We start from the raw sequence: 115,343 nt of genomic DNA, 5'->3' as shown, positions 1-115,343 counted from the left end.
ATGGTTCAATTTACCCCGGACCAATCGGCGCTGTGCTTTCACCCTTACTCGGAGGATATGATGATTTCAAGGAACTGCCGTATGCCTCCACTCTTTGTGCAGCCTGTACAGATGCCTGTCCGGTAAAGATTCCACTCCATGATTTACTGAGGAAGCATCGGGAAGTCATCGTTGAAAAGGAAAAAATGTCGCCGTTTTCAGAAAAGATGGCCATGAAGGCCTTTGGGATTGGTGCGGCATCGCCCATGCTTTATAAATTAGGCTCCAAAATGGCCCCATCAGCGATGTCACCTTTTAAAACGGGGGATATCATCTCGAAAGGACCGGGACCGCTCAAAACTTGGACAGAAAGCCGGGAGTTCCCTGCTCCAGGGAAAGAGAGCTTTCGGGACTGGTTCAAAAATCGGGAAAAAGGAGGGAAACCATCATGAATGGAATCATCCATAATGAAGGGGCATTTTTAAACAATATAGCCAAAAACCTGGGAAGGGCTCCTATTACGGAAGGCATCTCCGTTCCGGAATGGAAGCACGCCCCCCAAAAAGAAGTTTTGAAACATGCGACACAGAATGATCTTGTCGCGGAATTGAAGGAGCAATGTAAACGGGTGCATACTCGATTTCACGTTACCGACTCCAAGCAAGTGATGCATTGTTTAAGTCAGGTGATCGAGGAACTTGGAAACGGACCCGTGATCATCCCTAAGGACGGTCGATTTTCCGAGTATGGGTTAGAGGGCATCTTAAAGGAAAAAGATGTCCATATATGGGATCACCAAGCCGGGAATGAAAATATCGAAAAAGCAGAAAGAGCTAACATCGGAATCACTTTCAGTGAGATGACACTAGCAGAATCAGCGACCGTCGTCTTGTTCAGTGACAAGGACCACGGCCGTTCCATCAGCTTCCTTCCTTCCTGCCATGTTTCCATCATTCCAAAAAGCACCATCGTTCCGCGAATGACCCAGGCTGCTGCGGCCATCCGCTCAAAAGTTACCCGGGGCGAAGTCGTTCCTTCCTGCATCAATTTCATAACAGGGCCGAGCAATTCGGCTGATATCGAAATGGACCTTGTCGTCGGCGTCCATGGACCCATCAAAGCCGTCTATATAATCGTCGAAGACAAGTAGAAATAAGAAAAAGAAAATGGAGAGGACCTATATTAGGCCTCTCCATTTATAACTTACTATATTAATCGTAAATGATCCGGTCAACCGCTTCGCGATCGAGGCGTTTAATCACTTCGACAATGAGCTTAACTGCATTCTCATAATCATCCCTGTGAAGCATTGCTGCGTGTGAATGAATGTAGCGTGTGGCAATCGTGATCGCCAGGGCGGGAACACCATTTGCCGTTAAATGGATGGAGCCGGCATCCGTCCCGCCGCCAGGAATCGATTCATATTGATAAGGAATATTCATTTCATCGGCCGTGTCGGTGACGAAATCGCGTAATCCCTTATGTGCCACCATCGATGAATCATAGATGACGATTTGCGGGCCTTCCCCCATCTTGCTCATCGCTTCTTTTTCGGAAACCCCCGGTGTATCACCAGCAATGCCGACATCGACGGCAAAACCGATATCCGGCTGAATTTTGAATGTGGATGTTTTGGAGCCACGCAGGCCGACCTCTTCTTGCACTGCGCCAATTCCATAAACTACGTTAGGATGGTCGCTGTCTTTCAGCTGTTTAAGCACATCAATGGCGATTGCACAGCCAATTCGATTGTCCCAGGCTTTGGCGAGCAGCATCTTTTCATTATTCATAACCGTGAATTCAAAATATGGCACAACCATATCCCCTGGCTTGACGCCCCATTCCTTAACCTCTTCTTTGCTTGATGCACCAATATCAATGAACATATCCTTAATATCAATCGGCTTCTTCCGCGCTTCCGCTGACAGGATATGTGGCGGCTTGGAACCGATAATGCCCGTTATATCTCCTTTACCCGTAACGATCGTCACGCGCTGGGCCAGCATTACCTGTGACCACCAGCCCCCTACCGGCTGAAAACGCAAAAATCCCTTATCATCAATTTGGGTGATCATGAAACCGACTTCGTCCATATGCCCGGTAACGACGATTTTTGGTCCGTTTTCATCTCCCGTTTTCTTGGCGATCAAACTTCCCAGGCCATCTGTCGATATTTCATCCGCAAATGGTGTTATGTATTCGGTCATCACTTTTCTTACTTCACTTTCATTTCCTGCAATGCCTTTAGCATCCGTCAAGGCAGCAAGCATCTTTAACGTTTCATCCAATTGAGCCATTCCCTTACCTCCTTATAACTTACATTACAAGAATAATTATACAGACAATCGATTTCATAAACAATCAGTAGCCTTGCTTTTGCCTTTCGTAATTCACTTCATTTTTGCTTACATATGCTTTTTCCACATCCGCTGCCGAAAATCCGAGAAACTCCCCTAAATGTAAATACGCAGTAAAAACCTTTTGGTAAGATGACTCTGTCAACTGTGTGCGAAATTCACTGATATAGCCGTAAATGGCAGTAAATTGAACCGTCAAATCCTCCTGATGCATCTTTATGGCAGATGGAACTTCCGGTACAAAACCCCGTTCGATCCCGAGTGACAAAATGAAATGAATGCCATCCACATATTCAGCCAAAATAGTTTCTTTATCAGAAGGTCCTTTAAGACTCCAGAATTTAAAACATCTTGTTTCATTGGCAAGCTCTCCAAGCTCCACTAAAAGAGCAAGTATCTTCCGTTCCACCAAGTCTTCCGCACCCAAATCATGCTTGGATTGTATATGCTCATCCAAAGCCGCCTGCATTTCCATTAATTTACTTATGTTCATTTTCATCACTTCTTTCCTTCGTCTTCCTCTAAATTATATCAAATAAATGAAACTTATTAAAAACCCATACGTAAATGAAAGGGAATCACTCTGTTTAAGGAGGTAGCTCCATGGTATTGATCATGCGGTTCATTCTTTTGGCTCTCATCATTTTCTTAATCTATACAGTCATTAAATACCTATTTAATCCGAAAAGAAAATTAGAGCTGGCCCATGAACAGAAAAAATTCTTTTTGCTCGACGATACAGCCAATATACGAAAGAATTTTTTATTGACGTACAACGGGGTGATGTTTGAAGGGGAAAAGTATTTAGGGACGACGGAACGCTCCTTCGAGGTCATCTCCATCTTCATTTGGCCTAAAAAAGTGGCAGGCCTGAAAGGCTTGAAGCGAAATGATTTCTTGAAAATCGAGGCAGCCATAAAAAAACAATACCCGGATGCCGTTATTGATTGGAAGAGCCCGGTCAAGGAGTTCTTACAAAATTGAAAAAAATCACGCATAATGAAGAGCCTTGAGGAAAACGGACTCAAGGCTCCATATTAATCATCTGAACGAAAAAATTCCTTCCAGGGGACGACCGTCTGCTTCTCTCTCAATAAATAGATCAATAAGGTTAAGGATAATAAAATGATGACGATCAGAGTGGGACTGAAATCTGCAATATAGTGGCCAAAAACCGTGTATACGAATGCTACAGGGAGATTGGTCATGAATGATAGGTAAAAATAATTTTTCAGCCCTTTATTGGATTCCAATAAACAAAGCGACAGTAAATAAAAGTGTATGAATGGTATTAGCCTGAGTACTGCAATTTGCCGGCTGTTCAGCTTTCGGTTTCCAAACAGCTTATTCTTAAGCCGCAGCAGCCTATCCTTTGTTTTCGGAAATTTGCCTATCACGAAATAAAAGGCCATGCTGGACAGCGTCAAACCGATTACCGAATAGATCGTTCCAAAAGCTGCCCCGAATAATACTCCTCCAGACATGCAAACGACAATGACGGGAATGAATAAAAATTGCCTTAATAAATGAAAAGTGATAAAAATCAACGGTGCAAACACGCTTCCAGATTGAACGTAGCTCATCACAAGTGTCAGTTTATCATTCATGCTCTCCCTCCAGCTACTCTTTGCTGCTTCTACAAGCATATACACTATACTGGCTACATATTACAATTGAATGAATAACTTAATCAATAAGCCTATCTGAAGAATCATCAATATAGGCAGGCCCCACTTAAAAGCGGCATGCTTCGTCTTATGGCGGAATTGCTTCATCCCCAAAAAGGACCCCGTCCCTCCTCCTATGACTGCCCAAAACCAAAGTGTCTTTTCGCTGATCCGGTACTCCCCATTACGCGCTTTCCTTTTGTCGATTCCCATTAAGGCAAACCCGATGATGTTCGTGATGATCATATAAGCAGCAATGAACCATACTCCTTGCATTCCCATGCCTCCTTTAAATATGTAAAAAGCCACCCTCTTGAAAAGAGAGTGGCTGTATCAGTCAGACTTATTTGTCTAATTGTTGTTTAGCAGCAGTTGCTAATTGAGCAAAAGCTTGTTCGTCAGCAACAGCAAGATCAGCAAGCATTTTGCGGTTCACTTCGATACCAGCAAGCTTTAGGCCATGCATTAAACGGCTGTAAGAAAGACCGTTGATGCGTGCTGCAGCGTTGATACGAGTGATCCAAAGTTTGCGGAAATCACGTTTCTTTTGACGACGGTCACGGAAAGCATAGTTTCCTGACTTCATTACTTGTTGGTTAGCTACTTTGAAAAGAATATGTTTCGCGCCATAGTAACCTTTAGCTAATTTTATTACCTTTTTACGACGTTTGCGAGTAACAGTACCGCCTTTTACACGTGGCATGTTATTTCCCTCCTATTTAACTCGATAAATCGAACTTATTTAATGTTATCTAACATATGACGAATACGTTTGAAGTCACCTTTGCTTACAAGGCTAGCTTTGCGAAGCTTACGCTTTTGCTTAGTAGATTTGTTAGCAAATAAATGGCTTGTGTAAGCGTTAGAACGCTTAAGTTTGCCGGATCCAGTCTTTTTGAAACGTTTAGCAGATCCGCGGTGAGTTTTCATTTTAGGCATAAGGTATTCCTCCTCATTACAAATTACTTTACAATTACTTTTCGTTTTTCGGTGCTAAGATAATGAACATGCTGCGCCCGTCCATTTTTGGGTGTTGCTCGATTGTAGCCACTTCTTTACATGCTTCAGAAAAACGAACGAGTACACGTTGACCAATTTCCTTATGCGTAATGGCACGTCCTTTGAATCGGATAGAAGCTTTTACTTTATCGCCTTTTTCAAGGAATTTAATACCGTTGCGAAGCTTCGTATTGAAATCATGCTCTTCAATCGTCGGGCTCAAACGAACCTCTTTCAGACTGATGACTTTTTGATTTTTACGTGCTTCCTTGTCTTTCTTTTGCTGCTCGAAGCGGTGTTTTCCGTAGTCCATGATCCGGGCTACCGGAGGCTTTGCATTTGCAGCAACTAAAACTAGATCAAGATTTACACGAGCGGCAATTTCCAATGCTTCGAATTTCGTTTTAATTCCAAGTTGTTCTCCGTTTTGGTCAATAAGACGAACTTCACGGGCTCGGATGCCCTCGTTTACCATCGCGTCTTTACTAATAGTTAGCCACCTCCAAAGATATTGGCGAATACGAATATTTGAATAAATTCGGTCACGCTCACAACTCGCTTACAGGATATAATCATAATAAAAAAGTGTGGATGCATGCTGCACCCACACTGATAGACTCATTCAGAAAGATCCAAATAATCAAATCATGACCTGTTAACTGCATTGTTTGCGTCAACCAGGTGAGAAGCGGGTGCTTCTTCTTTTCATCAAACACGTATTCAATTCACTTTAGAAATATATCATAAACACTGATGACTTGTCAAATGCTAAATTTTATTCGTTTTTCACAACAAAATTAATATTATCAGACATTCAGTTATTTGACAATACGTTTTTTAAAGTAATTTGGACAAAAAATATTCATCATGATACTTTCCATCAAAAAACAGTGATTCCCGCTTTATTCCTTCCTTTTCGAACCCCATCTTTCGATATAAAGAAAGCGCAGGGGCGTTATTTGCAATCACGGACAATTCCAGGCGCCGTATTTCGTTTGTCCGCGCATGCTCCTCCATTTTCTGAAATAACTTCGTACCGATGCCTTTTCCTCGGTCCTGTTCATGGATGCCGATGACGATTTTGGCTGAATGCCTCGTTCGGCCCATTTGATTGCCCAATAAGATTAGGTAACCATTCAGCTCATTGCCGCTAGCAGCAACGAGGACAATGGAAGGGGGATTTTTTTCGATTTGCTCCAATTGCTTTTCCATTTGTTTCGCCGTAGCTTTTCTTTCCCCAGGGTTAAACAGCATATACCCGGAATCTTCTACATGATTGAACAGAGCAGCCAAGTTACCCGCGTCTTTCCTTGAAGCCTTCCTAATCTCCATTTATCCCACTCCCCCTTTGGATACAGTCCATACTGGCCGAAGCCATCACATGTTAAGAGTCTTCTTTCGCCTTTTTCTTTTTCTCAATGGCATCCCAAGAAAATAGCGCTATCCAAAAAAACAGGACCGGGACGATGGCATATTGCCGATAATCATCCAATAACAATAAGATGATAATGACAAGGAATGTCGGTCCGAATAGATAAGTAAATTTCTTTTTCATGCTGCCCCTCCTTTTCATTGCTGTACATATTTTCACATGATGGTTTCATTTTATCATGCCATGATTAAAAAGAGGGACACAACTATATGTGCCCCTCTTTTTGCTATTAACGGCTCACTTCCGCCTTAATCGCTGAAACGAAATCTTCAAATGCTATCGTTTCGGATTTTTGTTCACCGTATTTACGTACATTCACGCTGCCTTCTTTGGCTTCATTGTCTCCAACGACCAGCATATACGGGATTTTTTGCATTTGCGCTTCACGGATTTTGTAACCGATTTTCTCGTCACGTGTATCCAGGTCGACACGAATGCCTTGCGCTTTAAGTTTTTCCTGTACTTCTTTCGCATAATCCAAGTGCACTTCAGGTGAGACCGGGATCACTTGTGCTTGGATAGGTGCAAGCCAAGTCGGGAATGCCCCCTTGTATTCTTCGATCAAGTAGGCTACAAAACGTTCCATTGTGGAAACGACGCCGCGATGGATAACAACCGGACGGTGCTGCTTGCCGTCCTCACCGACGTAATTAAGGTCAAAGCGTTCAGGAAGCAAGAAATCAAGCTGAACAGTGGAAAGCGTTTCATCCTTCCCTAAGGCCGTACGCACCTGGACATCAAGCTTAGGACCGTAGAATGCCGCTTCACCTTCCGCTTCAAAGTAATCCAGGCCAAGCTCATCCATGGCGCCTTTTAACATGCTTTGCGCTTTTTCCCACATGTCATCATCATCGAAGTATTTTTCTGTATCCTGAGGATCGCGATAAGACAGACGGAATGAATAATCCTTGATATCGAAATCTTTATATACTTCCAGAACTAGGTTCACAACACGCTTGAACTCTTCTTTGATTTGGTCGGGACGGACGAAAATGTGTGCATCATTCAATGTCATCCCACGTACACGCTGAAGGCCTGAAAGGGCACCTGACATTTCATAGCGGTGCATCAAGCCTAGCTCGGCAATCCGGATTGGCAGTTCGCGGTAGCTGTGGATGCTGTTTTTATAGACCATCATGTGATGCGGACAGTTCATCGGACGCAGGACAAGCTGTTCGTTTTCCATCTCCATGACCGGGAACATGCCGTCCTGGTAATGATCCCAGTGTCCGGATGTTTTATAAAGGTCCACGCTTCCCATTACAGGTGTGTAGACATGGTCATAACCTAAACGTTCTTCCTTGTCCACGATATATCTTTCGATTGTCCGACGGATGGTCGCGCCTTTTGGCAACCACATCGGCAACCCTTGCCCCACTTTTTGTGAGCTCATGAACAAGTTCAATTCTTTCCCGATTTTACGATGGTCACGTTCCTTGGCTTCTTCAAGGAAACGCAGGTGTTCGGCCAAATCTTCTTTTTTATAGAAAGCCGTACCGTAAATGCGTTGAAGCATTTTGTTTTTGCTATCGCCTCTCCAGTATGCTCCAGCGATGCTCAATAGCTTGAACTCTTTGATTTTCCCAGTTGATGGAACATGAATTCCACGACAAAGGTCAAAAAATTCACCCTGCTCATAAAGTGTTACCTGCTGATCGGCAGGAATCGCATCGATCAATTCCAATTTATACTCGTCGCCGATTTCTTTAAAACGGGAAATCGCTTCATCACGACTCACTTCGATGCGGGAAATTTCCAAGTTTTCGTTGACGATTTTCTTCATTTCTTTTTCAATCAATGGAAGGTCTTCGGGAGTCAATGATTCCTCCAGATCCATATCATAGTAAAAGCCGCCCTCAATGACTGGACCTACGCCGAATTTAGCATTTTTGTACAAACGTTTGATCGCTTGTGCCATCAAATGCGCTGTACTGTGACGCAATACTTCAAGAGCATCCGCTGCGTCCTGTGTGACGATTTCGATTGTACCATCTTGTTCAATCGGACGTTTTAAATCATATAATTCACCATTGAATTTTCCGGCAATGGATTTTTTCCTTAAACCAGGACTGATGGATGCAGCGATGTCTTCAGTTGTTGTGCCTTTAGCAAACTCCTTGACCGCTCCGTCAGGAAAAGATATTTTCAGTAGTTCTGACATTCAGTTTCACTCCTTCTTATTTGTTCGAACAAATTACAGGTTTTTGATTCCATTACAACACAAAAAAGCCCGCCCCTGTATAAAACAGGGACGAGCTTAGTAATAGATATCATTAACCCGCGGTTCCACCCTCGTTCCAGCTTGCTTTTCACGGCAAAATGGCACTTGTAACTTGGTAACGGCAGCTTCCCGTCAGCTCATATTCGCAGTATGCCTGCTTTCCGAGCCGAAGTTTAAAGGTGGTAAGTGTTCCATGCGAATAGGAAGCTTACAGCCTGTTGGCTTCCCTCTCTGATAATCGGCGACTAGAATACCCTTGTCCTCATCATAACTTTTAGTTTTTTAATAGTATGTAGGAAATTATAATTTGTTATACGGTGAAAATCAAGGTTAATTTTCTTTTTTCCACGAAAGTTCATTCAACTGCATAGAAAATGACGAAAGTGGCAAGATGGTCGCCCGTTCTTCGAAAATCCTTGAAATGGTCTGGATGAGCCCCTCTTCCTTGTCATCGGTATATATGCACAAGTTTTCAGGAGCGATCGATAAAAGCGGGGCAAGTATCACCGTATCGAGAAAAAGTGAGCTTCTGGCAAGAAGCCTCCTGTCGATCATACTATTGATTTTTGGACGGTCGAGTTTGCTGAATTTCTGATCATAGAAGTGAAAACCGTCCCGGTTGACCAGGTGAAGCTTTCTTAATTTCGACTCCTGCCCTTGAAGGCAATCACGGAGCGTAGCAATGAAATTTTGATAGTCCTGTTCCAGCTTATATTCATCAATTGCCTTGACGACATACTTTTCCAAAGTGTGCTGAAACGATTTTAAACGGAAGGTCGTAAAAGAATCGAATGAAAAAGATACCTTTCCAGCCAAGATGCTTTGAAGTCCTTCCTCAATCAATCGTTTCTCCGTACTGAATGCTCCATCTTTATTCCTGGCTCTTTCCGCTTCGATGATGGATGATGCAATTTCAATGATGGCTTCAATTTCTTCCCGTTCCCTATAAAAAAATTTACCGACTATAATTTGCTCCAGAACAGGAAGCGTCTTTTCTTCCAATAAAAAAGAATGGAATGCATCACGAAGCAGGATTAGCCATTCATCACCTGAAGATTCCGTCATATCCACATGCATGCCTTGTTGCGGAATAAATCGAATATATGCTTGAAATTCTGCCCCCAGTGGATGGACAGAAACGAAATTCAGTAATTTCAATGCCTCTGAATCGTTTTGAAACAAAATTTGCACTACGACATCCCCCCTTCCCCCTTGCTTCTTTTTTCATGTATATGGGGATGGGGACGTGTTTAGAAGTAGGATGGGCCTTGTAAGAAGAAAAAAGTGACCTCCATTAAGAGACCACTTTTCTTCATCTTCTCCGATTCACGCCATCAAGCTTGACCGGCTCAGCTAAATATTGAATTCTTTCCAGTACCCTGGCCGCCTTCACTTCTTCTTTCTCACCGCGCTGTGAAAAGGTCAGGTGGTTCTCCAGGCCATTCAAGTCAAAATTCGAAGTGAAAAATGTCGGCAGGTTTTCCAGCATCCTAAATTGCAAAATCGGACCAAAAACCTCATCGCGTCCCCAGCTCGTCATGGATTCCGCCCCAATATCATCAAGCATGAGGATAGGTGCCGTTTTCACCATTTCAATTTTTTCATTGACCGTATTATCACCTATCGAACCCTTAAGTTCCCTCAAATAGTCAGGTACATAAACTATAAGGGAGGAAATTTGCCTTTTTGCAAGTTCATTGGCGATCGCACCTAATAAGTACGTTTTCCCAACACCGAATTTCCCGTATATATACAAGCCTTTTTGTCTTTTACCCGGCTCATATTCCATAATGAACGACATCGCTTTACTTAGGACAGACAAGCGTTTATTTTCATTATCCGTTTGGGTAAAATCTTCGATGCTCGCCTTTAAAATATCCTTCGGTACATACAGGCTGCGGATCAGTTTTTCCCGTTTCCGCTTTTCATCCTCTGCCAATTTCCTCGGGCAGACTTCATAATGCAGGTTCAGGGCTTTTCCTTGCACCACCAATTTGGGATAATACCCTTGCATCATATTGATGCAGCCATCCAAGCTCGGGCATTTATCACACTTATTGCTCTGTGAAGTGAACTCATAAAGCTTCCCCAAGTTTTTATCAATCATTTCCTTCGTGACCGTCGAGCTGTTGGCATTCATGAATAACCGCACTTGTTCGTTTTCAAAAATCTCCTGTTTCAGCTTTTCATAACGCTGTTGAAATTGATTTGTATTGGCCAATTTATTAAGGGACCTATTAATCTTTTCCATCGTTCATTTCACCTCCCGCTTTCCACAGCTTCCATTTCTCCAGAAGTTCGCGTTTTTGGGCATCCAATTCAGGCTGATCTGCATTCTGCTCCTGCTGTGCTTCTTCTTTTTTCTCAAGCCATTCAGGAACCACTTCTTCCCGTATCGCCTTTTTCCGGCTGCCCTTCGCAACATTCCTGCTTCCTTGAGCCCAGTCCTGATATTTCCTATGTTCATTTTTGGCCAGTTCCATCGCCTCGACGACTGTTGAGACCTTTAGCCGTGCCCAATGGCCTGCCAGCTTTTCCACATAACCCTTCGTGAACTTCATATCCGTTTTGAGCATGACATATTCAATCAAGACATTGACGACACCCGGATTCAGCTTTTGATTGATCATCACGCCCTCAACCACTTTCAAATCACCGCTTGACGGCTCTGCACCGCCAGACAATTGCATCAGCCGCTCCCTCGGGGAGATCGTCTCCAAATGACGAATTAACTCTTGTTCCTTGGTTTTCGGTTCTTCTTTTTGTGTCCGTTCACGAATTGGCTGCACCCGATTGACAAGGGAAGGCATATCGGCCTGCCGTTCGATCTGGTACCAGTCCCTTGCAGCCTTTCTAAGCAATTCCTCATCAATCTCATCATCCAATGAAACGGCATCCATTACTAGTTTTTGCATTTCCAGCGGATCGATGCCATATAAAAAAGCGAGTTTGGCAATCGTACTTTTTATTTTCGGAGTGAAAGCCTTTTTCGGCACGATCGAGGATTTCATTCCGGCAAATAAAAGGTCAAAATCGAATAAGTCATCGAACCCAGATGGCTCGACGCCTTCCGCCCGATCGATGTATTGCTGTTCAGGCACCGGTTTCCATTCGTTTTTCGCTTCATCCGTTACATATAAAGAGTCCAAATGATCTGATGAGAATACTTCCGCAAAAGATTTGGTCACACCTTCATATTGATCGGTTAAGATATGGTCATCACAAAAGAATCTCTTTAACCGGTTGAATTGAGCTTTACCGATTTTTTTGTATAAGTAAATATTCAGCATTCCATCCGTGAAAAACTGCTGGGGGGAAAGCGGCGGGTTTAACTCATAAATGAATTCCTTCGTTTCATTTTTCGATTTCTTATATACATTCAACAGGCCGATTCCTTCAAGTAAAAGGCGTGCTTCGTAAATATCGCCTAACTTAAGGCCGATGGTATTCATTAATTGATAATGCGAGGAGGTTTCCGACCATAGCCTGTTTTCCTCCAACTCACTCCATAACGTCATATATAGGCTAATGCAGATAGGTCCAATAAGAGGTTGATATAGTCGGGTAAGTATTTTCCGATCATAGTCATGAAGCAGCCCCGCAGATGAGACCAGATATGAATCAGCTGGGAGCAATTCTTGCCAATGCATTGACATCTCCATTCAAACCTTTCAAAAGATGTAGTGAAAAAAGAGCCAAAGTGAATCTTCAGCTCTACTTTCTTTCTTTATTTATTAAATCTTTCAGTTCATCAATAAAGACATTAATATCTTTAAATTGTCGATAGACGGATGCGAACCTTACATAGGCAACTTCATCGACTTCTGCCAGCTTGTCCATTACCATTTCGCCGACACTGTCGCTTTTCACTTCCGATATGCCCTGGTTGCGTAGTTCTTTTTCTACATAACTGGTAATTTGCTCAAGTTCTTTCAAGGGAACCGGACGTTTTTCGCAAGCCCTGATTAAGCCACGCAGGATTTTATCACGACTGAACTCTTCACGTGTCCCGCCCTTTTTCACTACAATAAGCGGTGTTTCCTCCACCTTTTCAAATGTCGTGAATCGAAAACCACATGCCTCACATTCACGGCGTCGTCGAATCGATTTACTTTCATCGACTGGCCTGGAATCGAGCACTCTTGTTCCGTTATATTGACATGATGGGCATTTCATCATTATCAGCTCCGTATTTTATGTAGGACTCCCCTATCTAAATGTTCCCCAAGGAATTACTTCTCTATCTTAATCTTATATTAAAAGGAACGGACAGTACAAGTAAAAAGTGTAACTTCCGGCAGCAGGCACTTTTTGTTCTGCCGTTGAAGCACCGTTGCCAAGTGCATTGTGCTACAAGGCAATCCTCTCCAATAAAGTGAAGCAGACTGCCGATTCATTGCATTAAAAAAGAGATGCACCCATGGCATCTCTGTGTATACATTTTTTTATAGGGCACTTATATTGGCTTTTTTCATTTGTACAGGACCTAATCCACGTGGTAATTCTATGTTTTCACGTGTTTGCGCATTCAAAGCTTCTGCAATATAATCTGCCGCAATATTCGGATCCAAGTTACCGCATGTATAGACATCAATGCTCGCATAGCCGTGTTCTGGAAAACTGTGAATCGTTAAGTGTGATTCAGAAATGATGACAACCCCGCTGACTCCTTGTGGAGCAAATTTGTGAAAGGCAACTTCTCGTACCTCTGCACCTGATTTCAAAGCAGCGTCAACAAAAATCTTTTCAATTAAATCGATATTGTTCAGTTTTTCAAAGTCACAACCCCAAAGTTCAGAAATTACATGTCTACCCATTGTTTCCATAGTGTAAGCTGTTTCCATATTAAGCTTCCCCCTTACCATGATTTAAAAATAAGTTCTGATAACTACCACGGGGGAAAGTTAGTCCAAAGAGGTCCTAACCCTTTAAGTAGCCATCATGCAAACCGTTTTGAAGAAGTTCACGATTCATAGTATATATGGTTTGAATTTTTTTTGCAACTCCAAATTGTATTTTTGGAAAGATAAACTTTATATGTAATGGGGATATAGCAAAGGTTCCAATGTGGAGCAAATTCCGTCATCGGTTTATTCAGTGCCATAAAGCAGAGGGGAATTCATGGATCACTGCATGAAAAATAGCCCGCTAAAAAATTTTAGCAGGCTCTGACTTTAGACAAACTCAATAATGTCTAAAGTTTTTAGTAGTTATTTTATACTAGGCCGTTGATTGGAACGTAGGGCACTCGCTTTCCGCGGGCGGTCCGGGAGCCTCCTCGGCACCATTGCGCCTGTCGGGTCTCCCTTGGACGCACTTTCCCCGCAGGAGTCTCGAACACCCGCTCCAATCAACTTTGTTTTAACAGTAAGATAGAACTCCTTTTACCTCCAGTCTATTTAAGGAAGAAACAAAGGGGATTAAGGGCAGTTCAACTGATACTGAGTTTAGCTACTATTATGTGAATGATGAACGAACAAAATAAGTTTGCCTATTCGTTTCATGCGGCATCATCCGCAATGAATTTGTGTTAGGGACGATAGTAACACCCGAAATAAGCATGATAATCATATCTTAGAGCTTCTGGTTAATAACTGCTTCAAATCCAATAAAAAATCAAAAATAGCCCGCTAAAAAATTTTAGCAGGCTCGGGTTTTCATTTTAATTTACTGATAATTCGACTTCGGACATTTTTTTCAACTCGGAGCCAACCAATTTTACAAGGTCCACTACACGGTTGGAGTAACCCCACTCATTATCATACCAAGCAAGGACCTTCACTTTCCTGTCCCCGATCATCATCGTCGTCAATCCATCGATGATTGCAGAGTGTGGATTCGTTTTGAAATCACTGGAAACTAAAGGTTCCATCGTGAATTCCATGATTCCTTTGAGTTCATTTTCTGAAGCATCGATGAAGGCTTGGTTCACTTCTTCAATCGTGACATCACGGTTTAAATCCACAACAAGATCGACTAAAGATACGTTTGGTGTCGGTACGCGTATCGCCATTCCATGAAGCTTGCCTTTTAATTGCGGCAACACTAGTGAGATGGCTTTTGCAGCTCCTGTAGTCGTAGGAATCATGCTTTCCGCAGCGGCACGGGCACGTCTCAAGTCTTTGTGCGGGTTATCGATATTATTTTGATCATTTGTATAAGAATGTATCGTTGTCATTAAACCATTGTTTATGCCGAATTTTTCATCAAGCACTTTTGCAACAGGTCCAAGGCAGTTCGTTGTACAAGATGCATTGGATATGACGAAATGCTTGTCAATTTCCAGCACCTCCTGATTCACTCCCATTACAATGGTAACGTCTTCATTTTTACCCGGGGCTGATAATATTACTCTTTTTGCTCCTGCGTCTAAATGAAGAGCCGCTTTAGAACGATCATTGAATTTGCCAGTGGCTTCAATTACAATATCTATGTTCATCTCTTTCCAAGGCAATAGCTTTGGATCGCGGTTATTTATTAGTTTTACTCGGCGGCCATTCACTACTAATGAATCATCTTCAGCTATAATGATACCGTCGAATTTACCATGTATCGTATCATATTTTAGTAAGTGTGCTAAAGTTTCAGCTGGATAGCTTGCATTTATGGCAACAATGTCCAAACTCTCGTCTAATATGGCTTTTCGGAAAACCATTCTTCCAATTCTCCCAAATCCGTTAATCGCTATTCTTGAATTCATTGTTCGGACCCTCCAGAAATATTAGTGTTATACTTATTACCTTTCGCATGTAATTAGTATAACATAATTCAGAGGAATTGTGCTAATAAAAATGCGGATTGTTCTTATTTTTTCAACATAAAAAGAAGAAACCAGGCGGTTTCTTCTTTTTATCATCATTATATGACATACCATTCGCTAAGTATGCTCTTCACTTGCCGCTTCGTTTCATTAATGTCACCATTATTATCGATGACGGCATCCGCTAAGGCCTTTTTATCGGCCAAGGGCATTTGTGAATTGATCCTGGCAACTGCCTCCGTCTCCGAAAGACCATTCCTGTTCATTAATCGCTTCAATTGAACTTGCTCATCCACATAGATCAAAAGCGTCTTATCCACCATGAATGTCAGCTTGCTTTCGAATAGGAGCGGAATATCCATGAACACCGTTTCTTCTCCTGATGATAGTGCTGCTTCCGTTTTCACCCGCATCCAATTCCTGACGGCAGGATGCACGATGCCATTCAACAGCAATCTCTTTTCTTGATCATTAAATATGATCGACCCAAGCTTTACGCGATCTATATTCCCATCCGTCAATAAGATATCTTCTCCAAATGCTTTCACAACTTGGTGATAGGCTTCTTCACCTGGCTCAACGACAGCACGGGAAGCCAGATCTGCATCGACAATCGTGAATCCGAGTTCCTGTAAATAGAGGCTGACGGTGCTTTTCCCACTGGCAATGCCTCCGGTGATTCCGATGATTTGTCCCATAAGCTCCCCCCCTTTTATCCTTATCATAACTTGAATAAACCGATGATAATCAATAATACACCTGGGAGAAAGGTCAAATGCTGGACAACTTTATTATTTGAAAGCAATTTTCCGCTTTGAATTCCGCTCCAAATGAAAATCGAACTCATAACAGCGATGCACCCTGCGAGGATGATCGGTGAAATCCCGATCATAGCCGCTCCAACCCCGGCCCCGAACGCATCCAGCGAAAGTGCAAACCCCAGAACAAGCGCTTCAACACCTGTAATCGTACCTGATTTATCAAAATCGGCATTCAATGGTTTTTGTAAAATATTAATGACTACCCCAAGTGATTTAATTTCAAAGTTAAAGATGATCTTTTCATGATATCTATCATCATTCAAATCTTTTTCAGGCTTAAAATACTGGTACACCATCCAGGCACCAAGCAAAATGAGGATGATGCCGCCTGTTTTTTCAGCCGCCCCGATAGATATGAGCTGACTGATGAATTGTCCGATGACCATCGCTATACCTAAACTCAATGCAGAACAAAATGAGATGACCGCTATTGACCTTAAGGGGATTTTCATCTTCCGCATACCGAATGTCAAACCGACGCCAAATCCGTCAATACTAACTGCAAAAGCGAGAAAAATAATTTGTAGCCACATCGGAATATTACTCCTTCCCTACTCGTTGCTACCCTAGTATATGGAAGGAGCCCATCCGATGTGTTTGAAAAAACATGACCTATTTTAGCGGCTGGCATGACGGGCAAATATGTGTGCCGCGTCCTGCAACAACCATTTTTTCAAGTGGCGTGCCGCATGTTTTGCAGTTCTCGCCTTTTCGTCCATAAACATTCAGTTCCAACTGAAACATGCCGATTTGCCCTTGGGAATTAATGTATGAACGAATCGTGCTTCCTCCTTTTTCCACAGCTTCACCTAACGTCGCTATGATTTCAGCATGCAACGTTTCGATTTCCTGCAACGAGAGTGAAGATGCCATTCTCTCCGGATGGATACCGGAACGGAATAACGACTCGTCCACATATATATTCCCAATCCCGACGACAACGGTTTGATCAAGGAGGACGGGCTTGATTTTCCTGTTGGTTCTTGCCAACTTCGCACGAAGACCCTCGACAGTAAAATCTTCAGACAACGGTTCAGGCCCTAAGTGCAACAGGGGCAACTGTTCAAATTCTTCCCCTTTGGCAAATAGATGCATCGTTCCGAATTTCCGGACATCCCTGTACCGAAGTTCACTGCCATCCGTGAAAGTGAAGATCACATGGGTATGCTTATCATACGGCTCTTCTTTTGGATGTACGCCGTATTTCCCTTCCATCCTTAAATGCGAAACCAACGAATAATCATCCAAGGTGAAAATGAGGAACTTGCCCCGACGGCCTATTGCAGAAATCGTCTGCCCCCTTAAGGCATCCTGAAACTGTTCGACGGGCTCAGGCGCTTTAATGATCTTTGGCCAGAAAACGGACACTTCCTTGATCTCTTTTCCGAGTACGAGTTGCTCTAACGTTCTTCTGACTGTTTCCACTTCTGGAAGTTCTGGCATTGCAATCACCTATCTTTTATTATTTGGCATCAAACCATGTTGGCCCGAAAGCATAATCCACTTTAAGGGGCACGTTCAATTCAATGGCATTTTCCATTTCCTCCGGAACGATCACTTTAAGGATTTCGAGTTCCTCAGGAGGGGTTTCAAAAATCAATTCATCATGAACCTGTAGAAGCATTCTCGTTTTGAGCCCTTCCCTTTTCAGGCGTTTATTCATGTTGATCATGGCAAGCTTGATGATATCAGCGGCACTGCCTTGAATCGGCGTGTTCATCGCTGTACGTTCGGCAAAACTCCTGATGTTGAAATTCCTGCTTGTTATCTCAGGTATATACCGCCTTCTTTGCATCAGAGTCGTGCTAAATCCTTTTTGACGGGCCTCATGTATGCTTTCTTCCATATATTCCTGAACGCCCGGAAAGCTTCGTAAATACTTCTCGATGAACTCTCCAGCTTCTTTTCTCGTGATTCCAAGGCTTTGCGATAGTCCGTAATCACTTATACCATAAACGATTCCGAAGTTGACCGCTTTGGCATGGCGCCTCATGTTCGAGGTGACTTGATCTGCCGATACATGGAATACGTCCATGGCTGTCCTTGTATGGATGTCCATCCCGGCCTGGAATGCTTCCACCAATCCGCTGTCATTGGCGATATGAGCCAGGACACGTAATTCGATCTGAGAATAGTCGGCAGCAAAAATGATCCAATCCTTTTCGGAAGGAATGAAGGCCTGCCTGATTTTCCTTCCTTCTTCCAGTCTGATCGGGATATTCTGGAGATTGGGATCTGTAGAACTTAACCGGCCGGTCTGGGTCAACGCTTGGTTGAACCGGGTGTGCACCTTGTCCGTTTTGCCATTGACCACTTTAAGCAATCCTTCAATGTAAGTGGATTGCAGCTTACCAAGCTGGCGATACAGCAGTATCTCCTTAACGATATCATGCTTGCTCTCCAGTTTTTCCAGCACATCGGCCGAAGTCGAATAACCTGTTTTGGTTTTCTTCATGACCGGAAGCTCCAACTTTTCAAACAGGATGGCCCCAAGCTGTTTAGGTGAATTGATATTGAACGCCTCTCCAGCCAATTCGAAAATTCGCGCTTCGATATTTCTTAAGCGAATGGCTAATTCCTGTCCCATGTTTTTCAGTCGGCCTATGTCCACCTTGATTCCCTGCCATTCCATATTTGCCAGGATGATTGACAATGGCAGCTCCAGTTCCGTAAATAGGTGATACTGCTCGAACTCTTGCAGCTTATCTATCATCGGTTCTTTCAGAGAAAAGATCGCCTTCGATTTTCTGGCGATATGCTCCCTCAATTCCGCTTCCTCAGGTATTTTGCGTTTTGCACCTTTTCCATAAAAAACATCATCTGTTTCAAGCCGGATAGTACCTTGGGTTTTCGTGATTTCTGCGACTTCGTCCACTGACTCTGCCGGATCAAGGATATAGGATGCCAAAAACACATCAAAATCGATGCCTTTTATTTCGACTCCCCGATGACGCAGTGCCACGACCGTACGCTTCGCATCGAAAACCGTTTTCTTTTTTGTTTCATCCTCTGCCCAGGATTTAAATGCAATGGAACTCAGAGCATCCTCTCCATTGAAGTAAAAATGACCTTGTTCATTACTGATGGCGATCCCTATTATGTCGGCTCGATGATAATTATCTTCTAAAATTTCAACATACAAGGCACTTTCATCTGCAAACATCCCTTCTGTCATTTCAGCAGTGTGCACCTCTATCTTCTCCTGTTCAAGCGGTGCGCTTTCCGTTACATCCAATTTATCGAGCAAAGTCGAAAAGCCAAGCTCCTTATAGAATGAGATGACTCGATCCTGATCCATGCCAGAGTACTCGGTCTCGTTAACGGAAACTTCAAGCGGCGCTTCCCTCGTTATCGTAGCCAGCTCCTTGCTTAATAAGGCCAGGTCTTTATGCTCTTCAATTTTCTCTTTCAATTTTTGTCCGCTTACCTCATCGATCGACTGCAGAAGGTTTTCAACCGTTTCAAATTGATGCAATAATTTAAGGGCAGTCTTTTCACCAACACCCGGAATACCGGGGATATTGTCGGAGGCATCACCCATCAGCCCTTTTAAATCAATGATTTGCAAAGGGGATAGACCGTATTTTTCATGTATATGCTTTGGAGTGTATTCCTCAATTTCAGTAATCCCCTTTTTCGTGATGGAAACTGTCGTACTAGGGGAGGATAATTGTGTTAAATCCTTATCTCCGGAAATGACCTTCACTTCAAAACCATCTTTTTCCGCTTGTAAAGACAGCGTACCGATAATATCATCGGCTTCGTAGTTCTCCAGTTCATACCTTTTTATTTGAAAACAATCAAGCAGCTCCCGAATGAAAGGGAATTGCTCGGATAATTCTGGCGGCGTTTTTTGGCGCCCGCCCTTATATTCTTTAAAGGATGCATGCCTGAATGTCGTTTTACCCGCATCGAATGCAACAAGTATGTGCGTTGGCTTTTCTTCTTCAAGAATGCGGTTGAGCATCATGGTGAATCCGTACACGGAATTCGTATGGACCCCCTTATCATTATTCAAGAGCGGAAGCGCAAAAAACGCACGGTATGCAATGCTGTTTCCATCTATGAGAACTAGCTTTTTATCCAAATCCTTCTTCCTCCAGTCATACAGGTTTATGTAGTTATAGCTTCTATATAAAAACGCAAAAAGCCGTTCATTTTCCTTCTCTATTCTACCATGAGTAGAAGCGGAAAGAAAAATGACGGCATCAAGGTTATTTAGTATTTCCCATTAACAAGCTGGCATAAGGGGAATCAGAAGGCAGCACAATGACCGTTTGATCTCCAATCGTTTTCTTGTAGGATTCAAGGGTCCGGTATAGTTTATAGAATTCGGGGTCTTTGGAAAACGATTTATTATAGATTTTCGCTGCTTCCCCTTCTCCTTCAGCCCTGATCACTTCTGCATCAGCCTCTGCAGTGGAAAGCAGTTCTTTCACTTTCCGATCGGTATCCGCAATGATACGGTTTTTCTTCGCATCACCTTTGGACAGGTATTCTTGCGCTTTCGATTCCCGCTCGGAAATCATCCTCTTGAAGACGGATGCTTCGTTTTCGGCGGGCAGGTCAGTCCGCTTGATCCGGACATCGGTCAAGCTGATTCCATAACTGTCCTTTTGCAGTAAATCGTTGACTTTTTCGGTAATGCGGTCGTTTAAACTTCCCCTGGATGACTTCTCATCATTGATGATCTCATCATAATTCAGCTGACCGAGCTCTGAACGAACTGCCGAATAGATGAACTCTTCCATTTTCGTTTCGGCATTCTCCAGTGTCCTTGCATTTGTAATCAATTTCTTCGGATCTTCTATTCTCCAAACTGCATAGTTATCGATCAGCATCCGCTTTTTATCTTTCGTATTGATTTCCGCTTCGGAAACATCGGAAGTCATCTGATACTTCGGTAAGGTCATGATACTCTGAATGAATGGCACCTTCGCCTTCAATCCCGGGGTCTTATCGATCCTTACCACCTCACCGAATTGGCGGACGACCTTGTATTCGCCCTCTTTTACGATATAGACATTGGTGAAGATGATTAGCAGCAGCGCGATGAAAATAATCAGGAAAATGCCGATTCTCACATAGCCCCTCCAATGAAAATCCCCTTTTTTCAACTCAGAGAAATCTATTATTTTTCCACTCATTGTTTAGTGCCCCCTTCCCCTGTCGCTTTTTCTTCCGATGCATTCCCTTTTTTCGTTTCTTCCATGGCGGCATCATCTGGGGCAGGAGTTTTTTTCGTTTCCTCCTTTTCAAGCGAGCGCAGCGGCAAGTACTTCATTGTGTTTCCATCATCATTCATAATATAAATCTCTGCATTCGGCAATACTTCCTCAAGGGTCTCAATAATTAGACGGTCCTTCGTAATCCCCTTATTGCCTTTATACTCACTGAGTAATTTTTCAAAGACCGCAACATCTCCGCGGGCAGCTTCCGTACGGGCAGCTTTATCCCCATTGGCCTGTGAAATGATGGCATCTTTTTCCCCTTCCGCTTCATTCATACGCTTATTTTCATATTTATCCGCTTCGTTGATTTTCGTATTCGCCGTTTCCCGGGCATCCGTTACATTAGTAAATGCTTTCCGCACTTCTTCATTCGGTAACTCCACGTCCTGGAGTTTAACCGCAGATATGGAAATCCCGACATCGTATTTCCCCATTAGCTGTGACAATAAATCGCGTACATCCGCTTCGATTTGCGCTTTACCAGATGTAAGGGCATCATCGATTTTCGTGCTGCCGATTATGCTCCGTAATGCAGCTGAAGTCGTATCGTATAATATTTTTTCTGGATCTTCTGCATTATATAGATATTTTGGAGGGTCGGTGATTTTCCACTGAACGACTAGGTCGGCCAGCACAATATTTTCATCACCCGTAATCATTTTGGTCTCACTCGGGTAATCCTTCACCTCTCCATCCTCTTCCTTATATCCAAATTTAAGACTGAATGTTTCTTTGGATAATTTCTCGACCGATTGAACTGGCCAAGGCAGTTTAAAGTGAAGTCCTGGTTCCGTTATCGTCTCCTCCACTTTACCAAACGTCATTATGACAGCTTGATCGGATTCATCAACCGTGTACCAGGTCGATATCGCAACTACACCCAAAATTAAAATAAGAAAGACAAGTCCTGTAATTGTATATATCCTTTTTAAGCTGACGATATGTATCACCCCTTCTTTGAAGTTATATCTTATTTACGCAAGAAAGGGCCTAAAGTTTCATAAAAATCAAATATTTTCCTAGAAAAATAGGATAGAGGAATGGTTCCCGGGGAACATAGCCAAAATTAAAAGGCAGAGACCATGTCTCTGCCTAAGTTTTTTAAGGTTTGTACGATTTGAATGTTGATTGCAACATAGACGCCCTATGCACCTGCAGGGGCTCCTTGGACGGGTTATTCCTACAGGAGTTTTGTTTACCTGTTCCAATCATCTTTTGCTTAAAAATATTGGTTGAACTTCTGAAAAAATCAAACAGAGACTATGTCTCTGTCAATGTTTAACTCCTTGGATGAGGGGTTGTACAACCATTGTACCCCTGCATTATGAAGTCCGTTTTAAGGAATTGTAAAGGACATGTAAATAAGATGCCCGCTACATTTTCCCTTTTAAGCTTTTATTTAAAGTCACTGTAAAAGTCGTCCCGGTTCCAGGTGTGCTTTCCACGTTGATTTTACCTTTATGGACTTCTATTATATGTTTGACGATTGCCAGTCCTATGCCCGTTCCTCCTGAATCGCGGCTCCTCGCCTTATCGATCCGGTAGAACCGTTCAAAAATCCTTGGCAGTTCTTTTTCTTCGATGCCGATCCCGTTGTCTTGAACTGTAATATCGACGGTCTGTTCATTTTCAATGATGTCAACGGTGACCCTGCCGCCATTGGGTGTATAGGTCAGTGCGTTCGTAATCAAATTGATGAAGACCTGTTTGATCCTGTCAGATTCCCCTTCAATGAAAACTGGTTCCGGTGATGTTTTAATTTCAAGGGACACTTCTTTTTCCTTCAGCTTGCCTATAAGCATCTCTTGTATTTCGCCAAGCACTTTCGTAATATCCACGACCCCTGCGTTTAAAACGAATTCCTGTTGCTCCATTTTGGATAAATTCAGAAGCTCCTGAATGAGTTCTTGCAGCCGGTCACTTTCTTTCAAGATAATCGATAAAAAGTGCTTTAAGGTCTTTTCGTCTTTTAAGGCGCCATCTAACAATGTTTCAGAGAAGCCTTTAATGGAAGTGATCGGAGTCCTCAATTCATGGGACACATTGGCCACGAAATCCTTCCGCATCTGCTCGAGCCTTTTCAATTCGGTGATATCATGGAAAATGAGGAGGATCCCCTTCCATTCATCATGATTCCCGATTATTGGAGCGCCATAAATCTCAAAATGCTTACGTTCTATGGCAAGCGGTATCTTCACCTGCCGTTTTATCGTTTTTTCCGTTCGAAAGATCTCTTCGATGATGGCTATCACTTCCTGGTCTTTAATGACCGAATAATATTCCTGAAACAAAAACGTAGCGGCGTTCACACGGAAGCTTTTCTTGAATTCCCGGTTGATCAAGGTCGTATACCCTTTACTGTCTATCAGCAAGACCCCGCTACCGATATTCTCAACAAGAGTTTCCAAACGATCCTGATTCATTTCCCTCGCTATCTCTGTTTCCTGAAGATTCCTCGCCAATATGTTCAAGGAAGTTGTCAGCATTCCCGTTTCATCGGAATGCCTCCCGAATGTCCGGGTTCCGTAATTCCCTTTTGCCAGTTCAATGGCTGCCATCGTCGCCTCTTCGATCGGACGGGTATAATATGAAGTGATTTTACTCGCAAGCATCAGGATGATGATCAAGGCAACCCCTAAACAAATGATCAATATTTGCCACATTTGTTTATTCACTTGATGGATGGCCTCTATTTCATTGCTATGGACGACAAAGCCTTCGATCTCGCCGTCCTTTTCAACCGTCTTCCAATAATAATGGAGGTCCGATTCGCCTTCGACCACTTCATACCCTTCCCCATTCTTAAGCCCTTTTTCCAAAGTTATTTTGCGAAGGACATTGGCATGGCTTTTAAGTATTTCATTGGATGATGTCGAATCGTATAATATTTCCCCGCTCGTGGAAAGAATGGTTAAATTAGAATCTAAAAGGGGTGTCAGTTTTGCCGTCTTCCCTTTTTCCAAAAAGGACTCGATCCCGCCATGCTCCTTAATATATGTAGAAATGAAAAATGTTTCGTTCTGTATGCGCTCATTGAACGTTTTAATATAATAACTTTTGAACAAGTGCCCCAATAAAAAGCCCACGGCCATCAGGACGACCATCACCAATGTGATGAGGGTATATAAGAGCTTTTTACGGTAGGTCGTCATTCCTTTTTAGGCTCCTCAAGCTTATACCCCAAGCCCCTTATCGTTTTAATATAGAGTGGTTTTTTTGTATCTTTCTCTATTTTTTCACGAAGATGGCTAATATGGACATCGACGATCCGTGAATCCCCCGCGAAATCATAATTCCATACCGCACTGAGAAGTTGATCCCTAGTCAGCACTCTTCCTTTATTCTTCGCCAAATATAAAAGTAATTCAAATTCCTTTGGAGTCAATTCTAATTGCTGTTCATCAAAGAATGCTTCGTATCGTTCCGGGAACACTTTCAATTCCCCTAATTTCAGGAGACCCTCTTCCTGATCCTGATTTGACTCACTTCCGTTCGATTGCAACTGGGATCTTCTTAAAATGGCTTTAATCCGGGCCACTACCTCCCTGGGACTAAATGGCTTGGTCAAGTAATCATCCGCCCCCAGTTCCAGTCCCAGCACCTTGTCAAATTCATCGTCCTTAGCTGTCAGCATCAAGATCGGTATATTGATTTTTTGCTGGCGAAGCTGCTTACATACTTCAAGCCCGTCCATTTTAGGCAGCATCAAATCCAATACCACTAAATCGGGGCGTATATCCACGGCAGCCGCCAGCCCTTGTTCTCCATCCAAAGCTGTGATCACCGTATAGCCTGATTGTTCTAAATTGTACTGAAGTAAGGTAACTATTGATTGCTCATCATCCACTACGAGAATTTTCTTTGACATTAGATCCTCCTGAATTATGTATTACCCAAAAGACCAATTTCTTGGTCTACTCATCCAATTCCATTATAAAGAATATTATATGAAATTTACACATAAAAAAACGGAAATAAAGTTATCCCTATCTTCAGCAGGGAGATTACAAGTTCCAAGGTTTGTTTGAAGGGATTAAAAAACTGCCCGGAGTCGGAATAAGACCTTGGCCTTATCTTCCAATATCCGGGCAGTCCGATAATGATAATCTTATTGAAGGACTTGCATGACTGCTTTGACTGAATCAACTGATTTTGAAAGTGCCGCTTTTTCGCCTTCAGTCAAATCAAGTTCGATGATTTGTTCAATGCCGTTTGCACCAAGTACTGTCGGCACTCCAAGGTAGATGCCTTCAAATCCGTATTCACCTTCGAGATAAGCGATTGATGGAAGAACGCGACGTTGATCTTTAAGGATCGCTTCAGCCATTTCCACCAGGGATGCAGCCGGTGCATAATAGGCGCTTCCGTTTCCTAGAAGATTTACGATTTCCCCGCCGCCAGTGCGGGTACGAGCCACTATTGCTTCTAAACGATCTTGAGGGATCAATTTTTCCAAAGGAATTCCGCCTGCATAAGAGTAACGCACTAGAGGAACCATATCGTCTCCGTGTCCGCCAAGTACGAATCCAGTTACATCTTTAACGGATAAGTTTAATTCTCGAGCCACGAAAGTGCGGAAACGAGCTGTATCAAGAACACCTGATTGTCCGATAACGCGTTCTTTAGGGAAACCGGATTCTTTGTATACAGTATAAGTCATTGCATCTACAGGGTTAGTCAAAACGATGATTGTTGTATTAGGGGAATATTTAACGACCTCTTTTGTTACTGATTTCATAACTTTTTGGTTAGTTTGAACTAAGTCGTCACGGCTCATGCCGGGCTTACGGGCAATTCCGGCAGTGATGATCACCACGTCGGAATCAGCTGTTTCTGCATAGTCGGATGTACCGATGATGTTAGCATCGAAACCTAGAACAGGTCCTGCCTCCGCCATATCAAGGGCTTTACCTTTTGTAGGGTTTTCAGCTTGCGGAATATCAACTAAAACGATATCACCAAGCTCTTTTTGAGCTGCCAGGAATGCTGCTGTAGCACCAGTGAATCCAGCACCAACTACTGTGATTTTTTTACGTTTAGACATGTTATTTCCTCCTTAAAATATATAAATACTTTTGGAATACTTTTAACATCCTCTGAAAATATATATAAGCCTCCTGGAAAAGAAGCCCGTTCAGGCACTTTTCCAGAAAGCATATAATGAATTATTTAAGGTTTTTGATAAGCTCGTCAGCGAACTCAGAACATTTAACTTCCGTTGCACCATCCATTAGGCGGGCAAAGTCGTATGTAACAACTTTAGAAGCGATTGTTTGTTCCACTGATTTAGTGATGCTGTTTGCAGCTTCGTTCCAACCAAGGTGCTCAAGTAAAAGAACGCCTGAAAGAAGAACTGAAGATGGGTTAACTTTATCAAGACCAGCATATTTAGGAGCCGTTCCGTGAGTTGCTTCGAAGATGGCATGTCCAGTTTCGTAGTTGATGTTTGCTCCTGGAGCGATGCCGATTCCGCCAACTTGTGCAGCTAATGCATCAGAAATGTAATCTCCGTTCAAGTTCATTGTTGCAACAACATCAAACTCTTTAGGACGAGTCAGGATTTGTTGTAAGAAGATATCGGCAATGGAATCTTTAACGATGATTTTGCCTTCAGCTTCAGCAGCAGATTGTGCTTTGTTAGCAGCTTCAGTGCCTTCAGCATCTTTAATTTTGTCATATTGGTTCCATGTAAACACTTTATCGGCGAATTCTTGTTCAGCAACTTCATAACCCCAAGTTTTGAATGCACCTTCAGTGAATTTCATGATGTTACCTTTATGAACAAGCGTTAGTGACTTACGGCCTTCTTTGATCGCATAGTTAAGTGCAGCGCGAACAAGACGTTTTGTTCCTTCTTCGGAAATCGGTTTAATTCCGATACCTGAAGTTTCAGGGAAACGAATTTTTTGAACACCGAATTCATTTTGAAGGAATTCGATTAATTTCTTAGCTTCGTCAGAACCTTTTGCATATTCGATACCAGCATAGATGTCTTCAGTGTTTTCACGGAAGATGACCATGTCAGTGTCTTCTGGACGTTTAACTGGTGAAGGTACACCATCAAAGTAACGTACTGGACGAAGACATACGAATAAGTCCAATACTTGACGCAATGCAACGTTCAATGAGCGGATACCGCCACCGATTGGAGTTGTAAGAGGTCCTTTAATAGCGATTAGATATTCGTTAATGACATCAAGAGTTTCTTGTGGAAGCCATTCGCCCGTTTGGTCAAATGCTTTTTGTCCAGCTAAAACTTCTTTCCATTCGATTTTCTTTTCGCCATTGTAAGCTTTTTCAACTGCTGCGTCTAAAACGCGGGATGCTGCAGCCCAGATATCAGGACCGATTCCGTCTCCCTCAATATAAGGAACGATTGGGTTGTTTGGTACGTTAAGAACACCGTTAGTAACTGTGATTTTTTGGCTTTGTGTCATGTCTCTTACCTCCGATTCAAATTCAAAGGTTAGATGGCCTGCCATTAAATAAGGCAGAACCACTAACCTTTTTTACTCACATCTATTAATTTACTACAAATTCGATGAAATAAAAAATGATTTTTCGAAAAAACTTTTAATTAGCGGTTTTCAATCGGTACATATTTTTGCATACCTGGTCCAACATACTCTGCACGCGGACGGATAAGGCGGTTGTTTGAATATTGCTCAAGGATATGAGCGATCCAGCCTGAAGCACGGCTTACAGCAAAGATTGGTGTAAATAGGTCATGCTCGATGCCTAAACTGTGGTATACGGAAGCTGAATAGAAATCCACGTTTGGCGGAAGATTTTTTTGACCGGTTACGATTTCATGAATTTTGATGGACATATCATAATATTGCGGTTGTCCAGTAAGTTCAGTCAGTTTCTGTGACATTTCTTTAAGGTGTTTAGCACGAGGATCACCTTTACGGTATACACGGTGGCCAAAGCCCATGATTTTTTCTTTATTGGCTAATTTTTCGTTGATATATGGCTCAACGTTATCAACTGAACCAATTTCCGTAAGCATTTTCATGACTTGTTCGTTAGCTCCGCCGTGAAGTGGGCCTTTTAAAGCGCCGATGGCAGCAGTTACACCAGAATAGATATCAGCTAATGTAGCCACACAAACGCGTGCAGTGAATGTAGAAGCGTTTAATTCATGGTCAGCATGAAGAACCAATGCTTTGTTGAATGCTTCTTCTTCGATTGCCGTTGGCTCATTACCGCTTAACATATATAAGAAGTTAGCAGCAAAGCTTAAATCTGTACGTGGAGCAACAGCTTCTTTCCCTTGACGGACGCGAGCGAAAGTTGTTACCAATGTAGGGATTTTTGCTTGGATGCGGATTGCTTTACGATAGTTAGCATCTTCACTCATTACATCTGCTTCTTCATCATAAAGACCAAGAAGAGATACTGCAGTGCGAAGAGCTCCCATTGGATGTACTTTATCAATTGGGTATGTTTTGAAGTGATTAACCACTTCAGCTGGAATTTCAGCATTTTCAGCAAGTTGTTTAGTTAATTCTTCTAGTTGGCTTTTGTTCGGAAGAGCTCCGTGCCATAAAAGATAGATTACTTCCTCGAATGTTGCGTTCGAAGCCAAATCATCGATGTCATAACCTACATACGTTAATGTGTCATCGATAATGGAGCTTACTGATGAAGTTGTTGCTACCACACCTTCAAGACCTTTTGTTGCTGTCATACTAAATCTCTCCTTTTCCTAGATATTCCCCTATGCCCTTGCTATTAGCGTATAAATGTAGCGCTTTCAAGAAATTAGCTATTGCAAACAACCATCTATTTTTTAGCAGAAGACATACATCTTGTATTGGAAGCGTTCACAGAATATGACCCCAACAATAGTAAAATGTACGATAATCTTTAAATAAGAAATTCTAAAAATAATGCTTGTAGCTATTCCTAGTGAGCGCTTGCTCAATAACTACATCTTTTTTTTAAGATTCCTCAAAAATATCAATGATATTCTGAATCCCAATTTTAATAAATCAGAGCAGTTACATGATTATTATAAACAATAAACACTTTTTTGGGAATGAAAAGCACTTAAAATGTGAAAAAATTATTATTTTATTAGAAAAATTAGCTACATATTCTCTTGCTTTATTCATGCGTTTAAAATCGTTTTTTTCAAAAAAAATGTCTCAAAGCAGAATAAACGAAACATTAAATAGAAAATTTTCATTTCCAGTTCTGACGGGCTTTTCTCCCCTTAGCCACTCGCTTCATTTAAAAAAATTGAAGATCTGCATGCATAAATAAGCAATTCCTGCCCCGATTAACGGGCCGACAGCCACACCTTTGAATAAGGCGACCGCAAGAATCGTCCCAAATACAAGAGCCGTGGTAATGTGCGGATCATGCGACAGCAATGTAATCCCATTTTTCGCTATGAGTGCCACGGCTATTCCGGATGCAAGTGCAATCCAGGCATAAGGTGATTTTATCGCGTCTCCTAGTTCCTTGAAACCAATCGCCCCGTTCGCTATGGGAATGAGGACGGAAATCGTGATGATCGTGACGCCCAGGTTAATTCCTTTCGCTTCCAGATATGGAAACACTTTAGCGTCAAGGCCAATCAGTTTCATGCTTAAAAGAAAACCCGCAGCTATTATCAGTGAGGTATTTTTCCCAAACCAACCGATTGCAGCAAGCAGAATTAAAAATACGACAGGACCGTTGATCATTATCCATTCACCTTCTTCCTTCTGTTTTTTGTTATTTTAACATAACAAACTCCCTTGTTCTTGGGAGAAAAATGATTTAAGGAACGATGCATCTGCAGAAAAAATTCAAAACGAAAGATGAAAGAATCTTTCCTTTCTTTTCCACCATCGTTACAATTATAATACAAACTTAATGGTTGAAGGAGGATATGACTTGAATCCGGTATATATGTATCGTTTCATTCGTTCTTTACTGGTCGTCGGAGGGATAGTTTTAGGTGGGATTGCCTTGTTTTATTTATCTAAATATACATATCCATTCATCATTGCCATGATCATCGCGTTCTTGATGAATCCCCTGGTCATTTTTTTCGAAAGGAAAGGGCGGCTGCCACGGGGGTTGGCTGTATTCGTTTCCCTTTTACTCATATTCCTTTTATTTGCGGGTCTTGTCACCTTACTGGTCACCGAGATCATTTCGGGCACCAATTACCTTGCCGGAGTCATCCCGAAACATATTGAAACCATCGTGGATTATATAGAAACATATATCGCTACCACCGTCATCCCTTTATATAATCAAATAGCTGCCATGTTCAATAATTTGGATACCGAACAGCAAGACACAATCCTCAAGAATATCCAAAATATCGGTGAATCGATCACGACGGGAGTAAGCGGCTTCATTCAAGCCTTCTTGAAGAACATCCCTACAATCATCGGATGGTTTCCAACTACAGCAACGGCACTCCTTTTTACTTTGCTTGGCACATTCTTCATCAGCAAAGATTGGGATACCTTCGGCCGCATGACCGGAAAAGTGTTGCCTGATAAGATTTTTGCGGGTGCAAAGCGTTTATTCAGGGATTTAAAACGGGCATTATTCGGGTTCATCCGGGCACAATTCACTCTTGTTTCATTGACGACTGTCACGATTTTAATCGGCTTTCTCATTTTAGGGGTGAATTATTCAATTACCATTGCCTTGATATGCGGACTGGTCGATATCATTCCCTATTTAGGGACAGGTACGATTTTCATCCCTTGGATCATCTTTGAATTCATCGCCGGGAATACAAGTCTCGCAATCGGTTTGTCCGTCCTTTACATAATCGTCGTTGTCCAGCGTCAGCTGATAGAGCCAAAAGTACTTTCATCCAGTATTGGTTTAGATCCGCTTGCCACTCTCATCGCCTTGTTCATCGGATTCAAATTGATCGGTTTCCTAGGTTTGATTGCAGGACCTGTCGTACTTGTCATATTCAATACACTTCAGCGTGCCAATGTCTTCAAGGCCATATGGACTTTCATCATCGGGGATACAAAGAAAACCACTTAAGGTTATCCAGACATCAATTAGCATTCACTCTTTTCCACTTAAAAATCCGCCTCGGGTACAAGGCGGATTTTTGGTTTTAAGCTAGAATTATTTCGACGTCTCGAATTGTTCTGTTTCAGTAGAACCTGCAAGTGCTGTTGTGGATGATGTTCCACCAGAAACGACTTGTGCCACTTCATCAAAATAACCCGTTCCCACTTCACGCTGATGACGTGTTGCTGTATAGCCATCCGGCTCACTGGCAAATTCCGCTTGTTGAAGTTCAGAGTATGCAGCCATGCCGCGTTCTTTATAACCAAGAGCAAGGTTAAACATGCTATGATTCAATGAATGGAAGCCTGCAAGTGTAACGAATTGGAATTTATAACCCAATTTACCCAATTCCACTTGATAATTGGCAATCTCTTCATCACTTAATTTCGCTTTCCAGTTAAATGATGGGGAACAATTGTAAGCAAGCAATTTTCCCGGGAACTCTGCATGGATGGCCTCGGCAAAGCGGCGAGCATCCGCTAGATTAGGTTCAGAAGTCTCACACCAGATAAGGTCGGCATATGGCGCATAAGCAAGGCCTCTTGCAATTGCTTGGTCAAGACCTGCATTCGTGCGGTAGAATCCTTCTGGAGTCCTTTCACCAGTGATGAATGGTGCATCGACCGGATCAATATCATCCGTGATCAAATCTGCAGCATCAGCATCCGTACGGGCAATCAAGATGGTCGGTGTACCCATTACATCAGCTGCCAATCGGGCCGAAACTAAATTACGTACTGCCGTTTGGGTAGGAAGAAGGACTTTACCGCCTAGGTGACCGCATTTTTTCTCGGAAGAAAGCTGGTCTTCGAAGTGAACGCCAGCCGCTCCAGCTTCGATCATGCCTTTCATTAATTCGAAAACGTTAAGGGAACCGCCAAAACCTGCTTCAGCATCCGCCACGATTGGAGCGAACCAATCGATATCATTTTTCCCTTCAGCAAAGCTAATTTGGTCTGCACGCTGAAGTGTTTGATTAATGCGTTTAACAACTTGCGGCACGGAGTTGGCTGGATATAAACTTTGGTCAGGGTACATTTGCCCTGCGATGTTAGCATCTGCCGCCACTTGCCAGCCGCTTAAGTAGATTGCTTTTAAACCAGCTTTCACCTGCTGCATGGCTTGGTTACCGGTCAATGCTCCTAATGCATTGATGAAATCCTCAGTATTTAATAGATTCCATAGTTTTTCGGAACCGCGGCGTGCCAATGTTTGTTCAATGTCGATGGAACCTCTCAGTTTAATGACTTCCTCGGCCGTATAAGGACGTTTAATACCATTCCACCGTGAGTCATTTTCCCAGCTTTGTTGTAATTTTTGCGCTCTCTCATTCATCATCATTATTTCCTCCTAATTCACATTATATATTTTGAATATTAAGATAATTTTTCGTATGCTGCGTTAGTTAAGAAATCTGCAAAGTCATCCGCTTCAATCAATTGTTCAAATAGTTTAGTAGACTCTTCAAACTTTCCTGATTTGAAAGTTTCTTCCCCTATTTCCGATTTAATGACCGCCAATTCCTCTTCTTTGATTTGATGGAATAATTCCTCGGTTATTTTCCTGCCATCTTCGAGGATGCCTTTTGGATGACGGATCCATTGCCAGACTTGAGCCCTTGAAATTTCAGCAGTTGCAGCATCTTCCATTAAGTTATTGATAGGTGCCGCACCTCTGCCGCTTAACCACGAGGCGATATATTGGATGCCTACATTAATATTCGTCCTTAAGCCTGCCTCTGTGATCGTTCCTTCCGGTACAGCCAGCAACTCTTGTGCTGTTACATGGACATCTTCCCGTTTCCGGAAAATTTGATTCGGTTTTGGGACGAGCAAGTCAAAAACCTCTTTTGCCGTGCTTACCATACCTGGGTGGGCAACCCATGTTCCATCATGACCGTCTCTTGCTTCTCGTTCTTTATCTGCCTTTACTTTCGCAAAAGCCTCATCGTTCTTAACCGGGTCATTTTTAACGGGAATTTGTGCGGCCATCCCGCCAATTGCAGGCGCATTACGGCTGTGACATGTTTTGATTGCCAGTAAGGAATACGCCCTCATATTCGGGACAGTCATCGTGACCTGCTGCCGATCTGGGAAAATGACATCATCCGAGTTACGGAATTTTTTCAGGAAACTAAAGATATAATCCCAGCGGCCACAGTTCAGGCCTGCCGAATGTTCTTTCAGCTCGTACAGAATTTCGTCCATTTCGAATGCAGCAAGAATTGTTTCTATCAAGACCGTTGCCTTGATGGTTCCTTGCGGGATTCTCAAATCGTTCTGTGCATATACGAATATTTCATTCCATAATCTTGCTTCGAGATGGCTTTCCATTTTTGGTAAGTAAAAGTATGGACCGCTTTGTTTTTCGATTAATGCTTTTGCGTTGTGGTAAAAGTACAGTCCAAAGTCAAAAATGCCGGCTGATATAGGCTGTCCATCCAAAAGGACATGTTTTTCCTCCAAATGCCAGCCGCGCGGCCTTACCTTTAGCACAGCTGTTCTTTCATTTAGCTCATACACTTTGCCATTTGGATTTTTAAATGATATGGTTCCGCGGATTGCATCCCGCAGATTCAATTGGCCATCCATGCAATTCTCCCAAGTGGGTGAATTGGCATCTTCAAAGTCCGCCATGAATACATTGGCACCTGAGTTCATGGCATTTATGATCATTTTCCGATCAACAGGTCCGGTGATTTCAACCCTGCGGTCCTGTAAATCATTCGGGAGGGGCGCAATCGTCCAATCACTTGCACGAATATGCTTCGTTTCTTCAAGGAAATCAGGGAGCTTGCCTTGATTCAGTTCTTCCTGAACGCTTTTCCGCCGTTCTAGAAGTTCTGCCCTTCTTCCACTGAAATGCCGTTCCATTCTTTCGATGAATTGAAGAGCTTCCGCTGTAAGTATTTGTTCATATCCTGGCTTAATGTTGCCTGTAATCTGTAAGCCTTTTGCTTCCGTAATCATGTTGCCTCTCCACATCCTTTCCAACTCTTCTATGTTATAATACAGTTGTTTTATTTCCTGTTTGTATTATATAACACGTTGTATAAATTTGTCACCAGTTTTTTCTAAAAAATCTAAAAAAAGATTTTTTAGCATGGAAAAGCCTGATTTACCAATGTTTCCAAGGGTTATCATTCAAAAATCCTGTTATTATACAGATTTCATTCTCCTGGAAATCATCATTCAATGGTGAAACAGGGAGCCATTTGTAAAGCAAAAAAGCACCCCATAAAAAACCGGGATGCTGTTGCGGACCTTTTTCAAAGACCAAAAAGGCTGCCTAAAAGCTTACGCCTTTAGACAGCCTTATATTATTTATGCCGAATGATGGTAACCTTCCCTTTATTCATCCTGTTCATGATAAACCGGATAACAATAGGTTTGAGGAGATTCCGGGTTGGCGGAAACACAAGGATCAATCCCATGATATCCGAGATGAGCCCAGGGGACAGCAACAGTGCAGCTCCAATAAAGATACAGATTCCATCAATGATTTCATTTCCCGGCATCATTCCGTAACGAATCTGTTCCTGTGCCTTTTTCCACGTTTCCATCCCTTGCCGTTTAGCCAAATAGGCTCCGATCAAACCTGTGGCTACAATCAGGAACACCGTTGGCCAAAAACCAATCAGATTGCCTGAGAGCAAAAGGACAATAATTTCAACGACCGGCATCGCAATGATAAACATTAAAAAATATTTCATCTTCATTCCTCCTGCACAGCCCATTTCTGGCCCGGTACATCCATCTTACCTCATTGGCAAGGAAACAGCCAAAATTTCGTGTTACAGAACGTTTGCATGTCCATCATAAATGACTCCGCGACCTGCATCGACCGTTATTCTTTGACCATCCGTGAAAACCTTGGTCGCGTCCTCCGCCCCAACGATGACCGGTATGCCCAATGTGACTCCCACAACAGCTGCATGGCTTGTCAAACCGCCTTCTTCCGTAATCAATGCAGCACACTTTTCAATTGCAGGCATCATTTCGCGGTCAGAACCGATCGTAACCAATACAGAGCCTTCCTTCACTTTTTCCAAAGCTTCCTTGGCATTCTTAGCGATAACCACTTCACCTTTCGCTGATTTCCTGCCGATTCCTTGAGCCTTCAAAAGGACCTCTCCTAACACATGAATTTTCATCAGGTTAGTCGTACCAGTTTCACCTACAGGCACACCGGCAGTAATGACGACTAAATCCCCATGGGAAACCAAGCCAGAATGCAGGCTTTCATCTATTGCTGTTTGAAGCATTTCATCGGTGGTCGTCGCTTTTGGACCAATCTGCGGATAGACTCCCCATGCCAAAGCAAGCCTTCTTGAAACATGATCATTGGATGTAACCGCAATGATCGGTGCTTTCGGGCGGTATTTGGAAATCATCCTTGCCGTATGACCGCTTTCTGTAGGCGTGATGATTGCCCCGGCATTAAGATTAAGCGCAGTGTGGGCAACGGATTGACCAATGGCATCCGTGACATTATGACGGTTCACTTTGCTTCTGACTGATAATATATCCCGATAATCAAGGGCAGTTTCAGCACGTGAAGCAATGTTATGCATCGTTTGCACCGCTTCGACAGGATAGGTTCCAGCAGCTGTTTCGCCAGAAAGCATGATTGCATCCGTTCCATCAAAGATGGCATTGGCTACATCACTTGCTTCTGCACGGGTCGGCCTTGGATTACGCTGCATCGAATCGAGCATTTGTGTAGCCGTTATGACTGGTTTCCCGGCATTATTACATTTTTTGATCATTTGTTTTTGGACTAATGGCACTTCTTCTGCAGGAATTTCCACTCCCAAGTCTCCACGTGCCACCATCAAGCCATCTGAAACTTCCAAAATCTCATCAAGACGGTCCACGCCCTCTTGATTTTCGATTTTAGGGATGATTTGAATATGCTCCGCACCATTTTGCTGCAATAATTCACTTACTTCAAGCACGTCGGAAGCCCTGCGTACAAATGAGGCAGCAATGAAGTCGATACCCTGTTCGATCCCAAAAAGGATATCCTGTTCGTCTTTCTCCGTTATGCCAGGCAGCTTAACCGAAACTCCTGGAACATTGACGCCTTTTTTGTTCTTAAGTGTACCGCTATTCAAGATCTTCGTATGGATTTCTTTTCTTACCTCATCAATCTTCAACACTTCAAGCCCGATCAATCCATCATCCAAAAGGATTTTAGATCCTGGGTGGACATCATGCAGAAGCCCTTCATAGGTAATGGAGAATCTTTCAGGTGTTCCCAGGACTTCATTCATGGAAATAATGACTTCATTGCCGGCTACAAGCTCCATGGAATCATTTTCCATATTATTTGTCCGTATTTCAGGTCCTTTTGTATCCAACAGGATGGCAACCTGTTTACCCGTTTTTTCGCTCGCTTCTCTGATATTGCGGATTCTAGCTGCGTGTTCTTCATGATTCCCATGAGAAAAGTTAAGCCGTGCTACATTCATTCCCGCCTCTATTAATTGAACCAGCTTTTCAATACTTTCACTTGCGGGGCCTATCGTACAAACAATCTTGGTTTTACGCATAGTGTCATCCTCCTTTAAGGAAAACTACTCGCCGCCTGTCCACTTCCTGAAAGACAGGGGGCGCAGTGTTTTATATCTTCTTTTAAATACCGATTACTAAAAAGCGTTCCTATCGGTCAATAATGATTAAATGGATAGCTCAGCGGATAATTCATACATTTTCTTGTCAATGGTATGCGGTTTAGCAAGAGCTTCGATGATATCATAATCAACAAGTTGATTTTGTTCGATTCCGACAGCCCTGCCCCCTTTTCCATCTAGAAGCAATTCTACGGCTCTTGCCCCAAGCCGGCTTGCCAATACCCGATCATTTGCAGAGGGAGATCCTCCGCGCTGAACATGGCCCAGGACCGTTACACGAGTTTCAAATCCTGCTTTCGCCTCAATTTTCCTGGAAATATCAACGGCACTTCCCACACCTTCGGCTACAATGATGATACTGTGCTTTTTCCCACGGTCATGACCGCGGTTCAGCTTCCCAATCAAGTCTTCTATATCATATTCATATTCAGGACAAAGAATCGTTTCAGCTCCGCCAGCCAATCCAGCCCAAAGTGCAATATCGCCGGCATCTCTTCCCATCACTTCCACCACATAAGTCCTCTCATGAGAAGTGGCCGTATCCCGAATTTTATCGATAGCATCGATGACTGTATTCAGGGCCGTATCGAATCCAATCGTAAAGTCCGTACCCGGTATGTCATTATCAATCGTTCCAGGAACCCCGATACAAGGGAAACCCCTTTCCGTTAAAGCTCTCGCCCCGCGGTAAGATCCATCGCCACCAATTATGACAATGCCCTCGATACCATGTTTATTCAATTGTTCAATCGCTTTCAGCTGGCCTTCCTCCGTCTTAAATTCCGGACAGCGAGCCGTATGTAACATCGTGCCGCCTCTATGAATGATATCCCCGACAGACCCAAGTTCAAGCTTTTTTATATTGCCATTTATCAGACCCTGATAGCCATGATAAATACCGAAGACCTCCATTTCATGAAAAATCGCTTTCCGGACAACTGCTCGGACTGCCGCATTCATTCCTGGAGAATCTCCTCCACTTGTCAATACACCTATTCTTTTCATAAATGTCACCTCTCTACAGCACTAATCAATTTTAAGCTTCGCTATATCATTGTACCCTTTTTCAAGCTTCAATAAGCAGTAACTGTTTCACTTATGCATACTTGATGTTATAAGCCTAACCGATTCTCTTCAGAAATTGAAGTAATATGGTGTAAAACTTTACATTCTGCACACAAACCATATTCTTTACTCGTTTCGGTAATGAATGCATATCCACGAATGAAAGGATGAAAAAACGTGTTGCCCCAGGCAGCACGTTTTTCCTTTTCCAAAATGTGTTTATGAATGCTGTTCCACTTCCTTAGGTTCGCCCTCAGGTTGTTGTTTTGCAAATTCATATTCACCGATTTTCTTGAATTTCATATAACGCTGGTTGATAAGATCATCACTATTCAATGGCAACAGTTCATTGAATGAACGTTTCAGGATTTCCTTGATGGCTTCTGCCTGTAAATTCGAATCCCGATGGGCGCCGCCCCTCACTTCAGGAATGATCTCATCTATGACTCCTAAGCGGTTTAAGTCGGGAGCCGTGATTTTCATCGTTTCCGCAGCCCTCTTAGCCTGAGAGGCATCCTTCCACAGCAAGGCTGCAGCCCCTTCAGGGGAAATCACGGAATATGTTGAGTTTTCAAGCATGAAAATTCGGTCTCCGACACCAAGCGCCAATGCACCGCCGCTTCCGCCTTCACCAATGACAATACTGATGACCGGCACCTTCAGCCCTGCCATTTCGAAAAGGTTTTTCGCAATGGCTTCACTTTGCCCGCGCTCTTCAGCAGCTTTACCAGGGAAAGCTCCCTTCGTATCAATGAAACAAATAATCGGCCTATTGAACTTTTCAGCCTGTTTCATCAGACGTAAAGCTTTTCGATAACCTTCAGGATGGGGCATGCCAAAGTTACGACGGATGTTTTCCTTCGTATCCTTCCCGCGTTGATGACCGATGACAGTCACGGCAAGTCCATTGAATTCCGCGATTCCAGAGACAATCGCTTCATCATCCCCATAATAACGATCTCCATGAAACTCGATGAAGTCATTGAATAACAGCGGAATGTAATCAAGCGTCGTCGGACGGGCTGGATGCCGGGCAATCTGAACACGATCCCACGGTTTAAGATGGTTGTAGATATCCACTTCCAGCTTCTCTAAACGCTTTTCCAATGTTTCGATTTCTGCTGTAAGGTCTACATCAGCATCCTTCGAAATTGCCTTTAGCTCTTTAATTTTATTTCTGAGGTCCGTAATGGGACGCTCGAACTCTAATTCGTAAATCATAACCACTCACCGCCCGGGGCATGGATTTTAAGGATCTTTGTCAAGGTTTCCTTCATTTCCGTACGTTTGACGACCGCATCCAATTGACCGTGCTTCAACAAGAATTCAGCCGTTTGGAAATCTTCAGGAAGCTCTTCACGAATCGTCTGCTCAATGATTCTTCGTCCCGCAAAACCAATAAGTGCTCCAGGTTCGGCTAGATTAATATCGCCAAGTGACGCGAAACTGGCCGAAACCCCGCCTGTGGTAGGATGGGTCATCATTGATATGATCAGCCCGCCTTCATTGCTGAATATCTTGAGTGCTGCACTTGTCTTTGCCATCTGCATCAAGCTCAAAACACCCTCCTGCATCCGGGCGCCGCCCGATGCCGTAAATATGATGAACGGAATCTTCAATTCACCAGCACGTTCAATGGCACGGGTGATTTTTTCGCCAACAACGGATCCCATGCTTCCCATCCGGAAATTCGAATCCATGATGGCTGTTGAAACTTGGTACCCATTGATGCTTCCGACTCCTGTGACAACCGCCTCATTAATCTTGGCTTTCTTTCTATCTTTTTCCAATTTTTCTAAGTAATCCGGAAAATCAAGCGGGTTAACGGAAATCATTTCTTTATCAAATTCATTAAAAGTGCCTGCGTCGAATAAAAATTCGATGCGCTCATGGGAAGACATCGGATGATGGTACCCGCAATGCAGACAGACTTTCTTGTTTTTCACCAATTCTTTTGTATACATGATTTTTTTACAGCCGGTGCACTTTGTCATGATTCCTTCTGGTACATCTTGTTTCTCCCGATCTAAAGGAACCGTTGCATATTTCTTCTTAGACTTCGCAAATAGCTCTTTAAGCAAGCTTAATCCTCCCTTTACCACCAATTATCTATTTTATGATACTTGGTACAAACTATATCAGAAATAAAATTAGTATCTTGTAAAAAGGTGTCATTCGCCCTTCGACATATTTCTAATTCTAATAAGATACGTTTCGATGGCTTTTTCTTCATCACGTTCGAGTAAATATGTAAGAAGTGCCAGATAATCTTCTTTTTTCACATTACCCTGTACCATCTCTGATGTTCTAGCATAGCTGTTGACAATGCGCCAAATTCTTTCCAGCAATCGATTGCGATTCAAAATGGCAATTCTTAAAAAGAAATCATCATCATGAAACATATCCGCTTTGACCCAGGCCATTAATCTTTTGATGTCCTCAGCCGTAGCGAAAAAGGCGACGATCCGCAAACAGTCAATTTCAATCAGCCTTTTCGTCTCAGCCAAATCTTCTTGTACTTTTTTATCTTGCAAAAAAAAGGTTCCCAGAAGCTCGACTAGCTTATGCTCCTGGAAATCCCTGATAAACGTCCCTTCACCACGCCTTGTTTCAATTAAACCTAATAGCTCTAAGGCACGCAATGCTTCACGGACAGAGGAACGCCCAACATTAAAACGATCCGATAACTCCCGTTCTGATGGGATTTTATCTCCCGGCAGGAGGCTGTCCGCTTCAATCATGCTACGTAGGCTCTCAACGACATCGAGATAAATTTTGGATGAAGAAGTACGACCTGCCAAATTAATTATTCCTCACTTTTTCCAATGATCGCTAATTTCTTTGTTTTTTCTTTAATTTCCTCTGGATCTACGTTGATTCTAGCTACTCCGGTTTCCATCGCTGCCTTGGCAACAGCAGCCGCAACGGCAGGTGCCACCCTCTCATCAAATGGAGCAGGGATCACGTAGTCTTCGTTCAACTCATGCTCCTGGATTAATCCAGCGATGGCTTTTACTGCAGCAACCTTCATTTTTTCATTGATATGAGTCGCACGTACATCCAAGGCCCCACGGAAAATCCCTGGGAAAGCAAGGACGTTATTGACCTGATTCGGGAAATCCGAGCGGCCAGTTCCAACAACCTTGGCACCCGCTGCTTTTGCATCTTCCGGCATGATTTCCGGATCTGGATTAGCCATCGCGAAAATGATCGCATCCCGATTCATCGAAGAAACCATTTCTTTTGTCAATGCACCTGCGGCAGAAACACCAATAAATACATCAGCGTTTTCAATGACAGATTCCAAAGGTCCTGAAACCTTATTTCGATTGGTCACTTTCGCCACTTGTTCTTTTGTATCATTCATACCTGTCGAACGGCCCTCATAAATGGCACCCTTCGTATCACACATGATGATGTCGCGAACTCCATAGCTATAAAGCAATTTAATGATGGCAATGCCCGCAGCGCCTGCGCCATTCGCTACCACTTTAATTTCTGACATTGATTTATTCACCAGTCGTAACGCGTTCACAAGACCGGCAACAGTAACAATGGCTGTACCGTGCTGATCATCATGGAAAACAGGAATATTCATTTCTTTCTTGAGTCGTTCTTCAATTTCAAAACAATTTGGTGCGGCTATGTCTTCTAAGTTCACTCCACCGAAAGTCGGTTCGAGTAATTTAACGGTCTCTACAATTTTGTCCACATCCGTCGTTTTTAAACAAATCGGGAAAGCGTCCACTCCGGCGAAACTTTTAAATAAAACGGCTTTACCTTCCATGACCGGCATTGCAGCTTCCGGACCGATGTTTCCAAGTCCCAAAACAGCCGTTCCATCAGAAATGACGGCAACCGTATTCCCCTTCATTGTATAGTCATAAACGGTTTCCGGCTTATCGTAAATATCTTTACACGGTTCTGCGACACCAGGAGAATAAGCCAGGCTCAAATCTACTGCGTTCCTAACCGGCACTTTCGAAACTGTTTCTAATTTCCCTTGATTCAAGCGGTGCATATGTAACGCTTCTTCTCTTAATGTCATAGTTTCACTCCTAAAACAAATTGGGTAACCCATTATCTTATATGCTGAAATCTAGTGGTCAGACCACAGCGGCCTGTTTTCAATATAACATAACTATTAAAGTTGTAAAACAGTTATTCTTTCTTGTAAACCACATTCCCTTTTCCCACCAAGTCAAATAATGCCTGCATCAATCTATCTGTAGGATTGACCCAATCCCAATAAGATAGCTGTACATAGCGGTTTTCCCTCTCGTAAAAAAGCATGACCTTGGTTTCACCGCTATGCTGCATTAAAATTTTTTTTATTTTTTGCAGTGTATCCTTCGTTTGCTTGCCAGCCTCAATTTTCAGGAATATCGTTCCGTTTTTTTCCTCTTTCATCTGCTTCGCTTTTTCAAGCGGGTACACGTTCCGGATCAGGAGCTGTGTTTTTCCATCCCGCTCTTCCAATGTCCCTTGCAGCATAACGAGTTGTCCATGATTCAAATCGGCAGAGTGGTTTTTATAAACATTTGGAAAAACGACCGCTTCAATATCCCCCTCTTCATCACTGACGCTCAAGAAAGCCATCACATCGCCTTTTTTTGTCCTTATGGTTTTAACCGACGTGATGTAAGCGCCAAGTAAGACTTTCGATTCCTTTTTATTAATAGCTTCATCTATAGTCAAACAGCCGAAGTGCTGAAAAAGTTCTCTGTAGCTTGTCACAGGATGATTCGATAGATAAAGCCCCAATGCGCTTTTTTCCAACGAGAGTTTGTCCTCGATTGGGATAGGATCGACCCGGTGGTATTTCGGTTTGAGTGAAAACTCGCCATCCGAAAACATATCGAATAGGTCATCATCCGGATTAACCAATTCCGTATGATTGATCGCTACGTCCAAGCTCGCCAACAATGTTGCCCGGTCTTCACCGAATTCATCAAAAGCACCTGAATGGACAAGCGCCTCCAACACTTTTCTATTTACGATTTTCCCCGAAACGCGCAAACAGAAATCGAATAAATCAGCGAACTTCTTTTGACGCCTTGCAGCGAAGATTTCTTTTAGGACCGTCCCGCCTATCCCTTTTATGGCTCCAAGGCTATAACGGATCCCTTCCTTTTCCGGTAAAAACGGGTAACCGCTCCGGTTAATCGAGGGAGGCAGAACCGCCATCCCTTTCTTTTTTGCTTCTCGGATATATTGCGAAATCTTTTCATCATTCCCGACAACCGATGTCAAAAGTGCTGCCATGAAATATTCCGGATGGTGGGTTTTCAAGTAACCCAGCTGATAAGCGATGAAACTATATGCCACCGCATGACTTCGGTTGAATCCATAGTTAGCGAAGCGGACAATCAAGGAATAAATCTCATCTGCCGTTTTTTCGGAGTATCCTTGTTTCAATGCGCCGCTCACGAAATGCTGCCGCTCTTGATCCAGAACATCCTTCTTCTTCTTCGAAACGGCACGTCGGAGCAGGTCAGCCTCCCCTAATGAAAACCCGGCTAAGCGGGAGGCGATTTGCATGATTTGTTCTTGGTAAACGATGACCCCGTATGTAGGCTCGAGGATATCCTTCAAATCCTCGTGCAGGTAATCAATCGAAGCAAGTCCATGTTTTCGCTCGATGAACAGCGGTATATTTTCCATCGGACCTGGACGATAAAGGGCATTGACCGCGACGATATCCTCGAATCGGTTCGGTTTCAGCTTGATCAAAACCTTTCGGATGCCATCCGATTCAAATTGGAACACTCCGGTTGTTTCGCCCCTGCCTAAAAGGGCCAGCGTCTCGGGGTCATCCATCGGAATATGGGACAAGTCGAGCTTTTTCCCCGTTCCCTTTTTAATGTTATTTATAATATTATCGATGAGCGTTAAATTGCGGAGTCCAAGAAAATCCATTTTAAGAAGTCCCAGTTCTTCGAGAAGGTCCATTGGATATTGAGTCAGGTGGATGCCGTCATGCCCTCCCTGAATCGGGATATGCTCGGTCAGTGCCTGGTCACTGATGACGACGCCGGCGGCATGTGTCGAAGCATGGCGAGGCAGCCCTTCAAGCAATAACGCGGTTTGAAATAGTTTTTGATTCAGGTCACTCCCATTAACGAATTCCCTAAGCCTTTTCGATTCCTTGAAAGCCTCGGGAAGCGTGATGCCCAGGCGGCCTGGAATCATTTTCGATACCGCTTCCTGTTCCTTTGAGTTCAGGCCGAAAACACGTCCTGTGTCCCTTAACGCAGCCTTGGCAGCCAATGTTCCGAACGTAATGATCTGTGCTACATGAAGTTCCCCGTACTTCTTCGCGACATAGGCAATCACTTCTTCACGGCGGTTATCCGGAAAGTCAATGTCGATATCCGGCATCGAGACACGTTCCGGATTCAGGAATCGCTCGAACAGCAAGGAATGTTCGATTGGATCGACATCCGTGATCGATAGCACATAAGCGACCATCGATCCTGCGGCCGACCCCCTTCCTGGACCAGTCAGGATTTGATGGTCCTTAGCGAATTTCATGAAGTCCCAAACGATTAAAAAGTAATCGCTGAATTTCATCTTGGTGATGATATCCAATTCATATCGCAGGCGCTCTTCATATTGAATGGATGGCTCCGGCACTCTTTTCTTCAGCCCTTGGAAGCAGATGGCTTCGAGCATTTCCTCGGCTGTGGCTCCATCTTCAGTAGGGTACTTAGGCAGAAGTGAACGATGAAATGGAATTTCCAGATTGCATTGCGCGGCAATATGCAGTGTATTTTCGAGTGCATCCGGTCTGTCATGGAATAGTTCTGCCATCTGAGACCGGCTTTTCAAATAAAATTGATCGGATTCAAGAACCGTATGCGTCTCATCCGCCAGCTTGTCGCCATTTCCGATTGCCAATAAGACTTCATGAGCGAGTGCATCGCTTTCGTTCAAATAATAAACTGGATTCGTCGCGACAATCTTTATCTCTAAATCTCTCGCCAACTGACTTATGGCTTCGTTACCTTTTTCCTCATCCGCAATCGACAGTCTCTGTATGGATACATAAAAGTTATCATGACCAAAAATTTGCAGAAATCGCCCTGCTGCCTGTTTGGCTTCTTCAGGGTTTTCTTCTCTCAATAGCGTTTCTATTTGCCCCTCTGCACCTGGTGTGACTGCAATCAAGCCCCCGGAATAGGCTTTAAGCCAATTCATTGGAATGCCTGACGGGGATTTCGTTTTTATGGCACTGCTTATTTTAAGCAGGTTTTGATATCCTTGCAGACTCTTTGCCAATAAAAGAAGTCCATGTGGCGATTCCCGATCATCAAGGACATCCGCAAGTATGCCGATGATCGGCTTTATGCCCTGCTTCTTGCATTCTTTATAAAAATAGACCGAACCGTACATAACATTTCGATCGGTTAAGGCAAGACTTGTACAGCCATCCGCTTTCGCTTTGGCCACAAGTTCAGTGATCTTCACCGTACTTGTCAGCAGGCTGTATCCGCTCTGAATATGGAGATGAGTATACACGTTTTTTTCTCCCACCTTTGTAAGGCATGTTTCTTTTCATTATAGTGTTTATTTCAAAAAAAGAAAATATGTTCTCATTACCAATGCAATTTAACTTCCTGATTTCCCGCGACTATCATAATACCTCCGGACATCCCATATAAATGGAATAGAAGAATATCAAGCAAAAAAGGATGATGATATATGAATGAAGCCTTTGTTCCAGCCTTCCTCAACAGCTTTTTCATATCGCTTGGCGTATTGCTTGGCGGCTCGATAATCGGGGGCCTCGCCGCGTTTTTTACTGGACAAGCCCCGATGACGACTGTATTCCGGCTGTCGGACAGCCTTCGTATTTGGGCGATTGTCGCTGCGATCGGGGGAACTTTTGATATGGTCTATAATTTTGAACGTGGTATTTTCCACGGGGAAACGAAGGATATAGTCAAGCAGGTCCTATTGATACTCTCTGCACTTGGAGGGGCACAGACAGGAGCGCTGATCATCAACTGGTTCACGCAGGAGCATATTTCACCATGAGGATTCCTCCCTATCACCGGACTCCCACCTGGCAGCGTTTTTTTGCCGGAGCCGCACTTGGCGGATTGATCAGCTGGGTGATTTTCTTTTATATGCATGGCGTCCAGCAGGAGAAGCAGATCCGGTCCCTTCACGAACAAAGAGAAGAAATCAAGGATTTAAACGGGAAAATCGCAATTTGGGAGCAGGATTATAAAAAATTGAACGAGAAAAACGAGGAAATCCTGACGATTCAGGAAGTGGAAGTAACGATCACGAATGAAAAATACAGTCTGGATCAGTTGAGTATTGCAGAAGCGGAGGATGTGATTGAGGACGACCTATCCTCTCTTCTAGCCAAAGATGTCGCCAGTGTCTATGACGGAAAAGTGCTGTTGAAAAAGTCGATAGAAAATAAGATCATGACCATCAATAAAAAGCGCTACCGACTTGAAGTCGTTGAAATCATGTTTTATACGAAAATGAATATAGAAATCAAACTAAAAAGGACCACTTCTTAAGGATGGGTGAATAACCACCGAATTTAAAAGACCAAATCATTTGCGATTTGGTCTTTAAGTTTTTATCATTCCGCTTTATTCAACTCTTCCATGTCGGCAAGGATATTATCCACTTCATCCCAAGAATAGATCGAAGCCCCTGCTGCAAACGGGTGGCCCCCTCCGTTATATTTACGGGCAATCGTATTGATGATCGGTCCTTTGGAACGGAAACGGACCCTGATTTCTTGATCCTCTTCAATGAAAAAGACCCATGACTTAACATTTTTAATCGAACCTAGCGAGGAAACGAGCTGAGATGCTTCAGATGTGGAAGCATGGAATTTTTCAAGTATATCTTTCGTGATGATCATTTTCCCCGTTCCATATGGAAGGATTTCAAAATGCTGCAGCACATATCCATTCAACCGGACTATGCTTTCCTCGACGTCATACATCTCCTGATATAACTGCGGGCGGGAGAACGAATAGTGAATCAATTCACTGGCATAGGCAAATGTCTTTTCAGTCGTGCTTTGGAATAGGAAACGACCTGTATCGCCAACAATGCCTGCATATAGAAGGCGTGCCGCTTCATCACTCATCTTCAAGCCTTGTTCTTTACCGAACTGGTAAAAATCGTAAATCATTTCACTTGTGGAACTCGCCGATGTATCGACCCAACGCATATCCCCATATGGATCTTCATTAGGATGATGATCGATCTTAATCAGTTTATCCCCCGTCGTGTAACGTGCATCACAAATCCGGTCCGTATTTGCGGTATCACAAACGATGACCAAGGCACCTTGATATGTTTCATCCGAAATCACATCGAGCCTTCTTAAATAATTCAATGACGGTTCCTCTTTCCCGACCGTATAAATTCGCTTTTCGGGGAAAGATGCTTTCAGGATTTCCGCCAATCCCCCCTGTGAACCATAAGCATCCGGATCTGGACGGACATGACGATGGAGAATGATAGTATCATAACGCTTTATATCTGCTAATATTTCAGCTTTCATATTGATCTCCCCTTAACATATGTATTATCGAGCCTTATAAAGATGATATATTTCATTTAATCAAAAAATTGCGGAAATAGGAAGACTGATCTTGTTTACTGTGGCATTCTCTTTCATTTCCCGCTACAATAAAAAGGTACATATGTTAAATTGGGGGAATTTCAAACGATGCCTATTCTTGTCACCTTGATCGTTCTTTCACTAGGGGTCTATCTGTTTTATAAAATCAAATCGGTCCGAACCAGAATGCCGATGGAGAAAAAGTGGATTTCAGGGAAGTCTTCCATTGCCCTCGGTGCGTTTGTCGCACTATTCGGAATCAATCAGCTTTTTCTATTCCACACGACCATCACTTATATCATTGCCGCCGTTTTCATCTTCGTTGGCTTATTCAGTATTTGGGGCGGCTATAAAATGTATAAATTTTATTTGCCGCATGCAATCGAAGAAGCTGCAAATCAAAAAGGATAATCGAATTTCGATTATCCTTTTTATTTTTCATGATCGGTCCAGCAATTGACAAGTCAACATCGCCTTGCCGACAAGTTTGCCTTGGTTAAACACCTCGACATCGACTTTTCCGAATTTACGTCCTACATCAAGGACACGCGGATGGATTTCAAGCGTACTGTCGATCTGGACTGGCTTGATGAAGTAGATCGTCATGTTTTCCACGACCAAGTCACCGCGCTTATAGCTTCTAAGTGCACGATTTGCCGAGTCGGTGACCAATGTGGTGAACACACCGCTTGAAATGGTACCAAGGTAATTGGTCATCTGCGGGGTGACGCCATAGTTATACACTTCCTCGCCCTTGCCGCGATTTGAAGTCATTACAAGCTGGCTGGTGATCGTATCGTCGATCGTTTCGCCGACCTGAGGCTGCCTTTGACTCATTTGCAATGCCTTCAGCACATCCTGCCTGCTCACGATTCCCTTTAGGATATGACTGTCATTCACGACCGGGATTAACTCGATCCCTTCCCAAACCATCATGTGTGCAGAAGATGCCACACTCATTTTATCGCCTACGGTCATCGGGTTTTTCGTCATCACCTTATCGATGAGCGTCATTTCTTCCTGTCCGATGATATCTTTTGATGTGACCATTCCTTGAACCTTCATATTGTCATCGACAACAGGGAAACGGCTATGCCCCGATTCCTGATTCAGTTCATGCCAGGTCTGAACCCGGTCACCCACTGTCAAAAAGGTCGTTTCCTGTACGGGTGTCAAAATATCCTCCACCAGCAAGATTTCCTTTTTGATCAATTGGTCATAAATCGCCCGATTGATCATCGTTGCGACGGTAAACGTATCGTAACTCGTTGAGATGACAGGCATCTCCAATTCATCGGCTAACCTTTTAACAGGCTCTTCGGTATCGAATCCCCCGGTGATCAGCACCGCTGCACCCGCTTTTAACGCGTGCTCATGGGCCTGTGTACGGTTCCCGACGATCAGCAGGTTTCCTGCCCCTGTATATCTCATCATGGCATCCAGCTTCATCGCCCCGATGACGAATTTATTTAATGTCTTATGAAGTCCCGTTTTCCCTCCAAGAACTTGTCCGTCAACAATATTGACTACCTCTGCAAAAGTGAGCTTTTCTATATTCTCTTTTTTCTTTTTCTCAATGCGGATCGTGCCTACCCGCTCAATCGAGCTCACGTAGCCCTGGTTCTCCGCCTCTTTAATTGCCCGGTATGCCGTACCTTCACTAACATTCAATGCTTTGGCAATTTGACGGACGGAAATCTTCTCGCCGACAGGGAGCCCATCGATATGTTTTAATATTTGTTCATGCTTTGTAGCCAAGCGCTTCACCCTTTTCACGGTATTCCTATTCTCCATTATAAGGTCAAAGAGCCCGGTTTATCAAACAACTACTAGTATTGGCGCAACCTTTTGTATTCCGGCTGGCGTTTTACCTTTTGTTTCTTAGGAGAATATAGTATGCCCGTCAAGTTTCCAGCTACCGCCAACAATGCAAACAACAGCCAGGCTCCGGCAAACAGACCCTCCAGACCGCCACTTTCCAACGACAAGCGCGGCACGGCATAATACAGCATCACACCGCATAAAAGCAAACACAGTAATAACCTCTGTTTCATCCAATCCCCCCTTTTTTCATCTATTCATTTTATGCTTTTGAAAGGAAAAAAGACTGGCAGCTGAGCGACAGTTTATGGATTCTTTTTTCATTAAAGAGGGGTGCATTTACTCGATATACATAAGTTTTGTTAAACATATCAATTCAATAATAGTTTGCTTTGAGCGCCCTAACTATAGATGGATGTTCCGAAGCAGGTACTAGAGTGGCAGTCAATGGAGAGGAAAATGATTCTAAACAGACAGATAATAAAGAAGTGTCAGAAATAAAAATGAAGTTTAGAAAAGAAACTCACTGTACGAGGTAGTTTGCAAGGAAAACAGGAAGCAGTAGTTTTGGTAAAACACCAATCATCACTTGGTCCACAGCGGGGCAGACAAACTCACCAACAACCACGGCTTTCCCATGCATTAGATTTTGGATACTGGACGCTATCTCGATAATGAGATATACGGAAGTGTATATGTAAAATAATGAACTTGACTTATTTTCCTAAAGTTCTCCTTTTCTAATAAAAAACAAAAAGTCTTTAGTAAAGGCGGATTTAAATTGTTAAGTCTTAATGGAGAAAGAAACAGTCAACTTACAAATCTTCCAAAACTGAGGGCAATCGGGTTTCTCTCTTAGTTTTAATGCAGAGTTGATTGGAGCGGGTGTGCGACACTCCTGCGGGAATGCGAGTCCAAGGGAGACCCCGCAGGCGCATAAGCGCCAAGGAGGCTCCCGGACCGCCCGCGGAAAGCGAGTGCCTGCAGTGGAAAGAAACGGTCAAATTTTACAAACCTAAAAAAACTGTCGACACACTCCATTATCATCGAGCTTATCTATAGTCTGTCGGAAGCCCCTGCGGGCTCCCGCTCCTTTTAAAAATCTATTTCATCCCCGGCTTCCATGATCAGTCCATTTTCCTCTTCAAGCAAGTCGAGGAATTTTTCAGGATCCTGTTTGATCACAGGGAAAGTATTGTAATGAATCGGCACGACTTGTTTGGCTTGAAGGAATTTCGCTGCAAGTGCTGCATCTTCCGGGCCCATGGTGTAATTGTCGCCGATAGGCAAGAATGCCAAGTCAATCGGATGTCGTTCCCCGATCAGTTTCATATCGGAAAATACCGCTGTATCCCCTGCATGATAGATCGTTTTCCCTTCTATCGTAAGCAATATTCCAGCAGGCATTCCTAAATAAATGATTTGCCCCTCTCCATTATTGAATCCCGTTCCATGGAAAGCTGGCGTCAGTTTCACTTTTCCAAAGTCGAACTCGAAAGCTCCGCCGATGCTCATCCCGTGGGTCCTGACCCCTTGATCACCCAGGTAATCGGCAATCTCTGCAATGCCGATGACAAGCGCATCATGCCTTTTGGCCAATTCAACCGTATCACCGACATGGTCATTATGGCCATGTGTTAAGATGATCACATCCGGTTTCACATCTTCCACCTTCAAATCGGTCAATTCGTTTCCACTAATGAATGGATCGATTAAAATCGTTTTACCATTCGTTTCGATTTTTACAACTGCATGTCCATGAAAAGATACTTTCATTTTTGATGCTCCCTTCCCATACCAACAATTTTTTTATGTAGCTTTCTTAGGACTTTCCCATTTACTATACTTTTAAATATTGCTAAGGTAATTATATCTTATTAATGGAGGTACCGTCATGAATGAACGTTTGAAAGAACTACAAACTTGGCTACAGGCGAATGAGGCTGAAGCCGCTTTACTTACATCTACAGAGAGCATCTTCTATTTGAGCGGGTTTTTTAGTGATCCTCATGAAAGACTGCTGGCACTTGCCATTTTTGCAAATGCCGAACCTTTCCTTGTCTGCCCGCAGATGGAAGTTCCGGATGCTAAACAAGCTGGATGGGATGGAGATATCATCGGTTACACCGACATTGAAAACCCTTGGGAAAAAGTTAAGCAGGCAGTCAAGGATCGCGGTTTAACCATCCATACAATGGCCATTGAAAAAGAGCATATGAATGTGGAACGTTATGAAAAGGTCCAACAACACTTCGGAGCACCGAAGCTTGTTTCCGCAGAAGAAAAACTTCAAAAGATGCGAATGATCAAATCGGAAGATGAAATGGTCAAAATCCGTGAAGCATGCCGCCTTGCCGACTTTGCGATTGAAGTGGGTGTCAGCGAAATTCATGAAGGTAAAACGGAAATGGAAATCCTTGCAGCGATTGAATACGAATTGAAAAAGGCCGGAGTGAGCCAAATGTCTTTCTCCACCATGGTCCTGACTGGTAAAAATGGCGCTTCCCCGCATGGCACACCTGGGAATACGAAGGTTCAGCGCGGCGACCTTGTCCTCTTTGACCTTGGCGTCGTTCATGAAGGGTACTGCTCTGACATTACTAGAACGGTTGCTTACGGAGATATCAATGATAAACAGGCAGAAATATATGAAACTGTACGGAGAGCACAAGAAGCTGCCGTTGCAGCCAGTAAACCTGGCGTATCCTGTTCCGAGATAGACTTGACGGCCAGAAACATCATCAGGGATAAAGGATACGGTGAATTCTTCCCGCACAGGCTCGGCCACGGACTTGGGATCAGTGTCCATGAGTATCCATCCTTGACTGAAACGAATTCTCTCGAACTTCAATCCGGAATGGTTTATACCATCGAACCTGGCATATATGTCCCGAATGTTGCAGGTGTCAGGATTGAAGATGATCTATTGATCACCGATGCCGGCTGTGAGGTTTTGACCAAATTCCCGAAAAGCCTGCAAATCATAAAGTGATGATGCAGAGCCATTTAATATAACGAAATCCGAATACCCCCGCCTTCATTTAAGACGGGGGTATTTATTCAACATATCACCTAATCGGTCCGCAATTCATACTTCATTGCTTTATCACTGCCGTCAAACCAAATGACCAGCCATTCACTATCTATTCTTATGATTCCCCTCTCGTCACCGAGATAATAAACAACATTATCTTCCTCTTTAAAATATTCCGTTTCTGTTGGAGACCCTAAAAGCGTGAACACTTCATCTTTTGTCATGCCTATCAATTCATGTTCATTGATTAAGTCATCTACCAGGTAGACTCTTCCTTCAACATCATTTAACCATCTTTCAGTGGTGAACCTTGATTCAGATTCATTTACCCCTAACAAAACCACACAAAAAACCAGAAGGGCAAAGCCAAGGCTTGATATGACTATAAATCTAATTTTGAATTTCCTTTTATTATGCTTATTGGTATATTTCCATGAAATCCTTTGAAAAAATAGTAATAGAATAAATGGAAGCAGCAGTGCTGATATACTCATTAAACTGATCGTAGCATGCACAAAATTGATGTAAGAAATAAAAATGCAATAGATCAATGCATACAAAAGCACGTATAAATATAATGCATAGTTTACTATTTTTGAAACACTCAAAGAAAAAAACTCCCCTCTCACATTAGAGGTTACCATAAATAAACAAATAAGGTAAAAAGAATAGATATTCGCATGCAATGATTCATCACATCATAATAAGGTTGGAATCATATATTTTCCAGATTATTGGCATAAACATTCGCTGATTTGTTACAATTGAAATCAGATCCATAAGGTAAATCATTGTATAATAGGAATGAAATAGAAGGAGGGGATTCACTTGAATAGTATAGATTATAAAAATATTCTTGTAGCAGTGGACGGCTCGGAAGAAGCAGAGTGGGCCTTAAAAAAGGCCATCTACTTAGCAAAACTCAGTGATGCTACCCTTGTGCTCACACACATCGTGGATACAAGGAATTTCCCTACTGTCGAAGCTTATGATATGACTATCCGTGATCACTCTGAAACCTTTGCCAATGAGCTATTGGACAAGTATAAAACGGAAGCCATTGCCTCCGGGATTACAAAGGTCCAAACAGAAGTTGCCTATGGTTCTCCTAAAGTTCAAATTCCAAGGGATTTAGCGAAAAAGCATTCGATCGATTTAATTGTCTGCGGTGCAACAGGCCTTAATGCAGTCGAACGTTTCCTTATCGGCAGCGTGTCGGAAGGCATCGTTCGCCATTCCAACTGTGATGTAATGGTCGTGCGTACGAATCAATAAGAGAAAATGATAAAAAGCTCGTTCGCCAAATTGGTGAACGAGCTTTTTCCTGTTATTCACTTACTAGTTTTTCCGCTTTTTCAATCGCCAGCAGGACTTGGGCAAAACCTGTACCGCCCGCACTGTTACGGCGTTTAACTGCCTCATAAGGATTTAATGCATCATAAATATCCTGATCGAACAACTCGGAAGCTTCCTGGAATTGTTCAATGCTCAGGTCGACTAAATAGCAGCCATTCTGGACACAGAACAATACAAGCTTCCCGACCACTTCGTGCGCCTCACGGAAAGGCATTCCCTTTGAAGCCAGGTAATCAGCTAATTCCGTCGCATTCGAGAAGTCATTTTTTGTTGCTTTTTCCATTATGTCCGTTTTCACTTTCATCGTTGAAATCATGCCGGCAAATATTTTAAGTGAACCAACAATGGTCTTAACCGTATCAAAAACGCCTTCTTTATCTTCTTGCATATCTTTGTTATAAGCAAGCGGCAGTCCTTTCAAAACAGTCAATAACCCCGTTAGGTTCCCATAAACCCGTCCTGTTTTACCACGGATCAATTCCGCCATATCAGGGTTTTTCTTTTGCGGCATGATGCTGCTTCCAGTGGAAAACGCATCATCCAATTCAATGAATTGGAATTCCTGGCTTGACCAGAGAATGATTTCTTCGCTGAAACGGGATAAATGCATCATCATTGTCGCGCTGTTGCTCATGAATTCAATGGCAAAATCACGATCACTTACCGCATCAAGGCTGTTTTCGTAAATTCCGTCAAATCCCAATAGCTCCGCACTGAGGGCACGGTCAATCGGGAAAGTCGTCCCAGCCAATGCCCCAGCACCCAATGGAGAAATGTTGATTCTTTTGAAACTCTCGGTGAAGCGCTGCTTGTCACGCTCAAGCATCCAAAAATAAGCCATTAAATGGTGGGCAAACGAAATGGGCTGTGCACGCTGTAAATGTGTATAACCTGGAATCAGCGTTTCCACATTCTTCTTGGATTGTCCCAAAATCGCTATTTGCAAATCATTGATGAGTTCCAGAATCACTTTCGTTTGGTTCCGCATATACAGATGAAGGTCGGTTGCAACTTGGTCATTACGGCTTCTTCCTGTATGAAGCTTTCCGCCAACTGGACCGATTTCGCTTATTAGCATACTTTCCAGGTTGAGGTGGATATCTTCCATCTCAACCTTAAAAGTCAATTCACCCTTCTCAGCTTTTTCCTGTAAACTTTTCAGACCCGCGATGATCTGATCCGCATCTTCTTCAGGTAAAATGCTGCATTGCTTTAACATGGTTACATGAGCTAAACTGCCTTGAATATCTTCAAGGACAAGTTCCTGGTCAAAGGAAATGGAAGCTCCGAACTCATCTACCCATTCTTCGGCAGATTTCGTAAATCTCCCTCCCCAAAGCTTGCTGCTCACACCGTCACCTTCTTGCTATTGACCATGCTGTTCACTTTCGTTGGAAGTCCCCATAGCTTAATGAATCCAACTGCTGCATCATGATCGAATTCATCCGCTTTTGTATAGGTAGCCAATTTTTCGTCATATAGGGAGTACTCGGATTTTCTTCCTTCAACAATCGCATGACCTTTGAATAGTTTCACACGTACCGTACCCGTTACATTCACTTGTGTTTCTTTCAGGAATGCAGCCAAAGCTTTTTGAAGCGGAGAGAACCAAAGTCCCTCATAAATCAATTCAGTCATTTTCTTCTCGATCACCGGTTTGAAGTGAGCCAGTTCTTTAACAAGCGTGATATCTTCAAGTTCTTTGTGTGCAGCTATCAATGTCATCGCACCAGGAGCTTCATAGACTTCACGTGATTTGATCCCTACTAATCTATTTTCAACGTGATCGATACGTCCAACTCCGTGTTTGCCGGCAATTTGATTCAACTCGACGATCAGGTCAGCCAATTTATAGTTTTTATCATTCAATGTAACCGGCACACCTTGTTCAAAACCAATTTCAATGATATCTGCAGTATCTGGAGTACATTCAAGGCTTGTAGTCAAATCATAGGCCTCTTCCGGCGGAGCTGCCCAAGGATCTTCCAGGATTCCGCATTCGTTACTTCTTCCCCAAAGGTTTTGGTCAATCGAGAACGGGCTCGCCATGCCAATCGGAACGGGAATCCCATTTTTCGCTGCATATTCAATCTCCTCTTCACGAGACCATTTCCAGTCACGAACAGGTGCAAGAACTTGCAAATTAGGGTTCAATGCGGAGATTGATACTTCGAAACGCACTTGGTCATTTCCTTTTCCCGTACAACCGTGCGCAACGGCAACCGCGTTTTCCGCTTCAGCCACTTCCACTAATTTCTTCGCGATCAGCGGACGTGATAAAGCTGATACCAATGGATATTTCCCTTCATACAAAGTATGTGCCTGAAGAGCCGTCAATGCGAATTCATCAGCGAATTCGTCCTTCGCATCAATGACATAGGAACTTACCGCACCAACAGTGATCGCTTTTTCCTTAATGAAGTCCAAATCTTTTCCTTCTCCGACATCCAAGCAGCATGCCACAACTTCATACCCTTGATCTTGTAACCATTTAATTGCAACGGAAGTATCCAAACCTCCGGAATATGCTAAAACAACTTTTTGATTTTCCATTTCCATCGTCCTTTCGTGTGAATAAAAATTCATCGTTTGTTATTTTTATTCAATCTATGATTAGTACTTTATCATCTTTATTAATGGAATACAAGGGGTATTTTAAAGATTTCGCTAAATAATCCGCTAATATTTTCAGGGAATTACACATTGGATGCTTCCGCGGGAATATAGTAAACTAGGAGTATGATAAATCGAAAAGCGGAGGGCATATGAGAGAACTATTTATCTATGATGAAAGGCTCGGCATCTCCATTCCCGATTTGAATCTGGAGTGGGATGAATATACAAAAGGCGAGCAGCAGCAAATACTCGTACATTGGGAGAATATCAGGGGAAGCATCCCGGACCGCATCAAGGAACTGGAATCAACGATTAACCGAAAGCAGTTTCGGCTCTCCGATGAGAGTAATTTCGCCAAATCATGCCAGCTCAATTCCGAAATTGCGGAACTTGCTTCCATCATCAATGATTTATGGCTTTGGTATCGTGCCAATCAAGCCGTGACGGAAAAGATGCATAATTAAGGCCTATTCCATGCAAAAAAAGCCACAGTTTAAAACTGTGGCTTTTTTTGCATCCCTCTTATAAATCCTTGCGAAGTTCACCGACGACATGTCCCAACTCCGGAAGAATCAATTTATTCATCGCAAGCCGAACCGCCCCTGATGAACCCGGGGTGGAAAAAACCGCTTTGTTGTTCACGACTCCGGCAATCGCCCTGGATAGAATGGCAGCCGCCCCGATATCCTCTTGATAGCTGAGCATACGGAAAATCTCGCCAAAACCGGGTATTTCCTTGGTCATCAATTCTTTGACCGCCTCGATCGTTACATCCCTTTTGGCGATGCCAGTGCCCCCATTTGTTAATATGACATCAACCATGCCGCTTTGGCTGCCAGAAGTGACCGCATCCTGAATCGCCTTCCGCTCATCTTTAACGATTACATAATCCGTCACTTCATGACCACTGGATTTCAATAATTCCTTCATCAGTGCCCCGCTTTTATCCGTTTCTTCATCACGCGTATCGGTGATGGTTATCACCATGCAGCGAACTGCCTCCGTGACGGCTTTTTTATGATTCTTGACACTCATTCTCCATCAGCCTTCTTCTCCAGTAAATAACGATATTGATAGAACCTCTGGGCAAATTCACTGACATTCCTGGTCATTTGATAATTGGATCCAGCCCCGATGGCCATGCTGATGAACGGTATGCCCCGAACCAGTTTTTTGCGGAAAACGGCAATGGATAATGCTTTCAACAGCTGCTTGAGCGGCTGTTCCATCCATGTAGGGTTTGTCAATTCTTCGATTCCTAAATAAAAATAGTCATCTTCTGCGGTCTGGACCTCACGGATCAATTCTTCCCAGGCTATTCCTTGGAGCCTCTTTGGCATCGCTCCTGCATTGAATACCTTAAGGGCGAGCATCATTTCAAACGGTGTATTCACCTCGACACCATAAGACATCGCAATCAGCTGTACGATCCTGACATTGATGACGGTCATGGCCGGGATATCGCTCCCCAGCAGAAGCAGGCCTCCTGATCCGCTCATCCCGCCTTGTGCAAAAGAATATAAACGATGCTTAGCGATATGCTGATTGGCTATGTAATTCAACTGATCGATCGATAAGTGATTCAAATCACTCAACGTTTCGATTTCTTCATGAAACACGCGCGCGGATGCTAAGATCCGCTCTCTTGCATCTATTTGAACTTGTGAGCTCTGAACCATGGCATGCAAATGAAAAAGCCAAGTATCAAGCTTTTCGAAAAACTGTTGTTGGACGTTTTCCGGAAGCAGGGCAAACCCCTGCTCCAACCATTTATCATATAATGCAGCAAGATCCGTTGGCTCATATTGATAGAGTTTTTCCTGCCATTCACTAATTTCATTCCAAACTTTCATTTCCCGGTTCGTGAATTCCATGCATCAAGCCTCCTATGTACAGAATTGGTGGATTCTCCCTTAAGTATACCATAGAAGGAAGCATTTCAGAGAATGGATGATGGCGATCCGGCGTTCCTGGATTGCCCGTACATAAAATCCATGAGAATGCGAATTCCGCTGATGAAATTTGATAAGCCCCCCTTACCAGAGAGATAAGGAGATCATTATAAAAGGCTGTTTTTCCATACTTTGTTGCTATTTACCAAGTAATCTGGAGTGGTTGATTTCCCCTCCAGATGCTCGCTTTCCGCGGGGCGGGCGGTGAGCATCCCCGGCGTAACGCCTGTGGTGTCTTACCTGGCCCGCTGCTCCCGCAGGAGTCTCGCACTTCCGCTCCAATCAACCTTAAATCGTTTCGTTTTAAAAACAACAATCTTTACGAAAGTTGCCTTATAAAAAAAAGGAAGTCATGCTTTCCAGGTTTCTCTCAAAGCTATTTTCACAGTATCCCTGACAATCATGATTTCTTCATTGGTTGGGATGACCATGACTTTGACAGGGGAATAAGGTGTATTGATGAACGCTTCCTTGCCCTTGGTGCGATTGAGATCCTTATCCCAATATACCCCCATGAATTCAAGTCCCTCCAAGATACGCCCTCTAATTGTTTGACTGTTTTCACCGATGCCCGCTGTAAAAATGATGCCGTCCACACCTCCCATTTTAGCTGAATAGGAGCCAATGTACTTGTGAATCCGGTCTGCAAATACTTTAAGTGCGAGTTCTGCCCGCTCATTTCCTTTATCCGCTTCAACTTGAATATCGCGCAGGTCGCTGGAAAATCCGGAAAGGGCTAGCATGCCGCTTTTCTTATTCAGGACATCCAGCACTTCATCTGCTGTTTTTCCCGTCTTCTCCATGATATAAGGAATCAGTGCAGGGTCGATGTTCCCTGACCGCGTTCCCATGGTAACACCGGCCAAGGGAGTGAACCCCATTGATGTATCAATCGATTTGCCTCCCTTTATGGCCGTAATGCTTGCACCATTCCCTAAATGGCAGGATATCAATCGAAGCTGTTCAATTGGGCGGCCAATCATTTCGGCAGCACGCTGCGATACATATTTATGTGAAGTACCATGAAACCCATACTTCCTAATTCCGTACTTTTCATAATATTCAAGAGGTAAACTGTACAAATAGGAACCTGCTGCCATCGTTTGATGGAAGGCCGTATCGAATACCGCAACCGCTGGCACATCATCAAGTATTCGCCTGAAGGCTTGGATCCCGGTGATATTGGCAGGATTATGAAGGGGCGCCAACTCGGAAAGCTTTTCGATTTCCTTTATTACATCCTCCGTGATCAAGACCGAGTCACTGAATACCTCGCCGCCATGCACCACCCGATGGCCTACGCCATCTATCTCTTCAAAGGAGTCAATGATCCGATGGTCAATGAGCTTTTTCAATAAAAGCCCTACAGCCACTTCATGATTGGGTATATCCACCGTTTCAGAAACATTTTCGCCTTCGACGCTTAAAGTGAATGCGGAATTTTTCAAGCCGATTCTTTCTACAAGACCTTTTGTAATTACTTTTTCACTAGGCATCTCAAAAAGCTGAAACTTCAATGAAGAGCTGCCCGCATTAATAGCCATGACTTTTGACATCGATCCTGCTCCTTTACTCTAAGTTAGTTCTTTGTTCATTTCTAAACGTGCAGTGTATTGTACAATCTTATCATGGCAAGCGATTTCAACCAAATGATAATGAAAAATTGCCAATCACCATTTTTTCAAAAAAAAAATGAAAGCCAATGCCTATGGCATCAGCTTTCATTTTTTATTTTTCCTCTTTAAACCAATCATCCATCTGTTGCATGACAGACCTTGTCGCTTCGAAATCCGACAACTTCGGAAGTTGTACAAGCAATGCCTTCTTCGGAGCTTCGATCCCCTCTTTTTTCTTTTGAAGGATCAGGATGCTTTTGGCAGCCGATTCATTCTTGAACATGGAAAGCGGCAGTTGCACCATCCCTTGGATATGTGTATGCTTCTTCAGGAAATCATTGAGTTTCGGAGCTTCCTCCGAGACGAACAGGTTATTCGGGACAATGAAGAATAGGTGTCCGCCATCCTTCGCGTGTTTAACACCTTGTTCAATAAACAAATGGTGAGCATACGAATGTCCCTTGTCGGCCTTCAATTCATATTCAGCTGCACGCACATCATTCGGGTAATAACCAATCGGCAAATCACTGACCACAACATCTGAAGGATCGATGAAAAGTGGCTCCAAGCTGTCCTGATTGAAAAATTCCAGTGGATGTTCTTGCAGGTTGGCACCAGCATAAGCAAGCCTGATCAAGGTTTCATCAATCTCGACACCATATGAAGCGATGTTCTTATCAGTAAGCTGATTCATGATCGCAAATAGTAAGTTCCCCGTCCCAATGGCTGGATCGAGCATGACTATCTCTTTTTGGTCCTTGGTGAATTTACCGACTAAATAGCTGACGAACATGCCGACTGCATCAGGAGTCATATGATGATTCGGCTGAACGCTCTGCTGCATGCCTTTTAAAATGGCAAGCTGATACGCTTTACGGATTGCTTCTTTCTCATATTTCTCTGGTGAAAAATCTGCATAATGCTTCGCTAACCTTTTCTTCGATACTTCACTGATTTCATCCTGCAGGACTTTCCCTTGGAAGAAATTCTCGCCCGTCTCGCCCAAGGCGTCCAGATACGTACATGATAGTTCACTTTGCAATATTTGAGCTGTTTCATCAAATTCATAAAATAATTGTTCAACTGGGGTAGACTTCACTTATTAATTCCTCCTGTTTGCTTCTGTCCCTATTTTAAAGGTAAGAAGAAAGAGATACAAGCCGGACGTCCTGCTCATCATTCTTCGATTATTAGCGTACCGAATTCCGTTTGATAAGGAATCTCGCGCCCACTCCCTTTTCAAGATTTCATCCATGAGTAAGTAATAAGTAAATTAAATACAAGGTGTAAAATTTGGGCGTTGATTGGAACGTAAGGCACTCGCTTTCCGCGGGCGGTCGGGGAGCCTCCTCGGCTTGCGCCTGCGGGGTCTCCCTAGACACGCTTTTCCCGCAGGAGTCTCGTACCTTACGTTCCAAGCAAATTTGTTTTGAAATTCAGATAGAAACTCTTTTAAAACAGGTTGTTTTGTTGCCCTGTATTTTTTTTATTACTTGGATAGGCTCAATGAAGGCCCAAACAGAATACCATGCATGAGGTGGTGATTATATATGGATAATCAATATCAAAACTATCATGGGCAGGTTAATCCGATAAATCAGCAACATGATATTCAGTCAGCAGATGAATTTAACAGGCAACAGCAGGGGTTTCAACAAGGTTTTCGTCAAGGATTTCGACAAGGGTATCGACAAGGATATCGAGAAGGATTTCGAGCAGGGCAACAAGCGGGGTTTTTTCCGGGGCCCCATCAAAGACAAATGCCGTCGTGGCCTAATGAAATTGACATAAGAGTTGGAACACCTAATGGTCAGGAATGGTCTGGCAAAGTTGTTTTACCACAAAATGGTCCGACTTTCGAGCCTTAACTGAATCCAGATATAATAAATGATACCCTTCTATAGAAATGACACTTAAAAATTAATATAACGCACAACTTAAATGAACATTAGAGCCTAAAAAGGACCTTTCCACTTCAACGACAAGGTGTTTATCAACAAGAAAATCAACATTAAAACAAAAAACCGGGCACATTGTGCCCGGTTTCTTAAATTCGCCGATCTTATTTTGCCGCTTTCGCCGCTTCGATTGCACCTTCGTAATTTGGATGGTTGGTACCTTCACTCACATATTCCACATATGTGATTTCATCAGAGCTGTTCACAACGAATACAGAGCGAGCCAATAGACGAAGTTCTTGCATGACGACACCATATGCTTCACCGAATGAAAGGTCACGGTGATCGGAAAGGACTTGAACATTGTCCAAGCCGCTGGCAGCACACCAGCGTTTTTGCGCGAAAGGAAGGTCGTTACTGATCGTCAGTACTTTCACATTATCCAATTTTGCCGCTTCTTCATTGAATTTACGTGTCTGTGCATCACATACGCCTGTATCCACGGATGGAACAACGCTGATAATGCGGACAGAACCTTTGGAGTCGCTTAAAGTAACCGGTGATAAGTCATTAGCCAATACTGTAAAATCAGGTGCTTTGTCCCCAACTTTTAGTTCTTGTCCCACTAAAGTGATCGGGTTGTTTTTAAATGTAACTGAAGCCATTAATAATTCCTCCCTTTTCTGCTATATGTACAAGCATAATGATATTTGTTTTGCCGGAATTTTGCAATTAATTGAATCAGGAAATGTGAATGATGCTTGCACATGTTCGCCATCCGAGCTTTTTTTGGTACAAAGGAAGAATGCAGCAAAAAGAAAAAACTCGGCGGATGCCGAGTCGCAATTAGAAGTCTATATCCTGTTTAGGTTCTTGGTATCTGTTCACAGCTGCTTGACTGCCGCCTTGGTATTGATTGCTGCCTTGCTTTTGATGATTGTCTTTCTTGGATAGCATGGACTGAATCTTATCGACGACTTGAGGAGCTAAATCCATCATTTTTTCGAGAAGATGCGTCCCTTCATCGAGATGAATCATTTTCACTCCATGGGAACCGACAATCAAAAAGGCAATTGGCGTTATGGAAACCCCACCGCCGCTACCGCCGCCAAAAGGCTGCTTGGAACCGCCTTGCTGTCCTTGATGGTTTCCATCCATCACAAATTCGCTGCCACCGGCTGCAAAACCAAACCCCACTTTGGATACAGTTAAAATGACACTTCCATCCGGAGTTTCTACCGGATCCCCAATGATCGTGTTCACATCGACCATTTCTTTAAGATTTTCCATAGCTTCTTTCATTAAACCTTGGATCGGATGATCTGACATTTAAATTCCCTCCACTCTAGAACGATTGTTTATTGGAATCATCTGATAGCTTCGCTAATTTCCTCGACTTGAAATGCGGCTTTCCGCCTTTCCAATAACGAAGCAGTTTTATTCCAGTCACCATAGCCTGCCCGATTCTGAATTGTAATATGCAGGAAATCGACGTGTTTGCCTGCCATCTCTGAAAGTCGGGTGTAATAGAATAGGAGGGCATGATCCGAAAGTTGAAATAGGTTGTCAGCAAACCGATGATTGAACCTTTAAGTGCCCAGCATGCACCAGTTAAAACACCGGTGTGTGCAGCGTTTTTAGTACCGACCTTACTATGCCAGGTGAATTTTTTGACTTTGACTTTCCCAGCGAATTGACGGACGATCTTATGGAATCCGATTATATGCTGAAGCGTTTCCAGAATGTCTGCGAATCCGTCCCGCAAATCTTCGGCTGTGATTTTTTTCTTTTCTTCCTTATTTGTTTTTCCGTTCATTTCTTGCTCTTTCTTTACTACTGCAGTTCCCGAGTCATCTTCCATTTTTATGACCGGAACCTTGAATGTATAGTGAAAAAGCCCGTACCAAGCTGATAATTTAATATGTATTAGGTCATTCGCTTGGACACGCTTGTAGTCGATGGACACTCTTACTTTAGTGAAAATAACAATAAGCAGCACCAAAATGAGGATACCCATAATCATCAAAAGCCACTTCATGCACCTACACCCCTTCAGCCTATCATTATCGGCATATGCAAAAAAAAATAAACCTGCAAAAGCGAAAATCACGCTCTTACAGATTTATGAATGGAAGAAATCATCTTCTGATCAACACAACGCCCGTGTCAGCAAAGACATCATGCAAAGCCTGTTTCTTCGGTAATAGGCCTGCCAAGAGATAGCCAATCCAAGTGACCTTTGAAATATAGCGGCCAATCAGCTCCCTGAACAATATCGTGCTCCATGAAATGGTTTTTTTCTCTTCCTTCAAGGCAACGACTTTCAGTCCAAAAATCATCTTGCCAAGGGTTTGATTCAAGAATTTGGTCATCAATACAAAGTATAAGAAAAATACGATCCCCGTTAAGAAGCCCTCTGCGGAGAACCAAAGGTCATCTGTCCCTTCATAAAATTTAAAGATGGGATGAATCAAAATCCGGTTCAAGCTTCCGATAACCAATAGATCGGCTAAATAGGCCCAAAACCTCATCCAAAAACCAGCAAAATGCACTTTTTTGACTTCATCATCACCCACAGCCTTTTTGGCTGATGTAAATTCCTGCTGAACGGGAACCTCTTGTTCTGCCATTAGATTGGATGAAGCGATTTGTTCATTGTTTTCATTTCTTTCCGTCATCCTTCAGCCCCCCTATTCCGCATACAAATACATTAAGCGTGGAGAATTTGAAGAGGAAAGGATTTTTGTCAAGACTGCCGTTTCCACATCATTTCCCAACATTTTTTGCGCACTCATACTGAATAATGAACCGAAACCTGCCTCATCCGTATAACGGATGACTTGAGCATCCTTTTTACCGATATCCGTTTTCATTGCGGCAATTACATCATCCAAATGGCCGAAATCATCGATTAGATGGTTTTCCTTAGCCTGACGTCCATCATAAATGCGTCCATCGGCAATTTCCCTTACTTCCTTCTCTGTCATTCCGCGTCCGTCAGCAATGACTTTTACAAATTGATCATAAGAATTATTAATCATATTCTGCAGTATTTCACGTTCTTCCCCAGTCATTTCACGGGTTGGACTCATAATATCTTTGTGTGGTCCGCTTTTGATGGTTTCGAACTCGACACCATACTTCTTGGCCAGCTTCTCGTAATTATACCCATGCATGATGACTCCAAGTGAACCCGTCATCGTTTCTGGGCTGGCATAAATCTTGTCGGCTGGTGCAGAAATATAATATCCGCCTGAAGCAGCCATAGACCCCATTGATACATAAACAGGTTTTTTCACTTTCTTGATATCAAGGATCTTTTCATGAATCTCTGCACTTTCGACGACACCGCCGCCTGGAGAATTCACCCGAAGGATGATTCCTTTGATATCGTCATTTTCCTCTGCCATCTTCAGCTTATCCATGAAGGCACGGTGATTATATGTTGCTGAACTAAGTAATGAGGCTTCCCCTGTATCTTGAATCGTGCCCTCTACATCAAATACGGCAATAACATTAGTGTAATCATCGCCTTCTATGACTTCCTCGTAAAATGCACTTTCGGAAGCAAATAATTCATCAATGATATTTTCCGTATCCGCTGTAAATAGAGTAGTGGCCGCCCCTACAGCAATAGATACAAAAAATAAAACGGCTGCGATTCCAAGTGCAGCCCAACGCTTTCCATTCATCTGTTTTCCCCCTTAAATATATGTATCCTTCTTACCATACGAACTAATACCAAAAATGTTTCATTCCATGATAAACTAAGACATATAAAATTGTAGCAAAGAATCCTCAAATTGGAAATGCATTGGTCCATTTTGCAAAAAATGCATTTATTGTAAACAGGATATAGAAAGCCCTTTCATCACCATACATTCTAGGGGGAAACATGATGAACACTCGAAGGAATATTTATTTTTTCCATGCACCGAATGCAGAGATGCTTAGCAAGGTTGAATACTTATCAGACTTGGCGAAGCAACATTCGTATGAAGTCATCCAGGATTTCACAAAAGCGAACATCATCGTAAGCATCGGTGATGACGGCACATTCCTGCAGGCAGCACGTAAAACCGGGTTCAGGGATGACTGTTTATATGCGGGCATTTCCACGACAGGAAACTTGAATATGTATTGCGATTTCCACTTGGAAGACAGTGATAAGATGATTGATGCCATGACAAGGGAGCAAATCGAGGTGCGTAAATATCCAACCATCTCTATCCAATTGGACGATCAGCCCTCCTTCTATGCCCTTAATGAACTGAGTATCCGCTCTTCGATCACCAAAACGTTCATCATGGATATTTTCATTGATCAACTTCATTTTGAAACTTTTCGCGGGGACGGAATCATCATTGCGACTCCGACCGGAAGCACCGCCTATAATAAATCGGTCAATGGGGCCGTTGTCGATCCCCTTCTCCCTTGCTTCCAAGTGAGCGAACTTGCTTCCGTCAATAATAATACCTATCGGACCCTAGGCTCCTCATTCATCCTAAGCGGCGCTAAGACGTTGACCGTCCACCTTGAACAAAACGGACCAAGCTATCCGATCGTCGGAATGGACAATGAAGCGTTAAGCATCAATCATGTCGAAAAGGTAAAGGTCCGGTTAAGCGGTAAGGTCATCAAGACCGTTAAGCTAAAAGACAATTCCTTTTGGGAAAAGGTTAAAAGGACCTTTCTCTAAACGAAAAAAGGTACCGGATATGATAACCGGTACCTTTATATATGATAAAAATCTTTCGTATTTTGATAAAGGGCTTCATAGACATCTTCAATCGGCAATTCTTTAATCGAAGCAATTTGACGCACACTGTCATGCATCATGCCGGGATGGGTCCATTCCCCATTGAAAACCCCTTCAAACGGCCATGGTCCATCCGTTTCTATCATCATCAGCTTAAGTGGATAGGCCGCAACTAATTCCTGTATTTCCCTCTCATAACAAACATCAGGTGTAATCGAAATGCGGTAGCCCTTTTCGGCCATTCTTTCAATTGTCCGGATATCCCCTTTAAACCAATGGAAGTGTGCCCTTGTGATTTGATGCTTATCCAAAAGGTCGCAAACGATAGGTGCATCGTCATGGACGGCATGAAGGATAACCGGCTTTTCAATCTCTTTAGCTAAAGTCAGGAACCTCTCCAGTATCACTATATATGCTGAGTTATCAATATCGGGATTTTCCTGCCTTAAGTAATAGGGCAGCCCAACCTCGCCTATCGCAACCATATTGTGACGATGTTCCCGCATCCAGCTCAATAATTCATTCACTTCTTCATCACTCGGGAGGGGCTGCTCTGGATGAAAACCAAAGGCAGGCTTAATTCGTGAATCTTTAAGTGAAAGCTGATAATTGTTAATCGAAGAATCCAAATTCATGGAAACAGTCAGCAAGGATTCCAACTGAACCTTTTCCATGTCTTTCAGGATCTGCTTCCGCTTAACAATATCATACTTATCCAAATGGATATGGCTGTCGATGATTCTCAAATGTTATCGCCTCCTTACTTAAGTAGTGAAAGTTGGCTTGAGTGCTGCATATAATTCTCTCTTCAAATGAATAAATTCATCACTAAGAAGCTGTTCTTCTCTTCTTGGCCTTGAAAATGGGACTTTCACTTCTTTGATGACAGCAGCCGGTTTTGCTGATAACACATAAATTCTATCTGATAGGAAAACCGCTTCATCTATGCTGTGAGTGACAAAAAGCACCGACCTCCGATTTTCTTCCCAAACCGACAACAGCCATTGTTGCATTTGCAATCTTGTCAGTTCATCCAAGGCAGAAAAGGGTTCGTCCAGGCACATCAAGTCCTGTGGACTTAAGATACTCCGAATGAATGCGGCCCTTTGTTTCATGCCTCCAGATAATTCATGCGGATATGCTTTCCCGTAATCTTCTAACCTGGCTTTCATCAAAAGGTTTTTTGCCTTTTCTTTATCTCTGGTCCCAGCAAGTTCACTTCCAAGCAAAACATTTTCCAATACCGTTCTCCAAGGTAAAAGGGAAGGCTGCTGAGGCATATAGCTGATATGTCCCTTTAAGCCATTTATCTTTTTACCATCCAATGAAATGATGCCATGATCAGGCTTCAAAATCCCGCCGATCAAGTGGAACAATGTACTTTTACCGCTTCCCGATGGCCCAAGGATCGTAACAAATTCCCCATCATTCACATGGAAATTCATATTCTCCAATATATTTTGCTTACCATCGAAAGAATAGGAGACGTCTTTAATTTCCAGCTTCACCCTTTTCGCCCTCCTTTCTCTTCCAAGAAACCAAGTATTTCTCCAGGAAAGTGATGATTCCAAAAAAAATCAGGCTCATTCCCATGATGATGAAAATGGCTACAAACACCCGATCTGTCCTGAACGCTGAAGAAGCGAGAGTCATATAAACACCAATCCCCGATTTTGCCCCAAGCCATTCCGAAATAACCGCACCCATTACACTATAGGTAGCCGAAATTTTCAAGCCCGAGAATATGAACGGGATCGAGTGAGGAAGTTCCAGCTTCCAAAATAACTGGTTTTTCCCCGCTCCCATCATCTTGAAATAATGCTTAAGCTCGTATGGTGTCTGGCGAAAACCGTCCAAAGATGCGACCGCAACCGGAAAAAAACATACAAGTGAAATCACGATCAACTTAGGCAGCATGCCAAAGCCAAACCAGATTACCAAAAGCGGCACCAAAACGATGATAGGTATATTTTGTGATAGTATGAGCAGAGGATAAACCGCGTCCTTCACACCTGGAAATAGGTGCAGGATTGCCGCGATCAATAAGCCGATGCAGCTCCCAATAAAAAAACCCGACAACGCAAGCTCGGTTGTGGATATAAGGTGTCCGTAAAGATTGCGGGAAGACTCAATTCCTTCAATGAAAATGGCCGATGGAGCGGGAAGCAGCCATTCTTCAACTTTCAATAAGACTGTCACTGACTCCCATACTATCAGCAACAATAATAAAAGAAAGAAGGGAGCCCCCTTCTTCCAAATTCCCTTTCCGATCATGCCCGATATTTCTCCGTTAACGTATCCATCGTAATCCCGCTTGGCTGATATAATATTTTCACTTGGGAAATGACATTCGGCGATCCTATTTCAATCATTCTTACATTCATTTTTTCTATCACGGCAAAAAGTTCGGAAAGCTCCCCCTCCATTGTCGTTTCAAGCGGGTGAACCTCATACTTGACACCTGATTCTTCAATGATCTTGATTGCTTCATCGACCATAGGGATGACGTTTTCCCCTTTAGGAATAATTTGTATACTAATTAATGAATTGGCCATTGTATTTCCTCCTATTTTGGTAAAAATTCATTGGTAAATGCCTTTTCAGGATCGAAATCACCTTCAAGAAGCTTATTTTCAGTCATCCACTCACTATAATTCTTCCAAATTTCAAGCTTTTGTTCACCCCATCGCGGAGCATCATCCTGATACTTGTCTGCAAGCCACTCCTGGCTTTTCTTCACTAGTTTTGGATCAAGATCCGGTGCAGACTTAATTAACATGTCCGCTGCATCGTCAGGATTCTTAATCGCAAACTGGTACCCTTTGGAAGCTGCTTGAACGAATGCTTTAACAGTCTCCGGATCTTCTTTTATCATCTTTTCATTCGTAGTTAATACAGGCGTATAGTAATCAAGCTTATCAGAGTATTCGGTTAAGTAAACCATATTAAGCTTTTCATTTCGCAATTCGGCCTCAATGCCTGTCCATCCATAATAAATCCAGGCAAAATCTATATCCCTTTTAACCGAAGTGAAAAAATCCATGTCTCCTGTATTGACTATATCCACTTTATTTACATCCGCATTTTCTTTTTTCATGAGTGAATCAATGATGGCCTTTTCAACCGGGGACCCCCAGCCACCATACGTTTTCCCTTCAAAATCCTTGGGAGTCGTAATGTCTTTTGCCTCAGGGGAAGCGAATCCCGAGGTATTATGCTGGATGACGGCAGCTACCGAAACAATCGGCACGCCCTGGACGCGGGCCTGCGTTATGCCCTCCTGGTAGCTCACGCCAAATTCAGATTTCCCTGAAGCGACAAGCTTATCAGCTCCAGCTTCACCTGGCATGATAATTTCCACATCAAGACCTTGTTCTTTAAAATAACCTTTTTCCTTGGCTACATACAGTCCTGTATGGTTTGTATTCGGTGTCCAATCGAGCACGACCGATACCTTTTTTAATTCTTCATTTTTAGATGCTTCTTCTTTTTCATTAGTTCCGCCTGCTCCGCATCCAGCTAAAAGGAAGAACGAAGTTAACAGTGGTAAGAATTTATTCAAGTCATTATCCCCCTACATATCTTATAAGGTCCATATGCCGGAACCATAATAGGGCTCCAGGGCTATTCAAATACTGGAAAAAAGCAAAAAACGCCCGAAGATGAATTCGGACGTTAACATACAAAACAGAAAATCAGTCATAATATGTTCCCTCCGCTGGCATCACCCAGATCAGGTTCAAAGAGTCAGCATCTAATGGATGCAATCTCAGCCAGCAGTACTGGCCCCCCTACATTTCTCGCACATATGAACTTTTCTCTCTCATTATATCAATTCATAGGGAAAAAGGAATACTAATTTGCTTCTTCTCTCTAATTGGAAAGGTATTCCTGGCACTTCAGGATATCTTGCAAAATATCTTTTGGAACGAAAATCATTGAAAGCAAAATAATTCTGCCTCTTTCCGTTCCAATCATGCTTGGCTGCAACGGTGGCGGACACGTACCAAATAGTCATTTCTTTTCAAGCATTCATATAATGAGCATTACATGTAGACATTTTTGTTTACTTGTTTTATTAAACCCTTAATTTCATAAGCAAAAGGTGGATATGTCATGATAAAGATTAATCACAAATGGTTAGATGTCAGTCAAATCCAACCAGGTACAGCCTCTGCCAAATCGCTTGAAACTCTTCAATGCTTGGCGGAAGATTCTAACGTTTTTGAATACCGGAACTTTGGGGATTTTAATTTCGAGATACAGCTGAGGAACCGAGTCATAGAGGCAGCTATTGCGTTGGATAAAAGCGGTCCGGATTTCTCCACACTTGAGGAGTCTCAATCCAATCAACGTTATTGGCACCTTTCAAAGGATGGCACCTTTACCCTTCAGCCAGGGATTCTCCCTCATGCTGCGCTCGTTGACATTTTCATGAATGGAGGGCTTTATGCATTCGAATGCGGTACAGCAATGGTCATCACTTTTTTAAAGGCGATTTTGGATCTGATCGGCCCCAGGAATTTCGACTATCTTTTTTCAGACCTATTTTTATATGACTTTCGCCCTCCACAGAATATGGCTCTCATTATTCATCAAGGAAGGGATTATTTACCAGGTGATTGCGTTTACTTCAAAAACCCTGATCACGACTTGGCAACCCCTGAATGGCAAGGTGAAAATGCCATATTATTAGGGAATAACCTCTTTTATGGCCACGGGATCGGGATTACCACTGCACAGGGAATCATCGATGAATTAAATAGCAATAGAAAGCCATTCGCCACCATATCAGCATTTCTGACAACGCATATCATTTCCCTGGATAGTTCCTTCTATAGACAATTCCAACTAAATAACCCTCGTGCCAAGCCCGATAACAGTCCTGCCAGCCTTTCCAATTGTATTGTTTCTGAAATAGGTTCGAAGATATACCTTTCATGACCCTGGCATTTCGCCTATGCCATAAATCCGTTTTATTGAATATCGACATAAAAAATGCTTGGGCAGAAAATTTCCCAAGCATTTATTTCTTTTCAAGCACCAATATTCCCTTTGCCTTTGAACCTGCGGGCACTTGCCTGCCCCCATTTCGTTATGGATAGTGTATAAACAGCCAAGGCTGACCATATGAACAAAAAGGCTAAAAGATGTGCTTTGGTGAAACTTTCATGATAGACGAATACCCCGATCAATAAAGATAAGGTCGGAGCGATATACTGAAAAATGCCTAGCATCGATAACGGGATCTTCTCGGCCCCTTTCGCAAAATATAAAAGAGGCAATGCCGTGGCAATCCCGCCGCCCACCAACAGCAAGCTTGTGCTCCCGTCTGTAAAGAATTGCATTTCCGACCTGTTCATCAAGTAAATCAGGTAACCTAGGGCCAGAGGCGTTACCATCATCGTTTCGAGCGTCAGCCCGATTGCCGATTCGGCCTTGATCATTTTTTTTGCCAGACCGTATAATCCAAAGGTCATGGCCAAAACAAGAGAGATCCACGGGATCGTGCCGAAATGAATGCCAAGGATCAAGACTCCGATTCCTGCAAGCAGGAATGAAATGATTTGGGCCCCGCTCAATTTTTCTTTTAAGACTATCACTCCCAATAGTACACTGACGAGCGGATTGATATAATATCCAAGGCTCGTGTCGAGGATCCGTCCCGAGTTAACGGCCCATATGAACACTCCCCAATTGGCTGTAACAAGCAGTGACGCCGTTAGTAATGCCGTAAATAGTTTCGGATTGCCCAGTATGTTTTTGACATAATCAAGAAACGCCTGCCACTTTTTCATGATCATCAATAAAACCAGCATGAACACGAAAGACCATAATACCCTCTGAGCTAAAATTTCCATTGCACCGACTCCCTGAAGGAACTTCCAGTAAACCGGCACAACTCCCCACATCATGTAAGAAAGGGCTGCATAAATCGCCCCTTCTTTTTGTTGATCCACTTTCATAACAAGCCTTCTTTCCATTTACATTCCTTTATCTAATTCCATCTGACAATTTTGTATTTCCATTTCTTTTTTTGCAACTGTTAATTTTTATCATACATGATTTTGTCATCGATGACCGTCATGACCGCCTCAGCTTTCAGGAGATCATCCGGTGCAACAGCAAAGACATCCAGATTAAACACGGTAAAATCGGCATCGTACCCTTTTTTGATCACACCTCGGCGTTTTTCCTGGCCGATTGCTGCAGCACTCCCTTTCGTATACAATGCGAAAGCCTCGAAAACGGAAAGCCTTTCAGACAAACCATATACGGTACGGTCCTCACTGTTGATTTTCATCCTTGTGACAGCTGCATGAATGCCCAAAATCGGATTTAATGGTTCAATGGGTGCATCCGACCCTCCCGCACAAATGATGCCCAAATTCAAATAGGTTTTCCAGGCATAGGAGGATTCCAATAGATCGGCTGGCACCTTTTCTTCCACCCATGGAAAATCGGACGGAACGAACCCCGGTTGTATATCAAAGATTACCGGCAGCTTTGCCGCCCGCTCCAAAAGCTCGGGCCGTACAATCTGCGCATGGATGAGCCGGTCCCTCTGTCCCTTTTTCGGGGGGAGGGCTTCAATTGCATTCAAGACGTATTCAAAAGCGAGATCGCCAATCGCATGGACAGCAATCGGCATTCCGGCAGCCCTTGCTTTTTTCACCCATTCCTGAAGCTCATTTTCAGTGAATATCGCGACCCCATTCGTATTCTTTTGATCTACGTAAGGTTCGCTCAACAGGGCAGTGCGTCCGCCTAAGGAGCCGTCGGTAAAGATCTTCATGCTGTCGAATTTGATATATCGCGTACCTTCCTGATAGCCGCCGCCTGCTGCCAGCATTTCTTCAAACGCTTCGTGATGGACGAGCAAATTGGCGCGAAAGGCCATTTCCCGGTCCTCGATTACCGATTTAAACGCCTGATATGTCGACATGAATCCATTGTAGTAATGAAGGTCCTCTGTATGCCCCCCAGTCAAACCTAGCTTATATGCGTCTTCTATGGCCTCTGTGAGCGCGTTTTCGATATACTCTTGATCAATGCCGGGAAGGCTGTCTAAAATAAGGTTCTGCGCCTGGCTTTCTTTAAATAATCCATTTAAACGTCCGTCAGGATAACGGCAGATCACCCCGCCTGAAGGTTCTTTTATATCTTCTTTAATATCCGCTTCCAAAAGGGCCCGGGAATTGACCACCAAGGCATGACGGCAGACCCTTTTCAATACGATGGGATGATCTGCCGATATCGCGTCAAGCTCATCCCGTAATATCAATTCAGGCCTCGGCCATTCATTTTCATTCCACCCTTCGGCAACGATCCACTTTCCGGCCGGGGTCTTTAAGCACTTTTCCTTCAAGGATTTCATGATCGACTCCCTGCTATCCATCAAAGAGAGGTCTAGACGAAGCAGTCTTTCACCATGTCCGACCAAATGAAGGTGACTATCCACTAATCCCGGCAGCATCGTTTGTCCTTTTAAGTCGATTTCCCTGGAAATATTGCCGGCATGTTCATTTTTCAAATGGTCCAGGCTGCCGGTATCAACAATTAACCCCTTATCAGTGAAGACTGCCTCCACTTTATCATTTTCTTTAACCATCGTATAAATTGACCCATTGAACCATAACGTTCCCATTCCGGCTTTACACTCCTTATTAAATGATTGTTACTGTGCAGATATGCAGTAAGTGTACCATCTCATAACACGAATTCCCATATTTATGCTTTTACCCAAGTCCCTGTCAATAAAAAAACGCCAGCCTTGAAGGCTGACGTTCATGCATTTCAATCAATTGTTAAGGAGTGCTTCTTCCCTTTTCCGTAAATCCACCCGTTTGATTTTACCTGATGTCGTTTTGGGAAGCTCTTCTAAAAATTCGATTTTCCTTGGATATTTATATGGAGCAGTCAATTCTTTCACGTGCGATTGAAGCGTCTTGATCAAGTCCTGGCTGTTCGGATCGATATCATCCATCAAGACGACATACGCCTTGACCACATTTCCCCTTATTTCATCAGGACTTGCTATTACGGCACACTCTTTAACATACGGATGCTTAACGAGTGCATCTTCCACTTCAAACGGTCCGATCGTATATCCCGAACTGATGATGATATCATCAGAACGACCCTCAAACCAGAAATAACCATCCTCATCCTTTTTCGCTTGATCGCCGGTGATATAATAGTCCCCGCGGAATTGCTGCGATGTCCGCTCGGGATCTTTAAAATATTCTTTAAAAAGAGCAGGTGTATCGACATGTACGGCAATATCCCCCACTACGCCAGGAGAACAAGGTTTACCGGAATCATCGATGATTTCCACATGGTTGCCCGGAGTCGGTTTGCCCATGGAGCCCAATTTAATTTCCATGCCTTTCGTTACACCAACCAACAAGGTATTTTCGGTCTGTCCATACCCATCACGCACTTCAATCTGGAAATGGTTCTTAAAGACCTCGAACACTTTTTGATTTAAAGGCTCTCCCGCTGATACGGCACTATGAAGATGGGATAAATCATAATCATCAAGGTTATCCACCTTTGCAATCAATCGATACTCGGTTGGTGTACAGCATAATGCATTCACTTTGTAGTCCTGAAGCAGCTGAAGATATTTTTTCGCCTCGAACTTTCCATGATAGGCAAGGCCTGTCGCTCCAGTCCCCAGAACCGCCAGGAAAGGACTCCAGATCCACTTTTGCCACCCTGGGCCTGCAGTTGCCCAAACGACATCCGTTTCGCTGATTCCTAGCCAGTTTGCAGCGGACGTTTTCAAATGGGCATAAGCCCATCCATGTGTATGGACGACCCCTTTTGGATTTCCTGTCGTTCCGGAAGTATACGATAAGAATGCCATATCCTCACTCTTCGTGTCAGCCATGGTCAGCTGATCGGATTCCTCATCGGCGAGCTCATTCAAATCCAGCCAATTTTCGATTCGTTTTCCGATTGAAAACTTCAGGAGGCTTTCCGCTCCTTCTATTTCATTCAATTCGCCAGTAAATTCATGATAACTGATGATTCCTTTGACATCACCATGGTTGACTCGGTACTGCAAGTCCTTCGCACGAAGCATTTCAGAACAAGGGATGACAATCATGCCAATTTTCAATGCGGCTAAATACACTTGATAAGCTTCCACCAAACGGGGGATTATGATGAGGACCGTATCACCTTTACCCAGTCCTTTTTTCTTGAAGGCATTTCCAATTTTATTTGCACTTTTTAATAAATTCTCATATGTAAGTTGCTTTTTATCTCCGGTTTCGTTCTCCCAAAGTACGGCAACTTTACCTGGATCTTTTGCATAACGTTCCATTTCACTCACTAAGTTGTAATGTTCCGGAGCCAATAAGTCTTCACGCTTCATATTCTTCCCCTCCAATTATGAACTCTTAGTACCTACTCATTATACAAGATACTTCTCTAAAATTTCTATTTATTTTTACAAATTAAAAAAAGAGCGGGTCTAGGAATCCGCTCTCTTATAGCCTGTAGACAACTCCTAAAGCAAGGTTTGCCTGCAGTTTTTCTTTTAAAAAATTCCAGCTGATTTCAGAAACCCGCTCTCTTTCCGCCGACTGTCTGCCAAGCCTCATCAAAGCCTGCACCTGTGGGTCTTGGCTAGCCGGTTATTCGGCACAATAATGAGGTTTCATATTATATAAAACAGTAAAAAATTATGTAGTAAAACAAGGTCTTGTTGTTAACGCAGCTTTTTGACATACAACGCACTTTATTTTGCTGCCCACGAATTCAGTACGCAAACGTAAAGAGAGCGGGTGTTAAAACCCGCTCTCTGTAGCCATATTTATGAAATTATCTGTTGAAGCCTCCGCCTAATTGTTGTTCAGCCATTTGAACAAGACGTTTTGTGATCTCTCCACCAACTGATCCGTTAGCGCGAGAAGTTGTGTCGGCACCAAGTTGTACGCCGAATTCTGTAGCGATTTCATATTTCATTTGTTGTAGAGCTTGTTCAACTCCAGGTACCAATAATTCGTTTGAGCTGTTGTTGTTTGCCATGTGTGTTTCACCTCCTTGTGATTATAGAGTGTGTTAAAACACATGGCTTCATTCGCACATTTTTATTGGTAATTAAAGGATATTAAAACAAGTCTTCCATCGCTTCTTCCTTAACGAAAGTCTGACCCGGTTTAACCGTTAGTATTTCTGTTTCGGAGACCGCTTTTTCAATCAAGGAGTCAAAGTCGACGAAGCTTTCATAGTAATTGACTTTTTCACGTTTCGGTTTCGTTTTTGGGCTTGCCGGCGTAAAGACCGTACAGCAATCCTCGTACGGCAGATTGGATATTTCAAAAGTATCGAGTTGTCTTGCTATTTTGATGATTTCTGTCTTATCCATGGTAATCAGCGGACGCAGGATCGGTGTATTCGTAACCTCATTGATGGCAAACATGCTGCTCATCGTCTGGCTCGCAACCTGTCCAAGGCTTTCACCGGTGATCAGTGCCATGGCTTCTTCCTTTTCCCGGATGCGATCGGCGACCCGCATCATTAAACGACGGGTTGTAGTCATTGAGTAGTTTTCCGGGATTTGTTTTTGAATCAATAATTGGATTTCCGTAAATGGAACGATATGCACTTTCATGCTTCCATTAATTTCTGCCAGTTTGCCCGCCAAATCAATGACCTTTTGACGTGAACGCTCACTTGTGAAAGGTGGGCTGTAAAAATGGATCGCCTCCACGTCCAATCCCCGTTTCATCGAAAGGAATCCTGCAACAGGACTGTCAATCCCGCCTGAAAGCATCAGCATCGCCTTCCCGCTTGAACCGAATGGAAGACCGCCTGCCCCCTGGATGATTTCACCTGTCAAATACACGGCTTCGCGTCTCACTTCCACTAGCAGGTTCAAATCAGGGTTCTTTACATCCACTTTTAAATCTTCTGTATTTCGGAGCAAATGCCCGCCGATTGCCCTGTTAATTTCATCGGTATTATACGGAAAGTCCTTATCGGCGCGTTTTGTTGTGATTTTGAACGTGTTTACCTCTTCAAGAGTATGATTAAGGTAATACAATGCTGCCGTTTTCATCACTTCCAGATCACGCTCTATTTTTATTGCAGGGCTTAATGACTGTATTCCAAAAATGCCTTTCAATCGGTCAATGACCGGCACATGGTCCGCACCGTTCAGGAGGACGTACATCCGCTCCCGGTTGGCTGTCAGCACTACGCCTTCTATATCTTTTAAACTCCAGCGGATATGTGCCTTCATTTTGTCTACAAAGCCTTTACGGTTTCTTTTTTTAGTGGAGATTTCTCCATAACGGATAATTATATGATCAAATTTCATTTAGCAACCCTCATTATTTTTTCTAAATTAGCGACTATTTTCTGTATCGCCGCCAGAACTTGCTTTGCTTCTCCCATTTCATTGCCGTAGGTAGTACTGATACGGATGACGCTTTCGGAACGAGCCGGATGATGGAACATCGCGTCCACCGTTTTGCTTACCGTCCTTTTTTTCGAAGAACAGGCACTAGTCGTCGAAACATATATTCCCTCCGATTCCAGTGCATGCAGCAATACCTCGGATTTCAGTCCCGGAACGGAAAAATTCACAATATGGGGTGCACCCTCTTCGGGACTGTTAACCAACACCCCGTCCATTTCCTTCAAACCTTTATATAAATAAGTTTTGATTTGCTGAAGCTTATCATGATACAGCAATTGATTGTTCATACTAATACGTAAAGCCTTCGAAAGGGCGACGATTCCCGCAACATTTTCGGTGCCGCTCCTGATTTTCGTTTCCTGATTGCCACCATGGAAAAGCGGGTCGACCCGAACGCCTTCACGAACATACAGGATGCCCGTCCCTTTCAAACCGTGAACCTTGTGGCCGGAAATTGTACATAAATCCACATTGGCTTCACGCAATGATAACGAAACCTTGCCTGTTCCCTGTACATTATCGACGTGAAAGAGCACGTTTGGGTATTGTTTTAACAATTTGCCCACTTCAGCAATCGGCTGTATCGAGCCAACTTCATTATTAACATGCATGACGGAAACCAAAATGGTATCTTCCCTCAATGCATCCTTAAGATCGGTTACATCAATTTGTCCAGATTCGTTAACGGGAAGATATGTGATCTCATATCCCATTCTCGTCAATGATTGGCAAGCGTCTTCTACAGAAGGATGTTCAATCGCTGTCGTGATTATGTGTTTGCCTCGATTTCCCTGAGAGAGGGCTGCCCCTTTAATGGCAAGATTATTTCCTTCCGTTCCCCCGGAAGTGAAATATATTTCCGAACTCTTCACCTTTAATAAATCAGCAATCTGCTTTCTGGCAGCGGAAAGCAGTTTTTCGGATTGCACCCCAAGTCCATGAAGCGATGAGGGATTCCCGAAATAATCCGAAGTAACCTTCATGAATGATTCGATTACTTCGGGATATGGTTTCGTTGTTGCACTATTGTCAAAATAAATCATGGGTTCACCTTCCATGTTTTTATATCTATGATGGTCACTCTTCTAAATATAAGTTTCAATGTTGCTGTTGCAACTTCTAATATTAACATAATTGAATTTGAAAGAGAATGTAAAACACTGGTCCAAGAATGATAGGATACCTGCTTCTTTAAATTCTCGGGAATGATTTAACTTCCCACCTAATCCATAAAAAGAAAAAAACCCGCCATGGCGGGTTTTCAGGAAAGGACTTCTTCTATGTTCGTCCCGATTTTTCGTAAACTGCCTGGGTCGACCTTTTCTATGGCAGTGGCTGCCGTTTCCAATGCGGCTTGATATTCATAGCTTCGGAATTTCGCTTCGGCTTCCCTTAGGCTCTCGGCTACCATATCGTGACTGCTTCGATAACGATTTCCGAATTGGATCACCTTTTCGGCCAAATACATATGCTCGATCAATTCCTGGGCTTTTTCGTGTACCTTATTCACCTGCTGAACCGCTTTTTCCAAATAAATATAAACAGCGGCCATGTCAAGCGGCTTTTCTTCAAGTTTGCCCTGAACGTCATCCATGCTTTCTTTGGCATCAGATAGCACCACTTTATACTCTTCTGGAAGACCTGGAATATTGCTTTTTGAAATTAAACGTCCAGTATCGACCATTTTGCGCTTCAATTCGGCCAGTGAATCCCTTGCATCCATTTCATCTTTCCGTAAAGCCTGTAATTTAACGGTAAAGTCTTTCTGATTTTCCTGTAATTCCTTCAACTGTGCTGCAAGCCCCTGCATCTCTTCGCTGATAAGCGAGCTTGCCATCACATTATCCTCCATTTTCAAGACGAGCAATTGATGGCGTTTTGAAATCTGGGCAATCTGCTTTTCCATTTTCCGTTGGGCATCGAGCTCATTTTCCGTCAGATGATACGTGTGTTGAACATGTATGGTTTCAACTTTAAGTTTATCGTTTTCATATTCAAGGTCACTAATCGTTTTCCTGAGAACTTCATCATTTTTCAAGATATACTGTTTTGAAAGCACTTCTTTTTCCAAAAGGTCATAGAGAACCTCGATGCTTTCGCGCATTTCTTTAATGCCTTTTTCCACTGCTTCCGTTTCGGCATTTTCCAATTGTGTTTTATATAGATCCAGTTCTTCCTCAAGCCTTGATATTTCCTGCTCGAATTGGATATGGCTCAGCAGGTACCCCTGTCCTGACATCTCCTCATAACCATCCTTCAATTCATTAAGCTGGGAATGCAGCTCGGATTGGCTATCAACCAATAATTTTGGGAGCATTTCCATTTTAACTGACAGAACCGCCAATTTGTCCTTAATGGTGAGAACAAGCTCCCTCGCATTCAAATAATTGCCGTTCACGGTCTCTTCTTCATATTTCTGAAGGATCTGCAGCACTTCATCCAAGGAGCTTTCCAGCTTATCAGCCGCTTTCCCATAATTATGCCTGTGTGCAAGCAGGGATTTCTTCAATTGACGGTAGGATTCTTTGATATCCTCAATTTCCAATCGATTCTTTTCCTCACTGCCTACGAGTTCATTCAGTTCGTATAGGATCTTTTTGATCATTTCCTCTATTTCATTCAGCTTGACTGTAATTTTGCGCTGTATCTCTTTTGATCGGCTGAAACGGTATTTATCGACGAATTCCTCGGCATCGAATAAAAGCTCTTCGACTTCGGGCATATGATCCGTAATGATGGCGTCCCATTCAATGCGCCAGTTTTCGAACATTTCCTCTGTTTCACCTGTCATGTTCAATTGTTTGACTTTAGAAAGCTCTTCCAGCACGGGGCGGTGCGTGATGCTTATTTTCCAGGATTCCAGTCGATCGATTTCTTTAAAATATCTCTTTTTGAAAAAATAACCCCAAATGATGAAAATCAAAATTAATACAATTACCCCAATTATGTAATCCATGGTAAGCCCCCTGTTCTAGTCCTTACAGTCTTGCTATTTATATATGAAATGTAAAAATGTTAAATTTAATGCTTTTATGATACCATGTTAGCAATAATTTTTGACGAGAAAAATGATTTTTTTGTAGAAAATTGCTACAAATACCTGTTTTTTGGGAGGGAAGGACCATGAAAGCTGACGGTCATGTGCACACTCCGTTTTGCCCTCACGGCTCTACGGATAAATTCGATGAATATATTACGCGGGGAATCGAGCTAGGATTAAAGGAAATCACATTTACGGAACATGCTCCATTGCCACGAAATTTTCAAGATCCTACGCCTGAAAAAGACAGCGGCATGGACGCTGCCCTGCTCCTGGATTACTTTCAAGAGCTCCGCGTACTGAAAGAACGCCATAAAGACAAAATCCTGATCAAAACAGGTCTGGAGGTTGACTTTATAGAGGGGCATGAAAAAGAAACAAAAGAATTCCTCGACGAAATCGGAGAATTCCTTGATGATAGTATACTTTCCGTTCACTTCATCAAACATCAAAACAACTGGCATTGCATCGATTTCAGCGAAAATGGGTTCGGTGAGATTGCCAATGAACTAGGTTCAGTGGATTCGGTTTATGCCAAATATTACGATACACTGGAAAAATCAATAGAAACTGATTTAGGCATTTATAAACCAAAACGGATCGGGCACATTACGCTTGTCCATAAATTCCAGCATCGATATCCGCCGGCATCAAGTTTTGACGGGCGGGTTTACAAGGTTCTCGAAATGATCAAGGATCAAAGGTATGAACTGGATTATAATGGGGCTGGGCATGTAAAGCCGCTATGCGGTGAACCCTACCCTCCTGAACGATTTGCAAAGCGTGCAATAGATCTCGGCATTCCGCTCATTTACGGTTCCGATGCCCATCAGGCTAAAGATTTGGGTCAGGGCCATCAGGCACTGATTGCAGGGTATAATGGGTAACTCATGTTTACACTTCAGCCCCGGCCAGCTAACAGCGGCTGCAGGTCTTCGGCAATGAAAAGGGTATCTTGCAGGAATCGTCCGACTTCATTGGCATAAATATTCGTGTAATACGCTTCCTGCGGGAATACATGAAGCACATCCATCGCATAATGGGTATGCAGGACAGGGGCCGTCAATAATCCCTTCAACTGCAGCATATACATTGGAACGGAGACCTGCTGGAAACTCCTGCTCTTGATTCCTTGTTCCAATATATATTGAAAATAAGACTTTTCCTTTGTAAAATAAGTCGAATGAATTTCCCGGTTTAAATTGGAATCGAGTGAAGATTCACCATATATGAACCGTGCAGCAAGGAAGTTTTCCCTCTGGAAGGCGAGGATATCCTTTACAAGGTTCATCAAGCATTGCTGTGGGCCTTTAAGTTCCAGCAACGTCATGTTCGTCTCAAGGACCAGGATATATTCTTCTAAATAGGAAGTGAAACAGAATTCCAGCAACCCCTGCTTATTCTTGAAATAGTAGGCAATATTGGCAGCGTTCACTTTCGCTTTATTCGCAATATCCCGTATGGATGTAGCATGATAACCTTTTAAATGAAATAAATGCAATGCAGCATCCACAATGGCTTGTTTCGTTGGCGTCTGGCGATTCATTCAGGCAATCCCTCGCTTTCTTTGAGACAAGTCTTATGGACTACTTCTTCACGAAAGAGCCTGAATCCTTTAGTAAGTTCTCGACAATTTCCCAACAATGGAGCATCATGATTAGAAAGTGCTGTAAAAATATGAGGAAGACAGGTGAACGCTTTTGTTTAATGTCGAAATGTATCAAGGAAAAAAAGAAAAAAACTATGAACTGGTCCAAAAACAACTACTTGCCTTAATCGAAGATGAAACGAACCGGATAGCCAATTTAAGCAATGCGGCAGCTTTACTTAATCAGTTTCTCGATGAGATTAACTGGGTTGGCTTTTATTTATATGAAGAAGACCAATTAATACTAGGACCCTTCCAGGGGCTTCCGGCCTGTGTGCGCATTCCAATGGGCAAGGGCGTATGCGGGACTTCAGCGGCAACCGAAAAAACCCTGCGCGTTGAGGATGTCCACCAATTCCCTGGACATATCGCCTGCGATGCGGCATCAAGATCTGAAATTGTCATCCCGCTGATGAAGGATGGCAAATTGCTTGGTGTCCTCGATATCGACAGCCCGATAACGGACCGTTTTGACGAAATGGATCAGCAAGGACTGGAGAAGTTCGCTGAAATCCTTTCCAATCATCTATAAAAGTTAAAGGGAGCGGCAGCCCATGCCTGCTCCCTTTTCCATTACAGGACCCCAGGTACATGTACCCGTTCCTTCCACAGGATTGAACCTCACCCATGGCATAGGCAACCAAGGAATGTCTCATACCATCCATGACTTTTGGATTCATTACCTCATAACGCTTTCAATGGAAAAAACCTCTCTATTTTGTATTTTTTAAATAGACTCTTATCGTAAAGATTGTTGTTTTTAAACCGAAACGATTTAAGGTTGATTGGAGCGGAAGTGCGAGACTCCTGCGGGAGCATCTGGAGAGGAAATCAACCACACCGCAATAATTGGTAAATAGCAGTATGCGAAAACAACCTTTAAATATATTGTATTTTCCTGCTGTCATTCTCTTATCCATTCCTTAATTATCACAACTGTCCTTGACTCATTGAGCAGAATATTATACAATACTCTTTGTGTAAAATATTGCAGCCTATGTGATAGCCTTTATGTTCTCATTTTGTTCCTCAATCCAGAGGTGTATCTCGTAACCCTCAGCTGCTAGGGCGAAGGTACATGAAAACAAAATGGTCATGATCGTACATTCACACGGTTTTTATTTTACCAAAATAAAAACATTTAAAGGAGGAGTCATCCTATGGCTCGTTATACTGGCCCAAGCTGGAAACTATCCCGTCGTTTAGGAATTTCCCTAACAGGTACTGGTAAAGAATTAGAAAAACGCCCTTATGCTCCAGGACAACATGGTCCTAACCAACGTAGAAAAATTTCTGAATACGGAATGCAACTACAAGAGAAACAAAAACTTCGTCACATGTACGGAATCACTGAGCGTCAATTCCGCACAATGTTCGACCGCGCTGGCAAACTTAAAGGTGTACATGGTGAAAACTTCATGATTCTTCTTGAATCACGTCTTGACAACCTAGTTTACCGTCTTGGTTTAGCTCGTACACGTCGTCAAGCACGTCAACTTGTTAACCACGGTCACATCACTGTAGACGGAAGCCGCGTAGACATTCCATCTTACAAAGTGTCTCTTGGACAAACAATCTCAGTTCGTGAAAAATCACGCAACTTCTCAATCATCAAAGAATCAGTTGAAGCAACTAACTTCGTTCCTGATTTCCTTACTTTCGATGCTGAGAAATTAGAAGGTACTTTCACTCGTTTACCAGAACGTTCTGAATTGCCTGCTGAAATTAACGAAGCTCTTATCGTTGAGTTCTACTCTCGTTAATAACTTCAAAAACCCCATCCTTGGATGGGGTTTTTTTAAATTTAAACATCTTTGCAGAACAAAGCCCGGCTGGGATTCAGCCGGGCCTTGGACAATCATTTCACTAATGTGTATTTCTTCTTGCCGCGACGAACGAGGATGAACTCCCCTTCAATCTTGGCTGCTTCCGTCACTACATATTGCAGATCGGTCACTTTCTCCCCATTTATGGAGATTGCCCCGTTCTGAATATCTTCACGGGCTTGGCGCTTTGATGGCGAAATTTTCGCTTCAACGATTAAATCGACCAAACCGATGTCTTCCTTGCTTTCACGTTCGAAGCTAGGGACATCTTTAAAGCCCAATTTGATTTCCGCTGCACTTAAATTCTTCACCTCACCGCTGAATAGGGCGGCAGAGATTTTGATTGCTTGGTCAAGAGCTTCCTGACCATGAATCAAACGGGTCATTTCTTCCCCTAATGCTTTTTGCGCTTTACGCAAATGCGGTTCGTTTTGTACGGATCGCTCTAACTCTTCAATCACCTCACGAGATAGGAATGTGAAGAATTTCAGGTATTTCACGACATCTGCATCTGCTGTATTGATCCAGAATTGGTAAAATTCATACGGAGTCGTTTTTTCAGGGTCAAGCCAAATCGCTCCGCCTTCCGTTTTACCGAATTTCGTTCCATCCGCTTTCGTTACGAGCGGGATCGTCATACCGAATGCTTTGGCATTCTCATCATTGGATTTCCTGATCATTTCAAGGCCGGTCGTAATGTTGCCCCATTGATCACTGCCGCCAATTTGCAATTTACAGTCGTAATTGCTGTATAAATGACCGAAATCAATTCCTTGTAAAATCGTGTACGCAAATTCAGTGAAGGAAATTCCCGTATCCAAGCGGGAAGCAACCGTATCTTTTGCCAGCATGTAGTTTATGCCGATGTATTTCCCGTAATCACGCAGGAACGTAACCATATCAATTTTGCCTATCCAGTCATAGTTATTGACCATGACCGCACCATTTTCACCGTCGAAATCAAAGATGTGGGATAGCTGCCCTTTTATGCAGTCTGCATTATAAAGCACTTTTTCCAGCGTTTGCAGCTGACGTTCCTCTTTTTTACCGCTTGGATCACCGATGAGTCCTGTCGCACCGCCTACCAGCACAAGGGGGCGATGACCGTGCTGCTGGAAACGGCGCAATGTCAAGAATGGCAATAGATGACCGATATGCATGCTATCCGCAGTTGGATCGACACCACAGTATAAAGAAATTTTCTCTTTTTCCAAAAGGTTCTTTAAACCTTCTTCATCCGTTTGTTGATAAATAATTCCTCTCCACTCGAGGTCTTTAAGCAATTCCATTAAATATTCCTCCTCCATCATAGAAAAAAACCGCAAAAAGCACACAAAAACGCCCCTTCATGAATATGAAGGGACGAATGAATTCGCGGTACCACCCAACTTGAGGACATAATATGCCCTCCGCTCAAGACGAATAACGGTCGTCAGCCGTTTCCTGCTACTAATCATTTCACAGCAAATGCTCCAGGAAGTAATTCATCATACCATTTGTACCGATTTCCACTAACCACCGGCTCTCTGAAACAGGGATAGTCTGACTACTGGGTCCTATCATCGCGATCATTTAATCATTTTATTGTTGTTAATAAACTTTTATCATACATAAGAATCCTTGTCAACATCACCCTTACAGATTATAGAAAAATAAGAAAGATGCCCTTTCCCCTGCATGTTATATGCTATAATATATGTGATTTCAGGGGGTATGATACGATGAATAATAATCAAAAAGATAGATTTCAAACAGTCTGGAAGCAGCTGACCCGTTTTTTCCAAAGTGAAAAAACACATAAGAACGCGCGGGTTACATACCAAGTCATTTGGAATTTAACACTGATCCTCATTATTGTCGGGATCCTAGGATTCTCATTCGCCGGCGGCGTCGGAGCCGGCTATTTCGCTGCCCTCGTCAATGATGAGCCAGTACGCTCAAAAGAAGATTTGAAAAAAGACATTTACAATTATGAAGAGACCTCTGAAGTATACTTTGCAGATGAAGTATACTTGGGCAAGCTCAAGAGTGACCTTGAGCGTGAGGAAGTGTCCATCGATAAAGTTTCCGAGCATCTTAAAAATGCAGTCATCGCTACAGAAGATGAGTATTTTTATGAGCATGACGGGGTTGTCCCGAAAGCCATCCTGCGTGCGATTTACCAGGAATTTTCGAATGCAACCGTCCAATCGGGAGGAAGTACATTAACACAGCAGCTCATTAAAAACCAGATCCTGACCAACGAAGTATCATTTGACCGGAAGGCAAAAGAAATCCTTCTTGCGCTCCGGGTCGAAAAGTTCTTTGAAAAAGAAGAGATTTTGGAAACGTACTTAAACGTCTCCACTTTGGGACGAAACTCTTCAGGCCGTAACATCGCCGGGGTCGAGTCCGCTGCTGAAGGTATTTTTGGCGTGGAGGCCAAAGATCTGACACTGCCCCAATCAGCCTTTATCGCTGGATTGCCGCAAAGCCCTTTCGGATATACACCATATACCCAGAAAGGAAAACTGAAGGAAAATCAAGAGCCCGGCATCAACCGGATGAAAACCGTTTTAAAACGGATGTATAGTAACGGATACATAACAAAAGCAGAATATGATAAAGCAAACGCATACGACATTACGAAAGACTTTATCGGTAAAACGGAGATGCCTTCGGAGAAATATCCATGGCTCACCAATGAAATCGAAAAACGCTCCATCGAAATCCTCTCTGTCAGTCTGGCAAAAGAAGACGGATATGAAGAGAAAGATTTAAAGAATGCTGACTTAAAAGCTCAATATCTAGCACTTGCCGACCGTAAGCTGCGGCAAAATGGCTATAAGGTATATACGACCGTCAACAAAAAGATTTATGACAAGATGCAGGAAGTAACGAAAAACTATCCGAATTTCGGGTACGATAAACTGGCGCAAGTCCCCGACCCGGATACGAAGGAAATGAAGACCGTGAGCCAGCCCGTGGAGGCCGGAGCGATTCTTATCGAGAATAAAACAGGGAAAATCATCAGTTTCGTAGGCGGCCGTGATTTCAAACGGTCACAGACGAACCATGCAACCGGATCACTGCGATCGAACGGATCAACGATGAAGCCTTTGCTCGTATATGGCCCAGGCATCGAGCTAGGCAAAATCTCACCTGGCAGCGTATCGGCCAACGTGCCGATCTCCATTCCAACAGGCGGCAAACCGTGGAGTCCAGGAAACTATGGCGGCGGCAGCTATACAGGAGTATCGACTGCCCGCGAGGCTTTAAAAAATTCCTACAACATCCCGGCAGCGCTCTTTTACAAGAAAATAATCAACCTGAGCCCCGCTTCCTATTTGGAGAAAATGGGATTCTCCACCGTGACGAAAGAGGATTACTCCCATCTTTCCATGTCATTAGGTGCCATGAAGGAAGGTGTGACCGTTGAAGAAAACGTCAATGCATTTGGCACATTTGCCAATTCAGGGGAATTCATCGATGCTTATATGATCGATAAAATCGTATCGAAGGATGGCAAGGTCATCTATGAACATAAAGTGAAACCAGTGGATGTTTTCTCTCCGCAAGCCGCTTACTTGACGCTTGATATGATGCGTGATGTCGTAAACAGCGGGACGGCCGCTTCGGTCAGGAACCGCCTTGCCTTCTCAAGCGATTGGGCAGGTAAGACCGGTACTTCACAAAACTATTGGGACGCTTGGTTCGTCGCTACGAATCCCAATGTATCATTCGGTACATGGCTGGGTTATGACACACCTAAATCCTTGCAAGGGACTTATAATGGTCTTGAATATAATAAACGTAATATGTATTATTGGGCAGATTTGATCAATGCCGCATACAAGGTCGACCCTAAACTCATCGACCCCGATAAGCGCTTTGAAATGCCTGGCGGAATTGTCAGCCGTTCTTTCTGTGGCGTTTCAGGACTGCTGCCTTCAAGTTCGTGTCAAAAGGCAGGACTTGTCAAATCGGATTTATTCATCGCCAAATATGCTCCATCAAGGGCGGATGATAGTTTCATAGATGGACAATATGTATCAGTCGGCAGCAAACGCTACGCAGCGCTTCCGCAAACGCCTGGCGAATTCACAAGCGGCGGGTTCATGCTGAATCCAGATTCATTTGCAGATATCGGATTGAGATATGTCGTTGACCCGGGATCCGTGATTCCCGGAGCCGAAAAATCCGGAAATGTCGTCGGGGCGACAGCGAAATTGAATGATAATGGCAAAGCACCTGATCCCCTATCCATAACGATCAGCAACGATAAGATTACATGGGGCTTGCATCATGAAGGAGATGTCGTCGGTTATCGTGTCTATAAAGACGGCAAAAAAGTGGCGAGCATCAATGCTGGGGGGAATCTTGTTTACAAAGTCGGCTCTGGCGGATCTTATTACGTAACGGCCGTCGACATTGTCGGTAAAGAATCAGCCCCTTCCCAACATGTTGAAAGCGGCGCTAAAAAGACAAGTTTCAAAGAAGATTCCACGAAAAATAAAGATGATCGCGGAAAAGATAAAATAGTTAACGAAGTTAAAAAAACAGACTCAAAAGAAGAGAACGGTCCAGATAAAAACACAGATACAGATAAACAACCGGAAAAAGATATACAACCAGAAAAAGAAACGGAAACGGATAAAGAAAAAGATCCAGTTCAAGACAAAGATCAAAACGAAGAGAATACAGATAAAGAAATTCAAGAGACCGACAAAGATCAAGGCACGATCAATGATCAAGAGCAAGAAACGGATAAACCGGAAGAAGAGGAAGAATGACACTCTTGAACTAAAACAGGCTGTCGGGATTGCCCGACAGCCTGTTTCCTAATTTCCCAAAAAGGCATCCATGAAAGTGACTATGGATGCCTTTTTCAGTTTCAATAATCCGTATGACTCAGTTTCTCAATCCTCCATCGATGATAAATCACCGGTTGGCAAATCAAGTTCCCAAGCTTTCAAGACACGGCGCATGATTTTACCGCTTCGTGTTTTAGGAAGTTTATCCCTGAATTCAATTTCACGAGGTGCTGCATGTGCCGCTAAACCATGCTTCACAAAGGTACGAATATCCTCAATCAACTCATCGTTCGCATCGTATCCGTCACGAAGGGCGATAAACGCTTTGATAATTTCCCCCCGGACCGGATCCGGCTTACCGATGACCCCCGCTTCAGCTACAGCTGGATGCTCGACCAACTTGCTTTCCACTTCGAAAGGCCCGACCCTCTCCCCTGCCGTCATGATGACATCATCAACACGGCCTTGGAACCAGAAATAACCATCTTCATCCATGTATGCGGAATCTCCGGAAACATACCAATCACCTGGCATAAAGTAAGATTCATATTTCGCATCATTCTTCCAGACGGTCTTCATCATCGAAGGCCAGCCTTTCTTGATTGCAAGGTTCCCCATTCTATGGGGCGGGAGCTCGTTGCCTTGATCATCCACTATTGCCGCTTTCACGCCAGGAATCGGTTTACCCATCGAGCCCGGTTTGATTTCCAGGCAAGGATAATTGCAGATGACCTGAGCCCCAGTTTCCGTCATCCACCATGTATCATGGATCCGGTGATTGAATACCTTCATTCCCCAGCGCACCACTTCCGGGTTCAACGGTTCACCGACACTTAAAATATGGCGGAGACTGCTTAAATCGAACCGCTTAACGATCTCGTCACCCGCACCCATCAGCATCCTGAAGGCAGTCGGTGCACTATACCATACCGTGACACCAAAGTCCTCCAAGGTCTTGTACCAGGATTCAGGCTTGAAACGCCCGCCTACAATGACATTCGAGGTCCCTGTCAGCCAAGGTCCAAAAATCCCGTAAGACGTCCCTGTCACCCACCCAGGGTCCGCTGTGCACCAATACACATCCTCATCCTGCAAATCAAGGACCCATCTTGCGGTTTGATAATGCTGGATCATCGCATTATGAACATGAAGCACCCCTTTTGGTTTTCCTGTGGAACCGGAGGTATAGTGAAGAATCAGACCGTCATTCCGATCGACCCATTCAATCTCGAATTTTTTGTCGGCTTCTTTTAATTTCTTATTGAAGTGATGGTACTTTCCTTCTTCTTTTATATTTTCCCCCACCAAGAAAATATGCTTTAAATGGGGTAATTCATCCACTGGCACACGCGGCAAAAGTTCAGGTGTCGTCACAATCACACTTGCCTCACTATCTTCAAGACGATCCCTTATGGCGCCTTCCATGAAGGCTTCGAACAACGGCCCTACGACCGCTCCCGTTTTAATTGCACCCAACAATGCAAAATACAGCTCCGGGGAGCGAGGCATGAAAATGAAAACACGATCACCTTTTTCCACATTGGCAACGTTCTTGAATACATTGGCCGCCTGGTTCGTATAATCTTTCATTTCCTTGAATGTATACTTTTCATTTCTATTATCGTCTTTGTAATAAAGGGCCACTTTATTCTTTTTGTATGTTTCGACATGGCGGTCAATGGCTTCATACGCAAGATTCACTTTACCGGTTTCAGACCAGGAGAATTCCTTTTCCGTCTCGGACCAGTCAAACTTATTGTATTTTTCATCATAATTCTTTAAATTAAAATTACCTTCCACTACTGGTAACGCTTTCACATTCATACGACAAACTCCCCCTTCATTCGGCTCTATATTTTTATTATAGTATAAGAATCGAATTATCTCAATTTTTAAAATATTGCAAGCTTCCATAATAGGGAAATCCCTTTTTGGTGAATGTCGAAAGTTACTGGTATATGGTTATGGTCAAGGTGCATCCATATGATAGCCGGGAAAGAAGAAGCACTGTAACAAAAGCGCCTTGAACTTTCTGAATTATGCCCCTTGTTTTCATGTATAATTTATGTAAGCTTTCCATTCGGTTTAAAAGCGATGCTTCGGAATGCGAGAGTGTATGATTACTATATAACAAGGGTGGTGAAAGAATGGAATATAGTAAGACCTTTTACACTAAGGAACTGCAGACATTAAGCGGAACGCTCATCATCGAGGGACCGTTAAGCGGCGAAAAAATGTCCGCTTATGAGTTTCACGAAGACTTGGTCGCCTTTCGCCCCCCTGCATTGCAGCATAAAGCGTTAATAGAAATAGCAGACTTGCCTGAGGGCAGGATCTTCATCGCCCGTGAAAATGAAACGATCGTAGGCTATGTAACTTACTTATATCCCGATCCCTTGGAGCGCTGGTCGGAAATCAAGATGGAGGACCTGATTGAGCTTGGCGCAATCGAGGTCATCCCTAAATACCGGGGTGCCTCCGTCGGGAAGAACCTGATCCGCCTTTCAATGGAAGACGATTCGGTTGAGGACTTCATCATCATCACCACTGAATACTATTGGCATTGGGATTTGAAAGGGACAGGGCTGAATATTTGGGACTATCGCAAGGTCATGGAAAAAATGATGAGTGCGGGTGGCTTGGTCTACTTTGCAACAGATGATCCTGAAATCAGTTCCCACCCGGCCAACTGCCTGATGGCCCGAATTGGCAAAAGAGTCCCACCTGAATCCATCCAGAAGTTCGACCAATTGCGTTTTATGAATCGGTTTATGTATTAAAGAGGAGAGGAAGAGGAGGAAGGAAAATGATTGTTGAAACAATAATGAATGAGGATGTCATCACCCTCACTCCAACGGATACCATCCATAGCGCTGTCTTGATCATCAGGGAGAAACGAATTCGCCATATACCGATTGTCGATGACAGCTTTCAACTTGTGGGATTAGTCAGCGACCGTGATATTCGGGATGCTGCCCCTTCTATTTTCCGTACCGAAGAATACAAAAATGATTTACAAAAACCATTATCAAGCATCATGAAAACGGAAATAATCACGGGGCACCCGCTTGATTTCGTGGAAGAAATCGGGGCTGTTTTTTGTGATAACAATATCAGCTGCCTTCCAATCGTAAAGGGCAGGAAGTTAGTGGGCATCATTACCGGTTCTGATTTACTTCATTCATACGTTGAGTTGACAGGAGTCAATCAGCCCGGTTCCCAAATCGAAATCAGAATCCCGGATAAGGCAGGTTCCCTTCATGATATTGCCCATATTTTCAAAAGGCGCAATACGAATATCCTGAGCACCCTTGTTTATCCTGAAAAAAATGGAACTGATTATAAAATTCTTGTAATTCGTGTACAGACGATGAATCCATTTATGGTGGTGGAGGATTTGAAGAAAGAAGGCTATACCGTTTTATGGCCTAATCTACCGGGGATTTCACATGAATGATACATCCCTTTTCGTCTATTCGGATGAACTCCTTACCTACAAATTCAACGATGATCATCCATTCAATCAAAAACGGCTTAAACTCACGCTTGATTTATTAAAAAAACACCATGCCATCAATGATGATCAAATTATCAAGCCCAGAATGGCTACGGATGCAGAATTGGAACTGATCCATGATCACCATTATGTAAACGCTGTCAGATTAGCGGGCCACGGAAAGCTCCCCCCTGAAAAGGCAGTAAATTATGGACTGGGAACAGAGGATACCCCTATCTTCCCCAATATGCACGAAGCAAGCGCCTTGCTTGTAGGCGGTACCTTGACGGCTGTGGATGCCGTCATGACCGGTCAATCCCTGCACGCACTTAATCTTGGCGGTGGCCTGCATCACGGTTTCCGCGGGAAAGCCTCGGGCTTTTGCATTTATAATGATAGTTCGGTCGCGATTAAATACCTGCAAAAGAAATATGGGGCGCGTGTCTTGTATGTCGATACCGATGCACATCATGGTGACGGAGTCCAATGGTCATTTTATGATGACCCTGATGTATGCACCCTATCCATTCATGAAACGGGACGCTACTTATTTCCCGGCACCGGCACGATTAACGAGCGGGGCCAAGGAAAAGGCTACGGCTATTCATTCAACATCCCGGTCGATGCGTTCACTGAAGATGAATCCTGGCTCGAATGCTATAGGGCTTCCTTTAAAGAGGTCATTGAATACTTCAAACCGGATGTCATATTAACGCAAAACGGAGCCGATTCCCATTATTACGATCCGCTTACCCATTTATCTGCGACCATGAAGATTTTTAGGGAAATACCAAAGTTGGCCCATGAAATGGCCCATAAGTATTGCGATGGACGGTGGATTGCAGTAGGAGGCGGCGGATATGATATATGGCGCGTCGTCCCGAGGGCATGGGCGAGGGTCTGGCTTGAAATGACGGATAATGATATTTCAGGTCCCCTATCAAAGGAATGGCTCGATTTCTGGCAGCCTGAGTCCCCTGTTCCCCTACCGACTGAATGGGATGACATGGAAGATATATACGAACCTATTCCGAGAAAGCCTGAAATTACCGAGAAGAATGCCCTGACGCTTGAAAAGGCCCTTTATCCCATCAGGTCTTCCAAGCAAACATCGAAAAGCAATGGACAAAGTTAACCAAAAGATCGTTGAAAAACGATCTTTTTTGTTCGGTCAAACATTTGAGAGACAAAAAGAGAGTGCCCTCGGGACACTCTCCAAACCAGTTTATTTCGTTGATTGACGGTTTTCAATCCGATGCGGGAGGATCACTTTTTCAAGACCTTCCTCCACTTGTTCTTTATTCATCAACTTTGTAAGAAGCCTCATCGCAACCGCACCAATATCATATAAAGGTTGAACGATCGTCGTGATTTGCGGACGCACCATCAATGTCAATCTCGTATTATCGAAGCTGATCACTTCAAAGTCTTCCGGCACATTATACCCTTTATCCTGTGCGGCATGGACAATACCAAGCGCCATTTCATCAGCACCGGCGATGAATGCCGTCGGCCTGTCTTCAACTTCCAGGTACTTTTCAAAAGATTCAATTCCTGAATCATATGTATAATCACCTTCAACAATATACCTTTCATCAAATGAAAGACCAGCTTCTTTCAATCCTCGTTTATATCCAGTCAGTTTCATTTCATTAATCAGCGCGGAAGGGTTTCCGCTTACAAACGCGATATGCTTGTGGCCTTTATTAGCAAAGAAGGTCACTGCGTCAAATGCCGCCGCTTCATAATCAATATTAACAGATGGAACTTGCCCGCTTTCATCCACCGAACCTGCCAGAACGATCGGAACCGGTGAATTCGTAAACTCTTTGACATGCTCATCAGAAATGTTGCCGCCCATGAATACGATGCCATCCACTTGTTTTCCAAGCATCGTATTCAGCAAATGGAATTCCTTATCTATATTCTCATCTGAACTGCTTAGAATGATATTGTATTTATACATGGTGGCTATATCTTCTATGCCCCGTGCCAATTCGGCAAAAAAGATGCTCGAGATATCCGGGATGATGACCCCGACAGTAGTCGTTTTCTTTGAGGCAAGTCCCCTTGCCACTGCATTCGGACGGTACCCTAACTTTTCAATCACATCGGAAACTTTCTTCCTTGTTGCAGGCTTTACATTTGGATTCCCGTTAACTACGCGGGAAACGGTGGCCATGGATACATTCGCCTCACGTGCCACATCATAAATGGTTATATTATTCATTCATCCATTCCTCCATTTCTTTCATTTTCCCCATAAAAGACCCGAATTATTTCGGAAAAAAATCTTTTATGCGTTTTTCTCTATAAGGAAGATTATTTTAGGAACGATCTGCCTAACAAAAAGGCAGTCCTACTCTCTTCTCAGTCAAATATTCAATACCCTATTCAAGTATAAAATTCACATAGATAACACTTTATGTATGACTCAATCTTCCGAACAGTTCTCATTCTTGTTATTTATCATACGATAGTCGAATCTTTCCTGCAATCCAATAGTGCTTATTTCGAAGGTTTTTCTGCAAAAACTAGTATTTTACCATTAAAAAAAGCCCTTGCCAAGTTGGTAAGGGCCGTAAGTAGATCAATTAAAGACATTCTTAGCTTAAACAGTTACCCAGTTCAAACGTTTAATTTCATCGTAGAATTCATCAAATTGTTTGAAGTCCATTTGCTGTGCAGAATCCGATAGAGCAACGGAAGGATCCGGATGCACTTCAGCCATAACACCGTCAGCACCGATTGCAAGTGCCGCTTTAGCCGTAGGCAGCAATAGATCGCGACGTCCAGTTGAATGCGTCACATCAACCATGACCGGTAAATGTGTTTCTTGTTTTAAGATCGGTACAGCAGAGATATCAAGTGTATTTCTAGTTGCTTTTTCGTAAGTGCGGATACCACGTTCACAAAGGATGATGTTGCCATTGCCCTGCGACATGATGTATTCCGCTGCATGAATGAACTCTTCAATCGTTGCAGCCAGTCCGCGTTTTAACAGAACTGGTTTATTTACTGCACCTGCCGCTTTTAGCAAGTCGAAGTTCTGCATGTTGCGCGCCCCGATTTGGATGACATCGATATGATCGATCGCCGCTTCAATATCATTGGCACTCACGATTTCACTGATGACAGCCAAGCCGTATTCATCAGCAACGCGTTTAAGTATTTGTAAACCTTCCAAACCAAGCCCTTGGAAGTCATATGGAGATGTACGTGGCTTAAATGCACCGCCGCGCATCAATTTCAAGCCTTTAGCTTTAATGACTTCCGCCACCGCAGCTGTCTGTTCATAAGATTCAACGGCACATGGTCCGAAAACGAAGCTAGGGATCCCGTTACCTACCAATTCACCCTTGATGTCGATGATCGTGTCTTCAGCTTTTTGTTTTCTTGATACAAGAAGCGTTTTCTTCTGATCATCCTTTTGCAGCTCCAAGCCCAATTTAAAGATTTCCTTGAAAATATGTTTAATCGAACCAAGATCAAGCGGTCCTTGATTATTGGCTTCGATAAGATCCAGCATTGTTCTTTCACGGACCGGATCGTAACGGTTTACACCTTGTTTTTCTTTAACGCGACCAATTTCCTGTACAAGTTCAGCACGTTGATTAATAAGATGTAATAACTGAAGGTTCACATCATCCAGTTGATTACGAAGTCCATCAAGCTCTTTGTTGCTCATTACAAATCCATCCCTTCGTTTTTTAAAATAGAAATCGGTTCAGCGGACTCAAACAACAAACCCTTCCGGACCCTTGAGCATCCACCCCGATTGTTTTATCAATGAAAAATTTAGAATATTTCATGTATGATTAAAATCAATTATAAATGAAGTGTCCAAAAATGTCACTATATTTTTCTTTAATAATTAAACGCTTTTAAGCATTAAAGTTATAAATGCATAAATCTAGGTGCCTCTCATGCCAGAAAAACGATTTAGACTGAATATTGAAACAGATCCGTTGTAGGAATTATATTGGAAATAGAACAGGAAAGCTATCATTTAATTGATCATTTTTCTTAAAAGCATGGGACAAAGCTTAAATCTTCTGCCACTTGCTGGAGCCATCCAGAATTGAGTAAAGAAACTTTGCCTAGCGAAATGAACAGGAAGGGCCTCCCTAGATAAGGTTTCCCCAGGATTAACATCCTTAGGCCCGCCAATCAATGGAATAATAAAAGGCCGGAACCCTTACCAAAGGGATCCGGCCTTCCATTCATTCTGTAATGGCCTTGCTCAATGAATCATATGTAATCCGCCAATGAGATTCATTCCAGACAGGTTTTCCATTTTTAAAAAGGATGGCCTGAGGTGATTGATGTTTGACCTCAAAGGTTTCTGCCACATAATTGGATAGTGGACGAGCTTCCTGGACGGCCAAATAGGCCGTTTTAAGTTGTTCGTTCCCTAAGATGTACCTCTCGTATTGTTCAAATGCTTCAGCGCTGACAGGGCATGTTACGCTATGCTTGAAAAGCAGGAATGTATCCTCTTTTAGAAGCTCATTGAATTGTTCTTCTGTTTCGATTTTGCTCATGACCATATAGCAGTCTCCTTTCCTTGTCATATAAATTTTACCATCAAAAAGGCGATGAAGCCATCGAAGCACTTCACCGCCTTATTCTTCGTCCCTTAATGACTCTTCATTCCCATTAAAGGAAGCGAGGGAGTTTAATTCTTTAGTTTACTCTCCGTTTCATCAAATGCCTTTTTCGCTTCATCAAGTTTTAATTTTGCCGCATTCTTGTTTCCGCTTGTGGGATCTGCAGGATTATTTTCCGAATCATTGCTGTTAGCGAAGTTCGTTTCGACGGATACGATAGGAGCATCGGTAGTTCCGGTTACATCAATATCCTTATTGCTTGAATTCGTTGTATCATCAGCAGCGTCGCCGTTTTCTTTTCCTGTTTTCAGGCTCTTCACTTTGTTGACGATATTCGAAGATTTATTGGAAACGATTTCCGTGACGGAGCTTGTTTTTTCTTTTGCGGTATCAGCAAGGACTGTACCTTTTTCCATCGCCGTTTGTCTTAATCTTTCTGTTTTCTCGGAAATGTTTCTAGCTTGCTCATTGAAGTCATTCCTTAATTCCTTGCCTGTTTTCGGAGCCATGAACAAAGCTGTAGCCGCTCCGATCATCCCGCCGATCAAGGCGCCAATCATAAAGTCCTTAGAATTGATCGAGTCGCGTTCGTCCTCATATGATTTCTGATAGTCCTTTGTCGGAAATTCTTTTTGAGTCATAATACATTCCCCTTTCAATTTTCAGTTCATTTTTATTTAATAGATTTTATGATCTAGAACGTAAAAACCTTTTTTTAGGTAAGTTATCTGTTTCCAGCGCTTCCCTTTCTATCTCTGCCCTTTCAGTCGGGGTCGGGGCTGCCTGTTTGCTTCTGGACTTCCATTTGTCCCTGATCTCCATGGCTACATTGCTCCATTGTACAATTTGTGAGATTCTTTCTTGATTATTATCAATCTCAGCCTGCACTTTATGGGAAACCTTTTGGATGGAAGAATTAAAGCTGGAGATGGATGTACCTACATCCTTCACCGCATCCACCACCGTGTTCAGGTTTTCTGACTTTTGCTGCAAATCTTCAGCCAACGTATTCGTTTTATGTAATAACTGAGTAGTTTCGAGCGTTATGCCCTGCATTTGGCCCTCTAGTCCTGTCAGCGTCCGGGCCACACTGTCCAGGGTAGTTTGAAGTGATGTCAGTACCTTCGTTAGAAAAATAACGAGTACCAAAAAAGCTATCGCTGCAACAGCAGCACTTACGTATAAAATAATCTCCATTGGAACACCTCCGAAAAAAATCGACTTATTTAATAGCTGTTAGATATTAATTACCCCTTCCCTATTATTATAAACGTATTTATTTTTTCAATATACCCTATCAAACCCTAATCTGGAAATATTGTTGTCTGCATCCAGTTCCTCCTTGAAATTCATGGGTGACACTTATGGCAGGAAATCGGGTATGATAGAAAAGATAAGTCGAATTTAAACAATGGAGGTATTTTTTATGAAAGATCCCAGAATTGGTACATTGGCCAAAAACTTAATCAATTATTCCGTGAAGCTTCAAAAAGGTGAAAAAATCTTGATCGAAAACTTTGGTTTGCAGCGTGAACTTGTTAACGCACTTGTGAATGAAGCCTATGCAGCAGGTGGTTACCCATTCGTCCTGTTAAAGGATCATCAAGTGGATCGGGCCTTGCTGATGGGTGCCAAAGAAGAACAGTACAAGATGATGGGTGAGTTTGAAGCAAACGTAATGAAGCAGATGGATGCTTATATCGGGCTTCGTGCCGGGGATAATATCAATGAACAATCCGATGTCCCTTCAGAGAAGATGGCGATTCATGGACAGACAGTCGGTAAAGTACATAGAAATATCCGCGTGCCAAAAACAAAATGGGTCGTACTTCGCTACCCGACAAATTCCATGGCCCAATTAGCCAAGATGAGCACAGAAGCATTCGAAGACTTTTATTTCGAAGTCTGCAACCTCGACTATGGCAAAATGAGCTCAGCAATGGACAACCTTGTCGAATTGATGGATAAGACGGATAAGGTCCGCTTAACTGGGCCCGGTACGGATCTAACCTTCTCCATCAAAGACATTAAAGCCATCAAATGTGCGGGTGAGCTGAACATTCCTGACGGTGAAGTATATACGGCTCCAGTTAAAGATTCCATCAATGGAGTGATTTCGTATAATACTCCTTCCCCATATCAGGGTTTTACTTTTGAAAACGTGAAGTTGACATTCAAGGATGGAAAAATCGTTGAAGCGGTTGCGAATGATACGGAACGCATCAACAAAATTTTTGATACTGATGAAGGCGCACGATATGTTGGTGAATTTGCAATTGGTGTAAATCCTTATATTCTACATCCGATGCAAGATATCCTCTTTGATGAAAAAATTGATGGAAGTTTTCATTTCACTCCAGGACAATGCTATGATGATGCCTTTAACGGAAACCATTCAGACATTCACTGGGACCTGGTCAATATCCAGCGGCCTGAATATGGGGGCGGGGAAATCTATTTTGATGACGTCTTGATACGTAAGGACGGACGCTTCGTTTTACCGGAACTGGAAAATTTAAATCCGGAAAATTTAAAATAACCCAATAAAAAAACGACCGATCCGCTACTAACGGATGGTCGTTTTCTTATTTTACCTGCAGTGAATGCTCATAGGCTGCTTGGAACTTTTGAATGTCCCCCGCACCCATGAATAACACGACACTGTTATCATGGTTTTGCAATATAGATGTTGTGTTCTCCGTAATCAGCTCGGCACCTGGAATCTTATCTTGAAGGTCTTCAATCGATAACTTTCCTTGATGTTCACGAGCAGATCCAAAAATTTCACATAAGTATACTTTGTCGGCCAAATTCAAGCTGTCGGCGAATTCATCCAGGAATGCCTGCGTTCTCGAGAAAGTATGCGGCTGGAATACAGCAACAACTTCACGCTCTGGATATTTCTGACGCGCCGAGTCCACAGTTGCAGAGATTTCGGTCGGATGGTGTGCATAATCATCAATGATGATCTGACTTCCGATTTCCTTTTCGGAGAAGCGGCGTTTAACTCCGCCAAAAGTCCGCAATTGGGCTTTCACAGCTTCCGTATCCAAGTTTTCATATTTACAAAGTGCAATGACACCAAGTGCATTCAACACATTATGCTTTCCAAAAGTAGGAATAGTGAATGTATCATAGTAATTATTCCTTACATGCACATCAAAAGTCGTGCCATCCGGAGTGACGGAAACATTTTTCGCTTGAAAATCATTTCCTTCTGCAAATCCGTAAAAAATAACCGGTACTTTCGCCTGAATATGTGGTAAATGCTCATCATCCCCGCACGCAATGATGCCTTTGTTGACTTGAAGGGCCATCGTTTGGAAAGCCTCGAACACGTCTTCGACATTAGCGTAATAATCAGGATGATCAAAATCGATATTCGTCATGATTGCATAATCCGGATAATAGGAAAGGAAATGACGGCGATATTCACATGCTTCGAATACGAAGTAATCAGAATTCACGATTCCTTTACCCGTTCCATCCCCAATCAAGAAGGATGTCGGTTTAGCGCCCCCCATTACATGGGCAAGTAAGCCGGTCGTCGATGTTTTACCATGCGCTCCCGTAACCGCCACGCTGATGAAGTTTTTCATGAAATCACCTAGGAAACGGTGATAACGGATAATCGGCAAATCAAGTTCTTTTGCCTTCAAGATTTCCGGATGGCTATCCGGAAACGCATTTCCTGCAATGATGGTCATTCCAGGTTGAATATTTTCCTCGTTGAAAGGAAGGATTTTAATCCCGGCTTTTTCTAATGCCAATTGTGTAAAAAATTCTTTTTCGTAATCGGAACCCTGCACTTCAATATTCATATCATGCAGTATTTGTGCAAGAGCACTCATACCCGACCCTTTAATTCCCACAAAATGGTAAGCAGTCATAAAGCGAACCTCCACCAATCGTCTACCTGTATGACAGTATATGACGTCATCTTTTATTTGTTTTTCCATTACGAGACTTGTTAGTAACGCAATTTCTTCATAGGTTTTCGAACTTTTATTTTCAATCATTCATCAACAAAAAACTATTATATCACTTTTTTATTCATTCATCCATGTCAGGCAGGTGCCAATTTATCAAATCATTGGCTTTTCCCTCAATTAAGGTGATAAAAAAGGGTTTTCACCCTTTCACATTATATACAATTTCCTTTTATTAGGTTCTCTTAATTAACATGTAAAAATTCCAGCTCTTCTTCCGTAATCAATACATCCCTGGGCCTTGAGCCCCTGGATTCGGAAACGACTCCCTGTTGCTCCATCATTTCTATTAGACGCGCTGCACGGTTATATCCGACACGGAAACGCCGTTGGACGCTCGATGCAGATGCGGCCTGCTGGCTCACGACAAATTCACATGCCTCGAAAAACAGCTCATCCGCTTCTTCCGTGACCTGGGCCCTGTTCAGCAAGTCTTCCTGTTCAAACAGGTATTTCGGCTGCTGCTCCCGTTTAACATGGTTGACCACTTGATCGATTTCTTCATCACTCACGAAAGTCCCTTGCAGGCGCACCGTTTTTGAAGAGCCGTTTTCAGCGAATAGCATATCTCCTCTTCCCAAAAGTTTTTCTGCACCGCCGCTATCGATGATTGTACGGGAGTCGACTTGTGAAGAAACCGAAAAAGCGATCCTTGTCGGGATATTTGCCTTGATCAATCCAGTTATGACATCGACTGAAGGTCTTTGAGTGGCAACAATCAAATGGATGCCGCAGGCACGGGCCTTTTGAGCAATCCGGCAAATCGCTTCCTCAACATCAGCCGGGGACATCATCATTAGATCCGCAAGCTCATCGATGATCACCAGGATATAAGGCAGCTTGCTTGAATATTGACCGGCTTTTTCCGCTTGTTCATTAAAGCGGGTGATATCACGTACACCGGCATGTACAAACAATTCATAACGCCGTTCCATCTCCTCTACAGCCCATTTCAACGCAGCCGTAGCGGCTTTTACATCGGTTATGACTGGACTGACCAAATGCGGGATCCGGTTATATGGGGCGAGCTCGACCATTTTCGGATCGATCAACAGTAATTTCAGCTCCTGCGGCGTCGCTTTATACAGCAAGCTGACCAGCATGGTATTGATACAGACGCTTTTCCCCGATCCCGTTTGCCCGGCTATCAAACCATGCGGCATCTTTCTCAAATCCGTGATAATCGGCTGACCGGATATATCGAGTCCTAAAGCCACGGCAAGCGGTGATTCATGCTCTTGAAACTCAGTACTTTCCAAAACCTCACGCAAAAATACCGGTTTGCTTTTCCTGTTCGGAATCTCGATGCCGATTGTATGTTTACCCGGAATGGGCGCTTCCATCCTCATATCCTGGGCAGCAAGGCTTAATTTGATGTCATCCATCAGGTTCGTCACTTTATTCACCTTCACTCCCGGCTCCGGATGCACCTCGAAACGAGTGACTGCCGGTCCTTGGGTGACATTGACGACCTTAGCACGGACATTGAAATTTTTCAATGTCTGATCAAGTAATACAGTCTGTTCCCCGAGCCACTCATCATCATGCACAGCATAAGTGGGAGGTGTCAGCAATTCGATATTCGGAAACACATAGTATGGATTATCATCCGCTTCCACGGAATCAAAAACTTCAAGAGCATTGCCCTGGCCACTTTCCGCTGTCTCTGTTAAAACTGCTTCTTGATACCCATCTCCAGAAATGGGGGATTCCTGTTCTAGAAGCGGCTTAGGGTCGGAGCCAATAATCGATTCAATTGTATTTTCAGGCTCGGCGGCGGCTTCAGTATCCGAAAAGGCAGGTGTAATGTCCGGATTCTCCCCTTTCGGCATAACTCTGCCTACATCCGGTTTGCGTTCGGGAATGGCGGATGGTTCCGCTTGTCCCGCCTCCGTTTGGACAGCATCATCCATTGCTCGTTTATCAGGTGAAACTACTGCCCTTTCCGATTTAAGGCTTTTTTTTTCCGCTATCATTTTATTCATGAAGCCATTTTTTTCCCGATCTTGCTTAAGCATCATCACATTAAATGGAATATGTTTTTTCGGACTTTTAGGCTGCACTTCAGGCATGGCCTCAGATGAGTCACTTTCAGGCATTGTCCCTTGACTAACGGATGATTGTCCAGTAGCCTCCCCCTGAACCGATATCGCTTCAGGCCGTGTGTCGTCCGCCTGTTCGATGATGGATACAGCGACTTCGCGTCCAAAATCGACTTGGTCCTGTTCAATAGCCTCTTTTTCTACCTTAGGCTCGATCATGTTAGGCTCGATTACCGCGTCTTCCGGCAATGACTCAATGGAATTTCTACGAAAGAATGCGGGTATCTCCGTATCTTCCCTTTTTTCTTCCGCTTGTTCCGGTATAAGAATGGCGGGTTCTGTCATCATTTCCTCATGTGACGCACCTTTTGGGATTTCAGGGATCGATACCGGAATCTCGATAGCGGGTTCTTCTTTTTTAAGGATGGGCATCTTGCTTTCCAATTCATATTCAACAATTTCTTCAGAAGGGACTATTTTTTTTTCCGGACGACGGAACCCGTAAATGGGTGATGGGATTTCCGTTGGGCGGAATGGGGTATTTGACGGGACTATTTTTGAAGTTTCCTCCCGGTCAAAGCTTTTCCGTTTTGGTTGAGGATCCCTTACAGGCCTTCTCGTTGTTTCTTTAGTCACATTCTTCCCCTGTTTGGGTTCGTTGTCTTCCCTGTTTCTTTCCCTAGGTTTTCTTTTAATCTGCTCCCGGTCTGGAATGAGCGGAAACTTGAACTGGCCTTTTGGATATTGAAACAGGATTTTCGTATCCGGGTCTGGCGTCTGGGACATTTTTTCCACTTTTTGATTGTAAACCTTTATTTCTTCTTTCTTTGACTTCGTAAGCTTCGAAAAATCCATTTTCCTCAATGTCTCTTCATCAAGCGGTTCATCTATAATAATCTCTTCGATTTCAATAATTTCCTCTGCTTGGAACCATTTTTTCATCTTATTTAGCCATTTCAAAACTATCACTCTTTCTACATCTGTAGTTATGTAACTAATTCTACCAGTTATTTTAAAAATATCGAGAAAATTTAAGCTAAATTGGGATTAGTATCTACTTTTTTATCGCATTCTTGCTGCCTTAACGTATTTCGCAGAACTCCTACCCTATTAAACCCCTTCTGCAATGGGTTTAAACCTATCATCACGAAATAACATTAGCCCCTAGTCTACTATTTAAATAAAACACAGCTGTTAAATCGCGTTTACAAAGAGATTAAGTTTTCATGCTGACTTGAAAACAGCCTGGCCAATTCATTGCATCATCCTTCATGAACCTCCGGTAGAATCCTATTGCCTGTCGCAACCCACAAAACACCGTTCGTTAATACCGAACGGTGTTTTGTGGGTTTCTCCGTTTTTTTTGCAAACGAAGACCAAAGGACTAGTTCCATTCATAATAACGGCAAACAACCTGCGCCACTGATTTGGAAGCGATCAAAAGGGCATCTTCATCAATGTCGAATTTAGGATGGTGATTGAAGTATGCCTTCTCCACCCCTTTCGGTTTACAGCCAATGTAAAAGAAGCAGCCTGGTATCTTTTCTGCATAATACGAAAAATCTTCTGAACCTGAAAAAACCGGAAATTCGACAACCTCCTTAATCTCTTTGTCATTCATGCTTTCCAGGCTATTTTTCACGAATTCAGTCAGTTCAGGGTCATTATATAGCGGAGGATAATCGGGCACATATGTAAGGTCGCACTGAACATCGAATTCCGTTTCTATCCCTTTGACGATCCGGTGGATTTCCTTATCGATCAGCTGTTGGGTTTCCGCTGTCATATAACGGACATCCCCTTCAATTTCTATACGATCTTTAATGACATTAAAGCTTCCTTTTCCATCGAAGGAGCCAATTGTAACTACGCCCATATCAAAAGGGTTCAAGCGACGGCTGATTACGGTTTGTACGGCTGTCACGAAATGGGCCCCTGCCACAATGGCATCATTCGCCATATGCGGGGAGGAACCATGGCCGCCCACACCCTTTATCGCCAGCTTGAAATAGGTCCGTCCAGCCATCGAATAGCCGCCGCGATACCCGACAACCCCTGCTGGGTGCGAAGGAAATAAATGGATTCCAAAAACAGCATCCAGTTCATCCAAAGCCCCTGATTCCATCATGCTTTTTGCTCCGCCTGGGGGTGTCTCTTCTGCATGTTGATGGATTATTTTAATCGTACCTGATAGGGAATCTTTCAGCTCGTTGATGCAGTCTGCCAGTACCAATAAATAAGCGGTATGCCCATCGTGTCCGCAGGCATGCATGACACCTTCATTTTTTGAACGGAACGGGACCTCCGCTTCTTCTGTAATCGGCAATGCATCGAAATCCGCACGGAGACCTATCGTTTTCCCAGGTTTTCCGCCCTCGATCGTTACGATGATCCCTAAACCATTTCCTACATTCGTTTGTATCGACACACCTTTCCCCTTATAAAAATCAATGATATATTGTGCTGTTTTCTTTTCTTTGAAGGATAGTTCCGGATTCTCGTGTAAATGACGGCGGATTTGAACGACTTCCTCTTTACGGGCTTCCAGCATGTTCATTAATTTGCTTTTCACGTTCACGATTGTTCTCCCCCTTGGTCAGTTTTGCTTTTCGTGGACATTTATACATCATGCCCCGTTGAATATCAGTGTGGATAAACAGCGTAATTCCTTACTTTATATTGGACGATAAAACGGAAAGAGGGTTTAACTCCAAGGGATATTTTTGGAACTTGCTCCTTGGCGCCTCAATCTTGCTCGATGTTTTATCCATATTTTCAAAATATTACAATTATATTATCACCGATTAAAATATAAATATCAACTACAAGAGAATTATAAACTCTATCAAACTTTAAAAGGACCGCTGCCAGATGCTGACACGGTCCTTTTGTGATTCCCTTTATTATTGTTCACGCTTTTTGTTTTTTCCCATAATGAAGATGGGCTCCAACTCATTTTCTTCGTAAAGGAATGATAGAGCCGTAATCGGAACATGGCCGCTGGCAAAGAAGCTCATCGCCATTTGCGCCAGAATATCATAGCCCGTATCATTCTTCACATCGGCAATGATGATGACATCCTGATGGGGAATGGCCACAGCCATGGTTCCCTCGATCTTGTCCTTCATTTCCCGAAGCCATGATTCATTCAGGATCCTGCTGGCATCATATCCATCATTCGTGTTCAAAAAATAAAATGCATTACCTGCAACGATATCCGACTTCATTTCAGTGGAGAGGGAACGGGCATTAAAAAGGGCAATTTCACGGATCCTGTCACCCTGCCAGTTTTCCCGTTGAATCATCTTTTCATCTATAAGACGGTAGGTTTTACCTAAATCAAGGGCATAAAAAACCCGGGTTTCAGCTGTATGCTCATCGAATAAAAACGGATTTCCGTCTTCCGATTCCATTGGAAAGGAGGTCGAGCGGATGACTGGGAAAATGAATTTCTCCTTGCCTTCCATGCTGTGTTCTTCCCCCATCACATTCAGGGCCTCTTCCACGTAATATATAATTTCATCGATGGCCTTTTCCTGTACGTTTTCATAGTTAGCAAGTACAGGAGGCAACTCGATGGTGATCCCTTTCCCGGTCTTCACATTTTCCACCCGTAACGTATCTTGCTTGCTATCGAATTTGAATGTCCGACCCTCATCTTTTAAACGTTCCTTCAAAATATTTTTCAGCTTCGTGCTGTCCATTTTCATGACTGACCCTCCTCTTCATTGAAAAACCCCCAACGAGAAGGGGATTTTGATTATAGTGATTGAATGAATTCCTCAATTTGTTCTTGCGTTTTGCGATCCTTGCTCACGAATCTGCCTAGCTCTTTACCATTATCATAGGCGATGAAACTTGGTATACCGAATACATCATTAGCCGCACACACATCGATGAATTCATCACGGTCCACATAAATGAATGTAAAGTCAGGAAATTTCGTTTCTATCTCCGGCATTATCGGTTCGATTACACGGCAATCTCCACACCATGTAGCGGAAAAAAGAAAGATATGTTTGCCTTCATTTTTCAATGCATCATATTGCTCGACGGTTTGTAATTTTTCCATTTGAATATTCCTCCTGCTCTAAATGACACCTTAGTTTTTATAATCCCATCATACCAGACTCTCCGCGAATCAACCATTAATACGGATCGGTTGAAAGGCAGGGGTCAGCTTATTTCTGGGGCACGGATGAAACGATTTCCATCATTTGTTTTGCATCGGTTTTTAATTGGTCTTTATCCGTTTCCGTTGTCAGTTTCACCCCGCCGATCCCCACTGCAAGCTCATACTTTTCTTTCGGTATTTCTTTAATTGAAATAAAGCCGAATTTATCATCAGTTTGAAAAGAATGCAGCACTTCAAATTGATCCCCTTGTTCCTTAATTGCCAAATATAACACGGAACTGTCTTCTTTTTCATTTGGGTTGGCAAATAATATATAAATCTGATCACTTTTTTGTAAAATCAAGTTATTATCATGTTCTTCCACTACTTTAAAATCATTTGGCAGATGGACCTGAATTAGCCCTGCTTCTTGATTGGGCTGTTTTTCATCGTCACGAAAAGCCACTTCAGCAGCCTTCATTGCCTTTTCGGTTTGTCTCTCGATTCCTGAGCAGCCTACGATCAAACTGCTTATCAACAGGATAACAAGGAAATTCTTATTCGATAAAGCCATCGTCATTCCTCCAGCCGTCTCTTGTACTATCTTATGGATAATATTATCCTTATTTATGGAATTCATCCATTTTCTAAAAAACATGGTACAATGAAAGCAATTTCAATATCGAGGAGGAAAACAATGAAGTTAACCGTTTATCTTGCTGGGGAAATCCATTCAAATTGGAGAAGTGAGTTGAGAGATAAGGCTGCTGCACTGAAGCTTCCATTAGAATTCGTCGGCCCGATGGAAAATCATGAACGCTCCGATAATATCGGTGAAGATGTCCTGGGGGAACAGCCGAACCCTATCCTGAAGGATGCAGCCGCTTCCCAAATCAATAATTTGCGGACAGGTCTTTTGATGAAAAAAGCCGATCTAGTCGTCGCTCTGTTTGGCGAGAAATATAAGCAGTGGAATACTGCCATGGACGCAAGCACCGCGATTTCCCTGGGGAAACCACTTATTTTGATTCGTCCGGAACCCCATCACCATGCCTTAAAGGAGTTATCGGAAAAGGCGAGTGTCACGGTCGAATCCGTGAACCAAGCCATGAAGGTGCTTTCTTATATTTTTGAAGAAGGGCTGTAAATCTTCCTGTCCTTATCAAGCACAAGAATGAAGGGCTGATCATTTCATATTTACAAATAAAAAAGCTTGCAGGGGCAAATTAGATGCCTAACCCTGCAAGCGAATAACGAATGATTTTGATGGTTGAATACTATCCCTTTTTAATCGGAATCCAAATTTCGGAGTAATAGTCAGGGTTTGAAGCATCCGCATTGTCGTATACTTCCAATTCAGGAGTTCCGGCATGTTCATGACCGCTCGTAGGGAACCATTCGGAAAAAATCCGCTTCCACGCTTGTTGCATGCTATCAGGCATAGGTCCGTGAACTTCAAATACAACCCACTTGGAAGCCGGTATCGTAAGGGTCGAAAACTCTTCAGGCACTTTCCCGGAATACTCTGCACCTATCCAATAATCCATCGTTTCAGTTTTTTCCACATTACGCTTATCGACACATACACCAAGCAAGCCATCTATTTGGCCGTTGTTCAACTTCGCTAACCTATCTCCTGTTCCATTCGAATTGACTTTCTCCCACAACTTTGGAATCCCGATCAAATTCTCTTCATTAACCAAGGAAAACTCTTGCTTGATTCCAATCAATTGAAAGGAATCCCTTTCAAGGATATTGTATTTCATCGGTTTTGCCCCTTTCAGAATGACCTGTATCATCAGGCGTTCATAGAATTTCAGCTTCCCCATATACTTTCGCGCTTCGCTCGGAGATACCCCATGCTGCCTTCGAAAAGCTTTTGAGAATGCCTCGGGGGTGTCATAGCCGTACTTGTAGGCTAAATCAATGACCTTGCCATTCGTGGATGATATCTCCTGGGCCGCTAACGTCAGTCTTCGACGCCGGATATATTCACCGATGGAAATATCCGTTAAAATGGTGAAGGTCCGCTGAAAATGAAAAGCTGAAGCATTCGCCTGCCTGGAAATGCTCTCTATCGTAAGGTCCTCCAATAAGTGCTCCTCGATATAGTCGATGGCCTTTTGGATTGATTCAACCCACCCCATATCCGCTCACCCCTTGTCACTATAGTAGCAAGACCGCTCAATAAAACCCTGTCTTATTCTGCTCAGTTTTGGCAGTGTTCGTTTCCATTCGAAGGCACCTTTCCATGACAGTGATTCATAAATCGTGCTTTCTCATTTTCAGCTTATATTCGTGTTGACCGGCTAGCATCCTCATGATATGAAGGAACATTTCTCCCCTGGTGATTCGCTCATTTGTAAATACGCCGATCGCCCCTTCCTTTTTGCTAATATTCTCTTGCTTTGTGAAGGCGTCCATCACCGGGCCCAGCTCTTCACCGTCCAGAACCTTCCGGGCAACGATTCCCGGAACCGGGATTCTCGCTCCGGCAGCTACAAAGACCTCACCGTCCCTCGTGGCCATTGCACCCCAATTACACAGAAACAGGGCTTGTCCCATTTTCACGACACCGCCTTCAAGTCCGATACCCATATCGGCATCACTGTGAATCAAGCAATTCCGGGCACGTGTAATGGCCCCCTCCATCGTTTCCTCGTCTGAAAAAGGCTGTTCCGGGACCCCGCTCTCCACTTGAAGCGAAATGGTTTCAGCATCTTCATATACACCAAGCACGGCACTTACTTTCGCCGGATTCTTACTGCCTACTGCTATTTTCAATATAATTACCTTCCTTCTATGTAAAAAAAGCTGATGGAAAAGGATTATGACACCATCCCTTTCCATTTCAGCTTCCTCCATCAACCGTTTTTAATCAAGGTCTCGAATGTCGTTTTATCACAGGAACGAACCAATTTCCCTATCAGTTCACGGGCAGCGGCATAATCATCAATATGAATCATGGATGCATGCGTATGAATATAGCGGGAACAAATGCCAATCACCCCGCTTGGAATGCCTTCGTTTGCAATATGGACTTGCCCTGCATCCGTGCCGCCCTGGGAAACGAAATATTGATACGGAATCTCATTCGACTCCGCCGTATCAAGGATGAATTCCCTCATGCCGCGATGCGTAACCATCGAACGATCAAAAATGCGGAGCAGTGCCCCTTTTCCCAACTGGCCAAATTCACTTTTACTGCCGGACATATCGTTCGCCGGACTTGCATCCAAAGCAAAGAAATGATCCGGTTTGATCATATGAGCTGCAGTTTGCGCACCCCGTAATCCCACTTCCTCCTGGACGGTTGCCCCGGAATATAAGACATTCGGCAGCGTTTCACCTTTTAAATCTTTTAACAATTCAATCGCAAGCCCGCAGCCATATCGATTATCCCACGCTTTTGCGAGGATTTTCTTCTCATTGGCCATCGGCGTGAATGGACATATCGGTACAATCTGCTGACCGGGCTTAATACCGATTCTCTTCACATCTTCCTTATCATCCGCCCCAATATCAATCAGCATATTTTTGATATCCATTGGTTTTGACCGTTGTGATTCATCAAGCAAATGGGGCGGAATCGAACCGATGACACCGATGACCGGACCGTTATCGGTTATGATTTCGACTCTTTGGGCCAAAAGCACTTGGCTCCACCAGCCACCTAGGGTCTGAAAGCGAATCATTCCATTTTCAGTTACGGATGTGACCATGAATCCCACTTCATCCATGTGCCCGGCAACCAGGACGGTCGGGCCATCCTCATTGCCTCTTTTTACGCCAAATATTCCGCCAAGGCGATCTTGGACGATTTCATCCGAATACTTTTCCAACTCACTCTTCATGAAACTCCGAACTGCATGTTCATTTCCCGAGGCTCCCGGTAATTCCGTCAATGTTTTAAAAAGCTCCAAAGTCTCATGATTCATTTTTCTACCCCTAACTATGTATTTTTTCTTTCTATTTTACAAAACTTAGCATCATGTTACACTAGAAAGTTCTAATTTATCAGTTTATGGGTAAAATTTCAAATTATTAGTCAAATAAAGCCTTCTTCTGTATACTAGAAGAAGTGATTTTATAAAATGCAATGGAGGAGAAATCAATGAATTGGAAAACGTTTTTACTAGGAACTGCAGCCGGGTTTGCTGCTGGCTATGCAACAAAACAATTATTGGATCAATCAAGTAAACCTTCTCCCGATAAAGTCTTGGCCCAAGTGAAGGAAACAGTCAAAAAGGATGGAAATATATATGGCTCATGGATCTTGATGAAGCCGGAGAACTATACAAAAAACGAATTGGACTATGAAGTGTACAAAGGCGGGATCACCAGGAATACAGAGGGTAAACGCGAGCAATTCGAATTTGTTGCAGATGCCTCGACAGGAACGATATTGGAGCTAAATGCTCAAAATGATTGAAACAAAAAAGGAGGGCCGTCAAGATGACGTCCTCCTTTCGCTTTCCTTCTTAACGCTTCCGCTTCAATTCGGCTAGTATCTCCTTACCCGTTGCATCCCATTTGATGGCACAGTATTGGGCATCATGGTAAAAGCTATACCAGGACCCATTTTCCAGTCCGGATTTCATCCACTTTTCCTTCGCCTCGATGGAAGTCATGGGATAATCATCATAAGCAAGAACCCAAAGGACATTCGCATGCGCGTGCGTCGGCATGATATCTGCCATGTGGATCAATCTATCCCCGCCATCTTCCATGATGATGATCGCATGTCCATCACTATGCCCCCCTGTATGGATCATTTTAATGCCAGCCGTAATTTCCTGTTCCCCTTCAAAAGGACGTACAAGAGAAGCGACAGCCTCCCAGTTTTCTGCCCAATATGTACTTTTTGAACGAATATTCGGGTTTTTCATTTCCGCCCATTCCGTTTTGGTCGTGATGATTTCTGCCCGCTCGAAAACAGGCACCCAAGTTTCACCTTCACGTTTCGTCAACCCGCAGGCATGATCGAAATGCAGATGGGTCATTAAAATGTAATCGATATCATTTGGCTGAATCCCAAGTCTGCCAAGATCTTCAACAAGATGGGATTCCTCCGTCACCCCAAAATTGCGTTTCTGCTTGTCATTCATCTTTCCATTGCCAATACCGGAGTCTATTAGCATATTCAATCCATTAGCCTGCACCAAAATCGGATCCGTACGTAACTCGATTTGGTTATTTTCGTTAACGGGATACTTCTTGGACCAAAGCGGTTTCGGTACAACACCGAACATCGCACCGCCATCCAAGTGTGTCACACCGCCATTCAACCATGTTAATTTTATTTCCCCTATTTGCATCGTTTCCATTTTACCCCTCCTCTGCCTTTAGTTTAACACCCGCTTCCATATATTGAAATTGATAACAATCAAGTCATCCCCGTAAATCATAAACAAACAAAAAAACCAGATGCTGTGCACCTGGTTTCCGATCGTTTATTATTGGAACATTGCTTCCAATCGGTATATCCGATTGCCTTTACTCGAGAACTTTTCTTCATATTCAGTCATGATGTTGCCTTCAAAACTGCTGTTATGCAAATCAAGGCTTACAAATTTCAAGAGCATGCCGTATTCGGAAATACTTTTCAAGGAAGATTCGAATAACCCTTGATTATCCGTCTTGAAGTGAATCTCGCCTTTGTCTGGCAGGATGCCTTCATATACTTCGAGGAAGGTCTTATATGTTAACCGGCGTTTTGCATGACGTGATTTCGGCCATGGATCAGAGAAATTCAAGTAGACGCGATCCACGTCACCTTTTGCAAAATAGTCCCCTAAGTTCGCTGCGTCAACATTCAACAGCTTTAAATTTGGAACGTCCGCTTCAATCAGCAAGTCCAATGCAGCGACAATGACGCTTCCATATACTTCAATTCCAATGAAATTCACATCAGGATGGGCCTTTGCCATTTCTGTGATGAAACGGCCTTTTCCCGTACCCACTTCAATATATAACGGATTATCGTTTCCGAAAACTTCATGCCATTTACCTTTATGGCTCACTGGCTGCTGAATTACATATTGTGGAAAATCATTCAAACGGTCTTCAGCCCAAGGTTTATTTCTTAAACGCATGATGACACCCCTATTTATAATATAATCGTTCAAACCATAACACGAGTGTATGATTCCTGCAAGTTGATTTTTTCAGGAAACACCCACTGATCAAATAAAAAAACTGCCGGCCATCCAGGCGACAGTCACTGTAGTTTTCATGTATAAAACTTTCAGCAAAACACACCATAAATAAGTGAAGGGCAGGCGAGTACCACCTGGAAATCCCTTGAATCCATGTTTAAGAAAGGAGAGGTATTATATGCCGCTTTCCCATGAACACCAAATGTCACTATTGAAAGATATATTGACCAACCATCAGACAGACTGCTGCGGATCCGTTTCTGAATGTGAACAGGTTGAAAGGCTTGTCAAATCCTTGATGATCAATATGGAAATTGACAGCAATGTGAAAACGATACTGACGGAGATTTACGAATACAGTCAGACGGGCATCGGTACCGCCGATTTGGATGCACATATTTCAACCCACCAGAACGACCTGTCCCAGTGGGTGGATGATATAGATCAATTCTGATCAGCTGACCATCAATAAAGCTTCCAGTTTTTGCAGTAATTCATTTCTTTCCTCGTACCGCTTCCTACGATGATGCCATTGGATGGAAAGCACAAGTTGTGAAACCGTGTGCCATTTCATCCTCATCTCCAGGCCTGCGTCAAGCTTCTTGCCGTAACGGGCAAGCCATTGATTCCATTCTTCCCTCGGGACATATGAATACAGGAGTATGCCGAGGTCAATGGCCGGATCGCCTATGACCGCTCCGTCCCAATCAATCAGGAACAATCCGTCCGTTTCCGTCATGAGCCAATTATTGTGGTTCACATCACAATGACAGACGACTTTTTCGTCGCATTCAATCAACAGGAGATTGTTCTGTAAAAAATGGATGGCCTGTTTGATAATCGGAATGTCCGTAACATCCGAAGATAACCCGGTTTCTATGTCTGTAAGTATACTTTCAGGTCGTAAAGGGGATTTCCCAAGCCTTTTGAGCATGCTTAACAAAGGATCGGATTGATGAATTTTTTGAAGCAGCTTTGCGACTCTTATATTGTTCATTTCCTGCTGAGATAGCTCCCTGCCTTCCATCCAATGCTGGGCCGTAATTACATCCCCATTTTCCAGGCGTTTTGTCCACATTAACTTTGGAACAATGCCCTCAGCTGAAAGAACAGCTAAAAATGGCGATGAATTTCGTTTAAGGAAGAGCTTCTGCCCCTCTTTCTCGGCAATAAAGGCTTCTCCCGTAGCTCCTCCAGCAGGGGATATATCCCACTCCTGACCTAATAAATGTTCCAACTGGTTCACCTTCGATTTCCTCGCTTAATCATACAAATGTGGGTACGTTCACCTAGTGTATGTATTACCACTACTTTGAGTCC

110 protein-coding genes, 1 riboswitch and 2 other annotated features (1 of these 113 only partly in view) are annotated in these 115,343 nt (G+C 43.2%); of the genes, 24 read left to right on the top strand and 86 right to left on the bottom strand.

Features of this window, described 5'->3' with window-relative positions:
- Together J7I90_RS10160 and J7I90_RS10155 are read left to right on the top strand one after the other, a co-directional pair.
- Positions 1-431, top strand: the end of a protein-coding gene (locus tag J7I90_RS10160; protein ID WP_214771087.1) for a LutB/LldF family L-lactate oxidation iron-sulfur protein. Its footprint begins 1,000 nt before the window's first position; 431 of the gene's 1,431 nt are visible here — the last part of the coding sequence; the start codon falls outside the window, past its left edge; it ends in the stop codon at positions 429-431.
- On the top strand, positions 425-1,129 hold the full coding sequence (locus tag J7I90_RS10155; RefSeq protein WP_214771357.1) for a LutC/YkgG family protein: 705 nt from the start codon (positions 425-427) through the stop codon (positions 1,127-1,129). Before J7I90_RS10160 ends, J7I90_RS10155 begins: the two co-directional genes overlap by 7 nt.
- Positions 1,130-1,190: 61 nt before the next feature.
- Here the strand turns inward: J7I90_RS10155 and J7I90_RS10150 are convergent, their stop codons facing one another.
- Complete coding sequence (locus J7I90_RS10150) at positions 1,191-2,276, bottom strand: M42 family metallopeptidase (protein WP_214771084.1); 1,086 nt, start codon at positions 2,274-2,276, stop codon at positions 1,191-1,193.
- A gap of 64 nt (positions 2,277-2,340) precedes the next feature.
- The gene (locus tag J7I90_RS10145; RefSeq protein WP_214771081.1) at positions 2,341-2,829 is read right to left on the bottom strand and encodes a dUTP diphosphatase; all 489 of its coding nucleotides are present in this window, start codon (positions 2,827-2,829) and stop codon (positions 2,341-2,343) included.
- A gap of 110 nt (positions 2,830-2,939) precedes the next feature.
- Between J7I90_RS10145 and J7I90_RS10140 the strand changes: the two genes are divergently transcribed.
- Positions 2,940-3,320 carry a hypothetical protein gene (locus tag J7I90_RS10140; protein WP_048681192.1) on the top strand — a complete coding sequence of 127 codons (381 nt, stop codon included), beginning with the start codon at positions 2,940-2,942 and terminating at the stop codon, positions 3,318-3,320.
- A gap of 53 nt (positions 3,321-3,373) precedes the next feature.
- Here J7I90_RS10140 and J7I90_RS10135 read toward each other — a convergent pair whose 3' ends face one another.
- The 26 genes from J7I90_RS10135 to J7I90_RS10010 form a co-directional block, all read right to left on the bottom strand.
- The gene (locus J7I90_RS10135; protein WP_034309063.1) at positions 3,374-3,943 is read right to left on the bottom strand and encodes a TVP38/TMEM64 family protein; all 570 of its coding nucleotides are present in this window, start codon (positions 3,941-3,943) and stop codon (positions 3,374-3,376) included.
- Between the two features lie 60 nt (positions 3,944-4,003).
- Positions 4,004-4,279: a DUF1294 domain-containing protein gene (locus J7I90_RS10130; protein ID WP_048681184.1), complete on the bottom strand. Its 276-nt coding sequence runs from the start codon at positions 4,277-4,279 to the stop codon at positions 4,004-4,006.
- 67 nt (positions 4,280-4,346) lie between these two features.
- Positions 4,347-4,706 (bottom strand): 50S ribosomal protein L20, encoded by a 360-nt coding sequence (gene rplT, locus J7I90_RS10125; protein ID WP_034309067.1) that lies wholly within the window; start codon positions 4,704-4,706, stop codon positions 4,347-4,349.
- 35 nt (positions 4,707-4,741) lie between these two features.
- Positions 4,742-4,942, bottom strand: coding sequence for a 50S ribosomal protein L35 (gene rpmI, locus J7I90_RS10120; RefSeq protein WP_034309070.1), 201 nt, complete (start codon positions 4,940-4,942; stop codon positions 4,742-4,744).
- 34 nt (positions 4,943-4,976) lie between these two features.
- Positions 4,977-5,477 carry a translation initiation factor IF-3 gene (infC, locus tag J7I90_RS10115; protein ID WP_034309072.1) on the bottom strand — a complete coding sequence of 167 codons (501 nt, stop codon included), beginning with the start codon at positions 5,475-5,477 and terminating at the stop codon, positions 4,977-4,979.
- A 98-nt stretch (positions 5,478-5,575) separates the two neighbouring features.
- Positions 5,576-5,712, bottom strand: a sequence feature (ribosomal protein L20 leader region).
- A gap of 127 nt (positions 5,713-5,839) precedes the next feature.
- Positions 5,840-6,334, bottom strand: a complete 495-nt coding sequence (locus J7I90_RS10110) for a GNAT family N-acetyltransferase (protein ID WP_214771079.1) — start codon at positions 6,332-6,334, stop codon at positions 5,840-5,842.
- Between the two features lie 52 nt (positions 6,335-6,386).
- Entirely contained in the window at positions 6,387-6,557 is a 171-nt protein-coding gene (locus J7I90_RS10105) for a hypothetical protein (protein WP_214771076.1), read from the bottom strand.
- 106 nt (positions 6,558-6,663) lie between these two features.
- Entirely contained in the window at positions 6,664-8,595 is a 1,932-nt protein-coding gene (gene thrS / locus J7I90_RS10100; protein ID WP_214771073.1) for a threonine--tRNA ligase, read from the bottom strand.
- A 390-nt stretch (positions 8,596-8,985) separates the two neighbouring features.
- The gene (gene ytxC / locus J7I90_RS10095) at positions 8,986-9,846 is read right to left on the bottom strand and encodes a sporulation protein YtxC (RefSeq protein ID WP_214771070.1); all 861 of its coding nucleotides are present in this window, start codon (positions 9,844-9,846) and stop codon (positions 8,986-8,988) included.
- A gap of 121 nt (positions 9,847-9,967) precedes the next feature.
- A complete protein-coding gene (dnaI, locus tag J7I90_RS10090; RefSeq protein WP_048681168.1) occupies positions 9,968-10,906 on the bottom strand; it encodes a primosomal protein DnaI in 939 nt (312 codons plus the stop codon).
- Positions 10,893-12,317 carry a replication initiation and membrane attachment family protein gene (locus J7I90_RS10085; RefSeq protein ID WP_311380995.1) on the bottom strand — a complete coding sequence of 475 codons (1,425 nt, stop codon included), beginning with the start codon at positions 12,315-12,317 and terminating at the stop codon, positions 10,893-10,895. Before J7I90_RS10085 ends, dnaI begins: the two co-directional genes overlap by 14 nt.
- Positions 12,318-12,369: 52 nt before the next feature.
- Complete coding sequence (gene nrdR, locus J7I90_RS10080) at positions 12,370-12,831, bottom strand: transcriptional regulator NrdR (RefSeq protein ID WP_034309080.1); 462 nt, start codon at positions 12,829-12,831, stop codon at positions 12,370-12,372.
- Between the two features lie 269 nt (positions 12,832-13,100).
- The gene (gene speD / locus J7I90_RS10075) at positions 13,101-13,481 is read right to left on the bottom strand and encodes an adenosylmethionine decarboxylase (RefSeq protein WP_034311443.1); all 381 of its coding nucleotides are present in this window, start codon (positions 13,479-13,481) and stop codon (positions 13,101-13,103) included.
- A gap of 836 nt (positions 13,482-14,317) precedes the next feature.
- Positions 14,318-15,355, bottom strand: coding sequence for a glyceraldehyde-3-phosphate dehydrogenase (locus J7I90_RS10070; protein ID WP_096337888.1), 1,038 nt, complete (start codon positions 15,353-15,355; stop codon positions 14,318-14,320).
- A 158-nt stretch (positions 15,356-15,513) separates the two neighbouring features.
- Positions 15,514-16,113, bottom strand: a complete 600-nt coding sequence (gene coaE, locus J7I90_RS10065; protein WP_214771067.1) for a dephospho-CoA kinase — start codon at positions 16,111-16,113, stop codon at positions 15,514-15,516.
- 23 nt (positions 16,114-16,136) lie between these two features.
- Positions 16,137-16,769 carry a sporulation membrane protein YtaF gene (ytaF, locus tag J7I90_RS10060; protein ID WP_214771064.1) on the bottom strand — a complete coding sequence of 211 codons (633 nt, stop codon included), beginning with the start codon at positions 16,767-16,769 and terminating at the stop codon, positions 16,137-16,139.
- 79 nt (positions 16,770-16,848) lie between these two features.
- Positions 16,849-17,679: a DNA-formamidopyrimidine glycosylase gene (gene mutM / locus J7I90_RS10055; protein WP_214771061.1), complete on the bottom strand. Its 831-nt coding sequence runs from the start codon at positions 17,677-17,679 to the stop codon at positions 16,849-16,851.
- Positions 17,680-17,698: 19 nt separating this feature from the next.
- Complete coding sequence (polA, locus tag J7I90_RS10050) at positions 17,699-20,323, bottom strand: DNA polymerase I (RefSeq protein WP_214771058.1); 2,625 nt, start codon at positions 20,321-20,323, stop codon at positions 17,699-17,701.
- A gap of 127 nt (positions 20,324-20,450) precedes the next feature.
- Entirely contained in the window at positions 20,451-21,383 is a 933-nt protein-coding gene (gene hflC / locus J7I90_RS10045; protein WP_133349630.1) for a protease modulator HflC, read from the bottom strand.
- A complete protein-coding gene (gene hflK, locus J7I90_RS10040; RefSeq protein WP_214771353.1) occupies positions 21,380-22,408 on the bottom strand; it encodes an FtsH protease activity modulator HflK in 1,029 nt (342 codons plus the stop codon). The genes hflC and hflK overlap by 4 nt, the downstream gene beginning before the upstream one ends.
- Before the next feature lie 432 nt (positions 22,409-22,840).
- Positions 22,841-24,619, bottom strand: a complete 1,779-nt coding sequence (pnpS, locus tag J7I90_RS10035) for a two-component system histidine kinase PnpS (RefSeq protein ID WP_063590459.1) — start codon at positions 24,617-24,619, stop codon at positions 22,841-22,843.
- Entirely contained in the window at positions 24,616-25,335 is a 720-nt protein-coding gene (locus tag J7I90_RS10030; RefSeq protein ID WP_048681145.1) for a response regulator transcription factor, read from the bottom strand. Before J7I90_RS10030 ends, pnpS begins: the two co-directional genes overlap by 4 nt.
- Positions 25,336-25,575: 240 nt before the next feature.
- Positions 25,576-26,511, bottom strand: coding sequence for a malate dehydrogenase (mdh, locus tag J7I90_RS10025; protein WP_214771055.1), 936 nt, complete (start codon positions 26,509-26,511; stop codon positions 25,576-25,578).
- Between the two features lie 121 nt (positions 26,512-26,632).
- Positions 26,633-27,949, bottom strand: a complete 1,317-nt coding sequence (icd, locus tag J7I90_RS10020; RefSeq protein WP_255256669.1) for an NADP-dependent isocitrate dehydrogenase — start codon at positions 27,947-27,949, stop codon at positions 26,633-26,635.
- 95 nt (positions 27,950-28,044) lie between these two features.
- Complete coding sequence (citZ, locus tag J7I90_RS10015; RefSeq protein WP_095390768.1) at positions 28,045-29,160, bottom strand: citrate synthase; 1,116 nt, start codon at positions 29,158-29,160, stop codon at positions 28,045-28,047.
- A 541-nt stretch (positions 29,161-29,701) separates the two neighbouring features.
- On the bottom strand, positions 29,702-30,163 hold the full coding sequence (locus J7I90_RS10010; RefSeq protein ID WP_214771052.1) for a DUF441 domain-containing protein: 462 nt from the start codon (positions 30,161-30,163) through the stop codon (positions 29,702-29,704).
- A 193-nt stretch (positions 30,164-30,356) separates the two neighbouring features.
- On the opposite strand from J7I90_RS10010, the gene ytvI reads away from it, so the two are divergent.
- Positions 30,357-31,481, top strand: coding sequence for a sporulation integral membrane protein YtvI (gene ytvI / locus J7I90_RS10005; protein WP_214771049.1), 1,125 nt, complete (start codon positions 30,357-30,359; stop codon positions 31,479-31,481).
- An 87-nt stretch (positions 31,482-31,568) separates the two neighbouring features.
- Here ytvI and aceA read toward each other — a convergent pair whose 3' ends face one another.
- The 10 genes from aceA to dnaE form a co-directional block, all read right to left on the bottom strand.
- On the bottom strand, positions 31,569-32,852 hold the full coding sequence (gene aceA, locus J7I90_RS10000) for an isocitrate lyase (protein WP_214771046.1): 1,284 nt from the start codon (positions 32,850-32,852) through the stop codon (positions 31,569-31,571).
- A gap of 38 nt (positions 32,853-32,890) precedes the next feature.
- Positions 32,891-34,483 carry a malate synthase A gene (aceB, locus tag J7I90_RS09995; protein ID WP_214771043.1) on the bottom strand — a complete coding sequence of 531 codons (1,593 nt, stop codon included), beginning with the start codon at positions 34,481-34,483 and terminating at the stop codon, positions 32,891-32,893.
- Positions 34,484-34,833: 350 nt separating this feature from the next.
- Positions 34,834-35,226, bottom strand: coding sequence for an FxsA family protein (locus tag J7I90_RS09990; RefSeq protein WP_214771040.1), 393 nt, complete (start codon positions 35,224-35,226; stop codon positions 34,834-34,836).
- Positions 35,227-35,307: 81 nt separating this feature from the next.
- Positions 35,308-37,068, bottom strand: a complete 1,761-nt coding sequence (pyk, locus tag J7I90_RS09985) for a pyruvate kinase (RefSeq protein WP_214771037.1) — start codon at positions 37,066-37,068, stop codon at positions 35,308-35,310.
- A 126-nt stretch (positions 37,069-37,194) separates the two neighbouring features.
- Positions 37,195-38,154: a 6-phosphofructokinase gene (gene pfkA, locus J7I90_RS09980; protein WP_214771034.1), complete on the bottom strand. Its 960-nt coding sequence runs from the start codon at positions 38,152-38,154 to the stop codon at positions 37,195-37,197.
- A gap of 279 nt (positions 38,155-38,433) precedes the next feature.
- The gene (gene accA, locus J7I90_RS09975; RefSeq protein WP_034309128.1) at positions 38,434-39,435 is read right to left on the bottom strand and encodes an acetyl-CoA carboxylase carboxyl transferase subunit alpha; all 1,002 of its coding nucleotides are present in this window, start codon (positions 39,433-39,435) and stop codon (positions 38,434-38,436) included.
- Positions 39,432-40,295: an acetyl-CoA carboxylase, carboxyltransferase subunit beta gene (gene accD / locus J7I90_RS09970; protein ID WP_214771031.1), complete on the bottom strand. Its 864-nt coding sequence runs from the start codon at positions 40,293-40,295 to the stop codon at positions 39,432-39,434. Before accD ends, accA begins: the two co-directional genes overlap by 4 nt.
- A 90-nt stretch (positions 40,296-40,385) precedes the next feature.
- Complete coding sequence (locus J7I90_RS09965) at positions 40,386-41,015, bottom strand: FadR/GntR family transcriptional regulator (RefSeq protein WP_096337904.1); 630 nt, start codon at positions 41,013-41,015, stop codon at positions 40,386-40,388.
- Positions 41,016-41,020: 5 nt separating this feature from the next.
- Positions 41,021-42,262: an NADP-dependent malic enzyme gene (gene ystJ, locus J7I90_RS09960; protein WP_034309132.1), complete on the bottom strand. Its 1,242-nt coding sequence runs from the start codon at positions 42,260-42,262 to the stop codon at positions 41,021-41,023.
- Between the two features lie 113 nt (positions 42,263-42,375).
- On the bottom strand, positions 42,376-45,735 hold the full coding sequence (gene dnaE / locus J7I90_RS09955; protein ID WP_214771028.1) for a DNA polymerase III subunit alpha: 3,360 nt from the start codon (positions 45,733-45,735) through the stop codon (positions 42,376-42,378).
- Between the two features lie 183 nt (positions 45,736-45,918).
- On the opposite strand from dnaE, the gene ytrH reads away from it, so the two are divergent.
- The gene (ytrH, locus tag J7I90_RS09950) at positions 45,919-46,254 is read left to right on the top strand and encodes a sporulation membrane protein YtrH (protein WP_034309135.1); all 336 of its coding nucleotides are present in this window, start codon (positions 45,919-45,921) and stop codon (positions 46,252-46,254) included.
- Positions 46,251-46,754 carry a sporulation membrane protein YtrI gene (gene ytrI, locus J7I90_RS09945; RefSeq protein WP_098863985.1) on the top strand — a complete coding sequence of 168 codons (504 nt, stop codon included), beginning with the start codon at positions 46,251-46,253 and terminating at the stop codon, positions 46,752-46,754. The genes ytrH and ytrI overlap by 4 nt, the downstream gene beginning before the upstream one ends.
- Before the next feature lie 65 nt (positions 46,755-46,819).
- Here ytrI and J7I90_RS09940 read toward each other — a convergent pair whose 3' ends face one another.
- Positions 46,820-47,758: a DHH family phosphoesterase gene (locus J7I90_RS09940; RefSeq protein ID WP_214771026.1), complete on the bottom strand. Its 939-nt coding sequence runs from the start codon at positions 47,756-47,758 to the stop codon at positions 46,820-46,822.
- Positions 47,759-47,926: 168 nt separating this feature from the next.
- On the opposite strand from J7I90_RS09940, the gene J7I90_RS09935 reads away from it, so the two are divergent.
- The gene (locus J7I90_RS09935) at positions 47,927-48,229 is read left to right on the top strand and encodes a YtpI family protein (protein WP_034309143.1); all 303 of its coding nucleotides are present in this window, start codon (positions 47,927-47,929) and stop codon (positions 48,227-48,229) included.
- A gap of 27 nt (positions 48,230-48,256) precedes the next feature.
- On the opposite strand, the gene J7I90_RS09930 is transcribed toward J7I90_RS09935, so the two are convergent.
- The 3 genes from J7I90_RS09930 to J7I90_RS09920 all read right to left on the bottom strand — a co-directional run bounded on the left by J7I90_RS09930 (position 48,257) and on the right by J7I90_RS09920 (position 51,415).
- Positions 48,257-49,576 carry a DRTGG domain-containing protein gene (locus tag J7I90_RS09930; RefSeq protein ID WP_034311452.1) on the bottom strand — a complete coding sequence of 440 codons (1,320 nt, stop codon included), beginning with the start codon at positions 49,574-49,576 and terminating at the stop codon, positions 48,257-48,259.
- A gap of 71 nt (positions 49,577-49,647) precedes the next feature.
- The gene (locus J7I90_RS09925; RefSeq protein WP_214771024.1) at positions 49,648-49,872 is read right to left on the bottom strand and encodes a hypothetical protein; all 225 of its coding nucleotides are present in this window, start codon (positions 49,870-49,872) and stop codon (positions 49,648-49,650) included.
- A gap of 862 nt (positions 49,873-50,734) precedes the next feature.
- Entirely contained in the window at positions 50,735-51,415 is a 681-nt protein-coding gene (locus J7I90_RS09920) for a metal-dependent hydrolase (RefSeq protein WP_214771021.1), read from the bottom strand.
- 118 nt (positions 51,416-51,533) lie between these two features.
- Here J7I90_RS09920 and J7I90_RS09915 point away from each other — a divergent pair, with 118 nt between their 5' ends.
- Positions 51,534-52,631 (top strand): M24 family metallopeptidase, encoded by a 1,098-nt coding sequence (locus J7I90_RS09915; RefSeq protein ID WP_048681093.1) that lies wholly within the window; start codon positions 51,534-51,536, stop codon positions 52,629-52,631.
- 80 nt (positions 52,632-52,711) lie between these two features.
- Here J7I90_RS09915 and J7I90_RS09910 read toward each other — a convergent pair whose 3' ends face one another.
- Positions 52,712-53,281 (bottom strand): outer membrane protein assembly factor BamE, encoded by a 570-nt coding sequence (locus J7I90_RS09910; protein ID WP_214771018.1) that lies wholly within the window; start codon positions 53,279-53,281, stop codon positions 52,712-52,714.
- Between the two features lie 229 nt (positions 53,282-53,510).
- Here J7I90_RS09910 and J7I90_RS09905 point away from each other — a divergent pair, with 229 nt between their 5' ends.
- Positions 53,511-53,948 (top strand): universal stress protein, encoded by a 438-nt coding sequence (locus J7I90_RS09905; protein WP_034311454.1) that lies wholly within the window; start codon positions 53,511-53,513, stop codon positions 53,946-53,948.
- Positions 53,949-54,000: 52 nt separating this feature from the next.
- Here J7I90_RS09905 and argH read toward each other — a convergent pair whose 3' ends face one another.
- Positions 54,001-55,380, bottom strand: coding sequence for an argininosuccinate lyase (gene argH / locus J7I90_RS09900; RefSeq protein WP_214771015.1), 1,380 nt, complete (start codon positions 55,378-55,380; stop codon positions 54,001-54,003).
- Positions 55,377-56,582: an argininosuccinate synthase gene (locus J7I90_RS09895; RefSeq protein WP_034309158.1), complete on the bottom strand. Its 1,206-nt coding sequence runs from the start codon at positions 56,580-56,582 to the stop codon at positions 55,377-55,379. The genes argH and J7I90_RS09895 overlap by 4 nt, the downstream gene beginning before the upstream one ends.
- Positions 56,583-56,794: 212 nt before the next feature.
- On the opposite strand from J7I90_RS09895, the gene J7I90_RS09890 reads away from it, so the two are divergent.
- The gene (locus J7I90_RS09890; protein WP_034309161.1) at positions 56,795-57,109 is read left to right on the top strand and encodes a hypothetical protein; all 315 of its coding nucleotides are present in this window, start codon (positions 56,795-56,797) and stop codon (positions 57,107-57,109) included.
- Between the two features lie 58 nt (positions 57,110-57,167).
- Here the strand turns inward: J7I90_RS09890 and J7I90_RS09885 are convergent, their stop codons facing one another.
- The 4 genes from J7I90_RS09885 to J7I90_RS09870 form a co-directional block, all read right to left on the bottom strand.
- Positions 57,168-57,680, bottom strand: coding sequence for a MogA/MoaB family molybdenum cofactor biosynthesis protein (locus J7I90_RS09885; protein ID WP_214771012.1), 513 nt, complete (start codon positions 57,678-57,680; stop codon positions 57,168-57,170).
- Entirely contained in the window at positions 57,677-58,519 is an 843-nt protein-coding gene (locus tag J7I90_RS09880; RefSeq protein ID WP_214771009.1) for an EcsC family protein, read from the bottom strand. The genes J7I90_RS09885 and J7I90_RS09880 overlap by 4 nt, the downstream gene beginning before the upstream one ends.
- 428 nt (positions 58,520-58,947) lie before the next feature.
- Positions 58,948-60,153 (bottom strand): acetate kinase, encoded by a 1,206-nt coding sequence (locus J7I90_RS09875; protein ID WP_214771005.1) that lies wholly within the window; start codon positions 60,151-60,153, stop codon positions 58,948-58,950.
- A gap of 172 nt (positions 60,154-60,325) precedes the next feature.
- Positions 60,326-61,312, bottom strand: a complete 987-nt coding sequence (locus tag J7I90_RS09870; protein ID WP_034309170.1) for a class I SAM-dependent methyltransferase — start codon at positions 61,310-61,312, stop codon at positions 60,326-60,328.
- 451 nt (positions 61,313-61,763) lie between these two features.
- On the opposite strand from J7I90_RS09870, the gene J7I90_RS09865 reads away from it, so the two are divergent.
- Positions 61,764-62,081, top strand: coding sequence for a hypothetical protein (locus J7I90_RS09865; RefSeq protein ID WP_214771002.1), 318 nt, complete (start codon positions 61,764-61,766; stop codon positions 62,079-62,081).
- 194 nt (positions 62,082-62,275) lie between these two features.
- On the opposite strand, the gene tpx is transcribed toward J7I90_RS09865, so the two are convergent.
- From tpx to sppA, 5 genes are all read right to left on the bottom strand, one after another.
- Positions 62,276-62,776 carry a thiol peroxidase gene (gene tpx, locus J7I90_RS09860; protein WP_034309176.1) on the bottom strand — a complete coding sequence of 167 codons (501 nt, stop codon included), beginning with the start codon at positions 62,774-62,776 and terminating at the stop codon, positions 62,276-62,278.
- Positions 62,777-62,957: 181 nt separating this feature from the next.
- Complete coding sequence (gene ytfJ / locus J7I90_RS09855) at positions 62,958-63,440, bottom strand: GerW family sporulation protein (protein WP_214770999.1); 483 nt, start codon at positions 63,438-63,440, stop codon at positions 62,958-62,960.
- 16 nt (positions 63,441-63,456) lie between these two features.
- Positions 63,457-64,149, bottom strand: a complete 693-nt coding sequence (locus J7I90_RS09850; protein WP_214770996.1) for a DUF2953 domain-containing protein — start codon at positions 64,147-64,149, stop codon at positions 63,457-63,459.
- 100 nt (positions 64,150-64,249) lie between these two features.
- On the bottom strand, positions 64,250-64,789 hold the full coding sequence (locus tag J7I90_RS09845) for an RDD family protein (protein ID WP_214770994.1): 540 nt from the start codon (positions 64,787-64,789) through the stop codon (positions 64,250-64,252).
- Between the two features lie 12 nt (positions 64,790-64,801).
- The gene (gene sppA, locus J7I90_RS09840; protein WP_214770992.1) at positions 64,802-65,803 is read right to left on the bottom strand and encodes a signal peptide peptidase SppA; all 1,002 of its coding nucleotides are present in this window, start codon (positions 65,801-65,803) and stop codon (positions 64,802-64,804) included.
- 206 nt (positions 65,804-66,009) lie between these two features.
- Between sppA and J7I90_RS09835 the strand changes: the two genes are divergently transcribed.
- Positions 66,010-66,810 (top strand): NAD kinase, encoded by an 801-nt coding sequence (locus J7I90_RS09835; RefSeq protein ID WP_053535929.1) that lies wholly within the window; start codon positions 66,010-66,012, stop codon positions 66,808-66,810.
- A 35-nt stretch (positions 66,811-66,845) separates the two neighbouring features.
- On the opposite strand, the gene J7I90_RS09830 is transcribed toward J7I90_RS09835, so the two are convergent.
- From J7I90_RS09830 to J7I90_RS09810, 5 genes are read right to left on the bottom strand one after another with little or no spacing between them, the layout of a single operon-like run.
- Complete coding sequence (locus J7I90_RS09830) at positions 66,846-67,616, bottom strand: TatD family hydrolase (protein ID WP_214770990.1); 771 nt, start codon at positions 67,614-67,616, stop codon at positions 66,846-66,848.
- Positions 67,617-67,634: 18 nt separating this feature from the next.
- Positions 67,635-68,372: an ABC transporter ATP-binding protein gene (locus tag J7I90_RS09825; RefSeq protein WP_251025214.1), complete on the bottom strand. Its 738-nt coding sequence runs from the start codon at positions 68,370-68,372 to the stop codon at positions 67,635-67,637.
- The gene (locus J7I90_RS09820) at positions 68,362-69,144 is read right to left on the bottom strand and encodes an ABC transporter permease (protein ID WP_214770988.1); all 783 of its coding nucleotides are present in this window, start codon (positions 69,142-69,144) and stop codon (positions 68,362-68,364) included. Before J7I90_RS09820 ends, J7I90_RS09825 begins: the two co-directional genes overlap by 11 nt.
- A complete protein-coding gene (locus J7I90_RS09815) occupies positions 69,141-69,425 on the bottom strand; it encodes a thiamine-binding protein (RefSeq protein WP_034309193.1) in 285 nt (94 codons plus the stop codon). Before J7I90_RS09815 ends, J7I90_RS09820 begins: the two co-directional genes overlap by 4 nt.
- A gap of 11 nt (positions 69,426-69,436) precedes the next feature.
- Positions 69,437-70,432, bottom strand: a complete 996-nt coding sequence (locus J7I90_RS09810; protein ID WP_214770986.1) for an ABC transporter substrate-binding protein — start codon at positions 70,430-70,432, stop codon at positions 69,437-69,439.
- A 131-nt stretch (positions 70,433-70,563) separates the two neighbouring features.
- Positions 70,564-70,673: riboswitch (TPP riboswitch) on the bottom strand.
- Positions 70,674-70,986: 313 nt separating this feature from the next.
- Here J7I90_RS09810 and J7I90_RS09805 point away from each other — a divergent pair.
- A complete protein-coding gene (locus tag J7I90_RS09805) occupies positions 70,987-71,814 on the top strand; it encodes a protein-glutamine gamma-glutamyltransferase (protein WP_251025194.1) in 828 nt (275 codons plus the stop codon).
- A 92-nt stretch (positions 71,815-71,906) separates the two neighbouring features.
- Here the strand turns inward: J7I90_RS09805 and rarD are convergent, their stop codons facing one another.
- The 7 genes from rarD to ezrA form a co-directional block, all read right to left on the bottom strand.
- Positions 71,907-72,836 carry an EamA family transporter RarD gene (rarD, locus tag J7I90_RS09800; RefSeq protein ID WP_214770984.1) on the bottom strand — a complete coding sequence of 310 codons (930 nt, stop codon included), beginning with the start codon at positions 72,834-72,836 and terminating at the stop codon, positions 71,907-71,909.
- An 80-nt stretch (positions 72,837-72,916) separates the two neighbouring features.
- Positions 72,917-74,518 (bottom strand): amidohydrolase, encoded by a 1,602-nt coding sequence (locus J7I90_RS09795; RefSeq protein ID WP_214770982.1) that lies wholly within the window; start codon positions 74,516-74,518, stop codon positions 72,917-72,919.
- A 153-nt stretch (positions 74,519-74,671) separates the two neighbouring features.
- Positions 74,672-76,255, bottom strand: a complete 1,584-nt coding sequence (mbcS, locus tag J7I90_RS09790) for an acyl-CoA synthetase MbcS (protein WP_214770980.1) — start codon at positions 76,253-76,255, stop codon at positions 74,672-74,674.
- Positions 76,256-76,704: 449 nt separating this feature from the next.
- Positions 76,705-76,911 (bottom strand): alpha/beta-type small acid-soluble spore protein, encoded by a 207-nt coding sequence (locus J7I90_RS09785; RefSeq protein WP_034309203.1) that lies wholly within the window; start codon positions 76,909-76,911, stop codon positions 76,705-76,707.
- Between the two features lie 82 nt (positions 76,912-76,993).
- Entirely contained in the window at positions 76,994-78,205 is a 1,212-nt protein-coding gene (gene thiI / locus J7I90_RS09780; RefSeq protein ID WP_214770976.1) for a tRNA uracil 4-sulfurtransferase ThiI, read from the bottom strand.
- Positions 78,202-79,350: a cysteine desulfurase family protein gene (locus J7I90_RS09775; RefSeq protein ID WP_214770973.1), complete on the bottom strand. Its 1,149-nt coding sequence runs from the start codon at positions 79,348-79,350 to the stop codon at positions 78,202-78,204. The genes thiI and J7I90_RS09775 overlap by 4 nt, the downstream gene beginning before the upstream one ends.
- A gap of 218 nt (positions 79,351-79,568) precedes the next feature.
- Positions 79,569-81,263, bottom strand: a complete 1,695-nt coding sequence (ezrA, locus tag J7I90_RS09770) for a septation ring formation regulator EzrA (RefSeq protein ID WP_214770970.1) — start codon at positions 81,261-81,263, stop codon at positions 79,569-79,571.
- Between the two features lie 167 nt (positions 81,264-81,430).
- Here ezrA and hisJ point away from each other — a divergent pair, with 167 nt between their 5' ends.
- The gene (gene hisJ / locus J7I90_RS09765; RefSeq protein ID WP_214770967.1) at positions 81,431-82,234 is read left to right on the top strand and encodes a histidinol-phosphatase HisJ; all 804 of its coding nucleotides are present in this window, start codon (positions 81,431-81,433) and stop codon (positions 82,232-82,234) included.
- Between the two features lie 14 nt (positions 82,235-82,248).
- Here hisJ and refZ read toward each other — a convergent pair whose 3' ends face one another.
- Complete coding sequence (gene refZ / locus J7I90_RS09760; protein WP_048682281.1) at positions 82,249-82,893, bottom strand: forespore capture DNA-binding protein RefZ; 645 nt, start codon at positions 82,891-82,893, stop codon at positions 82,249-82,251.
- Positions 82,894-83,047: 154 nt separating this feature from the next.
- Between refZ and J7I90_RS09755 the strand changes: the two genes are divergently transcribed.
- Together J7I90_RS09755 and rpsD are read left to right on the top strand one after the other, a co-directional pair.
- Positions 83,048-83,527, top strand: a complete 480-nt coding sequence (locus J7I90_RS09755; protein ID WP_214770964.1) for a GAF domain-containing protein — start codon at positions 83,048-83,050, stop codon at positions 83,525-83,527.
- Positions 83,528-84,155: 628 nt separating this feature from the next.
- Positions 84,156-84,758, top strand: a complete 603-nt coding sequence (gene rpsD, locus J7I90_RS09750) for a 30S ribosomal protein S4 (RefSeq protein ID WP_034309220.1) — start codon at positions 84,156-84,158, stop codon at positions 84,756-84,758.
- A gap of 95 nt (positions 84,759-84,853) precedes the next feature.
- On the opposite strand, the gene tyrS is transcribed toward rpsD, so the two are convergent.
- The gene (gene tyrS / locus J7I90_RS09745; RefSeq protein WP_214770961.1) at positions 84,854-86,110 is read right to left on the bottom strand and encodes a tyrosine--tRNA ligase; all 1,257 of its coding nucleotides are present in this window, start codon (positions 86,108-86,110) and stop codon (positions 84,854-84,856) included.
- 66 nt (positions 86,111-86,176) lie between these two features.
- Positions 86,177-86,393: a binding site (T-box leader), on the bottom strand.
- A 149-nt stretch (positions 86,394-86,542) separates the two neighbouring features.
- Between tyrS and J7I90_RS09740 the strand changes: the two genes are divergently transcribed.
- Positions 86,543-89,593, top strand: coding sequence for a transglycosylase domain-containing protein (locus tag J7I90_RS09740; protein ID WP_214770959.1), 3,051 nt, complete (start codon positions 86,543-86,545; stop codon positions 89,591-89,593).
- A gap of 126 nt (positions 89,594-89,719) precedes the next feature.
- On the opposite strand, the gene acsA is transcribed toward J7I90_RS09740, so the two are convergent.
- Positions 89,720-91,438 carry an acetate--CoA ligase gene (gene acsA / locus J7I90_RS09735; protein ID WP_214770958.1) on the bottom strand — a complete coding sequence of 573 codons (1,719 nt, stop codon included), beginning with the start codon at positions 91,436-91,438 and terminating at the stop codon, positions 89,720-89,722.
- 323 nt (positions 91,439-91,761) lie between these two features.
- On the opposite strand from acsA, the gene J7I90_RS09730 reads away from it, so the two are divergent.
- From J7I90_RS09730 to J7I90_RS09720, 3 genes are read left to right on the top strand one after another with little or no spacing between them, the layout of a single operon-like run.
- Positions 91,762-92,394, top strand: coding sequence for a GNAT family N-acetyltransferase (locus J7I90_RS09730; RefSeq protein WP_034309235.1), 633 nt, complete (start codon positions 91,762-91,764; stop codon positions 92,392-92,394).
- Between the two features lie 26 nt (positions 92,395-92,420).
- On the top strand, positions 92,421-93,071 hold the full coding sequence (locus J7I90_RS09725; protein ID WP_214770956.1) for an acetoin utilization AcuB family protein: 651 nt from the start codon (positions 92,421-92,423) through the stop codon (positions 93,069-93,071).
- The gene (locus J7I90_RS09720; RefSeq protein WP_214770954.1) at positions 93,064-94,245 is read left to right on the top strand and encodes an acetoin utilization protein AcuC; all 1,182 of its coding nucleotides are present in this window, start codon (positions 93,064-93,066) and stop codon (positions 94,243-94,245) included. Before J7I90_RS09725 ends, J7I90_RS09720 begins: the two co-directional genes overlap by 8 nt.
- 90 nt (positions 94,246-94,335) lie before the next feature.
- Here the strand turns inward: J7I90_RS09720 and ccpA are convergent, their stop codons facing one another.
- The 5 genes from ccpA to J7I90_RS09695 form a co-directional block, all read right to left on the bottom strand.
- Complete coding sequence (gene ccpA, locus J7I90_RS09715) at positions 94,336-95,340, bottom strand: catabolite control protein A (protein WP_048682265.1); 1,005 nt, start codon at positions 95,338-95,340, stop codon at positions 94,336-94,338.
- A 381-nt stretch (positions 95,341-95,721) separates the two neighbouring features.
- Entirely contained in the window at positions 95,722-96,798 is a 1,077-nt protein-coding gene (locus tag J7I90_RS09710; protein WP_034309244.1) for a bifunctional 3-deoxy-7-phosphoheptulonate synthase/chorismate mutase, read from the bottom strand.
- A gap of 535 nt (positions 96,799-97,333) precedes the next feature.
- A complete protein-coding gene (gene ytxJ, locus J7I90_RS09705) occupies positions 97,334-97,684 on the bottom strand; it encodes a bacillithiol system redox-active protein YtxJ (protein ID WP_251025193.1) in 351 nt (116 codons plus the stop codon).
- A 104-nt stretch (positions 97,685-97,788) separates the two neighbouring features.
- Positions 97,789-98,361, bottom strand: coding sequence for a YtxH domain-containing protein (locus J7I90_RS09700; RefSeq protein WP_053535945.1), 573 nt, complete (start codon positions 98,359-98,361; stop codon positions 97,789-97,791).
- A 46-nt stretch (positions 98,362-98,407) separates the two neighbouring features.
- Complete coding sequence (locus J7I90_RS09695; protein WP_214770952.1) at positions 98,408-98,917, bottom strand: DUF948 domain-containing protein; 510 nt, start codon at positions 98,915-98,917, stop codon at positions 98,408-98,410.
- A 229-nt stretch (positions 98,918-99,146) separates the two neighbouring features.
- Between J7I90_RS09695 and J7I90_RS09690 the strand changes: the two genes are divergently transcribed.
- Positions 99,147-100,259, top strand: a complete 1,113-nt coding sequence (locus J7I90_RS09690) for an aminopeptidase (RefSeq protein WP_214770950.1) — start codon at positions 99,147-99,149, stop codon at positions 100,257-100,259.
- 46 nt (positions 100,260-100,305) lie between these two features.
- Here the strand turns inward: J7I90_RS09690 and murC are convergent, their stop codons facing one another.
- The 6 genes from murC to J7I90_RS09660 form a co-directional block, all read right to left on the bottom strand.
- The gene (murC, locus tag J7I90_RS09685) at positions 100,306-101,610 is read right to left on the bottom strand and encodes a UDP-N-acetylmuramate--L-alanine ligase (protein WP_034309255.1); all 1,305 of its coding nucleotides are present in this window, start codon (positions 101,608-101,610) and stop codon (positions 100,306-100,308) included.
- Between the two features lie 284 nt (positions 101,611-101,894).
- Positions 101,895-104,711 carry a DNA translocase FtsK gene (locus tag J7I90_RS09680; RefSeq protein WP_396020123.1) on the bottom strand — a complete coding sequence of 939 codons (2,817 nt, stop codon included), beginning with the start codon at positions 104,709-104,711 and terminating at the stop codon, positions 101,895-101,897.
- Between the two features lie 424 nt (positions 104,712-105,135).
- Positions 105,136-106,323: an amidohydrolase gene (locus tag J7I90_RS09675; protein ID WP_214771343.1), complete on the bottom strand. Its 1,188-nt coding sequence runs from the start codon at positions 106,321-106,323 to the stop codon at positions 105,136-105,138.
- A 331-nt stretch (positions 106,324-106,654) separates the two neighbouring features.
- Positions 106,655-107,461 carry a DUF1444 domain-containing protein gene (locus tag J7I90_RS09670; protein ID WP_214770948.1) on the bottom strand — a complete coding sequence of 269 codons (807 nt, stop codon included), beginning with the start codon at positions 107,459-107,461 and terminating at the stop codon, positions 106,655-106,657.
- A gap of 50 nt (positions 107,462-107,511) precedes the next feature.
- Positions 107,512-107,823 carry a thioredoxin family protein gene (locus J7I90_RS09665; protein ID WP_034309264.1) on the bottom strand — a complete coding sequence of 104 codons (312 nt, stop codon included), beginning with the start codon at positions 107,821-107,823 and terminating at the stop codon, positions 107,512-107,514.
- A 109-nt stretch (positions 107,824-107,932) separates the two neighbouring features.
- A complete protein-coding gene (locus J7I90_RS09660) occupies positions 107,933-108,505 on the bottom strand; it encodes a hypothetical protein (RefSeq protein ID WP_214770945.1) in 573 nt (190 codons plus the stop codon).
- A gap of 57 nt (positions 108,506-108,562) precedes the next feature.
- Between J7I90_RS09660 and J7I90_RS09655 the strand changes: the two genes are divergently transcribed.
- Complete coding sequence (locus J7I90_RS09655) at positions 108,563-109,012, top strand: YtoQ family protein (RefSeq protein WP_214770941.1); 450 nt, start codon at positions 108,563-108,565, stop codon at positions 109,010-109,012.
- Positions 109,013-109,142: 130 nt separating this feature from the next.
- Here J7I90_RS09655 and J7I90_RS09650 read toward each other — a convergent pair whose 3' ends face one another.
- The 3 genes from J7I90_RS09650 to J7I90_RS09640 form a co-directional block, all read right to left on the bottom strand.
- Positions 109,143-110,012 carry an AraC family transcriptional regulator gene (locus tag J7I90_RS09650; RefSeq protein WP_214770939.1) on the bottom strand — a complete coding sequence of 290 codons (870 nt, stop codon included), beginning with the start codon at positions 110,010-110,012 and terminating at the stop codon, positions 109,143-109,145.
- Positions 110,013-110,127: 115 nt separating this feature from the next.
- On the bottom strand, positions 110,128-110,649 hold the full coding sequence (locus tag J7I90_RS09645) for a DUF84 family protein (RefSeq protein ID WP_214771341.1): 522 nt from the start codon (positions 110,647-110,649) through the stop codon (positions 110,128-110,130).
- Positions 110,650-110,729: 80 nt separating this feature from the next.
- A complete protein-coding gene (locus tag J7I90_RS09640) occupies positions 110,730-111,803 on the bottom strand; it encodes a M42 family metallopeptidase (RefSeq protein WP_214770937.1) in 1,074 nt (357 codons plus the stop codon).
- A 176-nt stretch (positions 111,804-111,979) separates the two neighbouring features.
- On the opposite strand from J7I90_RS09640, the gene J7I90_RS09635 reads away from it, so the two are divergent.
- A complete protein-coding gene (locus tag J7I90_RS09635; protein WP_214770935.1) occupies positions 111,980-112,297 on the top strand; it encodes a PepSY domain-containing protein in 318 nt (105 codons plus the stop codon).
- Between the two features lie 49 nt (positions 112,298-112,346).
- Here the strand turns inward: J7I90_RS09635 and J7I90_RS09630 are convergent, their stop codons facing one another.
- Both J7I90_RS09630 and trmB read right to left on the bottom strand, forming a co-directional pair.
- A complete protein-coding gene (locus J7I90_RS09630; protein WP_214770933.1) occupies positions 112,347-113,192 on the bottom strand; it encodes a YtnP family quorum-quenching lactonase in 846 nt (281 codons plus the stop codon).
- A gap of 129 nt (positions 113,193-113,321) precedes the next feature.
- Entirely contained in the window at positions 113,322-113,960 is a 639-nt protein-coding gene (trmB, locus tag J7I90_RS09625; RefSeq protein ID WP_034309290.1) for a tRNA (guanosine(46)-N7)-methyltransferase TrmB, read from the bottom strand.
- Positions 113,961-114,201: 241 nt separating this feature from the next.
- Here trmB and J7I90_RS09620 point away from each other — a divergent pair, with 241 nt between their 5' ends.
- On the top strand, positions 114,202-114,477 hold the full coding sequence (locus J7I90_RS09620; protein ID WP_034309293.1) for a YtzH-like family protein: 276 nt from the start codon (positions 114,202-114,204) through the stop codon (positions 114,475-114,477).
- Here the strand turns inward: J7I90_RS09620 and J7I90_RS09615 are convergent, their stop codons facing one another.
- Positions 114,478-115,260, bottom strand: a complete 783-nt coding sequence (locus tag J7I90_RS09615; protein ID WP_034311469.1) for a phosphotransferase family protein — start codon at positions 115,258-115,260, stop codon at positions 114,478-114,480.
- Between the last annotated feature and the right edge of the window lie 83 nt (positions 115,261-115,343).

Source organism: Bacillus sp. ISL-57 (assembly GCF_018613135.1).
Classification (GTDB): Bacteria; Bacillota; Bacilli; order Bacillales; family DSM-1321; genus Peribacillus; species Peribacillus frigoritolerans.
The sequence above is the reverse complement of the archived record's forward strand: the minus strand, read 5'-3'. Positions and strand labels throughout refer to the sequence as shown.

Coding starts and splice junctions, on each gene's coding strand:
- ccpA (WP_048682265.1), bottom strand. CDS start 95,340: ATGAATAATATAACCATTTATGATGTGGCACGTGAGGCGAATGTATCC.
- J7I90_RS09695 (WP_214770952.1), bottom strand. CDS start 98,917: ATGGAGATTATTTTATACGTAAGTGCTGCTGTTGCAGCGATAGCTTTT.
- J7I90_RS09875 (WP_214771005.1), bottom strand. CDS start 60,153: ATGTCAAAAGTCATGGCTATTAATGCGGGCAGCTCTTCATTGAAGTTT.
- J7I90_RS09885 (WP_214771012.1), bottom strand. CDS start 57,680: ATGAGTGTCAAGAATCATAAAAAAGCCGTCACGGAGGCAGTTCGCTGC.
- trmB (WP_034309290.1), bottom strand. CDS start 113,960: ATGCGTTTAAGAAATAAACCTTGGGCTGAAGACCGTTTGAATGATTTT.
- J7I90_RS09710 (WP_034309244.1), bottom strand. CDS start 96,798: ATGAGCAACAAAGAGCTTGATGGACTTCGTAATCAACTGGATGATGTG.
- tyrS (WP_214770961.1), bottom strand. CDS start 86,110: ATGGAATTGCTTAAAGACCTCGAGTGGAGAGGAATTATTTATCAACAA.
- J7I90_RS09795 (WP_214770982.1), bottom strand. CDS start 74,518: ATGGGAACGTTATGGTTCAATGGGTCAATTTATACGATGGTTAAAGAA.
- J7I90_RS09630 (WP_214770933.1), bottom strand. CDS start 113,192: ATGGAAACGATGCAAATAGGGGAAATAAAATTAACATGGTTGAATGGC.
- J7I90_RS09820 (WP_214770988.1), bottom strand. CDS start 69,144: ATGATCGGAAAGGGAATTTGGAAGAAGGGGGCTCCCTTCTTTCTTTTA.
- J7I90_RS09895 (WP_034309158.1), bottom strand. CDS start 56,582: ATGGAAAATCAAAAAGTTGTTTTAGCATATTCCGGAGGTTTGGATACT.
- J7I90_RS09650 (WP_214770939.1), bottom strand. CDS start 110,012: ATGGGGTGGGTTGAATCAATCCAAAAGGCCATCGACTATATCGAGGAG.
- J7I90_RS09925 (WP_214771024.1), bottom strand. CDS start 49,872: ATGAAACAGAGGTTATTACTGTGTTTGCTTTTATGCGGTGTGATGCTG.
- thiI (WP_214770976.1), bottom strand. CDS start 78,205: ATGAAATTTGATCATATAATTATCCGTTATGGAGAAATCTCCACTAAA.
- J7I90_RS09990 (WP_214771040.1), bottom strand. CDS start 35,226: ATGAAATATTTTTTAATGTTTATCATTGCGATGCCGGTCGTTGAAATT.
- J7I90_RS09915 (WP_048681093.1), top strand. CDS start 51,534: ATGAATGAACGTTTGAAAGAACTACAAACTTGGCTACAGGCGAATGAG.
- aceA (WP_214771046.1), bottom strand. CDS start 32,852: ATGATGAATGAGAGAGCGCAAAAATTACAACAAAGCTGGGAAAATGAC.
- rpmI (WP_034309070.1), bottom strand. CDS start 4,942: ATGCCTAAAATGAAAACTCACCGCGGATCTGCTAAACGTTTCAAAAAG.
- J7I90_RS09935 (WP_034309143.1), top strand. CDS start 47,927: ATGCCTATTCTTGTCACCTTGATCGTTCTTTCACTAGGGGTCTATCTG.
- ytrH (WP_034309135.1), top strand. CDS start 45,919: ATGAATGAAGCCTTTGTTCCAGCCTTCCTCAACAGCTTTTTCATATCG.
- J7I90_RS09730 (WP_034309235.1), top strand. CDS start 91,762: ATGGAATATAGTAAGACCTTTTACACTAAGGAACTGCAGACATTAAGC.
- J7I90_RS09920 (WP_214771021.1), bottom strand. CDS start 51,415: ATGAAAGTATCTTTTCATGGACATGCAGTTGTAAAAATCGAAACGAAT.
- J7I90_RS10150 (WP_214771084.1), bottom strand. CDS start 2,276: ATGGCTCAATTGGATGAAACGTTAAAGATGCTTGCTGCCTTGACGGAT.
- J7I90_RS10135 (WP_034309063.1), bottom strand. CDS start 3,943: ATGAATGATAAACTGACACTTGTGATGAGCTACGTTCAATCTGGAAGC.
- dnaI (WP_048681168.1), bottom strand. CDS start 10,906: ATGGAAAAGATTAATAGGTCCCTTAATAAATTGGCCAATACAAATCAA.
- J7I90_RS09775 (WP_214770973.1), bottom strand. CDS start 79,350: ATGATTTATTTTGACAATAGTGCAACAACGAAACCATATCCCGAAGTA.
- rarD (WP_214770984.1), bottom strand. CDS start 72,836: ATGAAAGTGGATCAACAAAAAGAAGGGGCGATTTATGCAGCCCTTTCT.
- J7I90_RS09940 (WP_214771026.1), bottom strand. CDS start 47,758: ATGAAAGCTGAAATATTAGCAGATATAAAGCGTTATGATACTATCATT.
- J7I90_RS10140 (WP_048681192.1), top strand. CDS start 2,940: ATGGTATTGATCATGCGGTTCATTCTTTTGGCTCTCATCATTTTCTTA.
- hflC (WP_133349630.1), bottom strand. CDS start 21,383: ATGAGTGGAAAAATAATAGATTTCTCTGAGTTGAAAAAAGGGGATTTT.
- J7I90_RS10105 (WP_214771076.1), bottom strand. CDS start 6,557: ATGAAAAAGAAATTTACTTATCTATTCGGACCGACATTCCTTGTCATT.
- J7I90_RS09890 (WP_034309161.1), top strand. CDS start 56,795: ATGAGAGAACTATTTATCTATGATGAAAGGCTCGGCATCTCCATTCCC.
- J7I90_RS10085 (WP_311380995.1), bottom strand. CDS start 12,317: ATGGAGATGTCAATGCATTGGCAAGAATTGCTCCCAGCTGATTCATAT.
- J7I90_RS09640 (WP_214770937.1), bottom strand. CDS start 111,803: ATGAATCATGAGACTTTGGAGCTTTTTAAAACATTGACGGAATTACCG.
- J7I90_RS09815 (WP_034309193.1), bottom strand. CDS start 69,425: ATGGCCAATTCATTAATTAGTATACAAATTATTCCTAAAGGGGAAAAC.
- J7I90_RS10010 (WP_214771052.1), bottom strand. CDS start 30,163: ATGATCAACGGTCCTGTCGTATTTTTAATTCTGCTTGCTGCAATCGGT.
- J7I90_RS09700 (WP_053535945.1), bottom strand. CDS start 98,361: ATGACTCAAAAAGAATTTCCGACAAAGGACTATCAGAAATCATATGAG.
- pnpS (WP_063590459.1), bottom strand. CDS start 24,619: ATGACGACCTACCGTAAAAAGCTCTTATATACCCTCATCACATTGGTG.
- J7I90_RS09740 (WP_214770959.1), top strand. CDS start 86,543: ATGAATAATAATCAAAAAGATAGATTTCAAACAGTCTGGAAGCAGCTG.
- J7I90_RS09655 (WP_214770941.1), top strand. CDS start 108,563: ATGAAGTTAACCGTTTATCTTGCTGGGGAAATCCATTCAAATTGGAGA.
- J7I90_RS09635 (WP_214770935.1), top strand. CDS start 111,980: ATGAATTGGAAAACGTTTTTACTAGGAACTGCAGCCGGGTTTGCTGCT.
- sppA (WP_214770992.1), bottom strand. CDS start 65,803: ATGAATGGAAAGCGTTGGGCTGCACTTGGAATCGCAGCCGTTTTATTT.
- J7I90_RS09690 (WP_214770950.1), top strand. CDS start 99,147: ATGAAAGATCCCAGAATTGGTACATTGGCCAAAAACTTAATCAATTAT.
- speD (WP_034311443.1), bottom strand. CDS start 13,481: ATGGAAACAATGGGTAGACATGTAATTTCTGAACTTTGGGGTTGTGAC.
- citZ (WP_095390768.1), bottom strand. CDS start 29,160: ATGACAGCAACAAAAGGTCTTGAAGGTGTGGTAGCAACAACTTCATCA.
- rplT (WP_034309067.1), bottom strand. CDS start 4,706: ATGCCACGTGTAAAAGGCGGTACTGTTACTCGCAAACGTCGTAAAAAG.
- ytxJ (WP_251025193.1), bottom strand. CDS start 97,684: ATGACAAGGAAAGGAGACTGCTATATGGTCATGAGCAAAATCGAAACA.
- J7I90_RS09670 (WP_214770948.1), bottom strand. CDS start 107,461: ATGAAAATGGACAGCACGAAGCTGAAAAATATTTTGAAGGAACGTTTA.
- icd (WP_255256669.1), bottom strand. CDS start 27,949: ATGGCAGGCCATCTAACCTTTGAATTTGAATCGGAGGTAAGAGACATG.
- pfkA (WP_214771034.1), bottom strand. CDS start 38,154: ATGAAAAGAATAGGTGTATTGACAAGTGGAGGAGATTCTCCAGGAATG.
- J7I90_RS10110 (WP_214771079.1), bottom strand. CDS start 6,334: ATGGAGATTAGGAAGGCTTCAAGGAAAGACGCGGGTAACTTGGCTGCT.
- tpx (WP_034309176.1), bottom strand. CDS start 62,776: ATGGCTTCAGTTACATTTAAAAACAACCCGATCACTTTAGTGGGACAA.
- aceB (WP_214771043.1), bottom strand. CDS start 34,483: ATGATTACGGAAGCAAAAGGCTTACAGATTACAGGCAACATTAAGCCA.
- refZ (WP_048682281.1), bottom strand. CDS start 82,893: ATGAATCGCCAGACGCCAACGAAACAAGCCATTGTGGATGCTGCATTG.
- coaE (WP_214771067.1), bottom strand. CDS start 16,113: ATGGGACAAATCATCGGAATCACCGGAGGCATTGCCAGTGGGAAAAGC.
- mutM (WP_214771061.1), bottom strand. CDS start 17,679: ATGCCAGAACTTCCAGAAGTGGAAACAGTCAGAAGAACGTTAGAGCAA.
- J7I90_RS09865 (WP_214771002.1), top strand. CDS start 61,764: ATGGATAATCAATATCAAAACTATCATGGGCAGGTTAATCCGATAAAT.
- ytrI (WP_098863985.1), top strand. CDS start 46,251: ATGAGGATTCCTCCCTATCACCGGACTCCCACCTGGCAGCGTTTTTTT.
- rpsD (WP_034309220.1), top strand. CDS start 84,156: ATGGCTCGTTATACTGGCCCAAGCTGGAAACTATCCCGTCGTTTAGGA.
- J7I90_RS09785 (WP_034309203.1), bottom strand. CDS start 76,911: ATGGCAAACAACAACAGCTCAAACGAATTATTGGTACCTGGAGTTGAA.
- ystJ (WP_034309132.1), bottom strand. CDS start 42,262: ATGACATTAAGAGAAGAAGCGTTACATATGCACCGCTTGAATCAAGGG.
- pyk (WP_214771037.1), bottom strand. CDS start 37,068: ATGCGTAAAACCAAGATTGTTTGTACGATAGGCCCCGCAAGTGAAAGT.
- nrdR (WP_034309080.1), bottom strand. CDS start 12,831: ATGAAATGCCCATCATGTCAATATAACGGAACAAGAGTGCTCGATTCC.
- J7I90_RS09665 (WP_034309264.1), bottom strand. CDS start 107,823: ATGGAAAAATTACAAACCGTCGAGCAATATGATGCATTGAAAAATGAA.
- thrS (WP_214771073.1), bottom strand. CDS start 8,595: ATGTCAGAACTACTGAAAATATCTTTTCCTGACGGAGCGGTCAAGGAG.
- J7I90_RS10070 (WP_096337888.1), bottom strand. CDS start 15,355: ATGAATTCAAGAATAGCGATTAACGGATTTGGGAGAATTGGAAGAATG.
- J7I90_RS10145 (WP_214771081.1), bottom strand. CDS start 2,829: ATGAACATAAGTAAATTAATGGAAATGCAGGCGGCTTTGGATGAGCAT.
- accA (WP_034309128.1), bottom strand. CDS start 39,435: ATGATTTACGAATTAGAGTTCGAGCGTCCCATTACGGACCTCAGAAAT.
- hisJ (WP_214770967.1), top strand. CDS start 81,431: ATGAAAGCTGACGGTCATGTGCACACTCCGTTTTGCCCTCACGGCTCT.
- J7I90_RS09880 (WP_214771009.1), bottom strand. CDS start 58,519: ATGGAATTCACGAACCGGGAAATGAAAGTTTGGAATGAAATTAGTGAA.
- J7I90_RS09660 (WP_214770945.1), bottom strand. CDS start 108,505: ATGAATTCCATAAATAAGGATAATATTATCCATAAGATAGTACAAGAG.
- J7I90_RS09725 (WP_214770956.1), top strand. CDS start 92,421: ATGATTGTTGAAACAATAATGAATGAGGATGTCATCACCCTCACTCCA.
- ytfJ (WP_214770999.1), bottom strand. CDS start 63,440: ATGTCAGATCATCCGATCCAAGGTTTAATGAAAGAAGCTATGGAAAAT.
- J7I90_RS09850 (WP_214770996.1), bottom strand. CDS start 64,149: ATGAAGTGGCTTTTGATGATTATGGGTATCCTCATTTTGGTGCTGCTT.
- J7I90_RS09835 (WP_053535929.1), top strand. CDS start 66,010: ATGAACACTCGAAGGAATATTTATTTTTTCCATGCACCGAATGCAGAG.
- J7I90_RS10130 (WP_048681184.1), bottom strand. CDS start 4,279: ATGCAAGGAGTATGGTTCATTGCTGCTTATATGATCATCACGAACATC.
- mdh (WP_214771055.1), bottom strand. CDS start 26,511: ATGTCTAAACGTAAAAAAATCACAGTAGTTGGTGCTGGATTCACTGGT.
- mbcS (WP_214770980.1), bottom strand. CDS start 76,255: ATGAAGCGTGAAGACTTATTGGCTCCGGAACATTACAACTTAGTGAGT.
- murC (WP_034309255.1), bottom strand. CDS start 101,610: ATGACTGCTTACCATTTTGTGGGAATTAAAGGGTCGGGTATGAGTGCT.
- J7I90_RS09805 (WP_251025194.1), top strand. CDS start 70,987: ATGATAAAGATTAATCACAAATGGTTAGATGTCAGTCAAATCCAACCA.
- infC (WP_034309072.1), bottom strand. CDS start 5,477: ATGGTAAACGAGGGCATCCGAGCCCGTGAAGTTCGTCTTATTGACCAA.
- acsA (WP_214770958.1), bottom strand. CDS start 91,438: ATGAATGTGAAAGCGTTACCAGTAGTGGAAGGTAATTTTAATTTAAAG.
- J7I90_RS09845 (WP_214770994.1), bottom strand. CDS start 64,789: ATGACGGAAAGAAATGAAAACAATGAACAAATCGCTTCATCCAATCTA.
- J7I90_RS09720 (WP_214770954.1), top strand. CDS start 93,064: ATGAATGATACATCCCTTTTCGTCTATTCGGATGAACTCCTTACCTAC.
- J7I90_RS10030 (WP_048681145.1), bottom strand. CDS start 25,335: ATGTCAAAGAAAATTCTCGTAGTGGATGATGAGCAATCAATAGTTACC.
- ezrA (WP_214770970.1), bottom strand. CDS start 81,263: ATGGATTACATAATTGGGGTAATTGTATTAATTTTGATTTTCATCATT.
- J7I90_RS09620 (WP_034309293.1), top strand. CDS start 114,202: ATGCCGCTTTCCCATGAACACCAAATGTCACTATTGAAAGATATATTG.
- ytaF (WP_214771064.1), bottom strand. CDS start 16,769: ATGTGGCTACAAATTATTTTTCTCGCTTTTGCAGTTAGTATTGACGGA.